The following is a 115,343-nucleotide window of genomic DNA, read 5'->3' on the forward strand; positions in this document are numbered from 1 at the left end:
CTCTTCATATTGACAAGCTTGTACACCAAAGAAATCTTCTCTTAAATCACGGTTATATATGACCTTGTCAAATCTTTCAAATAGAGCAATCATAAATCTATTAGTTATTGTAGGCATCTATATGGCTCCCTTTTCATTTAATAAATATCAAATGTCCTTGGATTATTTAATTATACTTGTTCCTACAATTTATTATAATATTTTAAATAATTTACTTATATTTCTTCTTACCTCAAAATAAAAAACCACTATATTATTTAGTGGTTTTCATAAATATTATCTTCCTAAGGGACGGTTCATAATAAATATTTAAATACTTATCTCATATTCTTAATGAACTGTCCCCAATTCTGTATCAAAAGTAAATTATTTTAAATGTCAATATTAAAAATTTTCTTCGTGTTTTTATTTGTTTGAATCTCTACTTTTTCAAAAGGTATCTTTCTTAATTGTGCAATTGTTCCTGCAACATACCTTACATAAGAAGGCTGATTTCGTTTTCGACCAAGATCTGAAGGTGTTAAATAAGGTGAATCTGTTTCAATTAACAAATATTCAAGAGGTATCTCTTTTGCTACCTCTTGAAGTTTTCTAGCACTTCTATAGGTAACAGGACCTGCTATAGATATATAAAATCCCATATCAATATATTTTTTTGCAAGTTCTAAATCTCCAGAGTAACAATGTAGTACTCCAGTTAAATTTCCATCCTGTTCCTTCTTTAAAATATTATAGGTGTCAATATTTGCATCGCGATCATGAACTACTACAGGTAACGCCAATTCCTTTGCTAACCTTATTTGTTCTATAAACCATTTCTTCTGAACTTCCTTTTGATAATTTTCATAATGATAATCTAATCCACATTCCCCTATAGCTACTACTTTGCTATGCCCTGCTAAATTTCTTAGAGCTTTTATTGAATCACAATCCATCTCATCTGAATTATTTGGATGAACACCAACAGTAGCATATAAATTGCCATATTCAGCTGCCAGTGAAACCGCCTCAATTGAACTTTCAATGCATGCTCCTGGTAATATTACTAGTTCAATACCATCACCCTTCAACTCTCTAATAATTTTATCTCTATCTCTATCAAATCTTTCTGAATATAAATGTGCATGGCTATCTATAAGCATTCTTATTCCTCCTTATATTTTTTATTCAACCCAAGACTAAGAAATTTGTAAAAAATAATCAATAAATATATCCTTTAAATTCATTATAAAAAACAATAGCTGACACCACTATGTCATCTATTATTTTTTAATTTAAGGGACGGTTCATTTTTATTCTTATAAAATGTTATAATACCATTTAATTTGTGAAATCTCTAGGAAATATAAAAAAGTTATTCTAGAAATAATATTTTTACATAACTTCTTATTTTTTTATTAGTCTTACATGAAATTTACTATATGAATTAATACTAATAATATGATACTATTAATTGATTTAAATAAATAAAAATATAATTTAGCGATGAAAGGTAAAAAATAATGAGTTTTAAAAATTTAGGAATTAGTGAAGATATAATAACTGTATTAAAAAATTCAGGTATTACTAGGCCAACGGCAATTCAAGAAGAAAGCATTACATTTATTAAAGAAGGTAGAGATGTTATAGCAGAAGCGCAAACTGGTACAGGGAAAACCCTTGCTTTTTTACTTCCTATCTTTGAAAATATATCACCTAATATAGATGCAGTTCAAGCATTGATTGTGTCTCCTACAAGAGAACTAGCTATTCAAATAACTGAGGAAGCTATGAAGCTTAAAGTTGCTAAAGATATAAATATTTTAGCAGCATATGGAGGAAAAGATATAGGAGCACAACTTAAGAAACTAAAAGGAAATATCCATCTAATCATTGCAACTCCTGGTAGACTTTTAGACCATATTAAAAGAAAAACAGTAGATCTTAGCAAATTGAAAACCTTAGTATTAGATGAAGCAGATCAGATGTTATTTATGGGATTTAAAAATGAGGTTGAAGCTATTATAAAGGAAACCCCTAAAAAGCATCAAACCCTTTGTTTTTCTGCAACTATGGATTCTCAAGTTAAAAAATTAGCCTATAGGTATATGAATGATCCTTTAATGGTTACTATAAAAAAAGAAACAGTTACACTTAATAACATTAAACAGTTTGTGGTGGAAACCACAGATAGAAAAAAACAAGATGCATTATGTGCAGTTTTAGAAGAAGATAATCCATTTATGGCTATCATATTTTGCAGGACTAAGAGAAGGGCTGATGATCTTGAAATAGCGCTTCATAGACGTGGATTTAAATGTGAAAAGTTACATGGTGATTTAATTCAGTCAAAACGTGAAAGAATAATGAAATCTTTTAGAAATGCAGATATTCAGTACTTAATAGCTACAGATGTTGCAGCTAGAGGATTAGATGTAAGTGGAGTTACTCATATATATAATTATGATATCCCAGAAAGTGCTGAAGGCTACATACATCGTATTGGTAGAACAGGAAGAGCTGGTGAAAAAGGATACACTTGTCTATTTATAGATCCAAAAAATCAAAAGACCTTAGAGGAAATAGAAAGAGCAATAAAATTTAAGATACCTAGAAGAGAAGTAACCATATAAATTTATTCATACAAAGAGCCCTTATAAAATTAGGGCTCTACCTATATTTGATATTCATTTAATCTTATTTATAATCTAATAAAAAGATTTTTTATTAGACTTATCACTAAAACTTTTCAGAACTCACATTCTTATTAGAAGATTTTAATATACGAAAATTTGTGAGCCGCATTAGCTAAAAATAAATGCATAGTAGTTATCTTTCTATATACATTTTTATTTTACTTATACGTTTATCAAGAACTTCTTCTACTTTAAATGATAAATTTTCATACTCAACTAATTTTTCTTCATCTGTTTCAGGTATGCCACCTATTATATTTAATAAGAATCCACCAATTGTATCAAAGTCCTCACATTGAAGATCTACATCAAAATAACTATTAAAATCATTTAGAGAAAGAAGACCATTGATAAGAAACGTATTGTCATCTATTTTTTCAATAAGTAATTCTAATTCATCATATTCATCATTGATTTCTCCCATAACTTCCTCAATTAAATCCTCTATTGTTACTATACCTGAAAATCCACCATATTCATCAATTAAAACAGCCATATGAATTTTTTTTGACTGTAATTCCTTAAATAAATCATCAATAGGCTTATTTTCTATTACAAAATACGGTTTATGAAGTATTGGCCTTATTTCTATATTTTCAAATCCTTTTATTTTTGCTTCAGCAAGCATATCTCTCATATATAAAATACCTATAATATTATCTGGATTTTCTTCATATACAGGTACTCTTGAATAATTTTCTCTTAATAATTTATCTAAAGCTTCCATTATAGGAGTATTTATATTCAGCAAGAATGTTTCTGTTCTAGGTTTCATTACCTCTTTAGCTAACTTGTCATCAAATTCAATAATGCTATTTATCATTTCACTTTCTGTTTCATTAAAAACACCATGTTCTCTCCCTACATGAACTAATGATTTTATTTCCTCTCTTGATATCTTTTCATCCAAATTTTCTGTGTTCAATCCTGATAGTTTTACAAGTGCATTTGTTGATAAGGAGAGTAATTTTACAAATGGTGCAGTGATTTTTGAAACAATTAATATAGGCTTTATAGAAAGCATTGCAATTGTTTCTGATTTTTGTAATGCAATTCTTTTTGGGTACAATTCTCCAAACACTAAAGTTAAGTATGCTATTATTATTGTAATTGATATTAATGATATTTGATTAACATAAGGTATGTTAAATTGTGATAAATACCTACTTAAATAACTGGATATTCCTGTAGCAGCAGAAGCACTTGAGAAAAATCCTGCTAATGTAATACCTACCTGTATTGTTGCTAATAATTTACTGGGTTCTTCATTTAATTTTTCTAGCAATTGTGCTTTCTTATTCCCTTCTTCTGCTAATATTTTAATTCTATTTTTATTCATAGATACTATTGCCATTTCTGCAGAAGAAAAAAATGCATTTATTAAAGTTAATATTACCACAAGAATAATTTGAAAAATAATATTACTAGATCCAAGACCACCTTCCAATTATAATCTCTCCTCTGTTTATATAATATAAAGTATTATATACCTCTATTTTAATTCTTCTCATTATAAAATAAATACTATATAAACTATAATATACCCACTATCACTATATGAAATACAAACTATCACATATCTATTTATTCACATCATCTAATTCTTATACATTGAATATTAACTATAGATAAAATAAGGCTTACTATCAAAAGTAAGCCTTTATTTTATCTCCATAATTTCAATTGTATAAACCTAATTAATATAAGAAAATTTAATATTAATTTTTCTAAAAAGCTATAAATTCTTGCTCATAGCTTTTTTGTGCTAAATCATAATTACAAAATAAAGCTATTATTTTATAGCTATAATAGTTGTTAATATTTCATCTTCATGAGGCACTGATACTATTTTTGAAGTCACATCAAAATATTTTTTAATATTTTCTTCTGTGATTATGTTTTTTTGTTTCTCCTACTAAGTAATCATTTTTTCCTAAAAATAATGTTTTATCAGATATATTTAAAGCATTTTCAGGATTATGCGTATTAATGATACATGAAATGCCCTTTTTATCTACCAAATTTTTCATTAATTCTAATACATAAAGCTGATTTTTAAAATCTAAATGAGATTCGGGTTCGTCCAAAATCAATGCCTTAGGTTCAGCTACTAATGCTCTTGCAATGTATACTAATTGAAGCTGTCCTCCACTGAGCTGATTACAAGGAACATCTGCTAAATGTGATATTCCTATATCTTCTAAAGTATCTTCAATCTTTTTAATATCTGCTTTAGAAGGTACTGAGAACATTTTTACATATCTTGCTCTTCCCATAGATGTCATCTCTTTAACTGTATATGGAAAAGGGAGTCCTCTAGCCTGAGGTACATAACCAATTTCACAAAAGTCATTAATAGATGTAATTTTTCTACCATGTACAAAGGTTTCTCCTGACTTCCATTTTAATAAACCTGATATGCACTTTAATAAAGTTGTCTTCCCTACAGCATTTTGGCCTAAGATGGTCATTACACTTCCCTCTTCAAGAGAAAAATTTATATTATTTAATACTGATTTTCCTTTTATATACCAATAAGTTCCGTTTTTTACTTCTATAATCATTACCAATCACCTGTTACTTTCCTATTGCGCTTTAATAAATATCCAAAAAATGGAGCTCCTATTAAAGCAGTTAATATACCAATAGGTATTTCAACTGAAGTAGCTGTTCTTGCAACAATATCTACTATGGTTAAAAATATTGCACCAATGATTCCTGAAGCCGGCAATAAATTTTTATGATCCACTCCTACTATTCTTCTAGCTATATGAGGTATCACTAATCCAACCCATCCTATAACTCCAACTACCGTTACAGATGATGCAGTAATTATAGTAGCACAAATTATTGCAATTAACCTTATTTTCACTGGATTAACACCAAGAGAATTAGCCTCCTCATCTCTAAGGGAAAGTATATTAATTCTCCATCTCAATAGCAACAATATAATAATTCCTGCCATTATTGGAACTATAACTAATTTAATATCTTTAAAAGAGGTCTTTGCAAAGCTTCCCATTAGCCAATAGGTTATAGCTGGAAGTTTATCATATGGATCTGCAACATATTTTACCAAAGATATTAATGATGAAAAGATAGATGATACTACAATTCCAGATAGTACAAGTGACAATACAGTAACTTTATTTTTATTTTTCGCAAGCAAAAATATTAAAACAACACTTACTATACCAAAAGTAAATGCACTTAATGAAGTAAATGTAGAATTATTAAATATTAATATTCCTAAAGCTACGCCAAAACCAGCTCCACTACTAACTCCTAATACGTCCGGACTAACTAATGGATTTTTAAATAAACCTTGAAAAGTAGTTCCAGAAATAGCTAAACCCGCCCCAATGAGTAGACTAAGTATAGTTCTTGGGAGCCTTATCCGAAGAACTACTGATCTTTCAACTTCATACATATTTAAATTAACTTTAAAAATATGGCTATGCAATATTTCTAATACCACTTTAGGTGAAACAATATATCTTCCCATAAATAATGATACAAAAAATGTAATCATAAGCATGACTATCATTATAGACCATTTAATTTGTTTTTTCTTTTCTGTTCATATAATTTATTCATTATCAACTACCACTACTTTATATTTAATATTCTATTTATTTGATCTTCTTTTAAATTATAATTTAAAAATTTTGTATAGAAATCTTTTAATTCTTTTTTTATATCTAATTTATTAAATATTTCTGGCTGCTGAACAGTAGACATCCACTTAATCATAATTGGAGTCTCAGCGCAAGGAGCATCCCATCTATAAATACCCATTGGAGTCTTATATACCTTATTATTTTTTACTGCATCAATTTTACTCCAATCCTGTCCTTCAATCTTATTTTCTAAAATATCTTCTGGTTTGAAATCAGAAAAATTACTTAAATAGATTATTTCTGGATTCCATTCAATTATTTGCTCCATGGTTACATTTACCCATTGGCCTGGAGTATCTTTAGATACATTATTTCCTCCAGACATTTCTATAAAGGCATTATTAGCGGATTTACTTCCTGCAACTTTAAGTTCTTCATCTCTTAAGTACAATACTCTTGGCTTTTTACTTTGTTCATATTTATCTTTTACTGAAACAAAATATTCTTCTGTTTCCTTATGATATTCTATTAATTTTAATGCTTGATCTTGTTTATCTAATACATCCCCTATAACTTTTATTCCATTTTGAAGATCTTTAAGAGTTCCATATTTTAATGTAATACCAGGTATCCCAATATTTTTTAGCTGTTCAATTTCAGCTTCTTGGTAATCCCATATTATCATAGCATCAGGATTAAGCTTTTTTGCTTCTTCCATATGTATTGTGAAATCATTATCTACAAAATTAGTGCTTGCATTTTTAAGCTCTGGAGCCATATCATTTAAAATAGATTTTTCATAAGATTTTTGCGCTGAAGGGTGCATTCCACTAATTCTTTCCCCATTGCCATCAACTGCATAAATTATAGAAGCCCATGGAATTGGTACTGCTGCAATAGATTTAACCTCCGAAGGCATTTTAACTTCTTTACCTGTAGTATCTACAATAGTCTTAGTTCCATCTGTTTTTTCTTTTTTTGTTTGCTTAGTGCTTTCCTTTTCAGTAGGCTCATTATTTTTATTATTTGAACATCCCCCTATAATAAAAATTGATGATAACAGTACTGACATAACTATTAATTTTAAACTTTTTGTTTTTTTATTCATAAAAATTCCTCCTAAACTCTATTAATTTTTTAAGTATTTTTTAAAATAGTTGAACCCTTTTTCCCCAATGTATTTATAATCAATATGAGAAAATTCTCTTCCACTAAACCCTAAATAAGGTAGTGGAATAAACTTCACTTTATTTTCATATGGAATAAAATTTTGAAAAATAGGATCAGCTATAATAATATCTCCACTACTTATTTCCTCTAAAAGTTTCTTTTCTTCTTCAAAAAATTTCACTTCGGAATATCTATTATTTATATAAAAATTCTCAGAATTTGTCCCCTTCTTTATTGTTGATAAGATAGATATATTCTTCATTGCAAAATCTTCTTTAAGACATTTCTTTATGTCTGAAGAAGAGACTATATATATTGCGTCTACATATTTTTCTCTCATTGGAACAGAAAACCCACCACAAACAACATCACCTAGTACATCATATATAATTACATCCCAAGACTTATGAAGGATATTAAGATGTTCAAGTTCTTCCACCATAGTTATTATGCCTCTCCCTGCACAACCAACTCCAGCTTCAGGACCACCTGCTTCAACACAAGAAATCCCATTAAAGCCTATCTTTATAATATCTTCTTCCGCGATATTGTTTCCTTTCTCCTGAAGACTTTTAATAACAGATGGTATCTTTTTGCCTATTAAATTTCTACTAGAATCGCTTTTAGGATCACAGCCTATAAAAAGAACTTTAAGTCCAATACTAGAAAAAGTCGCTGCAACATTTGATGCTATTGTAGATTTTCCTATACCACCTTTTCCATAAAAGATTTATTTTTATTCATTTAAATTCCTCCTATAGAATATCTTTTAAAAATTTCCATATAAAAAAACCTCTCAATTCAAAAATCAAGAGGTTTCACTATTACTTGTGTAAAATAAGAAATATCTAAAACACCCTCTATCACTCGTAGAGTTCCGGTGAAAAAATAGGCAGGTCTTCTGACTCAAGTATCATCATCTTTTCTACCTTCCCAGTTTCCCAGTGGTTTATTTGAAAAGACTACACTCTTACAGCGGCGGGACCGTGTGGGATTTTCACCCAACTTCCCTTTTAATTAATGCAAGCAATTATCTGCACTAAACCTATTTCTTTATTATTCAATTTTGTTACGCTATTCCAATTATACAATAATATAGCAGTTAACACAAGTAGACAAAAAACTACATAAATATATATTTTAAAATATTTTTAAAGGTTTAAATGTATTTTTTATTTTCTAATATGTTTAAAGCTCTAAGGGACGGTTCATTTTTATTCCTAAAATTAAAAGCTTAATTTAGAATATAATTATGAACCGTCCCTTAAAATATTGATTACTTTATATAGCTACTGGGAATTCTCTTTTCACATATAGATTCAAGTGGGCATCCTTCACAATTAGGTGACTTTTTACAGTAACATTTAGCATGTTCTACAATAAGACCATGAAACTCGTTATATATGTATAAATCCTTTGGTATACTCTCCTCAATTTTAACTCTTAACTCATCATAATTTTTAGGTATATCATATCCAATTCTATATAATATACGCTTAGTATAAGTATCTACAATAAAAAAAGGAATATTTAAAGCATAAGTTAAAATTGAGTCAGCAGTCTCCCTTCCAACTCCTTTAATTTCTAATAATTCATCACGTAGGACTTGTCCATCTGTACCCTCTGTATTTTTAATATCATATGAGTATTTTTTAAACCATGAAGTAAGGGCCTTTAGTCTAATCGCCTTTTGATTATAGTATCCACTAGGTCGTATAATTTCTCCAAGTTCTTTATTTGAAACGGTTTCTATAAATTCTGGTGATAAGTTATCTCCTAAATTAGCTATTGCTTTCTCAACATTAGTCCATGATGTATTTTGTGTAAGTATTGCTCCAACCATCATCTCAAAAGCTGTCTTTGCAGGCCACCAACTTCTTTTTCCATAAGCCGTTAATAGTAAATTATAGATTTGTATTAATCCTTTCATCACTTTGCCTCCAATAATAACAATCGTTCTTTAATATCTATTCCTCCAATATATCCATTAAGCTTACCATTACTACCTACAACACGATGGCATGGGATAAAAATTGGTATTGGATTACGGTTGCATGCAAGCCCAACTGCACGTGCAGCTTTAGGCTTACCAACCTTTTCTGCTAATTCCTTATAAGTAAAAGTTTTTCCATAAGGGATTTCACATATCAATTGCCATACTTCTTGCATAAATTCTGTTCCAACAGAAGCTAAAGGTAATGAAAAAGTTTTAAGCTTTCCAGAAAGATATTTATTAAGTTGATATGATGCTTCTTTTAATATTTCTGTCTCATAAATATCTACTTCTTGTGGTAACCTTTTATCTTTAAAGTATACACCACATATCTCTCCCTTCTTTTCCTCTATTCCAATTCTTCCTATATCTGTATTATAAAAAAATAAAGGCATTATCTTATACTCACCTCATTTATATTATTTCTTTTTCTATATTCCTTTGGTGTATGTCCAACTTGTTCTTTAAAATATTTGTAGAAATTGGACAAACTTTTAAATCCAACTTCATAAGCTATTTCAAGAATGTCTAAATTAGTTTGTAATAATAATTCCATAGACTTATTAATTCTTATTTTAAAAATATATTCATTTGGTGTTAGACTATAATATTGCTTAAATAATCTCCTAAAATAACTTTCACTTATACCAATTTCTTGAGATATGAACTTTAAACTAAATTCACTATTATAATTTAACGCTAGCATATCTTTTGCCTTTTCAAGTAACATTTTATTAGGTTCATAAATATGTTCGTTTATATCTGGTCTACATATTTTACATGGTCTAAAACCTGCATTTCTAGCTTCATCTACACTATTGAAAAACAAAATGTTCTTTTTTAGTGGTGTCTTAGCTTTACAGGATGGTCTACAAAAAATACCTGTTGATTTAACAGCATAATAAAATAATCCATCATACTGCTTATTACAGTCTATTACAGCATTCCATTTTTCTGTAGTTGTAATCTTCTCCATACTAAACTCACCTCTAAAATCATATATTAATACAATTATATACGTATATTTTTAAGCTTTCTTCCTCATTTTTATTAACCTATTCTTACCAATAAATTAATCCTTTAAGTATAAGGGACGGTTCATTTTTATTCTTATATTTTAATCCTATTTAGAATATAATTATGAACCGTCCTTAGATAAAAAATAAAAATTCAATACTCTTGCTTATTTTAATTAATTACATATATTTAGACTTGTTATTATCTTAAATACTATCAAAATCCTATTATAGTATTTTAAGCTTGTCCTATTTCTCACAATTATAATAACGTAGTATATAAGAATAATTTTTTATATTTACATGCTATTTTCTGAAGATTAACTTCTACTAATTCATCTAACATAGTCTGATAAAATTTATCTTTAATTATTAGTTCTACTCCATATTGGCAAAGCATAGATATATTAGATTGTGTTATGTTCTCTAGTGTTTTGCATATTTCTTTTTGACTTTTACCACTAAACTGAGTTAAAAATACTACATATATAGCCTTTGCCTTTCTACTTTTTCTTCTATGTTTCAATTTTAACTCCATATGTCCAACTCCTGTTTTCTCACAAACAAAATTACTTATTTCCTTTTCCGAACAATTTCTAAGTAAAATAACTTTTTCACTTCTATATTCTGATCTATCATTTTCAAATTCTATTTCTTTAAGTTTTTCTTTTTCTATATTAAACATAGTTTTATAGTAGTTCTCTCTCGCTCTTCTTTTTCTCTTACCAAAGAAATTCATTATATATTCTTCATTACAAATATTAAATCTATTTTTTTTTAATCCTAGATACAATGATAGACTTGAATATGTGTACTCTTCTGGTTTTTCTTTGTATTCCTTTATATCTACTGGATTTCTATGTATATATTTAGAAACTTCTATTAAGTATGCATCACTATTTATGGGTTTGCTTTTATATCTATCTCTAAATACCGGTCCTTTATGCTTTTTACACTTTCTAAGATATCCTCCATATCTTAAGTTAAATTTTTTCATCATTTTACTTAGATCTCCACCATTAATGTCTATCAAAAAATGGGTATGGGTATCCATTAAGCAATAGGCATAAACTTTAAAATTTTCTTCAATCTGCAATTTCCTTAAGATTTGAAGCATTTTTTCTTTATCTTTATCATCATAAAATAAAGGTTTATCGGGAAAACTTCTAGTCATAACATGATATATTCCGCTTTCGCTTAATACTCTAGCTGTTCTAGCCACCTTAATTCCTCCAATTATCATAGTTTTTTTATAATTATTGCCATTCCTTAAAGCCTTAAACAAAATTTTCATATGATAATTAAAAAATTTAGATATTTTTAATGAACTGTCCCTTAGTCGAAACTTAGCTAAGTAGATGTTTTTTATTCTCTACTATTATGTGTTATTAAGTCTTCAGCATATGGAAAATAGTTAAGAAAGGATTCTACAATTTCATCATGCTTTGATATGAGCAAAACAAGTGATGAATCCCAAGGTACTATTTCTATTTCGGCAAGAGGATGTTGCATATTAATATTTTTAACCCAAAAATTAGGGTTTCCATCTGCATATGGCAAAGAGTATTTCAAAACATCATTTAAGGTAACATCCTTAGAAAAGGCAGAAAAAACTCCCCATATAAATTGTATTTCATTTTTATATACAATTCTCCATAAATCCCTTCCAGAAATCCAAACATACTCCTTATTATAAGGTATCATTTCATCTGAATAATCATTGCATTCATAATTTGTAATAAGCCAATTATAATTCAATTGCATATTATTAAATGCTAAAAAAATTTCATCTATATAAGTACATTCCCCAAGTATTGCACCTCTTATTTGAATCTCCTCCTATTCAGAAATATACAACAGCTATGTTGACTTCTACAGTTGTGACACCAAAATATACTATCAATATTAAAATGAGAGCTCATTTTTACTCTTATATAAAATATTATAATATAATTATGAACCGTCCCTTAGTATAAATCCTTTATAAGTCCAATAAATTTTTCTGCTGCGGTGGATATAGGAATACCTTTTTTAGTTACTATTCCTAGATTTCTTTCAGGAATTTTTTCTTTAACAGGCACTTCATATAATTGTTTTTCCTCTAGCTCATTTTGAATGTAATCCTTTATAGCACAAGAAACACCTAAGCCTCTTCTTGCAAATTCAATCAATAATTCCATATTGCTTAACTCTATCTCTGGTGATGCAACTAAAGAATTTGAGCTAAAATATTTATCAATATAGTCTCTTGAATTACCTCCACTTTCTAGCAAAATAATAGGGTAATTATTCGTAAGCTCCTTTAAAGTTATTTGCTTTTTACAAATATGCTTATATTTTTCACCTACCACGAAACAATCTTGTGTTTTAAATGTTTTTATAATATTAAGTAAATCTTTCTTATTAATATTCATATTTATAATTCCAATATCTATTTCTCCTGACTCTAACAATTCAACTATTTTATTTGTAGACTTATCTGTAATATAAATTTTTATATTAGGAAATTCTTTCTTATACTTTTCAAGATAATTCATTAAGTAATATTTACATACTGTACTGCAGACTGCTATTCTTAATTGACCTAAATTAAGATTTTTAAGCTCTATAAATTTTCTTTCTGCTGTCTGCATAAACCCATAGCCCTGCTCTATATATTTGAATAAAACTTCACCCTCTATTGTAAGAGAAACGCCTTTTGGAGTTCTGTAAAATACTTGTCCTCCTAATTTTTCTTCTAGCAATTTTATAGAATGGCTAACAGCTGGCTGAGACGTAAAAAGTTCTCTTGCTGCCTTAGATATACTACCTAATTTAGCTGTGATATAAAAAATTCTATAAAGTTCGAGATTAATATACATATAAATTTTTAGTATACCTCCTATATTAAATATCAATTTTATTTATATCTATAAACTAATTATAATTAATTTATGAAATTAATCAAATAATAAAGATATGGAGGTTATACTGTGATATTTATATATTACTTTCTAGCGCTAATATCAGGTTTTGCCTTAACATTACAGGTGGGTATAAATGGAGAACTTCGCTCAAAAATAGGAAGTCCTATACTTTCATCTCTTATTAGCTTTGCGGTAGGAACTATAGTACTTACTATAACATTCTTCTTTACTATATTAAGTGGCTCCAGTTCAGCACAAAATTTTATTAATATTAAAAATACAAGTTGGTGGATGTTTACAGGAGGATTATTAGGAGCATTTTATATTTTTACTACCATATTTACTTCTCCTAAAATTGGATTTGCTAATATGTTTAGTCTTGTTATATGTGGTCAAATAATTCTTGCTGTTATATTTGACCATTTTGGATTGCTTGGTAATCAAATTCATACAATAAATTCATTAAGAGTTTTAGGAATTATTTTATTAATTTTGGGAGTTTATATTATTCAAACCCATTAATTAAAATCAATATTTAAATCTTAACAAATAACCTATGAGCAATAGTTAAGATAATTTTTAACATTATAATTTATAACTAAAAATATTGGAGGTAATATCAATGAAAAGAATATGTGTTTATTCTGGTTCTAACTTAGGTTCACGCCCTGAATACAAAGAAAGTGCTAGATTATTAGGGAAAATATTAGTAGAAAATGAAATTGAATTAGTATACGGTGGTTCAAAAATAGGACTTATGGGTGAAGTATCAAGCGAAGTTTTAGAAAATAATGGAAAAGTCATAGGCGTTATGCCTAAAGCTCTTTTTTCTGGCGAAATAGTTCATCGAAATTTAACCGAACTTATTGAAGTTGAAAATATGCATCAAAGAAAACAAACTATGTCTGATCTTTCTGATGGTTTTATAGCTCTTCCAGGTGGTCTTGGCACCTTCGAAGAATTTTTTGAAATACTAAGTTGGGCCCAACTTGGTATTCATAAAAAGCCTATTGGTATATTAAATATTTCAAATTTCTTTGATCCTCTTTTAAATATGCTTGAAAAGACCTATAATGAAGGCTTTATGAATAAGTCAAATATGGAGCTTATTTTAGTTTCAGATAATCCTAAATCATTAATAGATAAGATGAAAACTTATACTCCACCTACAATGGAAAATAAATGGTATCAATTATGTCCTAAGTAATATTATAAATTTAAATTAAAGGGACGGTTCATTTTTATTCTTATAAAATAATATAATTTATAGAATATATTATGAACCGTCCCTATTAAGGGAAGTTAGTTAACAATTTATATACATATTTCTTTTATCTACAAATAATCTGAACGTTTCACTTTTAAGCTAATACTGGATTAATTCCACCATTATTTTTTATACCATCTATTGATTCATTAATTTCATTTTTGCAATCTGTATAACCTTCTTTTACTGCCTGCGTCACTTCGTTAACGCCTTTGCTAACTGTATCTTTAATATCAGATGCAGACTGTTTTAAAGTATTAGATATACTTATACTTGCCTCTTTTACTTCAGTTGCTATAGTTTTTGCAGTAGAAATTACTTCTTTGCTAACTGATACTATGTCTTTTTTAATTGTATTAATAGTAGACATTGAATCTTTAATAGTATTTACAGTATTTTTGTAATTTTCTTCAATATCTTTATAAGCTGTTGAAATAGTATTTGGTATTCTCTTAACAGGCTCTTTTACAGAATCTATTCCAGTCTTTATAATACCTACAGTTTCTACTGCTTTTTTTATAATTCCACTATTAGGATCACTTGTTACAGCTTTTATACTAGCTACTGCAAGTCCAACTTTACCTGCTATATTAGCAACGTCTTCACTTACAGATACTGCTGTTTTTATGGTTGTATTAATAATAGCTGTAACAGAATTTTTAACTTCTTCAACTGCTTGTTTTAATCCCGACGCAGTAGTTGTAACTTGTTTAACGGTACTAGCTATTTGTGAAGCAGTTTTTGTTATTTTATTAGTTACTGATTCAGAAACCTTTTTTATATTTTCACTTACTGCATTTGATGTTTCTCTAACAATTTTTGAAACTGAAGTTACTGTGTTTTTAACACTTTCACTTATAGACACTGCTGTTTTCTTAACATTATTTGCTATTGATGTTGTTACATTTTTTACAGTATTTGTAGCTACAGAAAGTGATTCTGACATTGATTTAAAGAATTTACCTACAGAACTTTTAGTTGTTTTTTTCTCTGTAGACATAATTTCCGTAGTATTACTAAAGTCTTTAATAACTGATGTTTTATAATCATTATCAGCTACTTTTACATTAGTACTTTCTATATTTGTTTTGCAATCACTATTGTCCATTTTCTTAATTGTTGATTTACATGTGTTCCTATTATTAATAAGAGCTAAATTTTGATTAGGATTATTAGTTATATGAGAAGATTTCATCATTTTCTTCACTCCTTTACTTATTTTTGTTTATTTAAACACATTATTTTAATGTATTTATAACTTTAATTTTACATTTTAACTCTTTAACCATTAGTGTCAGTATAATATTACAGATAACTCACTCTATACTAAATTTAACTAGTAGGTTAGTTGACCTTGTGATGAATATGAATTTGCCTCTAATAAATTAAATTTATCTTCTAAAATAAACTCTCCATCTATGAATAATTTCATTGTCCAAGTTCCATGAGGATACTTACGTGTATCATCTTCTAAATCCATCCAAAACCACATCATTATTGGCTCTTTACTTTCTTGTGATGTAAATAAGTTATTTTCTGTAGTTTGAAATAATTCCCCTTTTGGTGTATACCATGCTGTTGTTACGGCGTGTAATCCTGTGACATTAGTAAATTGGAATCTTGTCACTATTTTTTTATCTAGTATCATATTAAAATTTTTCTTATTAGCAACAAATTCCTCTTCATGAATGTTAGAAGTTATATTGTATTTCTCTATATGGGTTGTGTACTGAGTATTGTTATAAAGTCGTTGATCTTGTTCATTAATCATAATTACTGACCAAAGTTCCTCATTATCATCTGGTAAATATACATTAGCTATTGGATCATTAAGTTTTAATTCTCCATTAATAAGAAATTTATAATAATGTTCACCTGGTGGAAGAACACATTTAAAACTCCATTTATTATTTTCCTTTAACATCTGTCCTTTAAGAGGATCATAATTATTAAAATTTCCTATTACAGATATTGTACTAATAGCTAAATATTCCTTTTCCTCATATTCAAAAATTATTTCCATAATACCCTCCTAAATAAATTTCATTAGTTAGATTTAGAGTTTATACGTAAATATAAAAGTTTTTAAAATTGGACTTTTTTATCATAAATTATAATCTAGTATTAACTAATATAAAATGGTTTTTTATATTGTTTATCCAGGAAAAGAGTAACCTTTATACTAAATATTTCGATGTTTGCAGTTACAACTTTAAACCTTTCAGTAAATATATAGAAATAAATTATTTATGTAAGCAACTTATTTCTTTTAAACAATAAAAAATTCACCACAAATTTGTAGTGAATTTTTTATTTAAGCTTATTATTCTAACATTATTTTATATTATGTTTCTATACTGACTATAGTCTAGCTATATTGAGTAACTGTAATTAAAACTTATTTGATTAATATTATTTTCATATAACTTTTTTTATACTACATATTCATTATTTTTTTGATTACTAATATCTTGAGCAGTGATATTTTTATGAGTATACTGTGTTTTGTCGTTTACATTAAGTTTTCCAATGGAAATTGCTTTCTTTGAACACCATTGAGCACAGGCAAAACAATTTTCACAGTGGCTTCCTATGATAAAATTATCTCCTTCTTTATAGATATTAGAAAGCGGACAAACTTTTTCACAAATTCCACATTTTACACACTTTGATTTATCTATAGCCTTATTATCAATTTTATAAATAAAATTAAATCCTTTTTTTAGCACTTTGCTCATGACCAAATTCTTAATCCTTTCTTTGAGCTCATTTGAGTTATCAACTCTTTCTTTTACAGCTAATGTAATGCTATTTATATAATCTTCTTCATTTTTAAGAAATTCTATTTTCTTTTCTTCTTTTGTAGGTAAAGCTATACTATTATCTGGAAGAATAGCTGTAAAGCCATAGGATAGCTTTAAACCTTTTTGTTCAAGAATTTTTTTTGTAGTATTAAAAGCTATGCCTTCCATACCACCACAGGTAACCACCTGAAAAATATAACTTTCCTTTGAGAATTTGACTTTTTCTAAGAATTCTCTTACAATATTAGGAATATCCATGTAGTAAATAGGCACTACTATACCTATGACCTCGTCATTAAATTCCTCAATATCCATTGCTTTTACTATAGGCATTAACTTTCCATCCAATTTCTCTGCAATTTTCCTCGCCATGTTTAATGAGTTTCCAGTACCTGAAAAATAAAAAATTGTCGCCATAATAATCCTCCTAAATGGTATAGTGTGCACATATGCACATATGTAACAAAAAAATTACCCACTGAAGTTCTATGGGTTACAATGTTCTATTAACAACCTAATTTTTTCAGTGGTTAATTTAAACTTATTTAAAAGCTCTAAAGCATTTAAATTATAAATTGTCCTTCTCTCCTCTTTTCTCATAGTAAGTAAATTCAACTTGTATATTTGATTTAAATGTCTAGATATTACTGAACGATCTTGAACAAAATTGCCAGCAATAGTGCTTATGTCACTTTCTCCATTAATAGCTAAATATTTGATTATCTTACACCTAATAGGTTCTGATAATACTTTAAACAGTTCATTATCAAAGATTTCTTCAATGTCTTTTATACAATCCGTATTACATTTTAAATTTTCATTATTCATCATGTTCTTATTATATATGCATTAAGATGCACAAGTCAATAATATTTTTATTTAAAATATTATTATACTAACTCCGCTGTATTCTCATGGTATAATAGTAATGTATATTTTAGGAAGTACATATCTTTAAGTTTAGTAGTATTAAATTTGATACTATTAGCAATCTGCCATAGATAGGGGTGTTTATTATGGTTAAAATAAAAAATAAAGAATATCAATGTTCAATGGAATTAACAATTGATTTAATCGGCGGAAAGTGGAAATCATTAATTTTATGGCATTTATCAAAAGAAACATTAAGATTTAGTGAACTTAAAAGGCTTTTGCCTAAAGTTACACAAAAAATGTTAACGCAACAATTAAGAGACTTAGAAAATGATGGTTTTATAATAAGAAAAGTATATGCACAAGTTCCTCCTAAAGTAGAATATTCTCTTTCTGATTTAGGAAAAAGTGTAGTACCAATATTACAGTTAATGTGCGATTGGGCAAATGAGTATATTGACCACTTATGTGAAAACGTTAAAGATGACAAATCCCCACAGTAATTAGCGGGGATTTCAAACTTTTTTAAAGATTAAATATACATCTATTTCCCGCCGTTCTAAAGCATTTATTGCAAGATATACATTTGGGCATTTTATTAATATCCTCTTGCCAAATATTCGCTAATTCTGGTTGCCTAATTAAAGGGCGAGAAAGTGTAAAATATTCAATTTTAGTTTTATTTAATATTTCATTCACAATAGCAGACGTTCTATTTAATCCCACAAGAATAATTGGAACTTCAACCTCTTCAGCAATTTTGGTAGCATAATCTCTAAATATAGATTCAGTATATGGTGAAAGCTTTTTATTGATTTCACCACTGATTTCAATTCCATCTATCCCCTTCTTTGAAAGTTGAATACATGTATATTTACAGGCTTCAAAGGTCTCTTCATAATTTATTGAATCAATACAGTTTATTTTAACAAAGTTAATTCTATAGGCTTCAACATTTGCTCATCCTTACCAGCATAATTAGCTTGAAGAATTATTCTACAATCATGACTATGAACTATATCAGTCAACTTTTTATAATCCTTAATAAATCTATCGTTGTTAATTCCCATATGACCACTTAAAGTTTTTGTATCTTCAGTCACATACGCAGTTCCAGTAATAATAAGCCCAATTCCACCTTTAGCTAAATCTTTATATACTTTGATTAATTCATCATTTAATTTTCCACTTTCATCAACCATGTTTTCCCAAGTTACTGAACGGATAATTCTATTTTTAATTTTCATTTTATTAATCATGGTTTCATCAAATAAGGTTTTCAATATAATTGCTCACTCCTATATTGAGATTTAGCTATATTATTTATAAACAACAATATCTTCTATAGGCTTTCTTACCTTTTTAAAGGTTGTTTCCTTAGCATATCCTATAGGTGTAAATGCTATAGGTTCCCACGAAGGATTAAGCTCTAATATATCTCTTGCAGCTTGGGATTCAAATGCACCAATCCAGCAAGTTCCAAGTCCTAAGTCCGTAGCTGCTAATATTATATGATCCATTACAATAGCAGCATCTACGTCACTATAACTTTTTCCATCTCTTCTTGACCAACATTTTTTAGGAATTGAACAAACACCAAGAATTAATGGAGCCTCAACAAACCAATCTGTTTTATATATTTTTTTCAATTCTTCTTCTCTTCCTTTGGTAGATATAACAATAACTTTAAATGCCTGCCAATTCACAGCAGTAGGTGCTAATCTTGCAGCTTCTAAGATCATTTCTAACTTTTCCTGTTCAATCTCATTAGATTTATAAGATCTTACACTGTGTCTTTTTTTAATAACTTCAAAATATTCCATTATATAAACCTCCCATTATAAGTATCCTTATATAACTAGATTAACAGTTATGTATTTTTTATCAAGTAGACACTATTATGTAATATAGTACCTATTTGGATACTACAAATACTACCATTTAGTCACACTTTTAATATATAAGGGACGGTTCATTTTTATTCTTATAAAATATTATAATATCATTTAGAATATAATTATGAACCGTCCCTTATATAATTTTTTTAACTAAAAAAGTCTTCTCTACTTCTTTAATTTTCTTTAATAATACTTCTTTAAAAATTATTTTTGACTTTGTACCACATTATCAATAAGCTGTAAATCATTTTCTTTTATTACATTGATCAATAAATTAGAATATATATTATTTCCATTCTCATCTTGCTTAGTACTGTATCCAGCATTCTCAAGCGCTTGAGCTTGTCCAATATATTGAGTAGCCTCAAAAAGTCCGTTTTTCTTATATCTATCATTTTCAACAAGAAACTTGCCATAGTCATCTAAAGAATCTGTTTTATTTTTGTATCGTCTAAATTTATCTTGTATAACATCATTATAATATTCTGATGTAGTCATACTTACGCTTTCCCCCTTCCAGCTGCTATCAGCTTTTATTCCAAATAAGTTATTTGCTTTAACACTTAAATCTGATTTTCCCCAACCAGACTCTAATATAGCTTGACCTATTGTTATAGAAGGAAGAATTCCGTGCTTATTATATAATTCAATGGCTTTAGGAGAAAGTTCCTCAATAAAAGCCCTATATGGAGAATCTTTTCTTAAATTATCACTTGCTAGTCCTATAAGTTCTAACTCAGCTAAATATTTGTGTACTTTTTCTTTTTCTTTTTCATTGAAAGATAACTTATTTAATATATCTTCTAAATTTATAAGTTTATAGGCATCTTTTTTGCTACTTGTACCATCTTTCTCTAAAAAATTTTCACCTAATTCTTTTAAATTTTCAGTATTAGCTTTTGAAAAATCTTTTTTATATCTAACTCCATCAATAGCAGCTAAGTATTTCCAGTTAACTTGAAGTTTTCCCTTGCTCACATCATCAGCTGCATTTATATAAAGATTTATTTCTGAATCGCTTAAAGCAATATTATCTTCTTTAATAAAATAATTTATTGATATATATGAAATACATATAAGCAAACCTAAAAAAAATATTTTTCCAAACATGTTAGTTTTCTTTCTTCTTTTTCGTCTACCTATATTTATCGTATTAATTATTCTGCTTCTTTGCCTTACTATGTTATCCCACATACAAATCCTCCATACTGTTATCTTCATAAGTTATTAATTCTAATAAACTCAATTATTTAATTACATCTATTAGCTCTAAATGTTAAATATATAGACCATAAAAGCATCTCAAAACTTTGTTAAGCCTTAGAAATCATTTAAAGTATTTTTTCTATATATTAATATTAACGACCTATTTATCATTTACAAATACTATAACATATTTTTTAAAATTTGGTGAAGATAATACTTTTTGTTATTTTGAATACTTCTCAATACTTTTTCTCCTTAGCCTTTTCATAGTTTAACTATTCAATATATATAACATATTATTTTTTTGTAATGAAGTTGTAAATTTTTTTCAGAATAAATAATAAATTGATTATAATTATGAACCGTCCCTTATATAAATATAGTTTAATTTCATATATATATATCCCCCAAAAAAGAACCGATGTTTATCGATTCTCTTTATTTTATAAATAGAACTAATTCATATTTTATATGTTATATTCATATTCAATTATTTATTTTAACTGGTTAATAAATCCATATATGTTTTTATAAGCTTTTCACACAATTATATCAACAATAGCATCATTGTTAATCAAATTTTCAACTCTTATTATACTAAAAAATGTTATACATAAAGATATTATCTTCATTGCATTTAAAGCCATGCTTTTCATAAAATTTACGAGCTGGAACATCTTTTTTTGTAATCAGTACAATACAGTGAATACTTTTTGATGCCAGATATTCTTTAATATAGCTCATTAATTTTGACCCTACACCATCATTTTGTAAATTATTATCTATATAATATTCATCTATATAATATTCTTTACCCTCATACCAACTTCTTGTATGTCCAAAACAAGCACCTACTATGCTATCATTTTCCCTAATCACAAATCCAATAAACACAGGATTATCCATAAATTCTTTTAAATAATTAGTAGCATGTTCTATTGACTTCCACTTGTCAAACCATGGTTTACTACTAAAAACTTTCACCATAAGATTGGTACATTCTTTAAGTTCATATCTATCCATAATACTTGCTTCTAACTTAAAATTCATATTATTCATCCTTTCACTAACTATAGATTTCTTTTTCTATAATCTTTATTCTATTAACTACTAATTTTATTCTAACTAGATATTATGAAAAAATCACTTTATAGAGGTAACATTAATTAATTTGTATTATTTATGAATTCAATGTTAATCGCTAGTAAATACTAGTAAAGAATGTGAGTTATTTAAGTTACAATAAGGAGGAATTCAATATGCCAAAGCAAATGAAAACCATGGATGGAAATCAAGCTGCTGCTGAAGCTTCTTATGCTTTTACTGAAGTTGCAGCTATTTATCCAATAACACCTTCTACTCCCATGGCTGAAGGAGTAGATGAGTGGTCTGCTCATGGTAAGAAAAATATCTTTGGGCAACCAGTTAAGATTGTTGAAATGCAATCAGAAGCTGGTGCTGCCGGTGCTGTTCACGGCTCTTTAGTGGCTGGTGCACTAACAACTACATATACTGCATCTCAAGGATTACTTTTAATGGTTCCTAATATGTATAAAATTGCAGGAGAATTATTGCCTGGAGTATTTCATGTAAGTGCTCGTGCAATTGCTACTCATGCTCTATCAATTTTTGGAGATCATCAAGATGTTATGGCTACAAGACAAACAGGATTTGCTCTTTTAGCTTCATCAAATGTTCAAGAAGTTATGGATTTAGCTAATGTTGCTCATTTATCCGCTATTAAAGCAAGAATACCTTTCTTACACTTCTTTGATGGTTTTAGAACATCTCATGAATATCAAAAGATTGAAGTTATAGATTATGATGATATTGCAAAAATTGTGGACTATGACGCAATACAAAGTTTTAGAGATAGTTCTTTAAATCCTGAGCATCCTTCAGTTAAAGGAACAGCTCAAAATCCTGATATCTACTTTCAACAAAGAGAAGCTGCAAACAAATTTTATGATGCAACTCCTGATATAGTAGAGAACTATATGAGAGAAATTGAAAAAATCACTGGAAGAATATATCACCCTTTCAATTACTATGGAGACCCTAATGCAGAGCATATAATTATTGCAATGGGTTCTGTTTGCGATACTATAGAAGAAACTGTAGATTATTTAATGAAAAAAGGTGAAAAAGTAGGTGTTCTTAAGGTACATCTATATAGACCATTTTCTCCTGATTATTTCTTTAAAGTTCTTCCTAAATCAGTTAAAAAAATTGCTGTGCTAGATCGTACTAAAGAACCTGGCTCTGTAGGTGAGCCATTATATTTAGATATATTAAAAGTATTTTATAATCATCCAAATAAACCTATTATAGTTGGTGGAAGATATGGTTTAGCTTCTAAAGACACCAGACCGTCACAGATTTTAGCTGTATTTAATAATCTTAAAAATGCTGAATCAAAAGATAGATTTACTATAGGAATTGTAGATGATGTTACTAATACTTCTTTACCTGAAGAAGATATAATTGAAACTACCCCTGAAGGAACTATAAGATGTAAATTTTATGGCTTAGGGTCTGATGGAACAGTTGGTGCTAATAAGACTGCAATTAAAATTATTGGTGATAATACAGATCTCTATTCACAAGCTTATTTCTCATATGATAGTAAAAAATCTGGTGGAAGTACTGTATCTCACTTAAGATTTGGTAGTAAACCAATAAAATCCCCATATCTAGTCTATGAGGCAGACTATGTGGCTTGTCATAATAAATCTTTCTTATACAACATAGATGTATTAAAAGGTTTAAAGAAAAATGGAACTTTTGTATTAAACTGTCCTTGGAATGAAAATGAATTAGATGATAAGCTTCCTGCTTCAGTAAAAAAGTACATTGTAGAAAACAACATCCAATTTTATATAATTGATGCTATCTCTATAGCACAAGAATTAGGATTAGGCTCTAGAATTAATATGATAATGCAATCTGCATTCTTTAAATTGGCTAATATTATACCTATAGAACAAGCACTAGAATATTTAAAAGAATCTGTTGAAAGTGTTTATGGTAAAAAAGGTCAAGATATAGTAGAAGCAAATAAAGCAGCTATTAATAGTGGTGTAACAGCAATTCATAAAGTCAATGTTCCTACAAATTGGGTAAACTCAGAGGATACAAATATAGCTAAAAAAGAAGTACCTGAATTTATTGAAAAGATTGAAAGACCTATGGCAAGACATGAAGGTGATGAACTTCCTGTCAGTGCCTTTAATGGTATGGAAGATGGGTCTTATCCTCCAGGTGTAACAGCTTATGAAAAACGTGGTATTGCTGTTATGATTCCTGAATGGCAAATTGATAAATGTATTCAATGTAATCAATGCTCTTACGTTTGTCCTCATTCTGTAATAAGAGCTTGTTTACTAAACAATGAAGAAAAAGAAAAAGCACCAGATACCTTTGTAACTAAAAAACCACTAGGTAAAGGCTTTGAAGATTTACACTATCGTATTCAAATAAGCCCACTTGATTGTACTGGCTGCAGTAACTGTGCAGATATATGTCCTGCTCCAGGTAAAGCTTTAATAATGAAACCTGCAGAAGAACAAATTAAAGAACAAAGTGAAAACTTTGAATTTGCTATTAATAATATTACTACTAAAGAGGGTTTAATGAGTTTACACACATTAAAAGGAAGTCAATTTGCAAAACCATTATTAGAATTCCATGGTGCTTGTCCTGGCTGTGGCGAAACACCTTACATAAAACTATTAACTCAGCTTTACGGAGATAGAATGATGATTGCTAATGCCACAGGTTGTTCTTCTATTTGGGGAGCTAGTGCACCATCTATGGCTTATACTACAAACGCTCTTGGCAAAGGACCTTCTTGGGGTAATTCATTATTTGAAGACAATGCTGAATATGGATATGGAATGTTCCTAGCTGTTAAACAAATGAGAGAAAAGTTGGCTGATTTAATGAAAGAAGCATTAACAATGGAAATTAACGCTGAACTGAAGGAAGCCTTTAAGGAATGGTTAGAAGGAATTGATGATGCTGATATTTCAAAAGCAGCTACTGCAAAAATATTAAAAGCTATAAATAAAGAAAATTATAATGAAGTTAATGTTTTAAAAGAAATAATGGATAAAAAAGACTACCTAATTAAAAAATCTCACTGGTTAATTGGTGGAGATGGCTGGGCATATGATATAGGATATGGCGGATTAGATCATGTGTTGTCTTTAGGTGGTGACGTAAATATATTTGTAATGGATACAGAAATATATTCAAATACTGGAGGACAGTCCTCAAAAGCAACTCCTACTAGTGCAGTAGCTAAGTTTGCTGCAGCAGGCAAAAGATTAAGAAAGAAAGACCTTGGATTAATGGCTATGACTTATGGCGATGTTTATGTAACTCAAATATCTATGGGTGCCAATATGAATCATACTATTAAAGCTATTACGGAAGCTGAAGCTCATAAAGGTCCATCATTAATTATTGCTTATGCACCTTGTATAAGCCATGGAATTAAAACTGGAATGGGAACTAGTATAGCAGAAGAAAGAAAAGCAGTAGAATCGGGATATTGGCATCTATACAGATATAATCCTTTGCTAAAAAATGAAGGTAAGAATCCATTTATATTAGATTCTAAAGAGCCTAAAGAATCCTATAGAGACTTTATCACTGGAGAAATACGTTACTCTTCTTTAATGAAGACTTTCCCTGATAGTGCTGAAGAAATGTTTAAACTATCAGAAGCTCATGCTCGTGAAAGATATGATATCTATAGAAGATTAGCAGAAATGCAATATTAAAAACTTAGAATTTTAAAAAAGTCTAACCTTGTGTCCTGCGACCCAAAAGTTAGACTTTTTTATTACTTCGCTATAAGTTAATTTTTATTTTAAAGTAATTATTTTATTTATTTCTCATTTCCATCTACATATTCTTTAGCATTTTTTACACTTCTTTCGCTAGGTACAGTAACTCTAGAAACTGGTTTAGTTTTATGAATATTAGCCCAAGCAGCTGTTTCATGTTTTTCAATAGGTAATTCCATAAAACTATCCTTAATTTTATCTTTTTCCACAATAATACCTCCTCTCCTAAATAATATCCTCAACATTAGAAATGTATTGTTATATAGAACTTCATATTTTATTTATGTTGCTTTTAATGAATTTTTTTCTTTATTCATAAAAAGGAAATAAAAATGCTAAGTCACAATATCATTGGACGTTTTTATAGTTTAATTCATATAAACATCTACAACCTCAGCCACATAATCATCCATCCCTGTTCTGGCTAAAACCACAATAGATTCTTTATTTTCACCAATTTGTATACTATAGGCTTCTGCATCAATATTATCTAGCTCTTCATTTCTATTTATAGTTATTTCTTTTTTATCTGCCACTCCATAATCCTCAAGTATTCCAGTAACTCTATTTTCCACATCACCTGTTGGACATTGAAGTATCTTTATTCTCTCAATGGCATCTTTAAGCTTTTCCATATAACTGTCCTCCCCAAATATTTTTTCTTTTTTATTATTTCCTTTTAGCTACTTTTAATTCTATTGCTAACTCTACTTTTTTACTCTAGTACATTTTTTATATGAAACTAAAAAACACTTTTTTTAAGATTATTAGCATTATAACTATTATCTTGAAATTCTTTTATAACTTTTACCTAAAAAAAGCGACTGGCTTTAACCAATCGCTTTTTCTTTTATATTGCAAATACTATTCTTTCATACCTGTATAAACAAGAATCGCATCTCTTAAAAATGCTGCAGTTCCTGGCTGATCTTTATCGTAATATAACCTAAATCTTTCATCATCAACGTACATTTGTGCAAGACCTGCATGTGCCTCTTTAGTATAATGATCCCAAGAATAATTTAGCCATTGACGATGCAAATCCGCTGCTTTTTGTGCAAGCTCACCTGCTGGATCGCCAGTTGCAAAGGCTGCTTTCAGTGTATCAATTACAGTTTCACCTAGTTCTTCCAACTGTTTATATTGCTCCTCAGTCATGCCTTTGATCATTTTATTGGATTTATCAATTACATCATTCCCATATTTTTTTCGAATTTCTTTACCATACTTTTTCTCATTATCATCAATCATTTTTTGTTTAAAACCTTCAAATTTTTCTTGATCACTCATTTTGATCCTCCCTTCTGTTAAGCTTATGGTTTTATCCACATTAGCTATTAACAAATCTAACTGTTTTCTTTTTTCTAGGAGTTTTTCCCGGTGTTCTCTAAGTGCAGCTACTCCATCAAAGGAAGGTGAAGTGATTATATTTTTTATACTGTCTAAGCTTACACCTAATTCTCTATAAAACAGTATTTGTTGTAATCTATCAACTTCTTCTTTACCATAAATTCTATATCCTGATGAATTAATTCTTGCCGGCTTAAGAATTCCTATTTCATCATAATACCTAAGCGTTCTAGTACTAACACCTGCTAACCTACCTAGTTTTTGCACTGTATATTCCATACCTTCACCTCCTCACAACACTACTTTACACCCTTACGCAACGTTAATGTCAATAATTATTTTAAATCTTTTTACTTTTTATAGATTATAAAATACTCTTAAAAACATCTAATAAATAAAAAGGTTGTTATTCTTAATTTAGAGAATAATAACCTTTTTATTCTAATTTACTTATTAAAAAACCTTATTAAATCAATGCTGCTTGTATTTTTTAAGATTAAGAAATACAAGTAATTTTTAACTAAGCTTATAATAAAGAGTTGATAAAGATATTCCTAAGCACTTTGCTGCTTCCTTTTTACCATCAACAGTATCACCAAAATACTCAATTGCCTTAATGATTTCTTCTCTTTCAAACTTTTTAATTTTATCAGGAAGATTACAAATTCTTAGCTCTATTTCCTCTGAGTTTTCAATAATATCCTTTGGTAAATTCTCTTCTCTTATAACCCCATCTTTAGCAATTATAGATGTAAATTCAAGAATATTTTTCATTTCTCTTATATTACCAGGCCAATTATAATTATAAAGTAAATCTTTTACCTTATCCGTTAAGGATATTTTTCTTTTAAGCTTATTACTTAATTTTTGTAAATAAGAATCCAATAAGTATGGTATATCCTCTCGTCTTTGTCTCAAGGGTACTATATGAATAGGGAAAGCTGCAATTCTATAATATAGATCTTTTCTAAACTTGCCCTCTTCAGTATATTTCATTAAATCTACATCACAAGTACAAATTATTCTAATATCTATATCAACTTCCTTAATTCCTCCAACTCTCCTAATAGTGCCCTCTTGTAATACCCGTAATAATTTTGTTTGTAACGAATAGTCCATTTCATGTATGTTATCTAGAAATATAGTTCCTTGATTTGCCCTTTCAAACAAGCCAATCTTTCTACCTTTTTTACCCTCAGTAAAAACTCCATCTTCATATCCAAATAATTCACCTTCTAACATTGTAGGTGTCAAAGTTGAGCAATTTACAGCTATAAAAGGGTATTTACTTCTTTCACTCTCATTATGTATAGATTGTGCATATACTTCCTTACCACTTCCACATTCACCTTCAATAAGCACAGGAACATCTGAATGTGCAATTTTTTGCGCTATATTTTTAGTAAGCATTGAAGCATCATTTATAGCAATAATATTTTCAAAAGTATATTTAGCTCCATTTGTACAATGAATCTTTTCCATTAAATACTTATTTTCTCTTTCTAACTCTTTAATTTTTTTGTTTAAATAAATATCACTATTTAAAAATATAACTATAAATATACCTTCAATTGCTTTTTTATCTGAATTAATAGGAAAGATGCTACAGAAATATTCTTCATTACTCTCTTCACATAAAACTCCTATTTTAGGTACTCCTGTTTCTATTACATCTTGTATCACCGGCTCTGGGCAAATATTCCTTATAGGTAATCTTTTAGCATCATCAAGATTTTTACCTAATAATCTGGAATAAACTTTATTAAAAAATAATACATTTTCATCTTTATCTATAATTAATATTCCTTCACTTAAAGAATTAAATATTTTCTTCATCCATTCTGTAATTTTCATTGGTATCTCCTTTTTAATACAATAATATAGCATTAAACATATATTCACATTTTCACATGAATAAAAATAATTACTTAATGTATTAATTATTAATTTATTGTTGATATTCAGTAATAGAACCAAACACATCCTTTCTGATTATTTGTTTAAACTATGATTAGCTTTTATAGAATTTAGTGTTTGGTTCATTATATTTTTGATTATTTATAAAGTAGTGTAATTTTAAGACATACTTTATTAAAATTAATATTAGCTACCTTTGTCTAATTTTCTTTTCTTTTAAATATGAATCCAATTCCTATAAGAATTGATATACTTCCTATCAACATTAAAATTCTATTACTTATTCTACCTCCAGTTTGAGGAAGACCTCCAGTTTGAGGAAAATTTGAAGTACTTTCTATAAAAACACCTTCATGTTCATTCTGTACAACAAATCTCTGTATCTTTGTAGAATCAATTGAAATCTTCAAAATCTCATCATTTAAGTTATGGCCCTTAGGTGCCTTTGTTTCCTTAATAGTATAAGCTCCATAACTGACATTCTTAAACATTGCAATTCCGTTCTTATCACTTACTGTTACAGCTACCTCTTTTCCAGCCTTGTCATATAACGTAAACTCTGCTCCTTGTAATGCATTACCATTTATGTCAGTCTTTTTAATTTCAATTGTTCCTCTGATTTTGCTATTTTTAAACTCATAAGCATAGGTTGCACCATTCTTATTAACAAATACTTCTATTTTATCTTGTGATGCTATATACCCTTTAGAAGCCTTTGTCTCTCTAACTTTATAGTTTCCATATATAACATCTTTAAATAGTACAACTCCATCTGCTCCTGATATGGAAGTATTTACTGCCTTGCCTTTAGAATCATATAGTGTGAACTCTGCTCCCTGAAGGGCTCTTCCTTGCTGATCCAGCTTTTTAACCTTAATAACTGCTTTGATTTTATCATTTTTAATGTTTCCTAATTCATAGGTTTTTCCATACTCAGCTACATCAACAAAAATTTCCTTATCTGAAATAATGTATCCTTTTGGTGCTTTTGTTTCTTTTATTTTATAACTTCCATAGTCTACATTATTAAATTGAATACGTCCTTTTACATCACTAGTTGCAGTATCTAAAGGATTTTTAAACTCTCTATCACTATCCTTATAAAGTTTAAACTCTGCACCCTCAAGCATACTTCCATCTTCTCCAACTTTATAAAGCTCTATTGTTCCTTTAATCTTTGTGTTTAGAACTGTATCTGGAGATGCATGTACTGTAACCCCATCTTTATTGATAGTTGCAGTAATAACTTGAGTAGAAAGGCTATATCCAGCAGGTGCCTTTGTTTCTCTTATCTTATAATCACCATACTCTACACCCCTAAATTGAACACGTCCGCTTTCATCACTGGTTGCAGTATCTAAAGGATTTTTAAACTCTCTATCACTATCCTTATAAAGTTTAAATTCTGCACCTTTAAGCATATTTCCATGTTCTCCTGCTTTATAAAATTCTATTGTTCCTCTAATTTTTGTATCATCCTTTGTTATTGGGTCATAAACATTTCCTGGATTGTTTGGAATCCTTGTATTGGGAAATTTATATGGTTCTGCATGAACTATAACTCCATCTTCATGAATAGTTGCAGTAATAACTTTAGTTGAAGTATTATATCCAGCAGGTGCTTTTGTTTCTTTTATATTATAATCTCCATATCCTACATTCTTAAATTGAACATGCCCTTTTTCATCACTAATTACAGTATCTAAAGGATTTTCAAACTTTTTATCCGTACTATTATAAAGTTTGAACTCTGCACCTTTAAGTGGAGCTCCAGATTCTCCTACTTTATAAAACTCTATACTTCCTCTAATTTTTCTATTAGAAATTTCATATGGATTTCCCTGTATTGTAGATCCATCTTTATCAATAGTTGCAGTTATAATTTCAGTAGAAAGATTATAACCAGTAGGTGCTTTTGTTTCCTTTATATTGTAGCTTCCATACTCTACATTTTTAAATTGAACACATCCATTTTCATCACTGGTTGCCATATCTAAAGGATTTTCAAACTTTTTATCAGTATCCTTATAGAGTTTGAATTCTGCACCTTTAAGTGGATTTTTTTCTTCCCCTACCTTGTAGAATTCTATTATGCCAGTAATCTTACCGTTTTTATAATTATAGGTTATTTCCTTTTTATCATTACCATTTTTAAGTTGGAATTTATATAATTCATTACTTAACTTATATCCTGTTGGAGGAGTTTTTTCCCTCACATAGTAGTCAGTATCAAATTTAAGCTTATCAAATACAATTTCACCATTTTCTCCTGTTATAGCTGAAGTCCTTATGAGATTCTGATATAAATCAAGTAATTCAAAAACTGCACCTTGAAGTTTTTTCGTTGAATCTTTATCATCTACCTTTATAACCTTAATACTTCCAGTTGTTCCAGTACCACCGCCACCGGATCCTTGGAATGAAACAACCACTCCTGATGAAGTTGAAGATTGAGCTATTCCCGTTCCAAAAAGAGAAACAGAATTTGTAAATGGTGATTTTGATTTATCTATAACATCCGTTCTGAAAGTTAATAGATATGCTTCACTAGTTAAATCAGGTAATGTAAAGATAAATTCTCTCGTTGCAAAATCATACTTTACACTATTTTCACTCAGTGCAACTTCATCACCTTTTATAAGAGTTCCATCTGACTTCAAAATTTGTTTATATAGTTTTACTGAAGTAGTATCTAATTCTAATCCTTCTTGAAGTATATCTGTTATAGAAACGTCCTTCATTAGAACCTTATTTGAATTGATGATTACTTCCCAATCAATGTAAGATTTTCCTAATGTATAATTTGCATTTTTTCCAATTATGGTGTTTTTTATCTTTGCAGTTCCAGTACTTTCTACACCTCCTGGTACCAAATCATCGATCAAAGTTACAGTATTTTGGTACTGCTTTTCACCATTGGTTGCAAACTCTGAAAGATCTTTAATTTTTGTCTTAAAAGTAATTACTTGATGTGAATCAATCTTAGGAGGAAAATTGTATCTTAATGTATTAGTCTTCTTGTCATAACTATAGTTTGCCTTATTAGCATTATCTCCGTTTATCATAACAGAATCATCAACAAATTCTTGTCCCTCACTTATGACATCTGCAACATGAGCGTTGGTAAGAATCATATTGTTCTTATTAACTACAATTCTCCAAGTTATTTCTCTAGTTGTATAATCAAACTCCGCACTTGCTTTATTAATTACTTGACTTTGAACCCTTTGAGTTCCTTGATGATTTGAAGATGGTATATTATCACCATTCAATATAGCAACATTGTAATAGTCTTTATTTGTATTTCCTGCAAATACTTTAGGATCAGTTACTCTTGTTCTAAAAATAATTGTATAGGTATCATTAATTTGTTTATTAAACTTATATGTGAGAGTTCCAGTCTTTTCTTTATCATTTTGATCTGCTTTTATATAGTTGAAGCCATTTGTATGTGCTCCATTATCAATTTTTGCTGACCCTTCCACATATTCCTGACCTAATCTGATCTCATCTTTAACTATTGCATTGTCAATTGTGGTTTTATTACTATTTATAATGATTCTCCAGGTAATTTCTCCTGTAGCCGCATTATATCCTAGTCCATCTTTTCTTATAACACTACTTGGAACTCCTACCCCTTTACTATCTGAAGCATTACTTGGAACTCCAGTCCCTGTCAAAATAACTGTATTTCTATATTGTTGTGAGTTGTTAGAATTATATGCTCCTGGGTCAGTTACATCTGTTGAGAATGTGATTTGATGTGGTTCATTAATTGCAGTTAGAAAACTATATGTGAATTTTTGACCTTCCATTGTATAATCAGTGATTTCAACTCCGTCTAACTTTACAGATCCTTTAGTTAATGTAAGTCCTTCGGGTATATCATCTGTAACCACTGCATTTGGAATATATTGAGCATTATTATTCACATAAATAATCCAATTTATCTTTTTTGTTGTTGCATCATAGTTTCCATTTTTTCTTATATAATCTGTATAAATTTCCACTGAAGCTTCATTTGACTCTATACTAACTCTATCATGATTCAAAATTGCTTTATTATACTGGTAGGTTCTATTTCCTTCAGATTCAAAAACCTTTGGATCTATAACCTTAGTTTTAAATGTTATTATCTGCTCAGTGTTAATAACATTAGGGAAGTTATAGACTAATCTCTTGTTTCCTGTATCATAGCTATAATCTTCACTATTTGCATCTTTACCGTTAACTTTAACAGAATTTGCTACAAATTCTTGACCTTCTTGTATATTATCAATAATCTGTACATTATTAATTTTCACATTTTCTGGATTAACTATTACTTTCCATGTGATTTCATTTTTAGATGCATCATAGTATCCTTCTTTATAAATAGAAGCTTCTGGAGTTTGAGGTTGTTCAAAATTCACCTCTATAGTGACAGGATCACCAGTTCCTCCAAGGTCAAAAGTAACTGTTACAGGATTTCCATCTCCTATTTCTTTCTCATCAAAATGAGTTTCTACATAAAAATATCCTGATATATTTGAATGATGCTCTGCATAATCGGTAAAAACAATAGTAACTTTTCTATCAGTACCTATAGTACATGTACCAATGGATTCACCATTTCCATCATTAATCGGAAAAGACATTTCATATAATATATCTATTTCCTTTGGTATCTCCATGGTATAGATGTCACCTTTCTTTACTTGTACTTCATTTGGTATTGCAAAAGTATAATTTAATTTAACTACTGAATTTTTGTTAATTGGCTTAGAATCTTTATCAATAGGATATCCCTTTTCATCTGCAAGACTTATACCAGTAATAAACTGAAATGCCTTCGCAGGCTCTTCTTCTTTAATATTAGTTTCAGGTATAATAGGTGAATTATCAATTCCTTCTTTATCAACAGGAGTATCTGGGTTTATAGGTTGCTCAAAATTCACCTCTATAGTAACAGAATCGTCAGATCCTCCAAGTTCAAAAATAATTGGTACAGGATTTTTATCTCCTATTTGTTTCTCATTAAAATGAGCTTGCACATAAAAATTTCCTGAAATATTTGTGTGTTCCTCTGGACAATCATTAAAAACAATATTAACTTTTCCATCAGTATCTATAGTGCATGTTCCTATAGATTCACCATTTTCATCATTAAGTGAAAAAGATATCTTATTTAATATCTGTATTTCTTTTGGTATCTGCATGGTATAAGTGTCATCTTGTTTTACTGATACTCCATTTGGAATTGCAAAAGTATAATTCAATTTAATCTCTGAATTTTTACTAATTGGGTTAGACTGGCTGTCAATAGGTTCTCCTTTGGCATCTGTGAGGCTTATACCTGTAATAAATTGAAATGTGTTTACAATTTCTGCTGCTTTGATCTCAATTGCAGGTGCAATAATTGAAAGTTGAAAAAACAAGGTGATCACCATTGCAATTATAGAAATTTTTTTCTGTTTCATCTTCCTCCTCCTTGTAAATTAGATCATGCATTGATGCCTTAATAACCTAAACCTCTCTAAAAGTAATTAAGACATTAACAGTAATTAATATGAATTAAATCATCCTAATATGAAGCAAAGCTTCATATTACTAAATTTCAACTCATTATTTTTATGGTAATATTTGACCCTCACAGATTTATCACAGACAAAAAAGCAGAGAATTTTAATTCTCTGCTATAATTTCATTAATAAAGTTTTATAAAGTTTCTTAGTTGACTCTTTTGGTTCTATATCAAGTTCATCTTTTAATAATTTATTTAAATTCTTATAATAGCTAACCAATCTAATTTTCTGTCTTACATGAGAATATACTTGCATTATCAATTCATGAGCTTCTTCATCAAAAGGATCTTTTTTAACTGCCTTTTTTAAATATTCTTCCGCTTTATTATAAGATTTATTTTTCATATAATATTTAGCTATGTTTTTTACACCATTTACATAATATCTATCAAACTTCTCATTTAATTCCATAGTCCAAAGATAATCCTCACTTCCAAATAATACTCCTTTATATAAATCTATGATTTTTTCATAATTAACTATATTTCCTTCATTAACTAGAGGATTATTTTTAATAAAAGTTTCAAATTCCCAAGCATCACAATAGAAGTCATTAAGATTTATTCTATACTTTCCCTTTTCGTAGCTCACTATATCTTCTATACCGCCAGCTTTGAAAGCAGTTTTTAATCTATATATAGCACTATGTAAATTATGCTCTGCTTTTTTAGGTGGTGAATCTGTCCAAAGTATATCACAAAGATGCCATTTATCTATTTCTTCTCCATCACTATAGATAAAATATGCAACTAATTCTTGAACCTTTATAGTAGGCCACTTAATCTCTTTTCCTAAATCTCCATAAACTTTAAAACGACCTAAAGAATATATTTTATTTTTTTTACTTGACATTAATAAACTTTTTCTTGCATTGTAATTTTTTAATAATCTATTTACCGTTATATTTAATTCTTCTTCTGTAATAGGTTTTAATATATAGTTTACTGCATTAACTTGGAAAGCACCTAAAGCATATTTTTCGTAAGCACTTACAAAGACTATTTGTATATTTTCATCAATACGCATTACTTCTTTAGCTAATTCTATTCCATTCATACATGGCATTTCTACATCTATGAAAATTACATCTGGTAAAAGTTGTTGTATACTCTCCAATGCTTCGTTAGAATCAGTAAATTCTCCTATTATATCTAAATGTTTATTTTTATTAATAATTATTTTCATTAATTCTAAAATTGGTTTTTCATCTTCTATAATCACAGCTCTTATCACTTCTATCCCCCACAGCCATACTATATTAGGCCTCTGAAAGAAAATAATAAACTAAAGATATCATCTATTTTATGTTCTACAAGAAATCTGTTCCCACATACAGTTCACCTACATTAAATATGCCATAACTATGATTTATTATTTTCTTTAAAATGCCTTAATTATAAATTTTTAATAGATATAGTTACAGTAGTTCCTTCTCCTTCAATACTGTAAATATCTATGTCCGCTTTAGCTAATCTTCTAATTCTTCTACCTATGTTTGAAAACCCTATCCCATTATTTTTATCTTCAATATTTTTTAAACTTTCAACTTTGTTAGCTGACATTCCTACTCCTGTATCTCTTACTATGATATAAATAAGTTCTTCTCTTCTTTTAGCAGATAGATATATAGTTCCACCTTCCTTTTTCTTGCATATACCATGTTTTACTGCACTTTCTATCAATGGTTGAATAGATAGTGATGGAATTTTCTCATCCATAAGCTCTTCTTCAATGTCGTATTCAATTTTATCTCCAAAACGAGCCTTTTCTATCTGTACATATGCATCAACCAATTGTAATTCCCGACTTAATGGTATAATCATCAGTTTGTTATCTATATCAAAAGTAAGCCTTAGATATCTACTAAAGTCTGTAAGAAGTTCAGCTGCTTTTTTACTATCTGTATAACAAAAGTAAATTATAGTGCTTATTACGTTATATAAAAAATGTGGCTTTATTTGCGCTTATAAAAAAGCTAACTCATTTTTTAATACATCTTCCATAGATTTTTTTAGTGTAATTAAAGTTCTTACCCTTGCTCTTATTTCTTTTTCTTCAAAAGGCTTAGTTATAAAATCATTTGCACCTGCTTCAAAACCTAAAAACAAATCATAATTGGTATTTCCTAAGATTGATATTAATATTGGTAATTGAATAACTGAGTACTTTTCTCTAATTTTTCTGCATACATCTATACCTGAAATTTTTGGCATCATTATATCCAATAATATTAAATCAACTTTATTATTTTGAATTTTTTCTAAGACTTCTTCTCCTGATAAAGCAACTAATACATTATATCCTTCTCGTCCTAATATATTTAAAGCGGTTTGAATATTAAATATTTCATCATCTACTATTAAAATTGTGCTCTCATATGCCTTTTCATTATCTGGTTCTGAATAATCTATTGAAGCTGGTGTATGGAAATACTTCAATTCCTCTCTATTAGCTACTCTACATAAATTACTTTTTCCCTCCCAGTAAGGTATTGAAAATACAAACCGACTTCCTTTATTAGGCTCTGACCAATCTAAATATATTTGCCCTTCCATCAATTCAACTAACTGACGGCTTATATATAATCCTAAGCTAGTCCCTTCTGAATCTAAAAATTCGTAAGGCTCAAAAATTTTTCCCTGCTTATCTTTAGGTATTCCACACCCTGTATCTTCCACTGATATATAGATCATATTATTAATTCTATTACTACCTATTTTTATAATGCCTTCATCCATACTTGCAATAGAGTTATTAATAAGATTAAATAAAATCTGTCTTACTCTATTTTCATCAGCTTTTACCATTATTGATTCTTTTATGTGGTTAATAATTTCTATACTTTTATTTTGTATCATATATTTAAAGGCTTCTATTACTATATTGGTACAAACTTTAATATCTACTAAAGATATGCTAATCTTTAATTGACCATTTTTTAATAAAGTTACATCTAAAATATCATCTACAATATTAGATAGTCTTAAAGCTATGTTTTATTATTATATGCTTTAATATTTTTTTCTTTTAAATAATTACTATTCTCCTTAATTATAGTTTCAACAATATTAATTATCCCGTACAAGGGAGCCTTTAATTCATAAGAGGTCTTAGTAACAAATTCATCTTTAATCTTGTCCATTTTTATAAGTTCTTCTGACATCTTTTCCATAGTTTCATATGTCTTAACAAAGTTATATGCATTAGCAAATTATTTTTATGAAACTTTTATCTTATAACCATATTCTCTCAAAGCTCTCACAAATTTCTCACAAAACACCCACAAAAAATTTAATATTTAGACTGTAGTTTCCAATTTTAAATTTATTATTAAAATATTTATGGAAATCCTACAAACTAAACATTCGCTCAATTGCTATATTTATTACTTAATCCTTTATTTTAGTAACTTATTTACCATAGTTAATTTATATTTCTTAAAAATATTTATATTCTATTTTAAATATAAATCTATAGTTTTATCTAAAAATAATAACGCCCCCTATTCCCATAATTTTCTATATTAAATTGTAATCAATTTAAAATTATATTGGAATATGACTAAGACTTAAAGAAATAGTTATTAAATTAACTAAACTTTTATAGTGTGGCTGAAAGTAATTTTTTAAAGATAATAATACGAGAATAGGTAAATTTTCAAACATTAATAATATAATTATTAATACTATAAGACATTATATGGATTTAAGACTAATAATTCTTGAAAAGATAGGTGGTCAATATTTTTTTGATGAGAGGTGTGAAAAATCTTTAAAAGATATTTTGACCTTAAAAATATGGGATTTTCATTAAATGAGATCAAGGTAATATTTATGTTTAAAGTGCTTGATAAGCTTACAGATTATAAAAAATTTAATAAATAAATTAGAGCATTAGATTTCTCCAATGCTCTAATAATTTTCTAATTATTTAAGTTTTTCCGCCCACTGTTCTTCTTTGAATCCTACTAAAATAAAATCTTCTCCTACAACTATTGGTCTTTTTACAATCATTCCATTGGAAGATAATATATCTAAAAGCTCTTCTTCACTAGAAGTTTTGACTTTGTCTTTAAGATTCATCTCTTTATATAACTTTCCACTACTATTGAAAAACTTATTTATAGGCAATCCACTTTTATGTAACCATGCCTTTAATTCTTCTTTTGTAGGATTATTTTCAACTATATGTCTATCTTCAAAATCCACATTATTTTCAACTAACCACTTTTTAGCTTTAATACAAGTAGTGCATTTTGGGTACTGTACAAATAATATTTTCATAATAAACACCTCCATTAAATGTTTTTATATTCTTATAATATCAGATAGCTATATATAAATCATTATGTATTAAAGGGACGATTCATTTTTATTGTTATAAATACTATAATTATGAATCCATATCTTAAATTAAAAAATATTATTTAAATCTATTGAAGTATAGCTATAATAATAACTTCCACTAATATTGTAGTGGTTAATTCTATTTTCTTCATTATCCTTCCTCTTCACCTTTAAAGATTTTTAAAAATAAAAAATCTACTTCGTAGACTATGTGTTTTCCGACTTGACAAAGTTATCCACAAATTTGATTTTATTATAATTTCCTACAGAATAAAAAAGGGCGTAAAATGCCTATAAACAAAAGATTACCTAACCCTGTAGTTACGCCCTAATTTTGTTTATATGCAGGTTGGTTATCAACTGTCTTTATCCTTTTTTATATTTGTGTATTTTAGTATGGTTCATTTACAATGTTAAATACAAACAGTAACTTTGTTATTAATGTAGGTAAAATTTATTACATCAAAAACGGAAACTTAATAATAAAACACTATCAATTTAAATATTTTTATAAATTGATAGTGCCTTATTTGTATATTTTTATTGAATCTCTGTTATATTAATTCGGTTTATAGCCCTTTTCAAAGCTACTTCCGCCCTTTCAATATCAATGCCATCAGGATTTTTTAGTCGTTCTTCAGCTCTTTCTTTTGCTTTTTTAACTCTCTCTATATCTATCTCATTCGGCCATTCAACAGCATCGCAAACTATTAATACATTTTCTTTATTTATTTCTACATACCCACCAGCAATGGCTGCTTCTGTAAATTTTCCATTCTGCTTAATCCTTAGCTTTCCGATACCTATAAGAGATATTAATGGAGCATGACCTTTTAATATTCCAAGATCTCCATTTACACATCTTAATATAACCATATTTACATCTTCGTCAAAAAAAATTCCATTAGAAGTTACTACTTTTAGTGAAAATAAAGCCATTTAAATCCTCCTAATTTTTTATTTTTTTAGCCTTTTCTACAGCTTGGTCTATGGTACCTACAAATAAAAATGCTGCTTCTGGAAGATCATCATGCTTTCCTTCAAGTATCTCCTTAAATCCTCTTATTGTTTCCTTTAAAGGTACATATTCTCCAGGTATTCCTGTAAATTGCTCTGCTACGCTAAATGGTTGAGATAGGAAACGTTGAATTCTCCTAGCTCGAGCTATAGTTAGCTTGTCCGCTTCTGATAATTCATCCATACCCAATACTGCTATAACATACTGCAACTCCTTGTACCTTTGAAGAACTCTTTGTACTTCACGAGCTACATGATAGTGTTCTTCTCCAACAATTAGAGGATCCAAAATTCTAGATGTTGAATCTAAAGGGTCTACTGCTGGATATATCCCTAGTCCCGAAATCGTACGCGAGAGAACAGTAGTTGCATCTAAATGAGAAAATGTTGTTGCTGGAGCTGGGTCTGTTAAGTCATCCGCTGGTACATAAACTGCTTGAACAGAAGTAATGGAACCTGTTTTTGTAGATGCAATTCTTTCTTGTAATTGTCCCATTTCTGTTGCTAAAGTAGGTTGATAACCAACAGCACTTGGAATACGTCCAAGAAGTGCTGATACCTCAGATCCCGCTTGAGTAAATCTAAAGATATTATCTATAAATAGTAGAACATCTTGCCCTTTACTATCTCTAAAATATTCTGCCATAGTAAGTCCTGTTAGTGCAACTCTCATTCTTGCTCCCGGTGGTTCATTCATCTGACCAAATACCAAGGCAGTTTTATCTATAACTCCTGAATCTTTCATCTCATGGTAAAGATCATTACCTTCTCTAGTTCTCTCTCCAACACCAGTAAATACTGATAATCCTCCATGCTCTTTTGCAATGTTGTTAATAAGTTCTTGAATCAAAACTGTCTTTCCAACTCCCGCTCCACCGAAAAGACCAATTTTACCACCTTTTGCATAAGGCGTCATTAAATCGATAACTTTTATTCCAGTTTCAAATATTTCAGTAGCTGTTTGTTGTTCTTCGAGTAGCGGTGCCTCTCTATGGATAGGCATATATTCATCAGCAATTAATTCACCGCGTTTATCTATGGTTTCTCCAAGTACATTAAAAAGTCTTCCTAAAGTTACATCACCCACTGGAACTTTGATTGGCGCTTCTGTATCTATTGCTTCCATACCTCTTATAAGTCCATCTGTCGAAGACATGGCAATGCACCTTACTGTATCTTCACCTATATGTTGAGCTACTTCCGCTAATACTTTATTATTATCATCTTTTATTTCAATAATATTTAAAAGCTTAGGCATATTATCCTTATTAAATCTTATATCTAACACAGGTCCAATAACTTGAACTACTTTGCCCGTGTTCTTTTCTAACATCCGATTTCCTCCTCTGCTTATTTATTTAAGAGCTTCTGCACCACCTACAATTTCTGTTATTTCTCTAGTTATTGAGGTTTGTCGAGCTCGATTATATCCTAATTCAAGATCAGCTATCATTTCTTCAGCATTATTAGTTGCTGATTCCATAGATACCCTTCTTGCTCCTTGTTCGCTAACAGAAGATTCAACCAAAGCACCATATATAGAAATATGAATAAATTTAGAAATCAAATAATCTAGCACTGCTTCTGGTGATGGTTCGCATTCTATCTGAATACTTTTATTAGTATTTTCAGATTCCACAGTCTCTACTGGAAGAAGTCTTACTAAAGTAGGTATTTGAGATAATGCATTTTTAAAAGTAGTATATACTAGATTTATCTCACATACTTGGTGCTTTTTATATAAATCTATAGCAAGATTGCCTATATTAACTGCATCTGTAAATTGTGGATTCTCTGATATAAGGTCAAAACTTTCTACTATTTCATAGTTATTTCTAGTAAAATAGTCTATACCTTTTTGGCCTATAGGTATAACTAATGCCTGTTCCTTATCTTCAATAATATTTTCAGTAAGTTTTAACACATTATTGTTATATCCACCTGCCAAACCTTTATCAGAAGTTATTACAATAAATAGCTTGCATTTTGCTTCTCTTTTTTCATCCTCAGGATAAGCTAACTTAGCTACGGAGGTCAGAAGTCCATTAATACTTTTAAGCACGATTTTCTGATATGACTCTAATCTTTCTAAGCGCTTTCTAGCCTGTCTGAGTTTAGATGATGAAACAAGCTCCATTGCTCTGGTTATTTCTTTTGTGCTATTCACACTTTTTATCATTCTTTTAATTTCTTTCATCCCTTGAGCCATACTTCCACCTCTCTTCTTACATCATTTTCATTTGAAGAGCCTCAAAAATTCCTCTATAGCTTTTATAAGCTCAGATTCCATTTCTTCAGTAAGCTTTTTAGCACTAGCTATTTCTTTCTCTACATGTGAATAATTATTTTTCATAAATTCTAAAAATTCCTTTTCAAAAACCTTAATTTTTTCTATAGGAATATCATTAATATATTTATTACATACCACATATAGAAGCATTACTTGCCTTTCCATTAACATAGGACAATACTGAGGTTGCTTTAATATTTCCATTATCCTCTCCCCATATGACAATGTTTTTTGGGTTTCCTTATCAAGCTCCGATCCAAACTGTGCAAAGGATAGAAGTTCCCTGTATTGCGCAAGTTCAAGTTTAAGTCCACTAGATACCTCTTTCATAGCCTTAGTTTGAGCAGCACCACCTACTCTTGATACTGACAAGCCAGAATTCACTGCTGGTCTTTGTCCTGAAGAAAATAATTCCTGTTCTAAAAATATTTGACCATCCGTTATAGATATTATATTTGTTGGGATATAGGCTGAGATATCTCCTGCAAGAGTTTCTACTATTGGCAATGCCGTTATAGATCCTCCACCATTTTCATCATTAAGCCTTGCTGCCCTTTCGAGTAACCTGGAATGCAAATAAAATACGTCCCCTGGATATGCTTCACGTCCCGGTGGTCTCCTCAAAAGGAGAGACATGGTACGATAGGCAACTGCATGTTTTGATAAATCATCATATACAATCAACACGTCCTTCCCATTGTACATGAATTCTTCTGCTATAGACACTCCTGAATAAGGGGCTATATATTGCATTGCATCTACCTCACTTGCTGTAGCAGATACTATAATTGTATATTCCATAGCTTCGTTTTTTTCCAAAGTATCTATTAATTGAGCTACCGTAGATCTCTTTTGTCCAATGGCCACATAAATACATATAACATCTTGATCTTTTTGATTTATAATTGTATCTATTGCCAATGCAGTTTTTCCAGTTTGTCTGTCACCTATAATAAGTTCTCTTTGACCTCTACCAATAGGAATTATAGAATCAATAGCCTTTATTCCTGTTTGTAAAGGTACAGTTACAGATTTTCTTTCAATAACTCCAGACGCCTCCGCTTCAATAGGTCTAAACTTGTCCGTATTAATAGTTCCTTTACCATCTATTGGTTCGCCAAGAGCATTAACTACTCTTCCAACCAATGCGTCTCCTACTGGGATCTCTACAATTCTTCCCGTTCTTTTTACTATATCCCCTTCTCTTATATTTTCGCTAGGTCCTAATAGTACACAGCCTACATTATCTTCTTCAAGATTGAGGACCATACCATATACTTGATTTGGAAATTCTAATAATTCTGAAGCCATACATTTTTCTAATCCATGAATTCTTGCAATACCGTCTCCAATTTGAATAACAGTACCTGCGTCTAACACATTAAGTTGTTTTTCATATTTTTTAAGTTGCTCTTTTATTATTGAATTTATTTTTAATGCATTTATTCCATTAGATTGAAAATCATAGTCTGCTTCAGTTAAATTTAGTTTCTTTTCATACTTTTCAATTTGCTCCTTTATGATAGAGCTAATTTCATCTTTTCTAGAATTCATTAAGTTTACTCTCCTATCATAATTTAATAATTGAATTATTTATAGACGTATGAATATCATCTAATCTTCCTTTAATACTTACGTCAATGAGTTTATCTCCTACTTTAAGAATAACTCCACCAACTATAGACTTATCAACTTTATTGGAGAGAATAACTCTTTTTTGAAGCTTTTTAGTTAAAATTTCTTTAAGTTTTTTCATACTATCAGCATTTATGGGAAGTACAGTATAAACCGCCGCTTCAATAACTCCATATTTATCATTTACCTTATCATCAAAATCCTTACCAATTCTATTAAAATAGTTTTCCATACCATTGTCTATTAAATTGTAACAAAGGGTTAGCACTGATTTTGACACATTCTCCTCAAAAACAGAAGTTAACATATCTTTTTTATCCTCTTTTGAAAGCTCTGGATGTTCAAGTATAATTTGAAATTGCGGTTCTTTTTTTATCTCATCTGATATAAATTTAAGCTCATCTCTAAATTCATCAAGTTTATCTTCACCAAACATTAACTCATTTAAAACTTCATGATATTTTTTATAAGTTACTCTATCCATTCCACTTCACCTACCTCATCGATAAACTTGTTTATCATTTCTTGGTGAGTATCTTCGTCTAAATTTTTGTCAATGGCTGCTGAGGCTACTAACATGGCCATTTCCACTATGTCATGCTTTAAACCTGCCATGGTTTTTTCTTTTTCCCTTTCAATATTTTCTTTAGCTTTTATAAACATTCCATCTACTTCAATCTTTGCTTCTGTAAGAACTTCCTGCTTTATTTTATCTTCCCTTTGTTTAGCTAAAGCTATAATTGTTCTTGCTTCGTTTTTCGATTCCTCTATTTTTTTCTCATATTGATTTTTTAAAATATTAGCTTCCTTAGATTGAATTTCAGCTTCAAAAATATCATTTTCAATTTTGTTTTTTCTAGCATTAACCATATCGGAAACTGGCTTAAATAAAAAATGCTTAACTACAAGAAATAGAACCGTCGTTGAAATCAACTGAGATATGAAAATAGGCCAGTCTGGCATAATATTTATTTGAAAATTCATGACTTAAATACTCCTTTCTATGCAGTAAACATGGATGAAATCACATATCCATACATGAGCATTGTTAAAATACACTACACGCTATTCTATATTTTATAATGCTTGCATTAAAGGACGTACAACTATCAGAATAAGAGCTATAATTAACCCATAAATTCCACTTGTTTCTGAAACTGCTTGTCCTAATATCATAGTTTGAATAATATCTGACTTTGCTTCAGGTTGTCTTGCAACTGCTTCCGCTGCTTTACCTGCCGCATACCCCTGTCCTAATCCTGGTCCAAAAGCTGCCAATACAGCTATACCTGCCCCTATCGCTGAGCAACCTAATACAAATGCTTCGCTTGAAATTCCTTGCATATTTATATTCCTCCTTAAATAATCAATTCTTCATTTTAATATTACTTAGTTTTTTTCGTTTTATTGTTTATAAACACCATGGTAAGCATTACAAATATAAAGGTCTGAACAATGCCTACAAAAACATCAAAATATGCGTTTAAAAATGGTGCTATAAAAGGTATAGTAATCATAGATATACTATTTAATGCACTAAAAACTAGAGCTATTATTATAGTTCCGCTTATCATGTTTCCAAATAGCCTAAAAGATAATGCAATTGGTATTACCATTTCACTTATTAAATTAATAGGCAACATTATTGGCGTAGGCTCCGTAAAGCTTTTTAAATAATCCTTTATACCATTACTATTTATACTGCTTAAATGTATCAACATAAAAGTAATCATTGCCAAGGCTAAAACTATACTGTAATCAGCTGTCGGAGCCTCTAAGCCTAAAAGTCCAAGCAAATTAGCGAATACTAAAAATAAGCTTATTGTTCCTATATAAGGGGCAAAATCCACTCTATTTTCACCCATAGTATTTTTTACTAATGATTCAACCGCCTCTACAAAAAACTCTGCAATAGTAACTATGGAACTTGGCTTCTCATCAATTTTTGTATTTTTTATCTTTCTACCAACAATAATTGAAAATATAGATAACAGTATAACTATTATCCAAGAATTTATAGCATTACCATTTAAACATATTTCCTTGCCGAACAATAGGAAATTTATGTTCATATTCACGCTATTCACCTCCTATATTACGGTGAATCTATATCATTTTGACAATACCGCTCGAAATATTTAATTATATAAACTTTATTGTTTTTTATAAATTTAAACAAGCCCTTTTTATAAAAGACACCAAAAATTATAGTTATCTTCACAGAAAATAAACCCAGTATAGCAGTATAAAAATTTAAGTAATCTGCTATATACGAAATAAATATGACAATACCATAAATAAAAGTTCTCATGGCATAATTTCCTAATATAAAAATTTTATTTTTTTCTGTGCCATATATAAAGACCTTTCTATGCTAATGCACATAAGTCTAAAGTTTAAAACCGTAATGCATGTACTAAAAAGTAAGCCATATATATATTCCTTTGGATTTGAAACTATAATAAGAATTAACATGGATAGTATTAAGGCAATCGATAATGTTCTTTTTATTATCCACAGTTGATAATTTTCTTCTGTAATAATCATTGGATTAATACCTCCCACTTACTTTTATAGTTTAAATTAGATAAATTTCTTTATAACTACTCCCGTTAAATTTACTTTTTAATAGATTTCTAATTTTATTCCTATAATCTAAAAATAGAATAAGTGGACTAAATAGTTGGTTAACATTGTATTTATTTAAATCATTCTGAAAAAATGTTAAATGACTGTATAATAATTCATAATTTTCTCTATAATGATTTTCTTCATTAATAATAAATTCTATATTTTTATATCTACATGGAATATCTTTACTTTTAAGCTTTGATAAATTAATTTTTAAATTGTTATGTTTATATGGAATAACTTTTACTCTTAGATAGTAGGTAGGAAAATTCTCTATAATTTTCTCTATATAAATTGATTATATTTTTAATATTCAAGGAAGAAATTTTGTGTTTAACTTCAAATAAACCTAAATTTAAGATTTTTATCGATATTAAAAGAATTATATTAATTATTACTAAATATTTCTTTGCTTTTCTCAAAATCTCTTCCTCCTTTTCATGATAATTTATTATAACATAAATTAAGTAATTAATATAAACTTAATTTATTCTTTAAAGTCAATTATTAATTTTCCAACTAGTTTTATTATAATTTTATAAATATATTACTTAGATTTTAAATTAATTTTTTGTATTATTATAAATAATGATAGCATATAATGCAATTTTATGCTATTATCAAACAAATATTGGTGATATTTTTTCATTTACAAGTAGTTTTTCTTTAATTCTTTGTTAAATTTTATTATACAATACAATATTTCTAAATAATCATCATGCTTAAATTTAACTATAATTATATTTAATGATATAATTGTAAAATTTTCCTTAAAACCAAATAAGTGTTTTACCAATTATCTAAAGCATGAAATTTAATTTTCGTCATAGCTGCTAAGAAAACAAAATATCATAAGGAATCTTTAGGATAAGTTATCAATTGAGAGGATTAATTATGGTAAAATTTACGTGATAAATTTGATGACAGTTAAGTAATGAATCTAAAATTTAAATAGTTAATTAATATTAAATACAAAAAAAGCGACAGGCTTCATGTCCCATCGCTTTTTCTGTATTTATTTCTTAATATTTTTAAATGCTTCAGTTTGATTTTTTATACCAACCTCAGTGGCAAATCTTTCTATACTTGATGCTCCAAAGAAACCTTCAACACCATGAGTTTTTGACATTATATATTGAGCATCTTCTGGTTCTGCTATTGGGCCGCCATGACATAAAATTATGATATCTGGATTTACTGACTTACCAGCATCACATATCTCTTGTACTTTTACAACACAATCATCTAATGTAAGTGCTGTTTTAGCACCAATAGTTCCTTTTGTAGTTAATCCCATATGAGCTACTAATATATCTGCTCCTGCCTTTGCCATTTCAATAGCTTGTTCTTTATCAAATACATATGGTGAAGTTACTAGATCTAATTCATGAGCTTTTCTAATCATCTCTACTTCTAAACCATATCCCATTCCTGTTTCCTCAAGATTTTGTCTAAAAACCCCATCAATAAGCCCAACGGTTGGGAAGTTTTGTACTCCTGCAAAGCCTTGTTCTTTAAGTTGCTTTAGAAATGGTTCCATTACTCTAAATGGATCTGTTCCACAAACCCCTGCTAATACAGGAGTATCTTTAACAACAGGTAGCACTTCACTTCCCATTTCAACTACGATTTGGTTAGCATCACCATAGGATAATAACCCAGCAAGAGATCCTCTTCCTGCCATTCTATATTTTCCAGAGTTGTATATTATAATTAAATCAACTCCACCAGCTTCAGCACTTTTAGCAGAAATGCCTGCTCCAGCACCTGCTCCTAAAATTATTTTTCCTGATTTAATTTCATCTTTTAATTTATTTAGAATTTCACTACGTGATTTTGACATTTTAAATTCCTCCTAACTATTTTTCATTTAATAATTGAACTAATTTTTGTGCTGCAGTGATAGAAAATTCTTCATCATTAATATTTGAATTTATTTCTATAATCTCTACTAATGGATTAGTTATATTTTCTTTCAATGTTTTAAATAACATGGCATCTTCTTCAACTCCATAGAATTGTTGACCTTCTGAATCTAAAAGAGAAACCCCTTTTAATGGAAGTAATAAAGCTGTTTTTATTTGAGCCATATTCAACTTCTCAGCAATAATTAAACCCAATTGCCTATTTTCTTCCACTGTAGTACGCATTAATGTAACCGTTGGATTGTGTTTATAAAAATTACGTCCTACATATTTACTTGGAACAGACGATATGGGGCCAAAATTAACCATATCTAATGCTCCAACTGAAACAATTTGAGGTATTTTATTAAGTACAGCTGCTTCAAGTCTATCTTCTCCTGCTGCCATATTTCCCCCAAACAATTGATCACACCATTCCGTTGTTGTAATATCTAAAACACCTTCTATATAACCATCCCTTATTAAGCTTTCCATAGCTTTTCCGCCAGTTCCTGTGGCATGGAATATTAAAACCTCATATCCAAGCTTTTCTAAGTATTCTCTAGATTTATTTATACAAGGAGTGGTAACGCCAAACATAGTTGCAGCAATTAAAGGTTTTTTATTTAAATCAATTTTGCTTTCAAATTTTACCATGCCAGCTATAGCAAAAGCAGCATTAGTAAAAATTTTTGTTGAAATAGAATTTAACCCTGCTACGTCAACAATAGATGGATACATAACTATATCACTAGTTCCTACATACATAGATATATCTCCAGCTGCAACGGTAGATACCATAACCTTTGGTACCCCTATTGGAAGTGCTCTCATTCCAGGAGTAACGATTGAAGTACCACCACTTCCCCCAAAGGAAAGAATTCCATCAAATTTTCCTTCTGAATAAAGCTTTGGTAATAGCTTTTCCATTCCTCTTGACAAAATATCTGTGGCTAATGCTCTATCTTTTTTTGCTACAATTTCTTTAATGTCACCACCTACAGCTTTTACCACTTCATCATTAGATACATCTGGTGTAAACTTAGGTTCAAAAACCCCTGTGTGAATCATAAAAGTTTTTAACCCTAAACCTTCAATTATGTCTTTAACATAGCTGAATTCTTCACCTTTAGAATCAAAAGTTCCTGCGATTGCAATTGTCTTCATAGTTAACCTCCTTAATAATTTTTTTCTTTACTTTAACTTGATAATACAACTAACAAATTAAAATATACATGTTATCTTGTAATATGTTCATGTGATTTTGTAATACTTGTAACCGTTTTATTCTTTTCCCTATACTCTTTAGGAGATAAACCTGTTTGTTTTTTAAAGGATTTGCTAAAATGAGCATAATCACTATATCCTACAATATGGGCAATTTCGCTTATTTGAATATTTTCTTTTTCTAAAATTTCCTTTGCTCTATTTAGCCTAAACTGAGATAAGTATTCTGGGAAAGTACAACCTACTTCATTTTTAAAAAGTGTACTTAAATATGGCCTCGATACATGTAACACTGATGCCAAATCACTTAAAAGTATTTTATGCATATAATTATTTGAAATATATTCTTTAACAAAATCAACATAGCCATAATGCTTTTTTATTCCTTCAATCATTTTTATTAATAGCTCATCTTTTTCATGAATTCCAGCAAATTTAAAAGATTTTGTAGTATTTGTTATTGTTGATTCAGAGGGAATTCTTTCAAAAGCTGATCCTCCAATATACCCTATTGTTTGAGTATTTTGGTACATATAATCAATATCTATTGGTGTTTTAACAGGTCCTCCATAAATCATTTTAAATACATCTGGTCTAATGTCATCACAGACCTTAAATATTTTCGATGTAACATTCTTTGCCGATTCCAAAGATATCATTTTCTTAGCCCCTATTTCTCCTCCACCTGTTAATCCTAGATGCACACATATAATATCCGCCCCTGCCCTTAGCATTTCCACAGCTTGTTTTTCATCAAAAACAAAAGCTATGGTAAATAAATTCTTTTCATGGGCAATTCTAATAGCTTCAACCTCTTTATCAAAGCTAATCCCTTCATTTTCTAGAGCCTCACGAAACTTCCCTTCCAGCATTCCTACCGTTGGAAAGTTATTAATTCCAGAAAAACCATTGCTTTTTATTAAATCAATATATTCTTCCAAGTTTATTGTGGGGTCAGTTGCATTAATGCCAAAAATAACTGGTATATTTTTTATTATTGGTATAATTTCACGAGAGCCAAATTCCATAACTAATTCATTTGAATTTGAGAAAGGCATCCATCCAGCAAGAGAGCCTATTCCCATTTGTCTAAATCTTCCAGAACTTAAAGCTAGTATAATATCTGCTCCCCCTTTTTCTGCATATTTGGCAGATAATCCAGACCCAACAGCAACTCCAATTATATGTTTATTAATCAGTATTTGATTTTTCAAATTATTGATTATATACTCTTTTTTAAACATAGAATTAACCCCTTTATCTATTATGTATCATTTTTTATATTATACCCCTTATAAGTGGTATCTTATAATAAATTTTTATTACAATTTGAATCATCCTAATCTTTTAATTATAGAATATCAGATTCCTTGTGCATAAAAGGACGGTTCATTTTTATTATAAATAATGTAATTTTATTTATAATAAAATTATGAACCGTCCCTAATTAAGAACTGATATCTCTTAATGATTCTTTAATATTTTTAGTATATATACCACCATGATAGCAAATGATTCTATCTATTTCATAATTTAATAATTTCTTTATAGAATTTTTTGCCTGAGCAATATCTAAAGTGTAATTTGGATTTGCAATGCTTAATTTGTTGTCTTCTATTACCAATGCATCTCCAGAAATTAATGTTTTACTATCTTTTGCATAAATTGAAATATGACCTGGCATATGTCCTGGAGTCGAAACTATTTCAACTCCTCCACACCATGGAAATGAATCTTTATCTTTTAAACATACATCAACATCTGTAGTTTCTATTGACTCAAGCAGCTGATGAAATTTTTTTGAATTTTCTTTTTCATCTTCTGGAAGACTATCATATATACTTTCCGCCTGTTGTAATCTTAAAGACTTTTCTTTACCACTAATATATTTTTCTTCATCAATTGATGAAAGAATTTCTATCTGTGGATACTCCCTTTTAAATTCAGCTAATGCTCCCATATGATCAAAATCATGATGCGTTATAATTATTTTTGTTAATTTATCAAGATTAATACCATTTGCTTCAGCAGCCTTTTTTATTAAAGGTAAAAAATTTGGATATCCACAATCAATTAAAACTATTTCCTCTTCATCGCACAATATAACTGGGAAAATAGTATCTTCAACGCTATCAATATCAAATTTTATTTCTAAAACTGTTACTTTATTCATTAGTGTACTCCTTCACAATTAATTTCTATAATATATTATTTAAAATATTTTTTACCCATTCTATATAATTTTCATCAATATAGATTATAGTTTCATTTATTAATAGTATGTCTAATTTTTCTAAAAGAAATTTATCTAATCAAGTGATTATTCCACTATATTAATACAATGTACAACAAAATAGTAACATTCTCTTCTCTCACTTCTCAAGTCCATAAATGGTTCTGTGTTAAAGTTGCTTATATAAGATATAAAAAAGAACCTTGATTTATCAAAGTTCTAAATGGAAAATATTTAATACATTCATCCTCTTTAATACTTTTCTAAATTGGCTTCTATTGTATCATATATGAAGTAAAGATTATATATTCTACATATGTAGCTATATCAATCTTTTCTTAAGCCAATCTATTTATAATTCCCGCATGTTTCTTCATATCGTGTAATTTTGAACTATTTATCCTTAACCTTTCATAATGCTCACATTTTTTATTTATTTAGAATCATCATTTATTATTGATAATACTCTAAGTTTTAGAATTAATATATGCATAAATTATTTAACATATAATTTATGAACCGTCCCCTAATTTAAAATAAGCTTAGCAATACGGTTATGTTTGTTCATAGTTAACTTCCTAAAAATTCTAAATAGCCATTCTTCCTCAACTTACAAGCAGGGCATTCTCCGCATCCGTCCCCCTTTATTCCATTGTAGCAAGTTAAAGTTTCTTCTTTAATAATATTAAGAACATCTAAATCCTTAGCCATTTTCCAAACCTCTGCTTTATTAATCCACATTAAAGGTGTAAGAATTTCAAATTGATAATCCATAGCTAAGTTTAAGGTTACATTTAAAGATTTAATAAATACGTCCCTACAATCTGGATATCCGCTAAAATCACTTTGTGACACCCCAGTTATAATTGTGTTTATTCCTCTTTGCTTTGCAAATACAGCCACAAAGCTTAAAAATAGCATGTTTCTTCCGTCTACAAAGCTGTTTGGAACTCCCTCCTCTGGTGTCTCTTTGTCAACTTCTATATCTACTCTTGTTAATGAGTTTGGTGCAAGTTGGTTTAATAGATTCAAATCTAAAATATGGTGCTCTACATCATATTTTTTACATATATCTTTTGCACACTCTAACTCTAATATATGTTTTTGATTATAATCAAAGGATACTGCTATAACTTCTTTAAACTTCTTTTTTGCCCAAAATAAACAGGTTGTACTATCTTGTCCACCACTAAATACCACTACTGCTTTTTCTTTGTTCATTGCCATCCACTCCTATTATTATTGATAAAGCATCATCAATTTGTTATTTAAAATTGCGTCTGTATTAAATCTTCCCTCTAAGGTAGTTGATATGGTTTTTGTCCCCGGCTTTTGTATTCCCCTAGAAGTCATGCATCCATGTTCCCCTTCTATAATAACTGCCACATCTTCTGAACCAGTTACTTTTTGTATAATTTCTGCTATGTCACTTCCAATTCTTTCTTGAAGTTGTAGTCTGCGCCCTACCATATCAGCTATTCTAGCTATTTTACTTAATCCAATAACCTTTTTATTAGGAATGTAAGCCACTGAAACCTTCATGTTATACATCAGTGCTAAATGATGTTCACAGTAGCTAAATATTTCTATACCCTTCATAAAAACCATATCATTATTATTTTCTTTTATATCTAAGTCATTTTCGAAGGTAGTGTTAAACATTGATGCAATTTCATCATTGGTATGGTTCATTCCTTCAAATACTTCTTTATACATTTTAGCTACTCTCTTTGGTGTATCCTTTAACCCTTCTCTATCAGGATTATCTCCTAGTGCTATTAGAATCCCCCTTACATGTTCTTCAATTGCCTTTGTATCAATTGCCATAATTTATACACCTCTCTTATTTGCGTCCCATATAACTTTATGAAGTTGCACCTGTAGTGTAACTCCATTCATATTGTTTTCCTTCATAAATTCTACAATACTATCTAAGGAAATTCCTCCAAAAACAGGGCTCACATATACATTAGTTTTATCTATAAGGTTAAATTTATCTATTATATATTTTGCTTTCTCTAGATCATCAACGCTACCAGATACAAATTTAACTGTATCTTTCTTTGTTAAATATTTAAAATTATTTAGCTCCATGCTTCTCTCCATATTGCTTGAAGGAAGCTTATAATCCATAGTAAAACTTGGCGGATTTTCTGTTTTTAAAAACTCTTGGAGCAATACACTACCATTAGTCTCTATTTCCACATGAAGTTCTTTGTCCTTAGAAAGCCTTTCTATTAATTCTATTACCCCTTGCTGCATTAGAGGCTCTCCTCCAGTTAAAGTAATGTTTTTCACCTTTGTGGATTTTATATATGAATATATGTCCTCTATAGACATATATTCATAAGCTACATTTTTTTCATTAGCCCAAGAAGTATCACAATAACTACAATTCAAATTACATCCTGGAAATCTTATAAAAGCTGCTAATTGACCACAAAGAAGCCCTTCTCCATTTATACTAACAAACTTTTCTACAACCTTAAGTTTCACTTTAGTTCTCCTCTCTTTCTTCATAGGCAGCGCTATTGGTAGGAGTCTCAAAAACTATAGCTCTTAATACATTGAATCCTTGAGCTTTCATAGTTTTAAAGAAAAAGGCTGCAAAATTTTCTGCTGTTGGTCTAAAATCCACTTCTATTATTTTAAATCCATCTAATAAAAGACAATTTAAAGTTTCTTCTCTCATGGTTCCTTTTTCAATAATTAATCCATGATCATAATAATCTACCATATCTTTTACAGCCTTTTTTAAATCCCCAAAATCTATTACCATACCATCTAATTGTCCATCTTTTACTAAACCTTGAGATTTTATTTCAATTTCAACCTTCCATCTATGTCCATGAATATTACTGCATTTCCCCTCATATCCTGCGAGAAAATGAGCACTATCAAAACTCTGTTCTGCTTTTAATATATACATAGATTTTTCCTCCTTACTTTAAAATCTTACTCCCATAATAGCAACATCCTATTGCTCCATTAAATTGTGGTTCCTCTATACACACTATCTCTTCGTAATCCTTTTGTAGATATTTTTTTATAGCAGTATTATTAGCCACTCCCCCTGTTAAAACTAACTTTTTCCCTCTAAACTTACTAAGTAATGGGTGAAGTCTTTTATACAATGAATAGTTAACCCCTGCACAAAGTCTATCTATCCCCACGCCTTCAGCTATTTTCCCTATTAACTCTGACTCAGAAAACACGGCACAGGTTGAGTTTAACTCCACAGGATTTTCACAGAACTTGCTCATTTCATCAAGAGATATTTCAAGCACATTTGCCATATTCTCTAAATATCTACCACAGGATGCAGCACATTTTTCATTAAGCTCTAAATCTGTAATAATTCCCTTTTCTATTTTAACCACCTTTACATCTTGTCCACCTACGTCTAAGAGAATAAAGTCTTTTAATCCAGTTTGATAAATTCCTCCATAAACATGAGCTTTTATCTCATTTATTGGAGTAAAAAGCAATAAATCAGTATTATTTTTTCCATAGCCAGTAGATATCGCTTTATCAACTTGACCTAAGTCTAACTTTTCCAAATTTACAATAATTTTATCTTTATAGCTACAATAATCTCTATAAAAACTCATGGTACTTATTTTTTTCTTTGCTACTATATTATTATCTTCCATGGAAACTATTTTAACTTCTCTACTTCCAAGGTCTATGCCTAGCACTCTCATACTCTACTCTCCTTTAAATCCACTAGCATATCAAGGAAAGCTTCTAACCTTAGCTTTGTCCTTGCATCCAATGTATTTAACTTATCCCCTTCAATATTAAGTATTGGAATATCTAATTTTTCCTTTAGTATAATATCTTCCACAGCCCTGTAGCAAAACGCTTGAGTGTAGTGAATTATACCATCTAATTTTCTTTCTTTTATTTGGTTTTTTAATTCTATAATTCTATAATTAACATCATAGGGATAAGTGTAATCATAATACTGATGAAATATATTTCTTGCTTTATCTCCTCTAGGAAAAGCAAATTCCCTTTGCACTTCATTGTATACAAAATGGGCATTAAATTTTTCAACAAATTCATATATATCACAGGTCATAGGCGGAACCCCTATGTATCCTAACCTTAACTTTTTATTTAGCGGTTCTCTTTTCTTAATTTCTTCAATAGCTTTTTTAAGGCTCTCTTCTAATCTATCAATATCTCCATTTAAATCACTTAAGCTTACGGAATATAAATGATTTTCAAAACCTGTGGTCTTATTTTCCTTATATGTTAACTCATCAATTTCCTTAGATAATTTTCTAATCTTTGCTAATCTTTTTCTAACCTCTTCTACTGTATCTTCAGTAACATTAAAACTATTCATAAATTTTCTTATTTCATTTTCCACATCCTCTATTTTATGGCTCTGTGGATATGAAAAAGGATGTATTTTTACTCCTCTTAAACTGAGCACTTCTATAAGAGCTTTTGTATTAGAGCAGTCCCCTTCTACAACACCAACTATTTCTTTAATATTTTCCTCTATACACACTCCATAAATTCCCTTTATCCAAGCACACAAGCTTTTGGGGAAACCATCTCTTTCTGCTATATCTATGTATTTTAAATAATCCTTTGAAGTTATAAAAATATTATTTAAATCTATTGGAGTATATCCTGCTGCAATAAGAACTTCTACTGGTACTGTAGTGGTTAATCCTATTTTCTTCATTATTCTTCCTCATCACTTTTAAAGATTTTTAAAAATAAAAAATCTACTGCACAGACTATGTGTTTTCTGACTTCGCAAAGTTATCCACAAATTTGATTTTATTATAATTTTCTATAAAATAAAAAAGGGCGTAAAACGCCCATAAACAAAAAACTACCTAAGCCGGTAGTTACGTCCTAGTTTTGTTTATAGACAGGATGGTTACGAACTGTCTTTATTCTTTTTTATATTTATATATTTTACTATGGCTCATTTACAATGTCAAATATAAACAGTAACTTTGTTATTGATCTAGTTAAGTTAAATTAAACTATTGTTTCTTTTAAAAGTACACGTTCCCAAGGCACTCCTATTAAAGGGACGGTTCATTTTTATTGTTATAAATAATATAATCTCATTTAAGATGTAATCATGAACCGTCCCTTAAATTAAAAATTCCTTTATTGCAGCAATAACTGCATCTGGTCTGCCATACCATCAATACTATATATTTTCTATGTATTATATATTTCCCTTTAAATTTTAATAAAAAAAGACACTAACTACTATTGTAATTAATATTTTATTATATTTATAACCTCATCTCATTAAATATATTTCTAAACTTCTGCATTTTTCTAAAAATAATTCACTTCATAAGAATAATCCTTTTTCCGTTATTTTTAATCCTTATATAAGTAGATAATGCATAGTACATTCTCTTATAATTGATAAAGATAATCATTCTTAAAGTTCTCAGAGCGTTTACCTATTGATTTGAAAGGAGGATAGAAATAATTTAAATATCAGTATAAATAATCACTTAGAATTTAAATCTTCAAATCTGCTTTAAGGTTATAGATACTAAGTCATATTCTCAAGCTTTATTAAAATAACGAGCAAAAAGCTTTATAGAATCAAAATTGCAATTATTATATAAATTAATTTAAGAAAAGGAATGATACTTATGAATAAAAATCGTGAAGAATTAATTAATGGTAATATGTTTAAATTACTTTTAAAACTTTCTGTTCCAGGAATTTTAGGAATGTTAGTCATAGGTTTATATAGTTTATGTGATGCTATCTTCGTTGGAAAGTTAGTAGGAAAAACTGCCTTAGCTGCTGTAAGTATATCTTCTCCCTATACTTTTATAAACAATTGTATTGCTGTACTTGTAGGAGTTGGTTCATCTTCAATTTTATCTCGTGCTATTGGAGCTAAAGATGATAAAATAGTAAATAAAATTTTAGGTAATTTAATAATATGTATCCTAGTATTATCATTATCTGTTACTATACTAGGATGTATATTTGCAGAAAACTTACTTAGATTTTCAGGAGCTAAGGGAGAAATATTAACGCTTGGAGTAAATTATTTAAGAATATCATATATAGGATCATTCTTCGTTAACTTTTCACAAAGTGCTAACATGCTCATAAGAGGCGAAGGAAAGATGAAAGAAGCTATGAGTATTATGGCACTAGGTGCAATATTAAATATTATTTTAGATCCAATATTTATAAAGCCTTTAGGTCTAGGTGTTGAAGGTGCAGCTATAGCTACAGTAATAGCTCAAATAATTCAAGCTACAACTACATTTATATATTTTAGGCGTAATAAATCAACAATTCCACTTAATAAATTGAAATTTGCCTCTGATTTAGCACCAGAGATATTATCTGTAGGAGGTTCAGCAGCTATAATGCAGCTTATGTATCTAGTACAACAAACTACATTATATAAACTTGTATCAATATACGGTGGAGATGAACAAGTAGTATTGATGGGTGTTGCTCTTAGAATTTTAATGTTTACATTTATACCAATATGGGGAATAGGACAAGGACTTCAGCCTATAGTAGGTATGAATTTTGGTGCAAAAAAATATGATCGTGTTAAAGAAGCGGTTAAAATATTTAGTGTAGCTTCTGTAATATTCATCGGAATATTATGGGGTTTCTATATGATTAAACCTAAGATTGTTTTAAGTTTCTTCCTTAATGATAAAGCTTTAATAGAAAGTGGCTACAATTTATTTAGACTTATGTTTTTAGCTTTCCCAGTATCAGGCGTTATAGTTATGTGCATGACATTCTTCCAATCAATAGGTAAAGGTGGAAAATCTGCAATAATAACTCTTTTAAAACAAGTAGTACTTTTCATACCTATAGCTATAATTCTTACTAGAGTTGTTGGAATTAAAGGCACATGGATAGCTTCTACAGTTACAGACGTAATAGTATTCTTATACTGCCTTATTCTTTTAGCTGTAGAATTTAAAAAATTAGATAGAGTAGATTTAAAAGAATTAAATATTTCAAAATAAAATTTAATAGAACTTTTTATGAAACTTCCATAAAACTTAATAGTAGCAAATAAAAAAGGTATGAAATTTAAATAAATAATTTTCATACCTTTTAATATATAAACTATCCTAAAATTTTAAATTACATCAGTAGCATTTTTAAATTGACTTTTATAAAGCTTGGTATAAAAACCTCCCCTATTTATTAGTTCTTCATGGTTTCCTCTTTCGATTATCTCACCATCCTTCATTACTAAGATTAAATCCGCATCACGAATAGTGGAAAGTCTATGAGCTATAACAAAGCTTGTTCTGTCTTTCATTATAGAAAGAAATGCATTTTGTATTTTTATTTCAGTTCTTGTATCAACACTACTAGTTGCTTCATCAAGTATAAGCATTGGAGGATCTATAAGCATCACTCTTGCTATAGTCAGCAGCTGTTTTTGGCCTTCTGAAAGATTGGCTCCTGCCTCTGTAATAACAGTATCATACCCCTCCGGAAGTCTTTTTATAAAACTGTGAATATGTGCCGCTTTAGCTGCATTTTCAATTTCACTCTCAGTTGCATCCTGCTTTCCATAGGCAATATTCTCCCTTATTGTTCCTTCAAAAAGCCAAGTATCTTGAAGAACCATTCCAAATAAAGATCTAAGATTATTTCTTTTAATTTCATATATATCTATTCCATCAATTATGATCTTACCCTTATTTATATCGTAAAATCTCATAAGCAAATTAACCATAGTAGTTTTTCCTGCACCTGTAGGTCCAACGATAGCAATAGTACTTCCCTTTCTTATTTCTGCATTAAAATCATTAATTAAAGGTACCTCTTTTACATAAGAAAAAGATACATTATCAAAAGTTATATTTCCCTCACAATTTATAATCTCTTTAGTATTTTCTAAATCTGTTGGTTCTGGCGTTTCGTCTATTATTGAAAATACCCTTTCACAAGATGCAAGTGCTGCTTGAAGCTGTGTTGCAACACTAGTTATATTGTTTATAGGTTGTGAAAATTGTGTTGAATAGGTTAAAAAGCTTGATATTGTTCCTACACTAAGACCACCTAAAACTGATAGTAAGCCACCAACTACTCCAACTAGTACATAGGTAATATTATTAACAAATCTAGTAGATGGATTTGTAAGTGATGAATAGAATTGTGCCTGTTGGCCACATTTATAAAGTCTTCTATTAATCTCCTTAAATTTCTCTTCTGAACGCTTTTCATAACCAAAAACTTTAACTACCTTTTGATTGCCTATGATTTCTTCAATATATCCATTTAATTCACCTACAGTTTTTTGCTGCTCTTTAAACATTTTATTTGATCTACTTGTAATGAAAGAAGCTATTATAAAACATAATGGAGTCATAAGTAATATAACTAAAGTTATTTTTACACTTAAAGCAAACATCAATACAAGAGAACTTATTATAGTTACAATTCCAGGATAAAATTGAGTTATACCTTGAAACAAACCATCGGAAATAGCATCAATGTCATTTGTGAGTCTACTCATTATATCTCCATGTGGATTTGTATCAAAATATCTAAGTGGAAGAGTACTAATCTTCTCAAAAGCTTCATTCCTTATATCTTTAACAGTTTTAAAAGCTATAATATTTGCTATAACTATAAATATCCACATAAATAATGAACTAATTAAATATACCACTGCTAAAATAATTATTATTTTTAGTAAATTATCAAAATCTACTGCTCCTTTTCCTATAATTTTATCTATTCCCTTTCCTACAATAAAAGGAATAAATGCCATCAAAATGTTACTAATAAGTGCACATATAAGAGATATACCCATGTATATTTTATGATTTCCAATATACTTAAATAATCTAAATAAACTATTCTTTTTCAACTTCATCACTCTCCTTTGAAAGTTGAGAATTACATATCTCTTTATATACACTGCAATTATTAATCAATTCTTCATGAGTTCCAACACCTGAAATTAATCCATCATCTAAAACTATTATTCTATCTGCAGCTTTTATTGTGCTCACTCTTTGACTAACCATAATAACAGTCATACCTTTTGTATTCTTTTTAAGATCACTTCTAAGTGCTGCATCGGTGGCATAATCCAATGCACTTAAACTATCATCCATAATTAATATTTCTGGGTTACCTACAAGAGCCCTTGCTATTGTAAGTCTTTGCTTCTGCCCTCCTGAAAGATTAACTCCTCCTTGGGATATATTGGTTTCATATTTTATTGGAAGCTTTTCAATAAATTCTGCAGCTTTACTAATTTCAGCTGCTTTTTTAACTTCCTCTATACTTGCATTTTCTTTTCCCCATCTTATATTTTCCGAAATCGTTCCTGAAAATAAAATTGCCTTCTGTGGTACCACCCCTATTTTCTTTCCAAGTTCTTCTTTAGAATATTCCCTAACGTCAATTCCATTAATTAAAACTTTTCCTTCACTAACATCATACAATCTTGGAATTAAATTTATAAGCGTTGTTTTACCAGAACCAGTACCTCCAATTATTCCAACTGTTTGTCCTGATTCTATTTCAAAGGAAGCATTATTTATAGAATATTCCTTTGAATTTTTATATGCAAAAGATACATTTTCAAATTTTACTAAACTAACATTTTCATCTGACTTTCTATCCCTTAGTAAAGCGTCATTATATTCTATACTTGGATTTGTATCAAATATTTCATTTACACGTGAAGCACTTGCAGCAGCTTTAGTAAATATTATGATGAGATTAGCAACAATAATAAGTGCTGATAAAATTAAAGTTGTATAATTTATATAAGCTATAATCTTTCCTGTTGTAATAGCACCGTTATTTACTCTAATGCCTCCAAACCATAATATAAATAAAATTGAAAAATTCATTATTATACTTGTAATTGGACTCATTAAAGCTGAAATCTTACCTACTTTAATTGAAGTATTTGTTTGATCTTCATTTCCACTTTCAAATCTTATTTTTTCATATTCCATTCTTGAAAATGCCCTTATAACTCTTACTCCAGATAAATTTTCTCTTAATATTAATGCTAATTTATCTAATTTCTTCTGAACTGTTTTATATAACGGAAGAGATCTACTCATTATCATATATAAAACAAAGGCAAATATAGGAATAGATAAATACATTATTGTTGAAAGCTTAACATCTAAAAACATTACCATTATAATTCCACCAATACATAAAAAAGGAACCCTTATAGCAAGACGAATAAACATTGCTAAGGCTAATTGAAGTTGATTTACATCGCTTATTACACGATTAATTAATGAAGCTGTACCAAATTCATCTATTTCATTATAAGATAAAGTACCTATTTTCTTAAATAGTTCATCTCTTAAAATCGTTCCAAAACCTTGGGATGCTATAGACGCAAAATATTGACAAGTAAAAGAAGATATAACTCCCAATGTAGCCATGAGAAGCATTATACCTCCTATTTTCAGTATATACGATGTACTTCCAATCTCTATTCCTTTATCTACAATTAAAACCATAATTGTAGGTATTGATATTTCGAATATAGCTTCTAATAATTTAAAAATCGGTCCTAAAATAACTTGTTTTTTATAGGGCTTAATAAATCTAAATAATTTAAACAAATTTTGACCTCCTTATAAAGCATCTAAAAGAAATCCATATTATATACTTCACTAGACTTTGCTCACAGTGAGCTATAGGTGAATTCTGATAGCTCAGTACAGTAGAAAATAAACTACCATACTTACTTATTACTTTTCAAGATGCCTAATATAATTTATATTGAATTATTTTTATATTTCGCCTATTATTATATCAAGCATAGATATATATTAAAAATACATAATATATATAGGCTATATACAATTTTTATATGGGAAGTGGATATTATGGATATAAAGCAATTAAAATATTTTTATACAATTGCAGAAGAAGGACAAATAACTAGTGCTGCAAAAAAGCTTAATATTGCCCAGCCCCCTTTAAGCTATCAGTTGAAAAATCTTGAAAATGAATTGGGAGTAAAACTTGTTGAAAGAGGAAGTCGTAATATTAAATTAACAGATGCAGGACTTATGCTTTATAATCGCGCAAAACAAATATTAGATTTAACAGAAACAACTATAGATGAATTAAAAGATTTTAAAAAAGGGATTCAAGGAACTTTATCTATAGGAACAGTGTCTTCTTCTGGTGCTTCATTATTGACTAATAGATTAACTGCCTTTCACGATAAATATCCATTTATAAATTTTGAAATTCATGAGGGGAATACTTATGAATTATTAGAAATACTAAATAGAGGTATAATTGAAATTGCAATTGTTCGTACACCTTTTAATACTGCAGATATAAACCACATTTATTTATCTTCAGAACCAATGGTTGCTGCCATGGTAGAAAACTTAAATTGGGATAATAATAAAATTATTGATATAAAAGCCTTAATGGATAAGCCTTTAATAATATATAGACGATTTGAGAAATTAATCTTAGAAGAATGTCATAAATTAGGTTTTGAACCTAAAGTTTTTTGTAAAAATGATGATGCACGAACTACTTTATTGTGGGCAAATGCTAGTCTTGGTATAGCTATTGTTCCAAAATCAGCACTTAAGCTTATAGGTTCGTCAAATTTATTATATAAAGAAATTGATAACAGTTCTTTATGTACTCAAATAGCTGCAATATGGATGAAAAATGGCTATCTTTCATCTGCTGCAAAGAATTTCTTAAGTACTTTTGCTAATGAATAATTATAAAAAACAGAGAGTGTTTTTGTTATAAACACTCTCTATTTTTTATTATAACTTTCTTATAAATTAAATATATGTTCCTATTACAACTTTTTCCTCAGCATACCATTTACTTTGAGCTTCATACATCTATGCATATTTGCCCTTTTTCTCCATTAATTCTTCAAGACTTCCTATTTCAGATATTTTTCCATTATCCATAACTATTATTGTATTAGCTATTTTTGCTGAACCTAATCTATGAGTAACAATAATAGAAGTTTTCCCCTTTGCATCTCAGCAAACTTTTTATATATTCTAGTTTCCTCTTCAATTTTAGAATATAATTATGAACCGTCCCCATTTAATTGTTATAACTTTTTATCAACAACTGCTAAAGTATAATTTACGTTTTCAAATGCATGATAATAATCATCTCGTCCTTTAAAATATCTCTCTTCTATATCTCTCGGGGTAAGATGCTCATAAATCAATAATCCTGCTTTATCTAAATCACTTTCTAACTCAGAATATTCATATCCTGTTTTCATAGGTTCACCGGCTGCTTCAGCCATTTTAACCATTGCTTGAACACGGCTTGTGGTTCTTTCGCTATTGAAAATATCCTTATCTGGATAATCAAATACCAATGAACTTCCTTTACATGTAATACTAGAAATGCTTTTAAACATATTAATTATTTCTTCTCTACTTAAATAATATGTGACTCCTAACCAACTAAAAAAACTAAGATCATTTGAATCAAATCCTAAATCCAGTAATGCTTCGTTAAGATCATCCTTTGAAAAATCTATAGGAACAAATTTGAGTGAAGGACTTATTTCCCAACCTAAATCTTTAATTCTTTTTAATTTTAGTTGTTGAGTAGCAGGGTGATCAATTTCAAAGACTTTTATTTTCTTTAATAATTCAGGTTTTCTAAATGCAAAAGTATCAAAACCTGCTCCAAGAATAACATATTGCTTTACACCCATTTTAATAGCATTTTCTAACATATCCTCTGTGTATCTACTTCTCGCCAAAGGTGTCGGTGATATTTGTGTCTGTATAACCCATTTTAGTATAGATCTTTCATCTTGATATAAATCTTCTTTAGGATTAAAAAATTTAATTCCTTCTATCATGTTTTTAGAAATATTTTTAAACTCCTCATCTGTAATCATTTTTCCAGCTAAGTAATCATTAAATATTTTCGGCTCATCATTTAGCGAATGATATGCTCGTCCAAATGCTGATACAATAGCCGTAAGGCTTGCTTTATTAACTTCCATAAAATACACTCCTTTAAATTTAAAATATTTTTAAATAACTATTGACAAATATATTATTATATGATATAATAATATATTGTAGTTTATTTATAGAAATATATCATTTAAAGTTAAAGTTGTCAATGTTTAAAATATAAAATACAAAAGCTATGAAGTTTAGTTATCTTAACTCTACTTCATAGCTTTCTTTATATTCTATATTTAATTATATGAATCACTATCATAAAAAGAGATATTATATTATCTTCTAAAATTTACATATACCACCTTATACTCTTATTAAAAGTTAAAGCTATTCCTATTAATTTATAGCATTGTACTCTTTATATGTTTTACCTCTATGCACAAAGAATTTTGCTATTTCAACTATTATTAAAGGAGCTATAGATAATACTGTTACAAATATCCAGTGATTCCAAGCTAAAGGAACTACACTAAATAAATCTGCTAGTGGTGTTATGAAGCAAATCATGAACATAATTACCATAGATCCTGCAACTCCTTTTAAAACTGCCTTATTAGAGCTGAATTTAATTTTAAATAGTGAGTATTTACTTCTACAGTTAAATACATGAACTATTGATGAGAAAGCCATAACTAAGAAGCACATTGTAATACCAACATCTTTTGATGGTAATATTGTATCTGAAATTTTTACAAAGTTTCCAATATAATAAGCAAATAGAGTTAATATAGCAAACATTATAGCCTGCAGAATTATTTTAATTCCAACTTTATCTGCTAGTATGCTTTTATTTCTGTCTATAGGCTTTCTAGCCATTATATCATTATCAGCTTTTTCTTTGCTTAAACCAAATGCAGGAAGTGCATCAGCCACTACATTTATTAATAATAATTGTATTGCTAAAATAGGTGAGCCCCATCCCAATAAGAATGAAACAAATACTATAATCACCTCAGCCACGTTACAACTTAAAAAGAATTCTACGGTTTTTCTAATATTATCATAAATACTTCTTCCTTCTTCTACTGCATCTATTATAGTTGAAAAATTATCGTCAGTTAAAATCATATCTGAAGCATCTTTAGCTACATCTGTACCTGTTATGCCCATTGCACAACCTATGTCAGCAGCTTTTAATGCTGGAGAATCATTAACACCATCACCAGTCATTACAACAACTTCACCATTACTTTGCCATGCCTTTACAATTCTTATTTTATCCTCAGGACTTACCCTAGCATAAACTGAATATTTTCTAATTTCTTTTGAAAATTCATCATCACTTAGAGTGCTTAACATTTCACCAGTTATTGCTTCATTATCATTCTCTAATATGCCAAGTTCTTTGGCTATTGCCTTTGCAGTTAAGATGTGATCTCCTGTTATCATAATAGTTTTTATTCCAGCTTCTTTAGCCTTTTCTATGGAAGCTTTCGCCTCTTCTCTAGGTGGATCAATCATTCCAATAAGACCTAATAAAGATAAGTTATTTTCTAAAACCTCATTAGTCAATTCCTTTGGTAACTCAGTATAAAATTTGTAAGCTATTGCAATTACTCTTAATGCAGATCTGGCAAATTTATCATTTGCAGCTTTAGCATGCTCAAAATCTCCTTCTATACATCTTGGAATTAGTACATCGAAGGCACCTTTAACTATTACGCAATAATTACCTTTATCACTCAGACTGCTATTTCGGATATCGTGAACTGTTGTCATTAACTTTCTTTCAGAATCAAAAGGAAGCTCATGAATTCTTGGAATTTCATTATCTAATTCATCCTTAAGGGATCCATTTTTTTGAAAGGCTGCAATTATAGCAGTTTCTGTAGGATCACCAATGTGCTTTTCTTCCCCATTTACTATATCTACTTTTCCATTACAGCATAATGTGCCAAGCTTTAATACATCTAAAGCTTCTTTAGTTATAGAGTTTGTTGTGTTTACAATTTCATTTCCATGATGCCATACACTTTTTACTGTCATTTTATTTTGAGTTAATGTTCCTGTTTTATCAGAGCAAATTATTGATGCACTTCCCAAAGTCTCAACTGCAGGCAATCTACGTATAATAGCATGTTTTTCTACCATTTTAGTTACACCAAGGGCTAAGGATACGGTTACAACACCTGTTAGCGACTCTGGTATAGCTGCTACAGCTAATGAAATAGCAGAAATAAACATTTCTGATGGGCTTTCTCCGTGATATAACCCAATAAAAAACAAGATAGTGCAGGCGATAATTGCGCCAATAGTAATGGTTTTACCTAAACGTAAAAATTTTTCTTGTAAGGGAGTGTTTTTAGTTTTTTCATTATTTAAAAGAGATGCTACTTTACCCATTTCAGTATCCATACCTGTTTCAGTAACAACAACTTTACCTCTTCCATAGGTAACAATGCAACCTGAATAGACCATGTTAAATCTATCTCCAATAGGAGCATTTTCTTTTACTATAGCAGTAGCACTTTTTTCTACTGGTATACTTTCTCCAGTTAAAGGTGATTCTTCAACTTTTAAGTTAGTACTTTCAATAATTCGGCCATCAGCTGATATGGAATCACCAGCTTCAAGGACGACAATATCACCTGGAACTATAAGTTCTGATTTTATTTCAATTATATTGCCATTTCTAATAACTTTGGAATAGTGAGCATTTATATCCTTTAGAGAATCAAGCGCTGCTTCAGCATTTTTTTCTTGTACAGCACCTAATAGAGCGTTGATTAATACTATTATTAAAATTAAAGCACCTTCTACATAGCTACCATCACCCTTTGAAGCTAAGAAAAATGATAGTGCTGATGCAAAAATTAGCATTATTATCATAAAATCCTTTAAATGCAAAATAACTCTTGTTGCAAAACTCATAGGTTTTTTTTCTGTAAATTTATTATATCCATATTTTTCTTTAGCAATTTTTATTTGATTATCATCTAATCCTCTTTCCGGATTAGTATTAAAGTCTTCATAGATTTTATTTAAATCTTTTGTGTAATTCATTGGAAACGCTCCTTTCTTTTGCAGCTTAAAAATAGTTTTCTACCGGTAAAAATAGTTTTATTGATAAAAAATCCAGATTTTAATATACTATATATAATTGTTAAATAAATTTAACATTTTTGATATTTTTAATAGTATTATACTTAATTATTCTGTTCAATATACAGAATTTTAAATCTGTAAAAAATTTTACAAGGAGGTGAAAAATGTACAATTATTTTGATAAACTTAGTAATGTAAAAATAACCAAATCCCACCTTAGATTACATAAAGCTCTAATTACTTTAGTGGAAGAAAAAGAATTAGATAAAATTACTGTAAATGATCTTTGCAATAAAGCCATGGTAAGTAGAGCAACTTTTTATAATCATTTTGAAGATAAATATCATCTTTTAAGCTTTAGCATATATTATATGAAAAAAGAAATAATAGCTTCAGAGCAGTTAATATCCGACTTTAGTAAAGGTGAAGCTATACATGTAATCCTATCTTATATCAATAAAAATAGAAATTTTTTCAAAGGTCTTCTTTCATCACAAGATGCTAGATTAATGTTAGGTACATTGCATGAGCTCACTGTACCACAGTATTTATTGATGTTAAATGCTTGCGAAAAAAACGGAAATAAATTTATTGTTAGTGCAGACTTTTTATCAGAATTTTTTTCTGGTGCTTTCATTTCAATTGTAATTAGATGGCTTAAGGATGATAATGCTAAAACTATAGACGAGTTAACTTTTGAAATCGACAAGGTTACTGATTTACATTTATACTTTGACAAGTCTAATTAACCTATCAATGTAGGCATATCTAAATTCTTTATGTTTTCTTAAAATTTATTAAAAATATAGCTTCATTTTTTAAAATTCTTTCATTTTCAACTAAAAAATCCTATAGAATAGAGTTTTTAGTTCTATTTTATAGGGTTTATCTTATTATTACCTCTCTTATAATAACAATATAATGCCCCCAAATCTTCATTTTTAGCAACCAATGCATAGGCAATTAAAATACCTACCTCCGAATTTATCTAAATCCTGTCTCACTTATCTTCACTTCTACTTTATATAAATCAAATGAAAATTCTTTTATAAAATTGCTAAATAAACAAAAACACCTCACACTATAGTGTTTGAGCTCATTATAGAACTTAAAGAAGTATCTTTAATAAAAATATAGCCTAGGAAATATAATTAATTATTAAAATATTATTTATATATGATATAGCTATGCCTTTTATCGTAATAATAGATTATGATTTTACTTAGAAATTAGTATAGACTTTAAAATTTATTTAAAGTTACTTATAGAGATTATGATTAACAAAAATATAAAAAAGGTATATATAAAGATAGCATCTATATGGAAATATACATAGCAAGAAATAATTTAACATTTTATATAATTTTTCATAAAATGAATGATAGACACTATACAAATTTCAATTTTATATGTTATAATGATATTCAGTTAGTTAAATTGCAAGAAACATCAAATTTATATTGCACATTTGGAGGTAGCAGAATGAAAAAAGAATTTTCTCTAAGCACAGGAAAAGTTATGATAAATTTTACAGCAAAATATTGTGACACTGCTGAAGCATTGTTTAGTAGTTACGGCTTTAGAAGAATTTTATCAGCCTATATGGAAAAAATAAAAAGAAAAGAAACTAATGTATATAAGTATATAGACAGTACTATGAACGTAGATGATAATGATATATTGTTAGAAGATATTACTAATGTATTTAAATTGCTTATGGTTTTAAATGCAGAAGAAGTAAAAAAGATGGAAGATAAATATGAAAAGCTGTTAGAAAACAAAGATAGGTTTATTTTATTAATAGAAGATTTATATAATTTTTGGAGAAAACTTGAAAGATATACTATAGTTCAAAATAGTAAAATCGGAGATGGACTTCAAAATGTTAGTTTTATAGATGCAAATAATAATTTTTCTAATCTTATATTAAAGACTTATAGAAAAATTGAAGAAAATGTTTTAGGTGAAAAACCAAGAATATATAGACAATTACCTGCTGGAGGTAATGCAGGTTTAATATTAAATAATTCTAATTGGAATATGCCAAATAGTTACGAAATTCTAAAAGATATCCCATTTATAGAATCTATATTATTAGATCCACCTTTTATAACTTATCCTAAAAAGAATACAAGAGATGGTATGTTTGAAGAAACTTTTGAAAATCCATTACAAAATTGCAGAATAAATTTAGACCACTGGTTTTGCTATCCTGCAAAGGTGGGAACACTTTTAGCTTATATATACTTCCATAGAGATTTTATGGCTCATGGAGTAACTTTATGCAACTTGTTTGAAATAGCTACAGAAGAAGAATGTAGAGATAAAAAACCAGATATAGTATATGTCTTTGGAGCTAGAGATGACAATGAAGAAATACAAACAGTTTTCTATGATGACAAAAAAAATGATATTATGTTAGGATATATAAACTATAATGAAGCCATAGATTACTTTGGTTATATGAAAAAAATGACATTGACTCTTCATAATTTAATAATGATAAAAAGAGGATGTTTACCAATACATGGTGCTATGGTTAATATAGTAACTAAAAATAATAAAACTGCTAATGTAATAATAATGGGAGATAGCGGTGCAGGAAAATCTGAAAGCTTAGAGGCCTTTAGAGAATTGAGTGAAGATTATATAAGTGATATGACTATAATATTTGATGACATGGGTGTAGTTAAATTAAACAACGATGAAAAACCAGTAGGATCAGGAACGGAAATAGGAGCTTTTGTAAGATTAGATGATTTAGATACTGGATATGCTTTTAAACAAATAGATAGAAGTATTTTTATGAATCCAGATAAGGTAAATGCTAGGTTAGTTATACCTGTAGCAAGCTATAAAGAAATTACTACAGAATATCCAATAGATTTGTTCTTATATGCTAATAACTATGAATCAGAAGGAGAAAATCTAGAATTTTTTAAAGATATAAATGAAGCTTTAGATACCTTTAGAGATGGAGCAAGAATGGCTAAAGGAACTACTACAGAAAAAGGATTAGTAAAAACCTACTTTGCAAATCCATTTGGGCCAGCACAAAAGATGGAAGACACAGAAAAGTTATTAGTAGAATATTTCAATAAATTCTACCAATCAGGAGTTAAAATAGGACAATTAAGAACTAGATTAGGTATAACTGGTATGGAAAAAGACGGACCTAAAAAAGCAGCTATAAGCTTATTAGAAGAAATAAAAAATATATAGTTTATTAAAGTAACTAATAAAAAAGTTGTTATTTAAAAATTTAAGTAACAACTTTTTTATTCTATAGAAAATTATAAAAAGTCAAATATGTGAATAACCTTAGATAATGGAGAATTGACAGTTGACAATTGACAATTAAATAAATTATTTTTTTGACTAGTAATGGAATTGCTAGTTGTTGTAGGGGTGAACAGTATTCACCATTTTTTTGAGTCGATACTATAATTGAATACTAATACAATAAATATGCGGCGAACACTGTTCACCGCTACAGGGTCAATTATAAATTTCTCAGTGATAACTGAGAAATATCCACAATTGTCCATTGTCAATCGTCAATTCTCAATTGTTGAATGTAAATTGTGAATTAGAAAAACGAGTTAAATGAACTCATTTTTTTATAATGTTTATACCCTAACCCTATATCCAACTCCCCACAACGTTTCAATATATTGTGGTTCTGACGGATTTGATTCGATTTTTTCTCGTATTTTTCTAATATGTACTGTAACCGTAGCATTGTCTCCAAGAGAATCAAGACCCCAAATTCTTTCGAAGAGTTCATCTTTTCCAAATACCCTGTTAGGATTTTCAGCCATATACAATAATAATTCAAATTCCTTTTGAGCTAGATTAACTTCTTTTCCATTTATAAATACCTGTCTCGAATCTTTAAGTATTTCAAGACCTCTTATTATAATACTATTATTATTTATCTTATTGCTAAATTTATTTCTCATTCTCTCGTAATTTTGAAGATGAGATTTAACCCTAGCAACTAACTCACCTGGACTAAAAGGTTTCGTTATATAATCATCTGCTCCAAGAGTTAACCCCTTTATTTTATCAATTTCTTCTTTTTTAGCAGAAACCATTAAAACAGGTATATCCTTGTTTTCTTGAATAATTCTTAATATATCAAAACCATCAATTTTAGGAAGCATAACATCTAAGATTATTAAATCGTATTTATTTTCTTTTATTGTATTTAAACCACTTACTCCATCAGTACAAATATTCACTTCAAAACCTGATATCTCTAAATAATCTTTTTGAAGTTCAGCAATACTTAAATCATCTTCTACTATTAATATTTTTTTCATATACTTGAAACCCTCCAAATATTAATCTTGCTATGTTATATTATTTTTCCTAGAGATATCATAATGCTTGTACCTTCATTACCATGACTAATTGCCCATATCCTACCTTTATGTCCTTCTACAATTTGTTTTGCAATAGCAAGACCTAATCCACTTCCTTTTGCTTCACTTCTTGCAGAATCTGCTCTATAAAATCTATAAAATATTTTATTTATATCATTATTATCGATCCCAGCACCATTATCTCTTATCTCTATTATAATACTTGAATTTGTTTCTCGTAGATTTAAATTTATTTCTCCCTGCTCTTTATCCATATATTTACGAGAATTCTCTATAATATTTAAAATAACCCTTTTCATTCTTTCCCTGTCCATCATAACATACTGGGAAGTCTTTAGGTCATTATTTAAACTTATTTTTATATTATTTTTTATAAGTTCAGGTTCACTTTCATATATACAAAAACTTAAATACTCAACAATATCTATTTTTTCAAAATTAAATGGAAGTTGTTTTAAATCTAACTTTGAATATAAAAGCAAGTCATCAATCATATGATCAATATGTTCCGCCTTTGAATAGATGGTTTTTAAGTATTTTTCTCTTTTTTCAGGTGTGTTAGCAACTCCATCTAATATTCCCTCTACATAGCCTTTTATTGATGTTATTGGTGTTTTTAAATCATGAGAAATACTAGATATAAGTACTTTACGATTATCATCATATTTCATTCTCATAACTATAGAATCTTTAAGTTGCACCCTCATAGATTCAAAGCCATGACATAATTCTCTTATCTCCTCATCTCCATCTTCAATAATTTCATAATTTAAATTTCCCTTACTAATTTCAGATGTAGCTTCTTTTAAAAACTTGATAGGCTTTATTATTCGCTCTGAAAAAAGATAAGACATAATTATGTTAATTACTATAAAAGATACTATATAAACCACAATAGCAATAATTATAAGTTCATTAAATATATTTCTTTCTTCTATAGGTGCTAATAATATTATGTTTTCAGTAATTTCTCCTTCTAAGTCCAACTCTATAGCTTCGACCATATAACAAATATCATTGATTACAATTCTTTTGTCTATGATATTTTCTTCTAATACCTCCATAGTCTTTTCTATATCTATTTTGCTAATATCCTTGGGGCTAGCTATAATTTTATGTCCCTCAACAATTATAAATTTACCGCCTAAATCTGAAAGCCTCTGTGATAAATCATCTTGAAGTTTAGTTTTTTCAATATCTTTTATGTTATGCTTTAATATATCATTTCTAATATTGACCAATTTTGTCCTTACAACCATTCCATCTTTAAATCCATCATAATCAAGTTTCTTATTAAAAATTCTTGAAGAAATAAATAAGAAACTAAACATAATTATAATCGTTATGATAAGTGGAGCTATAGCTGTTATGGTATTAGATATTATTAGCCGCTTCTTTATATCCATTCTTTCACCTTAAAAATCTTTTTTATCAAATAAATAATATCCCAATGTAAAAAGTAATATTCCATAACTGCTCATCATCATAAGCTGACGGAAAATCTTTAGAAATGGAAAACTGTTCATTATCCATAAATTATACCATTTAAACATTGATGTGAAAAATAGTCCTGAGTATTGTGAAAATACAACCTCCATTATTTTAAAAACAATAAAAACAAACACTGATAAAAAAAACACCCCTGTTCCATTTCCTATTATGTTGGTAAAGACTACAATTAATAGTACTAAAACTGCCATAGGTAGTACAGTAACTATATAAGATATAAGTATTCTAATTATTCCTTGTAAAGTAAAAGAACTTGAATTAAAAATTACCCCTACAATAGTTGAAAATATCATTACAAACAAAAGATTAACTAATACAAAGAACATTATAGCCACTATTTTAGCAGTGAAAAACTTTAATCTTGTAATTGGTCTTGTAAGTGCAATTTTCATAGTGTTTTGAGAAAATTCTCCTGAAAAACTATCTATAGTAACAAGAGCAGTAAAAAGTGGTAATATGGTATTGACTACTATAGAAAGTACTAATATTGGAAACTCCATGCTAGAAGTACCTCTTAATCCAAATCCACTTCTCAATCCGGTAATAGTAAGTTGTCCTATTACGATGAAAATTAATGATATTATTGCTGCAACTAAAATCTTTTTCTTTTTGTATAGCTTTTCAAACTCATTAATTACAGCAACCTTAAATTCTACCATTTCGCTCCACCTCGCTTATAAAGTAGTTTTCTAATGAAGCATAATTATTTAATATATTTTTAGTTGTATCCACATTAAGCATTTTTCCATTATAAAGTACTCCTATCTTAGTACAGGTAAGTTCAACATCATGAATAAGATGGCTTGATATAAAGAATGTTGTCTTTTCTTCTTCTGAAAGTTTTTTTATAAGATTTCTCATATCAATCATCCCTTCGACATCTAATCCATTCAAAGGCTCGTCCAAAATAACCACTTCCGGTCTAGATATAATCGCCGCTGCAATTCCAAGTCTCTGCTTCATTCCAAGAGAAAATCTTCTTGTTTTTTCATTTTTGAATCTTTGTATTCCTGTAAGTTCTAAAACCTCTTCAATTCTCTTATCATCAACATTTTTATAATATCTCGAAAACTGCTTAAGATTTTCATAAGCAGTTAAATATTGATAGGACTCCGCTGTTTCAATGATACATCCTACCTTTGCCATAGCTTTTTCGAATTGTTCTAGTACACTATATCCTAGAATCTTAACATCACCACTATCTGGTTTTATAAGCCCTGTCATAACTTTCATAGCGGTAGTTTTCCCAGCTCCATTAGGTCCTAAAAAGCCAAAAATATCACCTCTATTTATTTCAAGGTTGATATCAGTTATACCTCTACCATTCTTATAAACTTTACTTAAATTATTTATCTCAATAACCTTCTCCAATTGTAACCCTCCTTTAAAAATTACCCAGCAATTTTTTAGCTAAAATAAGAATGGAGAGTAGAGAATTATTGAAATAATTTTACTGTGCAAAGCTACAAATATGTTTTCATAAATCTTAGATATCTAAAATTTCATTCATAACTCTCAACTCTCAATTTTTACACCTAAACTTAAATATAAACTATAAATTATCAATTATTTGCTATTCAAATACTCTGGTAAACTCACCATTATACCAATCTCTGTCACCTACTGGCATTCCAAAGTGAAATTTAGCTTCTCCTATATTAAGATTTATATAACCTTTATCTGAAGATCCTTCAATATCAAATTCTGCATCACAATAGCCTTCTTCTCTATATTTAGCATCAAAACTGATATCTGATTTCTTTCCTGCGTAGTCCTTATATCCTTCTCCATACTCTTCATGATATGTTCCACCAATAGATTTATGGTCAGAATGTGTAATATTTATAATTCTTTCTCCAATTTTTTGAAACTTACCATCTTTTTCTATAACAATATCATTTTTGTATTTACCTACATACATTTCAGGATTTTTTAATACATTCATATCCTTTTGTATATACTTTTCTACTTTCTTTCCAGAAAGATCTGGTTTATTTACAGCAGTAGAGTTAATATTAGATACTTTACCAAGTAATTCAAAGGTTAAAGTATGTTCATTACCTTTATCATCTTTACCAGAAAGTACTCCTGTACCAAAAATATTTTGTATTAATCCATCTTTATCTACAACCATATTACCTTTAACTTCTTTTACATATACATCTTTAGTGATCATCGGCATAACCTTTTCCTCTTGAGTATCTATATTAAAGAAAGATGTACTTTTTATCATGTAAGATGTAACTGCATTTACCAATGCAGGTATTTGCGCTTCACTTATAGAACCAGATAATTCTTTACTTCCGTCAGTTTTTTCATCTACTACAACATAATCTTTTAAGCTACCTACAATTGCATCCCCTATTTTTTCAATATCTCCTGCATTTTTCTCTTCAAATGGGTTTCTTAAAACCCTTCCTTCATCTGAACCTTCATATTCAGTTACAAAATAAATGTCTTGATTTTCACTGGTACTAACCATAATGTCTTTATCTCTATAAAAATATTCTTCTGATTTTTTACTTCCATTAATTCTTGTATAAAAATTTTCACAAGAACTTTTAGTTACATCGTATTTATTTACTATATTCTCAGAGATAATAACCTTTCCATTATCCTTTATATTCATAGAAATATCCATGGTATAGTTTGAAAGCTTACTTGTAAAACTTTCTGCAGAATACTTTAATGCATCTTTAGCTTGGTCATACCCACTCTTAGATGATATTTCCGCCATAGCAGTTGTTGCAAACATTAAAATACCTAAAGTAAAGCTTATAATCATAGCAGTCTTCTTTTTAATTTTCACTTTAACCCTCTCCTTTATACAAAATTAGAAAAGCTTTCCTCTTATTCATTTTAAATGAAGCATCTATAGTTTTTCTAAATTAATTCTAAAGAAATTCTAAACTTTTAAGATGTATACTATAAAAATTTAGAATAACCCTAGAAATAGAACTTGTTCTAAAAACTTCAAAGGCCTTAACTATGAAGTTTTAACTATAATTCCTATCTTTCATTCTTAATTTTAAATTCTAGGAGATATAATGTGAAGATTAAAATTAAATAATATATGAGAAACTTTCAAAGAAAAACAGGTAAAGTTCATATTCGCTTACCTGTTTTTTATATTATAAAATTATAATTACTTAATTTTTGGGATAACTCACATGAAATATTTATAAATTTTTTCAATTAAAAAACCTACAAACTAGGCTTTCTTTGGTTTTCTATTTTTTTTCTTTCTTATCTTTTTTATCGTTACCATTTTCCTTATCTTTTTTATCCTTACTGTTTTCATTTCCTTTTTTATTCTTATTATTTTCATTTTTTTCTTTATTCTTATTGTTTTCCTTATCTTTTTTATTCTTACTATTTTCGTTTCCTTTTTTATTCTTATTATTTTCCTTCTCTTCTTTTATAAGATTATTTTTATTAGCTTTATTCTCATTATTGTTTTTTTTAAATTTTTCATTTTTTTCAACTTCTTTTATAGATTCCTCTGATTTTTTATCTTTTAATTCCATTATCTCATTTTCATTCTTATCTTGATTTTTATTTTCATCTTCCATTTCTTTATAAATCTCCATCTTACCCACTGAAATGTTTTCTTCTTTCGCTTTATTTAATGTTTCCTTATCTGATTTTATTGCAACAACTTCAATCTGCTGCCCTCTCTCATTAGAGACTTCCTCTATCTTTTTCTTTCCTTCCATTATAAGGTTATCTAAGTTTTTATCACCTTCATTATTACTCTTTAATTCTACTGACGTTACCAATACACGGTTTGATTCATCTTTGTTAAGATATCCTGCCGCTTCTACCATTTCTACAATCTCTTCTAAAGCGTCTACTAATGGATAATTCTTCAAATCTTCAAGAGGAAGTTTTGAAGCTTCTTCATTAAGTGCTGAAATTTTTATTACACGATAATTTTTATTAATTTCCATTTCAACACTTGGATTTATATCTACAGCTAATAGAGCTACTGATCTATAATTTTCATTCCAAAACCCTAAAATATATAAAGAAGTAACTACAAAAATTAAAGCAGCAGCTACTCCCTTAGAAATATTTTTAATAGTAAAGTTTGAGTTTTTAATAATGTCTCTATCTTCAAAATATATCTCCATTCCTTCCTCTAAACCGTTACTTTTCTTTATCCTTTTAAAAGTACAATCTTCAGCCATTACAACTATACTATCATAATAAATCTCTATTATAGTGCCTTTGTAGATCACTCAATTCACACCCTTCGCTATAGAAAATATATTCCTTTAATGTATCTAAATTACTGTTCAAAATCAATACTATTGCTATAATAAATTTTCTACTCCTTTGTATGACTTTCTTAGATACACATAATTCTCTCATCAAATCACTAACTGGTAAATTCTTAGTTTTTAAAAATTTTTCTTTTAAATAATCCTTTTCAAATATGTATTTTCCAATACTGATAGCTACAATTCTAGTATCCTTATGTTTTGGAGATTCCTTTATCAATTCATCTAAAGAAATCCCATATCCTTTCATATCCTTAACTAGAAGAGCGATGTCAAACCTAATTTCAACTCTCTTTTCAAAACTATCTATTGCTATAATATTTTCATTATAACCATAACTCTCATCATCACATTTTAACTCACTAATACAAACTTCCTTTGGTTTTCTCGCCTCACTTCGGCGATGATCTATTAATCTACTTTTTATTACCATAGAAGCAAAGGTTAAAAAATTACCTCTTTTTTCATCGTACTTTTCGATAGCCTCATTAAATGCTATTAATCCTACACTAAAGGCGTCATTATTTTCTATTTCAATATATTGTCCTAATTCATTACTAAGCACTTTTTTTATAAAAGGAATATATTCTTCAATTAGACTATTTTTATCCTCTTCGTTACCCTTTTGTATATCTTTCACTCGTTCCTCTAATGTCTTTTCTCTGTTAAAAATATTGAGAAGTCTGACCATCACTTCACCTCCTCTTTATATATTACGATATTATATAAATTTTTTAGTACCCACTTTGATTATCTATTTACCTTAAATATAAATACGTATTATCATATTCTAAAGTTAATGCATTTATCTTACTTACATTAATAAAAATGCGTTAGTTCAAGATATTAATTCTTTCTACTAACGCATTTATATATTTACATTATGAAATTAAATCTCTGTGTTTTAATAAATTTTGATATCTATAGTAATTTTGTACCATTTATAACTAATTCAAATTTAGCACCTAAAAAGTCTGCTGCCTTTCTACACATCATCATACGATTTAGAAATATCTCAAAATACTCCATTAAAGAAGAAATAGTAATATCAATCTTCATTTCCAATAAAACAATTCTTTTTTCAGAATTAATTTTAACTTTTGCTTCCTCAACTGCATAATTTACACGATCGTGAATATCAAAAGTAGCAAAATCTCTGTTTCTCACTCTGCTTCTTCTAACATCAGTTTTATCTGCTAATATTAATGCTGCAGATACTGTATTTACAGGTTGACCTGTACCTTCATCATGATTTCCAATAGCAGAAACTATGGTAGCAATTTCTTCAGGTGGCATTTCCATTCTAGTTAAAATATTAAAAGCTAATATAGCACCTGTTTGAGCATGATCAATTCTATTTATCATGTTACCAATATCATGAGTATATCCAGCTATTTTCCCAAGTTCTCTTTCTCTTTCGCTATACCCTAAGCTATGCAATATACTATCTGCAGTATAGGCAACCTTTCCTGCATGAACGAAAGAATGTTCAGTATATCCAAGGACTCCAAGTAATTCATCACCTTTTTGGATATAGGTTTGAAATTCTTTATTCTTTTTTACATCTTCAAAAGTTATATGTTTCATATATATCTCCTCATTAATATTTCATATATGCCAATACGCCTTTTATAAATAAGCTTATATTATATTGTACCATCTATTTCAATTAATAATCCACTATAAATATAGGAATCGTCCTTGGTAAATTTTACAAAATAACCCCATTTTTATTTTCTTCTTCTATATCTATTACAGATGGAATTATACTAATATGTTAAATAAAAAATAAAATAACATCCAAATTTAAATTTGAATGTTATTTATTTTATCAGCTTTAATTTTGTGCTGTATACTTAACTTTATTTATTTTTGATAAATTCTCTAAAGATTTTAAGATTTAATCTTTTTCTACCTTGCTAAGTCTAATTCCTATTACCCTTTCTTTTCCGCATCTTCAGTATTATTTTCCAAAATACTTTCAGTGATATCTTCAGTAATATTTTCCCCAATTTCAGCAACCATTTGAGCATACTCTTTATAAAATATATCTAGTTCTCCAAAGTAGTTATTCTTCCAAGGCTTATTTTTTCCACAGTAATGCATAATAACACTATTTTCTCGTACCCAATCTAGGTCTATTCTTTTATCAAGATTTCTAAAGTTCATATTATGTACTTTTAAATATCGATCACTAAGATTATAAATAAGAGACTCCACTACTTTAGTTTTTCCTCCATATAAAGCACTTAATACGTCTTGATCAGGAAGTAATAGAAGATTCTTATTCTTTTCAATATATTCAAAAACACTGTCTATGTTTTGCTTTTCTCGAAGAAGTTTTAAATTCATCAACATTACACCTGAGTTAATATAATAAGCATTCTCATCCATATCTAAGCGAAATCTATTTAACTTTTGCATTGTCTTACGAACATGAGAAGCAGCAATATAATAATTGTCTTCAAAGTCCATATAATAAAGTTCGTCAAGAGGATTAATAACCACTAAATCTGGATCTAGATACAAAATTCTATCTAAATCCTTTGGAAGAAATTGCGCTGCAAATATTCTAAAGTACATTTCTCTTGGATAGCGTTTAGTAACAGGTGCATCTTTTAACACTTCATCAGTAACTTTTACAGATATAATTTTACATCTCTTCTTATCTAAATATCTTTCTATATAACTAAAATCATCCTCTGTTAATTCTTTATGGGCAATATATACATTAAAGTTCACATTTGGATTAGATTTTAATATAGAATAAATCATAATAATCAATTGCTCAATATAATTAGAGTTTAATGTAACAAGAATATTCATAAATACTCCTTTCTTTTTATGTAATTCTCTTATAAAACATAAATAAATAAAAATATAAAAAAGTAGCTATCAATTTCTCCTTAAATTCTTTACTAAAAAATTGATAACCTTACTTTATTTATTTCCTAAACATTCAAAATTTATTTATAAAAATTCCTATTACAATAATTAACCCATATATATTTTTTTAAAATTAATATATACGAAAATATATTAATTTTTAAAGTTGTTTAATGGGTCTTATTCAAAAATTCAATAACTTTTTCCAAAGTCTCTTCTCCATATTTATCTCCTAGATTAAACTGGTATTCATGACCTAGCTCTTGAGATTCTTGAGGATAAAATACACTTTCTGTATAAACACCTACATCTTTTAATGCTTTTTCTAATATCTTTCCATGATATTCAAAGGATCCTTTATTACCATCGGTAATAAAGGTTGGAGGATAATTAGAAGTTAATTCATCTATGATGGATGCCTCTTTAGTTCTTTCTTCACTTTTCCAATTTCTACTTCCTAAATAAGCCCAACCAACACGATCAAATATCCAACTTAATATAGGAGAACTTATTTGAGTTAATTTGGCTAAATCGAAGGGTCCGCAAAATAATAAAACACCTTTAATAGTATTTTCATTCACAACTGGTTCTAAATTTACTTGCTGAGAGTATTTTGGATTGGTTTGAATATTGACAAACTGAGATACCATTTGAGCCCCAGCAGAATCTCCAGCAAAATAAGTACGATTCAGATCAATGTGATACTCAGCAAAATGCTTTTTAATATAGGAGTAAACTTCCCCAATCTGTCTTAACGGTATTGGATACCTTCCTTTTGGTGCAAGTGCGTAGTTAATATTAACTACGATAAATCCTCTGCTAGCAAGAGAAATAGCATAAGGTATTATATCTTTTTTATCTCCAGCAACATAGGCTCCTCCATGGACCCAGAAAATCACAGGAAGCTTTTTAGTTACTTGTTTAGGCATAATAATATCAAGTTTCCCATGAGGAAAATCAGACTCATAAGCGATATCTTCATAAATCATTGTTTCTTCTTTAAGTTTCTCATAGTTATCCAATTTGGTATATTCAGTACCTGAAAATAACTTCCTTAAATACCAAACTGTTGGCATAGGAGATATAATACAATATATTAAAACTAAGCCGAGAATTGTTATCAAACTTATGACCACTATTAATATCATTTCAAGCCAATTCATAATTAATAATCTCCTTCCTAAAAAAGCATAACCTAATTATATTAAAAATAGATAAAAAGGTATGCTCTATGGTCAAATTATTCTAAATATCTTTAGGCATCATTGGTGAACTATAAATTTAATAAAATTAACAGAATGCAAGTTCAAATGAAAACCTTGATATTATAAACTTAAAATAATAAAATCAGCAATGATAATATGAACCTTGTATTATATCAATATGCCCATAGCATCTTCATAATTGCATTGCTAATTTTTTTACTTTTATTACCTTATAGCCTTCATTCTCTAAGGTTAATTCCAACAATCTGCCACTCCTTTGATTAACCATATTTCAATATCATTTCTTCTCATTGTGGAATATAAATCCCTCACCAGTGTTACTAGCTTTTTAAAAACATAATTTTTCCTAATAATTCATCATTAAATATTACTATTGGATTTCTATTCGATTTATCATTTTATTATGTGGTTAAAAGTATTTCCTGCAGACTTAAATAAAACAGTATCATTTAAAATATAATTATGAACCGTCCCTATGATATAAATTAAGGTTACCTAAGTATATATTTAAAATACTTTTGGTAACCTTTTTAATTATTAAAATGTATATATTTTTTAATATTAAGTTTTAGCAATTAATATGAACCGTCCCTTAAAATATATTCCCTTTATCAAGTCTTTTTTTACTTCTCTTAGAACGGACTTTTGTAATGAACTTAACTAAAGTAGTAGATAACATAATACCAAAACCGATAGCACCGCCTATTCCTAGTGTTAACATACCTTTATCCAAGGCAGAAGTAAAATTTTTTTCAACAAGATATGTTATTGTGCTATATGCTGCCATACCGGGAACTAGAGGAAAAATTCCTGGAACATAAAACATAGAAGCGGGTGTTCTCATTATTCGTGCCATTAATTCACTATATAAATTAACTATAAAGGCACCAAAGAAAGAGCCGATTACAGAACTCCCTGTTCTCTCGAGAAAAATGCTATAGACTACCCATCCAATAGCTCCACCTAATCCTGCATATAGAGCTTTTTTTCTATCAATATTAAACAATATTACAGGAAATACGCTTCCTAAAAATGCTAATATAGTCATTTTTATTAGCATTTCATCACGCCCCTTTCATTCCAATAAACAGAGCAGTTCCCACCCCTATACTAACTGCTATAATAACAAGCAAAGCTTCACAAAATTTTGATATGCCAGATGAAAAATTTCCATAAATTACGTCTTTTATTCCATTTGTTAATACCACTCCTGGAAGTAAAATCATAATGCCACCTGTAATAACATTATGTGCGTTAATAGAAGGAATTAACATATGCGATAAAATGCTTGTTCCGCCTATAATAAGACCTGCTAAGTAGTACTCTAAAAATTGAAAAAATCCAAATTCAGCAATTTTTTCAAGCGTCATATATGTAATGAGACATATGATTATTGATGCAATACCATCTATGAGAGAGCCATTAAAAAAAAGCGTATAAATAAATCCTGTCATACAAGCAGCTATTGTTCGTACAGGTAAGGTGAAATTGGGAGATTTTTTAATTTCATCAAGAGCTTTCTTGGCTTCATCATAGGATAAAGGATTTTCTTTAAGTTGTCTTGAAAAAGAATTAATCAATTCGATTTTGTATAAATCCACCCGTTTTCTTCCAGCTTTTTTCATTGAAGTAATCTTATCAAATTGGGAACCCTCCACTAATAACAAAATTCCGTTTGACATTGCTAAACATTCCGCTGTAAAGCCATAAGATTCGCAAATTCTTGAAACGGTTTCTTCAATTCTATAGGTTTCAGCACCGTTCCCCAATAATATTTCACCGGCTGTAAGGGCAAGTTCACTTACATTTTTTATATCCATAAGAATCTCCTTTATCTCTATTGCTTGTATTTTTCCAAATATAATCTTCTCTTTAACCCTTTATGATTCGTTCTAATTTACATATTATCTTAAAAATTAATGCTCCTAGCCATATTTGTGATTATTATATCATATAATTATTTTTTTCAATAGAAATTAATTATATTTGAATTTAAACAAAAAATAAAATTTTTATAAGCTTTACTTATAAAAAGCCTATTTATTATTTATGTTTCATAATAAAATTTGCTTGCAAAAAAATTGATATTATTAAAAGAAACTAACTAGAATTAGTCTACTATATAATAGTAAAGATTAATAATGCTATATCTAACTACAATAAAGTATTAAAATGTAACATGCTTTTTTAAGACAGCAAAAGTCATTACATTATATTTAACTTCTTTTTCAAATATGACATGTAATTTCATATCTGTATGCTATACTGATTTTGGGTGATGAATATGCAAATTGATAGGTTATTAGAAATTGTCTTGATACTTCTAAATAGAGAACATATAACGGCAAAAGAATTGGCTGAACGATTCCATGTATCCACACGAACAATCTACCGAGATATCGATACTTTAAGTTTAGCAGGAATTCCAATATATTCTTTAAAAGGGAATGGTGGTGGAATTGGTTTATTAAAAAATTATACCATTGATAAATCCTTATTATCAGAGAAAGAGCAGAAAGATATTATTTTTGCTTTACAAAGTATTAATGCTTTAAAATTTCCTGATGTTGATGGTGTTCTTAATAAAATAAGCGCCTTATTCAAAAATGTTTCAAATACAAATTGGATAGAAGTTGATTTTTCTTATTGGGGAAGCCATACAAAGGAAAAAACAAAATTTACATATTTAAAAGAAGCAATATTAACAAAAACAGTTATTTCTTTTGAATATGTGAGTTCTTATGGTGAAAAGACAAATCGTAATATTGAGCCACTTCGTCTTGTTTTTAAAGCACATTCTTGGTATGTTCAGGGTTATTGCAGAAATAAACAAGATTTTCGCACCTTTCGCATATCACGAATGAAGAGCATTCAATTATGTAATGAAACTTTCACTAGCGAAGTTCCAAATGATCTACAAATAGAATCTCATAATTCAAAGCAAAATCAAATGGTATCCTTAAAATTAAAATTTGCTTCAGAAATAGCCTACAGGGTATATGATGATTTTGAAGAAGAACAAATTGAATATGATGGTAATACATTTACTGTTACTATTGATTATCCTTTTGATGAATGGGTTATTGGTTATATTCTCTCCTTTGGAAGTTTTGTTGAGGTTTTAGAACCAGATTTTATTAGGGAGATTATAAAAAAAAGAGCTCAGAATATAATGGAAATATACAAATGATTGCCAAATGTGACGTACTGCTGTCATATTAAAATTGTTATAATCAATTCATAAAAGAATAATTTTGAGAGGAGATTTTAATATGGAAAATATGATTTTTTGTCAAAGCTGTGCAATGCCTCTTATAAAGAGTGAAGATTTTGGAACAAATGCAGATGGAAGTAAAAATGAGGATTATTGCCTTTACTGCTATAAAGAAGGTGCATTTACCACTGAGGAAACAATGGAAGAAATGATTGAATCATGCATCCCTCACGTTTCTTCTGGAAATCCCTATGCAAACGAAGATGAAGCTCGAACTTCAATGAAAGAGCTTTTTCCAACTTTAAAAAGGTGGAAGTAATATGAATATTATATCAGTAAATGAAAGCAATATAGATGAGGAACATATTTGCTGCGTTATTTCAGATAAAAAAGGTGAAAATTGTGTGTCGTCAAAAAAAACATGGATGAAAGAACGCTTTAGTGACGGCTTAATTTTTAAAAAAGCTGATGTTAGAGGCAAGGTTTTTATTGAATATATCCCTGCTGAAAAGGCTTGGAGTCCTGTAAATGCTGAAAATTATATGTTTATCAATTGTCTTTGGGTCTCAGGACAATATAAGGGACAAGGCATATCAAACCTGTTATTGCAAGAATGTATTGATGATACAAAAAGACAAAATAAAGATGGAATTATTATTGTTGCATCAAAGAAAAAAATGCCCTTTCTTTCTGACCCCAGGTATTTGAAGTATAAAGGCTTTGAGACTTGTGATACAGCACATCCTTATTTTGAATTGTTATGCTTAAATTTTAATAACAACAGTAAATTGCCTACATTCAAGGATTGTACCAAAGATGGCAAAATAGCTGATAAAGAAGGCGTAACCTTATATTATACAAATCAATGTCCATATACTGAAAAATACGCTTTACTACTAAAAAATATTGCAGATGAAAGAAATATTTCTTTTAAACTGATTAAATTTAATACCCTAGAGGAAGCTCAAAATGCACCTACAGTTTGGACAACATTTAGTATTTTTATAAATGGTGACTTTGTTACAAATGAAATTCTGACTGAAAAGAAATTTCTGAAATTAATAGATGAAAAATTTAATTAGATATTTTTTATGTAAAAACTATCTTTACAAATTAAAAATGTTTCTATATTTATATATTAATTAAAGCATCAAATTTCTTTCGTTAGGCATGGTGTTTTTTTATTAAAGGTACGGTTCATTATTATTTTCATAAAATAATAATGAACCGTACCTTTAATAAATTGATAACTAACTATAGAAGATGACAATCATTATTAAAACCCTATAGTTAAAGCCTTTAGAGTTTTATAGAAAAATTATCTCTCAATAAATTTTATCAATTCCTTATTAAATTTTTCATGTTCTTCCCAGAATAATCCATGACCACTGTTTTCAAATGGGACAAGCTTAGAATTTTTGATTTCTTCCTTTTGTACAATAGCCAATGAAAACATACAAACTTTGTCATGAACACCATGAAGAATTAAAGTAGGAACATGTATTTTTCCGAGATCAGAAAATAAGCTCTCATCTCTAAGGGAAATTGCAAGTTTAGCTGTAGACCACCCTGCTGCCTGTAATCCTAATTGGAAAAACCAATCTGAGAAAGGTCCAGTTATATACTTAAAGAAAAACATATCTCCAAATCCCTGTAACATTTTAGGACGGTCATTATATGTTTCCTCAATTAGTTTAGTTACATCTTCCTTTGGTAATCCATAAGGAAAATTCGGACGTCTAGTAAAGCTTGGAGCTGCCGCAGCAAACAAAGCAAGTTTAGACACCCCATGCCCCTTATGACGAGCCATATATCTAATAGCAATTGCTCCTCCTACAGAATGACCAGCAAGTATAATATCTTGTAACTCAAGTGTTTCAATTACACATAGAACATCGTCAGCTAATCGATTGTAGTCATAGCCTTCCCATGGTTTATCTGAATTACCAAAGCCTCTAATATCAATTCCAATACATCTATATCCCATCTCTGGAAGTTTATTAAACTGATATTCAAACAACTTATGATTTGCAGGCCAACCATGTATAAAAAGGATTACCTTTTTCCCAATTGGGTTAATATCTTCTACGTAAATTCTTACCTCTGATTCTACTCTAATATAATATCCCACAGGAATTCCTCCATTAATAAAATTATCTCAGTAACATTTTATTCCTTCAATTCAAATAGGTGAATTGTTTATCCATTTTCATCCAACTACTTTGATGACTAAGTGAGAAATATATAAGATCTAACATTCTTTCCTAAAATCATATAGCTCCTTGAAAATTCTATTATACTAGAAAAAATAGTAACGCTATATAGTAAAAGTTAGAGATATAAAAATTAATTTTAAAGCCTTTCTTATATTATACGAAGATTTAAAGTAGAGATTAATATGTCAAAAAATATAACTAGTATAGACATATAGAGGCAATATTTTCTTTTTTTCTACAAGTTTTACAGGTAATTTTTATGAATTTATCCCTATATTTTAATATTAGGTTATATTTTTATGATATAATTAAATCTTGAATGCATTCATTATTTTGTCAGAGAGGAGATGATGAGAGATTCTTTAAAATTTTAAATTAAAATAAAAAACTTTTAACAAAGTAACTGAAAAACAGGACAAAATTTGATAAGGCCAACTAATTAATTAAAGAGCCTGACATTTATTAGGGGGGATAAGTTGTGAAAAAAATTATATCTATTGTATTAACTTTTACATTAATGTTTTCAGTAACTCCAGTTGCATATGCTACAAATGATATTAAATCATCTACTAATATCATCAGTGAAGAGATGACTGCTATGAATAACCTTGGTCTAATTCAAGGTGATGAAAAAGGATTAACATCTGAATATGCAGCAAAACAACCTACAAGAATACAAGTTGCAACTATACTTTTAAGGTTAAATGGACTTGAAGATGAAGCTAAAAAATTTGAAGGAACAGAAAATTTTTCAGATTATAAATCAGTAAGTTCCATAGAAGAGAGAAATATACTTGCATATATAAAAGCAAATCCTAAAGCTTGCTTAATAGAAGCTGATAAAGATAAATTTAACCCAAACAAATCTGTAAGTGAAGAAGAATTTTATAAGATTGTTCTTCAACTATTAGGATATGAGCAAGGAAGCGATTTTACAAATAAAAATATAATAAAATTTGCAAAATCTATTGGTCTTAATCCTTCAGAAAAAAGTAAATTCACAAATGATGAATTTGCAAAAGCACTTAACGATTGTTTAAAAGCGAAGACAAAAAGTGGTCGTGAATATTTTGAAGTATTATTAGAATCTGGTTTTATGATGGATTTTAATAAAAATAAAGATGTACCAGAAATACTTGTATTTGACGGAAAGCCTCAACCTATATTTAAACATGATGAGGCTATCTATGAAAAAGTTTATGTGGAATCACCACAAGATACAGATCTTGATGGAAAACGTGATTTACTTGAAGTATGGATAAAACGTCCTATTGAAACTGAAAAAGGAATGAAGGTTCCAGCAATATTTGAGGTAAGCCCTTATCGTCCTGGAACAAATGATGACCTTTATATTACTCATAATGTAGATAAAGATTTAACTGTAAGTCCACAAAGTAACATAACTTATGAAGACATAAAGTATAAACCAGTGGAAAAAACAATTCCTGCTCCAAGAAAAGTTTCAGGTAAAGCAGGAAACGGAAGAGTTGCACCTTTTGAATTTGGTGGATGGTATAATTACTTCTTACCTCGTGGATATGCAATAGTATTTTCTGGTGGTATAGGAACTTTAGGTTCTGAAGGTGTTACAAGTACTGGTTCAGTGGATGAAACAATATCAACTATTGCTGTAATAGACTGGTTAAATGGAAGAACTAAAGCATTCACAAATAAAACTGATAATATAGAAGTGTCTGCAGACTGGTGCACAGGAAGCGTAGGAATGTCAGGTACCTCATACTTAGGTACATTGTCTATAGCTGCAGCAACAACAGGAGTAGAAGGATTAAAAACAGTAGTTCCTGTAGCCGCAATAAGCAACTGGTACGATTATTATAGATCAAATGGCGTAACTTCTCCAGCTTTAGGTTGGCAAGGAGATGATGCTGATTTATTAGCAACATACTGTATGAGCAGAATGTTTGATCCTAAAGATTATTCTACAGTAAAAGAATTATTTGAAAAGAATATAAAACAGATGCAAATTGATCAAGATCGTGACACAGGAGACTACAATACATTTTGGGACGAGCGTAATTATTTAAATAATGCTGACAAAATAAAGGCAAGCGTATTCTTAGTTCATGGTCTTAGCGACTGGAATGTAAAAACTAAACAATTTGATATGTTATGGAAAGAGCTTGAAAAATATGATGTGCCACGTAAAGTTATATTACATCAAGGGGATCATATGAGCATTAATAATTTAGCAGGAATAGATTATAATGATATAATGGGTAGATGGTTTGCTCATTGGCTTTATGATATAGACAACAATGTAATGGAAGATATTCCTACTGCTACAATACAAAACAATACAGACCTTAAATGGGAAACCTTCGATACTTGGCCTGTAAAAGGAGCAAATACTAAATTTTATCTTGATAATGATGGTACAAATGGTAAATTAACATTTAGTCCAGTAAAAAAAGATTTAAAAGAAACTTTTTCTGATGACTTATCATTATCACAATTTGATAGAGAAAATCCTGATTTCACTAAATGGCTAGATACAATAGCTAAAGAACCTGAGGTAAAAAGACCTGATCGTTTATCCTATGTAAGCGAACCTGTTACTGAAGATACAAGAATAAGTGGAACTGTAAATGTTTCTATAAAAGCGTCTATAGATCAACCTACTGCCAATATAAGTGCAATGCTTGTAGATTATGGCCCTGAATATAGACCTACAACAGAAACAGAAGTTGTAGTTCCTAATGGTATAATATACGGTGGTAATGCAGGTTCTGATGATATAATAAACTTTGTTATGGATAGTAAAAAAACAGACTATAAAGTTATTTCTCGTGGTTGGATGGATGCACAAAATCGTGTAGCAAATTATCGTGTAGATACTATAAATCCTGGACAAGAATATACATTCAATTTGGACATGCAACCAATGGATTATACTGTTAAAAAAGGTCACAAGATAGGCTTAATAATACTATCTACAGATGCTGAATTTACTGTAAGACCTTTAAAAACTACAAACTTTACATTTAATACAAGTGAAAGTTTTGTAGAAATTCCAATAGTAAATAATACTAAAAAATAGTAAGAGACTTATAAAAATTAGTATATTATAATAAATGCCAAGTGTAAAAGGTATTAATAACTTAATTACTTCTACACCTGGCATTTTACATTTGTTGATTCTAAATGCTTGTCTATACCTTAAACTTAGAAATACTTTCGTTTAATACTTCAGCTTCTCTATTTAAGAATTCAGACATTGCTTTAAATTCTTCTGATGAAGCCATTTGCTCCTCAGTTACTGCTGCTAAATTCATAGCATTTGTATCTATTGTTTTTGATACTTTATCAATTTCGTTCATACTTTCATTTATATTTCCAATATTTGATACTATTTCGCTAGCTGAATTTTTAATCTCAACTATTTTGCTTTCTATATCTGCATTAGAATTTTTTATTACTTCAAAAGTATCACTTACATTATCAGTATATTTCTTACCCTCTTTTGTCATATTTACACTGACAGAAACTGCCTGTAAAACATTATTTGTTTGTTCATTCATAAATCCAATTATATCTACTACTTCACTAGCTGCTGCGTTTGACTCTACAGCAAGTTTTCTAACTTCATCTGCTACAACAGCAAAGCCTTTCCCATCTTCACCTGCTCTTGCTGCTTCAATTGCTGCATTTAATGCAAGGAGATTAGTTTGGTCAGCAATACTTGATATTGTTGTTAATATACCTTGTATTTTATTAATACTTTGCGCTAATTCTGTAATAACTGAATTTACATTATTGATACTACTTTCAATATTATCAATTTGATTCTTAGTATTTTTAATTACTACTGTTCCATTATTAGTATCTTCTAATGTTTTGTACGCAATTTTATTAGTATGATTTATTTGTGTAAAAATATTTTGAATGTCAGAATCTAATTTATCTAAAACATCCTTTATATTTTGTGTTTTCGTAGCTTGCTCAGTTGATATTGAAGAAATTTCATTTGTAGATATAGTCAATTCCTCAGAAGCACTTGATGAATCTGATGAACTTTCTAGAATTCCTTGAGCCGCTTCTGTAACCTTTTTAGAAGATACTTGAACTTTTTCTATCATATCTCTTAATGAGTCAACAGTCTTACTTAATGCAATGTTAATCTTACCTATTTCATCCTTTCTAGAAGTGTCAATAGGTGAAGTTAAATCTCCTTCTGCAATAGTATTTATTGATTTCACTAGTGCTCCCATCGGTTTAAGCATAATTTTTGAAGCAATATAGTTAATAATTATAGAAATTCCAATTAAGACAAGGGTAACTAAGATTATTATTACAGTTAATTGATGTGTCCTTTCTGAAAGGTCTGAACCTCTATAATCATATTCTACTACTCCAACTACTTTATTAGCAGAATTTAATATTGGAACAAAAGCTGATATATAATAATTCTTAAGTGATTCAACATAATACATTTCACTTACCTGTGCTTCACCTGTATCAAAGGCTTTTTTTGCCTCTTCTGAAAAATCAGCTTTTGGTTGCTTATATCCTATTTCTACATTTGCATCACTTCCATCAATTACATATGTATAATTGTCTGAGTCATTTGATACAAAGGTATATAACATACCTTTCCCGATACTATTATTTAATGCTTGTAGCTTTTTTCTTGTATCAATATAAAATTTATCACTTCCATTTAAAGATTTTGAAAGTTTTTCAAATTCATCTCCATCGATTACTGTAACAGCTGACTTTGCAATGTTTAAAGCATCTCCTTGTAGTTGAGTTACAGTGTGAGAATACATATTACTATAAAATATGTATCCCATAGAAAAACTTGACAACACTATTATCAGTGATGTTATTAATATAATTTTAGATTTCATAGATAAAGAAACATTTGATATTTTTTTAAATTTCAAAATACCCACACCCTTTCATAAATATAGTTTTATAACCTTGAAATACTTTAAGATATCTCAAATAAAATAACTAGTGAAAGATTGACTAAATATTTTGTACAACGCAGGTCAATAGATTCCACTGACAATAGCAGTATCAGTAGATTCTGTGAAGCAACATAGCACAAAATAAATTAGCATACTTACAGCTATTTTTTAAGATATCCAAATAAATACTCCTATTACTACCTAAGAAGTTAATGCATAGCTAATATAGCTGCACCCTTTAGTATTTCAATTCATAATGCAAAATTTGTAATTTTAGTTGAAATTAACTCTTTATGAATTAATTTATTACTAAGAAATCATATATATAATGCATATTAATATTATCGATAATAATATATGAAACATAAATGGTATTTTTATAATCTGTCTTAAACATAATAAAGACTTTTCACATCCAAAATTTGATGTGAAAAGTATTCTTAATACAATATTAAATTTGATAAGTTTTATTATTCTATTTCCTCTTTTTATTCATTCTTACAAGATTCTCCACATTATGTATATTTTAATATACCAATTGTCTATTGTCAATCTTTTCTGTCAATTTTTTGTGTTTAATGTATTATAATGTCACCTTATAGATATAAAAAAACATATAAATTATCTAATATATCAAAAATAATTACCTAAATTTAATATAATCTTAAATTTTATAAAAGATAATGAAAAAAGGATGCGAAACTCATCCCGCATCCTTTCCTTATTCTTTATAATAATTTTATTTTAAATGCTAATTATATAGATATTTATTAAAGATAACAACATTAACTTACATAACTTTATTATATATTCCCATATGAACTGTATTTATTTGTAGAGCTCATTTTGTCAAAGTAAGATTTCACCATGGCAAAAGCTATATTAAAAATCTTCTTTCTTTAAATTTAATTTGCCTATTTAAAATTTTTTAATAATTAGCATCAAGATTAAGATAATCCAGTGTTTTCTGTTGCATGTCTCCTAATCTCCATAGTGAAATTTTGTTATATCTTAATTGTTTTGAAATGTTAAACCATTTGTCTAATGTTCTATTATCTGCATACCAAACAGTATGGTTAATATTATTATCATCAAAATAATTAAAATATACACTTCCACTTGATTCATCTCGTTTAAGATTATCAACTGCTTTTTCTGATAATTTAATTGCCTCAATTTCTGTTAAAGCAGTAACTTTCCCATCTTCACTCCAATCAAATCCTCCTGTGGCAAAGGCTATAATTTTATCCCCTGGGATCTTCTCCATCTTTATACCTAAATCACGTATAAAAGCTTCATCTGCTTTAGGTCCTGGACCGCTGTGATATCCATAAAGATTATAAGCCATCATCACATAATCAGGTCCTTCTGGCAATGTTAACTTGTCTATAGGAGTCTTAGGTTCTAAAACAATTCTAAGAGATTTATCAATACTGCTAAGTTTTTGATACAGTTTAGAGCAAAAATCAATATAATTTTCCCATATATCGTCATCTATATTTTCATAATCAATTTCTACTCCATTAAATCCCTTTTGTGTAACCATATTGATAATTTCATCTATATGATTATTCCTACTTTCCTCTGTTGCCATCAACCTTTTTAATAATTCTGGATCCTTCTGAACAGCTTTTCCCTCTTCATTAAATCTATCATTTACAATTGTGATATATAAATTAGCTAACTTATTATCACTGTTAATTTTCATAATTTCAGGTAGAGCCTCATTAAATTCATTTGTAAAATGCAAATTATCATGATAATCAAAATATGCTGCAAAGACCTGCAAACTGGACAAGTTTTCCTCAATTTCTTTGAGGTCTTTAATCCCAGCTTCCCATTGCCAATCAACAATCCAGACTGATATCTTTTCATGGGTTTCTTTAGGTATATCTCCATTATTACTTGAAGCAGGTCCTATTCCACGATATAGGATTAAAATAAAAACTATAATAGTGATTATAATTATGAAAAATATCTTTTTATAATCTTTCTTCCTAAGAAACATCTCTTTATCTCCATTCACATTAGACATCTTAAAAAAATAATAACCCAAAATGTCGTCCTATTATTTCTTGAAGATACCTTATCTTTAAAAAGTTTCTATTGCCCAGTCAACTAATGAATTGAAAAAGTCTTGTATATCTTTAGCTATCTTTTGAGATTTAGTATAGCCATTATAAAACAGAATAGACATTTCACTATCTTCTTCCTTTATAATCTGTTGAATCTTTAAATCATCAAATACCCCATCGTATATTGTGTCTTTTTTGTTGATTTCACTGTATTGGGACTCTAATGCTACTCCACCCTTTGATATGGCATTGTCTATTTGTATATCTTTTGTTACTAAAATGTTATCTACCCAAATTTCTAATTTATTTCCACTCATAATAATCTCAACATTTCTGCTTTTTTGAATATTAATGGGATATTCCTTTGTTTCAACCACACTATTATTTGGTGTTTCAACTTTAGTAGAGGATTCCTTACTATCTTGAGGTGATATTTCCTCACCATCCAATTTTATATCTTCAAATTTATAAGAAAATAATTTTTTAATCTCTTTCATAGGTGCTTTCTCTTCAACAATAATTTGATTATCCTGAAATGCAATATTTATAAAAGAGTTATTTTCTCTATCATAACGAATAACTATACTTTGCCTGCCTACTACATTTCCTTCGATTCTAGTACTTAACTTAATATTATTATAGTCATCACTATCTTTTAAATATAATATACCGCTATCTTCTACTGGAGATGTAAGAACAATCCTATTTCCTATAAACTCTGCAGCTCCATTAATCAGTTGCCATTGTTTTCCACGGTTTTCGTCTCCTACTACAAAGGTTAGATTCTGTCCTGTATCCTTATTTATCTTCATCAAAAGATGATTTGTATACCAATAGGGGTTAGGCTGTAACCTTTTAAGATTATATAGATTTTCAGTGCTGCTATTGTAACTGGCTCCCTCTTGGTTAAAATGAATTTTAAATTTTTGTTGTATATTCTGTGAATTTACATCTTCAACTAATCTATTCATACCATTATAAAGGGAATTAGCATGCATAATCATATATACTTGAGGTATAAAACCAAGTTTCTGATTATAAACTTCTTCCATCTTAATATAATCTTGATTTATCCGTGATTCCATTTCAGTTCGGTTTTCTATTGGAATCATATCCTTGTCACGGATAAAATCCATAAGATAATGGTCATAATATGTTGCATTTTTTTTATCTTTAAATTCAGCTTCACTTTTCATTCCTATATAATTATTGTATCTATCAAATATATTTATATATGACAATCTATAGCCATTTGTTCCAAGCTCCCAGAACCCATTTTTCATTAACTTTAACAAATCCTTTGATTGAAGAAACTTGAAATCTTTTCCTTCTATTCTATCAGCATAAGAAAGCATTGTGGCTTTGTAATTATACTTTTCAAGCATTGGTTGTACAAACAAACTAGAGTCATTTCGTCCATCCTCAAAAGTTAAAAAAAGTGCTTTTTCAGGTAAGGGTTTTCCTTCATTGTAAAAATCTAATATATCCTGCTGAGATATAGTTTTATAACCTAAATTATAGAGAGTCTCTAGTTGTTTATCTAATTGGCTTTTAGCTATTAATTTAGGTGTACCAGATCGCCCTACCCCAAAATACGACAATGCAATAAAACCATTTTTATTTTTCCACTGTGTCTTATCTGGTTCTTCATATTTTTTAATACCAAATAGTGCTTTAATTAGTAACGCTGAAAAAAACAATAAAATAATTACTTGTATTACTGTTCTAATCACTTTAATACGATTTTTCTTACGATAATTCAGCTCATTACTGCGAGTATTTTTATTCATGTTTATTCATCCCTCACATATTACTTTGCAATCTTTCTATAGATAAGACATATTAAAAATAACTAATCAGTATGCTTACCTATCTTACTCATACTCCTTCATCAGAACTCCACGATAACCTAAACTATCATGAAGATCTACTTATTTATCTGATGCAAAATGTACTTTTAAAAAAGAAATCTTAAAAGTCTAATGCTTTAATAGTACTTAGAATTAAATGCTGGTTTTAATTTTATCATTCTTTTTATCATTCTTTTTATTATTCTTTTTCCTTGCTTTTTTATTTTTTGCTTTTATATCTTCAGGTGTTTCTCTCGTTCCCCAAGTAGATTTCCAAAAGGTCACCCAAGCAACTGGCATCTGCCATAAAAGCACCACTTCATAAAAAAGACAAAATACTATTCCAAAAATCCATAACTTACTTTTTCGGAATAATAAATGTGCAAAACTCATCAGTAATGCCATGAGTAAAATTCCTAAAATAAAAGTAGTTGGAAACACGTTATGAACAATAGGAACATAAATAAAGTTGTACAGCACTACTATTGGCGCAGCAATAGGTACTATAAGACCTATGTAAAAAAACAATGCCATAAAAGGTTCCTTCCTCCATATAAAAGAACCAGCTCTTAAAGATTCCCGCAACCATGATCGTTTCCATCGCATCTGTTGTTTCAAGAAAACCTTTGTATCTGATGGAACAATAGTAGAACATATTGCACTATCTTGATATCCAGTACGATGATTTTTCATAATAAAATTAGTCATACTACGGTCATCTCCAAAAGTAGCAGGTTGTCCAAGAAATTTTTGATTAAGCCAAACATCTCTATGCTCAATTACTAATTCCTTGCGATAACAGGATAGTGGACCAGAAAGACAAGTTACACTATCAAAATATGATTCTGCTGCTTTCATAATACGAAAGGCAATATAATAACGAACGGTCTGCATCTTTGTAACTGAGTTAGTATATTTATTCTCAACATCTGTACGGCCAGTAACACCGCCCATTTTAGGATCTTGAAAAGGTTGAACAAGATTTTTTATTGCATCAGGCTCTAAAAAACTATCGGAATCCACAAAGACAACTAAATCATGTTTTGCCTTTTCCACACCTTTACTCAGTGCTACACGCTTACCTCCATTTTGAGATAATTTCAATACTGTTAAACGTTCCTTAAGCTTATAACGTTCTGCCTCATTATAAAGTTTTTCTGCTATCTCTTCTATTTTTTCCACAGATCTATCTGTGGAGCAATCATCAACAATAATTACTTCTAGTTTATCTATAGGATAATCCTGATTAATGCAACTTAAAATAGTTCTTTGAATCCATTGCTCTTCGTTGAAACAAGGTACAATTATTGATACTCCTGGAGTGTAGTTAGGATTTATAGGCACATTCCTATATAATGCTCCAAAAAAATATCTGGATAGCAAGAATGCTGCTGCAATGATACTATAAAAGTATAAGAATATATTGTATTTGAAATATATAACACTTTCAACACGCATAAGCATGATAATTGATACTACTACAAATAAAATAGTACTTGCAGTATATACAGAATAACCCCATCGTTTTTTTTGAAAATAGTCAAAGAGAGTTTTCTCAAACTCGAAAGCTACACAAAGCTTTTCTACATCCTCGTTTTGCTTAGTGAAATGTCTTACCACCTTGCCATCAGTATTAACTTTAGACTCAAATCCTTCTGGCATAGTGCCCGGTGGAAGATCGAATTTAATCTTATATTTATCTCCTACATCAAATTCAACATCCGTAGTTTCCAGTTCAACTAAAATTCCCGTTGAAGAAATATCAATAGCTCGAGCTTTTATCTTATTTTTCTTTTTTTCATTATGATTGACTAATATAACATCAAAATTAGCCATATATCTTAAACTTAACATATGTAGCTTTTGTATATCGTCTGCTTCATACTCTCTATCTTCTAATTTAATACTTTTTAGACCTCTACGATCTTTTAATTTTCGTATATTTTCTGGATCTGGTGCATTTGAAATGATACGTCTGTCTGGTTTTGGAGCAGGCAGTACCTCAATTACGTTTTTTTTCTTTTTATTATTTTTTCTAAACAAGAATATATCTCCAATCTACATTATAAATTTAATTATTTGTGTAACATTAAAAATACCTTATATAGGGTTCCTTAATGAAAATTTAACTTAATGCATGATTTTAAATTAAGAATGAAGAATTATGATTAAAACTCCAACCTCAATGCCTTTAGAGTTTTTAATAAATTTTATTCTAAGAAATTCACTAAATGTGAATTTTCTCCTAAATTCTTCATTCTTAATTATTAATCTTTAATTTATAAGAATTTAAGCTACTTTTATAGAAAATTTATTTTCAAAAATATATCTTAAGTTTCCATATTAGACTCCTATATCAACTTAATCTAGTTTTATATCTTATTTATTCATAAGTTCAGATATTGTAGCAAAAGAATATCCCATACTTTTTAAATTCTCAATTATAACCGGTAGTGCTTCAACAGTACTAATCTCATCTTGAAGATGAAGTAATATGACGCTTCCCTTATCTGTATTTTCAAGAATGAAGTTTACAATATCTTCTGCACTATTCTTTACATCCCAATCATGTGGACTTACATCAAATAGAGAAATTGTTTTATAGCCACAATCTGCTATTATTTTAGCTGTTGCCTCATTAATCTCTCCAGTAGGAGGTCTAAAAAACATCTTTGGCTGCTCTTGGAGCGCTTCAGTAAGTACTTGATGACATTTTACAACCTCATACTGTAATTTTTCAGGTGTTATATTTGTTATTACCGGATGACTATAGGTATGATTAGCAACATCATGCCCTGCTTCAACAATAGCCTTTGCTAGATTCGGATTCTTTTCAACTCCATTTCCTCTTAAAAAAAATGTAGCTTTAATATTATATTTATCTAAAATATCTAATATTTTTGTTATTGTAATATCTCTGCCCCAATCATCAAATGTGAGAGCAATTTCTTTTTTATCTGTATTTATCTTATATACAATGTCGTATTGACTTTCTCTAATCTTTTCATTTATTTTAGCTGCATCATATCCTTTTATGGCCTGAAGTGGTTTTCTCTCATAACTACCTTCAAGTAATTTACTTAAAGGCACTAGTTTATACCCTACATCATCAACAGCTTTTGCAATTAATGGAATTGACTGGATAACCGCTGGATTTTTATCAGCATTTAAAGCTATTATTCCTCCACGAGTAATATATTTTTCTATATAATCACCAATCTCTTTTGCACCTTTCATATCCCAATCCTTAGGGTTAATACTGTAAGTAATAACTGCTTCCAATCCACTTTGTGCAGCAGCTAGACATACATCATCATTGTACTTCCCAGACTTGGCTCTCAGATACTTTGGACTTACTCCTGTTTCCTTTTTAATTATTTCATTAGTTTTCTGTATTTCTTTATATATATTTTGATAACTCAACTCAGTTAAATCCACTCTATTTAGAGTATTATTTTCGATTTCATGCCCTCTTTTTAATATCTCTTTTGCAATTTCTGGTTCCTCTGCTACTCTCATTCCTGGAAGAAAAAATACTGCCTTTATTTGAAACTTGTCCAGCTCATCAAGAAGCTGTTTCATCATCTTTTCATCACCCATACCACTAAAAGTAAGAGTCAACTCTCTCTTTGTAGTATATACATAAGAAATAGCCTTACTTTTTTCCCCATCATATTTAGGTATATTTTCATTTGTCTCTATCTTAGATGGAGAAGCATCCTTTTCTTTCGAATCTTTCTTCCATAAATCACTTCTACATCCAGTTAGATGTACTAAAAATAATATAATTATGGCAGTAAGGCTTACTAATTTCACTTTGTTTTTTTTACCTTTTACATCTTCCATCATCATCTATCATCTCACCTTTTATAAAGAGTTTTAGTTAATAGTAATAATTATTACTATATATAAACCTATTGTCGACAATTATTAATATATATAATTATTTTTTCTCACTGAATAATTATATATAAATGATATGTACTAGAGTATTACTAGATTTAATGACTATATTACAGTTAATGTTTCTAATTGTATAAATACTTTTTAATTATTTATTATTAAACCTAGAAAATTATTTTAAGGAACTTTTACTAAATTAAACTAAATGTTTATATGTATAATAATCTATTTTGCTAGTCAATCTAATTCACATTATTTACAACAAAAAAACTCTAACATAATATAGTAACCTTCCATTGAGAACAGCTAAATAATCAATGCAGATAACATATATGCTAAAGCTTTCCAAAACAAATACTACCATAATAATTAAAAATTTTAAAGACTTTTTTCCTGTAAATTTCACTATAATTTATATTTTTTACAATTAAGTAGAATAAGACTATTTAAGAATCCTATTATATCAACGTTTCTATAATGTGTTATAGTAAAATAATTAACATTAATAAATACTAGTATCTATGATTAAAACTCACCGTCAAAGCCTTTGCAGTTTTTTAAAATAATTCTTCATTCTTAATTATTAATCCTTAATTTCTTATGAAAAAGGATACATCTTAATTTAAGATATATCCTTTAAATTGTAAAGATAATTAGTCCTTTTTCTTTTTCATGTATGTGACAATATAATTAATTGTAAATAATTCTCTTAATACAATTAGTTATCTATTTGAGAGCAAAATTGACCAAATTTCCCATGTGATAAGCTTGCAGAGCTAGTCTTTAGCCCTCTTCAAGTTGTTCTTTTAAAACAGCTTCTTTCTTTTTTACTTCTGTATATATTAAAAATACTATATGTAAAAAGTATTAGAGTTCATCTATCAAAGCCTATGATGATATGTAAAATTTTCTTAATGGTTGTCCACTACGAAAAAGAAAATAACTATCATGCTTTCTTTTTTAATTAACAAATATAATTTTTAATTTCTAAGCTATCTCCTAATAATTCCTTTGTTTTTTGCTTCAGATAACCAACTTGGAAATTCCTTTAATAGGCGATCATACAACTCACTATCTTTAACTTTATTAAAGTCATCTAGAGCAAAGAAACTAGCATTATCTACAACTCTACCTTTAATTGTATCTAAATGTTTTAATATTCCATACCCAAAGCCACTGACTCCAACAAACTGCCAAAATATAGGATATTGTGATGATTCCACCATCAAGCTCTCAATTTCTCTTTTAGCTCCTACTCCCCCATCAGTAATAAATATAATATAGGCCGGTATAGAACTATTACGATATTCTTCAATAATTTCTCTCATAACAGCAGGTTCATAATTTCCACCTCCAAGAGATAGCATTAAAGGCTTATAATCTACTGGAACCGCATTATAATAGTTGAACATAGTAACGTTGTCCATCCTCTTTGGCTTGGTTCCATAGTACCAAAAATCTAATTCTTCGTTATCATCAAATTGTATGGCTAAAGGCAATATTTTATTAACAATTGATTGAACCGTTCTATTTTTATATATCCTAGTCATTGATCCAGATATATCAAGTATAAGTGCTACTTTGGCAACTATATCAGGAACTTTATTTTTTTCCAAAGCTAATTTTAGTGGTTTAGCTAAGTTTACAAGTTGTGGAGCATTTTTCTCTAACTTTTTCTCTAGTGAAATTTTTGAAGCTTGGATAACTGGCACTGGTTGTGATACCATAGGCTCATCATCTTCCTCCTCTACTCCACCATATTCTTTTAATAGTTGAGAAAGCCCCCCATTAAAACCATTCGCCACAGCATTCATTCGCCATTCATTTTTATTATATATCTCAATGGCGATAATTGCTTTTTGGTCTTTAAAATTATTACCTGTCAAATTTAACTCTAAATCTTCCTGATGAAGTTGTAATAGTTTAATGTTAGCTTGATGAATCATACCCATAGTTCCATCACCATCAATACTAATTGTAAACACAAGCTTAACAACCTCAGAAGGTAATTTAGCTAAATTTACATTAAATGTAGTTCCATTCATGCAAATTGCATCATCTGGTGACTTTAATTGATTATAAAAAATCATATACATATCATCATATAGTTGATCATTTTTATCAACAGCAAAACAACTAATATCATATTCTGATGGTCCATTGATATGGAAATCAATCTTGATAGGTATGTGAATATCTCCTAGTTTTGTGCGATAACCTCTTTGTATAAACATTGTAATCAAATCCCCTTTTTTTACTACTATACTATCATAAGTTGGTATAGTTATCCATCACTTATAATCTAGTAATTTTACAGATACCTATACAAACTTCTTTGTTTGTAAGTCATTCATTAGTTACGATATTTTTACGGGGGCTATTATACTCATAGTAATGATGTAACTTTATTTAAAATACAATTATGAATCGTCCCTTAGTTACAAATATGTTAACCAAAGCTTCCATTAATTTAATAAAATGAAATTTTATATTCACGTTTTTATTTTATAAAGATATAGTATGCTTTGTAAAATACTTAAGGAAAGCTTTAAAATTAGACTTTATTTTAATTAAATATAAGGTAAGAAATATATAACATAAAATGAATAATTTATATTTAATATAAATTTTAGTAATGTTATAATAAATTTTAAGAATAATACCATTTAATAGTTAATTATTATTTTTTATGTGGATTCTTAAAGGAGAATAATAAAATATGAAAAATCTATATTCAATTGGTGAAGTAGCCAAAATAAAAAATCTCACTATAAAATCACTAAGATATTATCATGAAGTTGGAATACTTATTCCTGCCTATATAGATAAATTTACAGGTTATAGATACTATTCACCAGAACAGTTTATTCACATTGACATCATTAAGGTAAGCAGAAATATAGGAACAAGTATAAAAGAACTCCAAGAACTATTTAAAAATGCTGATTCTACAGAATTGCAGACTTTTTTAGATTCTAAGCTTCATCAAGCAAAAGAAAATATTTGTAGAATCAATGAATCCATTGATTGTATAGATAATTTAAATAGCGCTCTTCAAAATTCTAAATTTGCAGTAGAAAATGATAACATAGCTATAAAATTTATTAATACACGATATATTATAACTTTTCCTTGTAAACAGGCTGGAGATTTTAAAGAATTAATTTATTACTCTAAATTAGAAAAAGTAATTGAAGAAAAAGGAATAAAAGCTACTTTTGAAAGTGGTATTTTGTACGATGTAAATATGGATTCAGAACTAAATACCATACCTCAATATACATTTAAAGTTATAGATAAAAATTACTTTGACAAATCTGACGATAATTTTGCCATTTTATCAAAGGGTAATTACTTAACATTAACTTACAATAGATATAATGAAGAGCAACAGAAAAGTAAATTATTATCATATGCACTGCAAAATAATATAACAATAAATAGAATGATAGAAGTAGATATATTACATGATATTTTTAATATAAAAACATATACTTGCCAAATACAAATACCAATAGATAACCAAGCACATTAAATAAAATGTGCCTGGTTACTCTTAAACTTAAAATTGATACTGATATAAGAAAACAGTTTCTTTTATAGTTGCTGGCTTTAAATTTATTGTAACTTCTTTAAAATCTATTGGATTAAATCCTATATGATCATAAAAACCATAATTACATGCAGTATCAGTATAAACATAAATAGACTTTTCTGACTTACTTTTAAAGTATTCAAATAAATTGTACATTAAAGCTTTCTCTACTCCTAAACCTCGACACTCTTTTGATAATGCTAAAAGTACAATATTGCCTGCGAACAAATGCTCTCTGTTTTTCATTAATTCTTTATAAGTTTTAAATAGCTTTAAATATTCTATAACACACTGTCTATCCTTTTTAGGATGAAACAAAATAGAAAAACTTTGAAATGCTATTTTAAAAATATGCCTTAAAAATCCATAACATTTTTTATCACCTTTAGCATGGCCAAGAATAATTCCTACAACAGTTCCATCTTTTACTGCAACTTTACCAAACGAACTATCCATAAGAGATATTCTTAGAAACACATCTAGAACCTTATCAAGCAACCTTTTACTTTGAACGATTTTTTCTATATTCCACGTTTTGTTAAGTAATTGTTTAATGTTCTCATAATCAGTCTCTTTAACATCTCTATAAATGATATTTTCTATAAATCTACTCCTCTCATATTTAACCCTTCTTATATAAGAATAATGTATCCTTTAAAGGTAGAGTCAAGAATTGTTTTCTATAAAAGCAGTTTTTATAACTATATTTTTAGAGATAGTTTTGCTATTTTATCAAAAGGTAATTCCTTGACATTATTACATGATATTCTTAATAAAAAATATATACTTTTTAGCTCTAAATACCAATAAGCAAAGAAGCACATTAAATGAAATGTACTTCTTTGCTCTTGAGCCTAAAATTGATATTGATATAAAAAAATAGTTTTCTTTGAAGACCTTGGTTTTAAATTCATTGTAATTTCTTTAGAATCTAGTCGTTTAAATCCTGTATGGTCGTAAAAACCATAATTACATGCAGTGTCCGTATAAAGATAAATAGATTTTACTGACTTACTCTTAACGTATTCAAATAAATTATCTACTAAAGCTTTGCCTATTCCTAAACCACGGCACTGCTCTGATAATGCTAAAAGCTCAATATTGCCTGAGAATAGATGCTTTTTATTTTTCATTAATTCTTTATAAGCTTTAAATACCTTTAAATACTCCATAACATAAAGTTTATCGTCTTTTGAATAAAATAAAAGTGAAAAGCTATATCTCAAGATTTTTAGAATATGCTTTACCGTTCCATAAGCTTTTTTCTCATTTTGAACATGACCAAGAATAACTCCTATAACAACTCCATCTTTTACTGCAATTTTACCAAATGAACTATCCATAAGACATATACTTAGAAACATATCTAGAACTTTATCAAGTAATTTTTTATTTTTAACAAATTTCTCTACACTCCATGTTTCATTAATTAATTTCTTAATGCTTTGATAATCAGTTTCTTTAATATCTCTATAAATGATATTTCTCATAGATTTACTCCTTTCATATTTAACCCTTTTTAATAAGTATAAAGTCTCCTTTAACAGTAGAGTCAAGAAGTGCTTTCTATAAAAACAAATTTGCTAACTTTTCATATAATATTCATGCATCTTTATAGTTACTTCTAATCTTAGTAATTCAGCTAACTTTTAATATACTCCATTAAAATTAGGTGTATTTATTTGTTCCCGCTTTCTTAATATTTTTAGGCATACTAAAAAGAGTTAACATTTCCTTATTAGAAACATTAGCTCTTTTCATTGTTACAAAGTTTTAAGACATATTTCCCAATCCAAAACTACTTTATTTTACTTATGTATCTTTTCTTATTAATAATATTAGTTAATGTATAAGCAATGCAGATAATCCCATCATTTATATAATAAATTCTTTCATCCTCTTGATTCATAACTTCGTCATTGGAAAAGTGATTATATTTTTCATCTAAATTTTTAATAATATCATTGGATTTTTTTTGGGGTTTTCTTTAGCCACTTTTTAGCTGCTCTTTTATCTATATCATCTGTACTTTTAAGAAAATTCACAAAATAATCCATCATTTTTTTATGCCTATCATTATAAATGAGTATCCATTTGTTACCTAATTCTTTTTTCAATTTGTCACTTTCTTCTTGATGTATAACCTCAAGTCTTCTACATTGTTCAATTATAAAGTTCTTATTCAAGGTATCACCATCTTTTCCACTAAATTTACTCTAGCTCTTTATATTGTTAAATAACTAAAGAAAATAATCCATATCATTCTCTAACTCCACTTGCAATTGCTCATAATACATAAAAACATCCTTATCATATTATACAATGAATGTGTTTTCTATTAAATCTATTAATATCATTTACTTGATATGCTATCACAACAGCTTTAATATTCCCTTTATATTTAGTTATAACACCTCTATAATTACTATCTTCCAGTTGCTTTTCATAATAAAAATCTGGACTATTATGTGATGATTTATATATTGCTTATATTTCCTCTTAAATTTTGACAAAATAAAGCATCAGATACTAATATACCTAGTGTTTTATTGTATTTATAAACCCATATAATTAAATGCCCTTTAAAGTCTGTTCAACTCTTCTGTATATAAAGTATATGCTTCCATCATAGATTCTAAAAAATCCCAAAGGGATTCGTTATTCAATTTTAATTCTCCCTTAGCCCTTTTAGTAAAAAACTGATAATCTCAACCTTCAATCATAAGGCAACTTATTATTGAAGGTTTCAAAACATAAAAGACCATGAAATTCATTTGTTTAAATGCTATTCACGGTCTTTTTCTATTTTAATTGTATTCTTTACTATAAACAAACTAACTTAAAATTTTATCTAATTCTTCAAAATTAGCATATCCTTGTAAGATTATTCTTCCTTTGTCTCCCTCTACTGCAATAACTGTTGGAAAACTTGCTACACCCATTTCGGAAACCATATTAAAATATTTAAATGTCTCTTCTTTTAAATCTTCTGATAGAAATTCTTTTTCAAATTCTTCTTTAGAAATTCCAAAGTTCTCAGCTATTTCAGTATACGTCTCTAAACTATTAGTATCCTTTCCTTCTATAAAAAGCGCTTCTTGGATCTTTTTAAGAAAGTTAAAAGCCATATCCTTTTTTAATCTTTGGATTAAAACTACTGCTTTTGCTCCTGGAAAACTGTCTAAAAATATATTATTATTTTCTAATATATTTTTATTAAACCCTTCTCCAAATTTTCTACCAGTTAATTCTTCTATTCTTCTATTATGGCCCTTTATATAATCACCTAGGTTATGATTCATAGTTTTAACATTATCACCTATCCACATTCCTCCAGGTAAAATGTTAAAATCATAAACTTCTTTGTACTTTTCATGTATCTTAGTTATAACATCGCTAAAACCATAGCACCATCCACACATAGTATCCATAACGTAATATATTTTTGTTTTCATATATTTATCCCTCACAATTAAATTAATATCCTACTGTAAATCTTCTGCGTGAGAACTTAGGTTCTTCAACTTCGTTCAGCATAGCAAAAGCAAAATCCTCAAATGAAATACGACTATAACCTTTTTCATCTACTACTAAGTAATCTTCACTAGTACGATAAACTCCTGTTCTTTTTCCTGGTTCTATAAATGCAGCAGGACTTAAATTTGTCCAATTAAGATTTTTTTCTTGTTTATACTTCTCTAATGCTTCACCATGAGCTAATGCAATTGGCTTCCAGTCTGAAGGGAAATCTTTTGTTTCAACCAATTTAATACCCCCTTCTACAAGAAGACTTCCAGCTCCACCCATTGATAAAAGACGCGGTACACCTGCTTTCTTTACTGCATTTATTAAATTTTTAGTAGCATCTACTAAAGTTTCTTCCTCTCCATGTTTTGGGCCAAAAGCACTAATAACTATATCGTTTCCTTCAATAGCCTTTGATAATCTTTCTTCGTCAAATATATCTCCCTCAATAAACTTTAAATTATCTTGCTCACTGTTAACTTTTAATATATTATGAACTATTCCTGTAACTTGATGTCCTCTTAATAATGCTTCTTTTAAAATAACTTTTCCTACATTGCCGTTTGCCCCAATTAATGCTATTTTCATAAATAATCATCCTTTCAATATAATTTTATTAATTGTTGTGTTGTAACCAAATTAGTTACAACAAGCATAAAAAAATAGTAGTATATTCGATGTAACTATAGCAGTTACATCGATATTAAAAATCTTTAGTTGAACTCTACTTAATCTTTTCTAACAAACCTTCAACAATATCCTTCATTGTAACATTTTTTAATACATCCTCCATTGCCCCTTGAGCTTTAAGTAATATAATTTCTAGCACAAGTTGAATATTAGCACCTATAGGACATTTTGGATTTGGATTTTCATGTATTTGAAAAAGCTGCCCCTCCTCAACTACATCTACTGCCTTATATATATCTAGCAAAGTAATACTTTCTATAGGTCTTAAAAGATAAGCTCCTCCACTACCTGGATTTACATTGACAATACCAGCTTTTTTTAGCATTCCAGTAACCCTTCTAATAATTACTGGATTTGTATTTACACTGCCAGCAATCCATTCTGAGGTACATAAATTATCTTTTTCCATAGATAACATAGACAGTATATGGACTGCTACAGAGAATCTACTACTAATTTTCATGCTTAACTCCTCCTGTTGTAACCATTATAGTTACAACAGGAGGAGTTGTCAATAGAATATCAGAAACTTTTTTTAAAAATCTCTTTTTATTATTCTATCTCTTATTTAAAACAAATATACAAAGATAATATAAATTTATTCAAATCCTTAATATGTTATTTCACATAGGTACTAACCTGTTCTTCTTTCTATATCTACAGTATACTAATACAACACTTAGCATTTATAATTCAATATACTCAACTTATATAAAAGGAATTATATCTTATATAATACTCTTTATTAATTCCAATTATAGAGCTTATTTTTAAAAACGATATACCTTTTTAAAAGATTATTTCATACAATTGTTAATAAAATAGCTAGTCAAAATTAGTACTTCTAACTTCGACTAGCCATAATTATCATTCATAAAACTTCTTATCAATTATATATCCAGGGTCAATTCCATTAATTAAGCTTATATTTATTGTTTTTTCTTAGCGAAAAAATTTACTATGCAGATTGACTTTATTCGCTTGCTACTTCATCCATTGGTGTATTTTCTTTAAAATTCCAAGAATTTTTTATTAAATATCTATTTCCAAAAGGAGTGAATATTGATAGAATCGCAAACACAGCCAATATCATACAATACCATATATAAGGCATTATTTGAACAGGACTTACCAATCCATTAGTAAAGCTTGCTGCTATCAATAGTTGAGCACCATAAGGTATTAATCCTTGCATTATACATGAAAAAGTATCTAAAAGAGATGCTGTTTTTCTTGGATCTACTTTATATTCTTTAGATATTTCCTTTGCTAATTGGCTATTAACAATTATAGAAACTGTATTATTAGCTGTAGCTACATCTGTAAGAGCCACCAATGTACTTATACCTAATTGAGCTGATTTTTCACCTTTTATTTTTCTTTTTACTTTATACAATAACCAATCAAGCCCTCCAGCATTTGATACCATATTAGCTAAGCCACCAGTTAATAAGGATAGTAAGAATATATCAAACATTCCTGTAAAACCTGAGTATATCTCTTGGGATAATCCTAGTAATGTGAAACTTCCATAATAGATTCCAATTAATCCTGATAGTATAATTCCACCAGTTAGTACTACCAATACATTCATTCCTGTTAAGGCAGTAATCAATACAAATGCATATGGAACTATTTTAATTATGTTGAAGGAGTATTCTTGAATTTCTGGGGTATTAACAGGTTTTCCAAATATTAATAAAAATACTATTGTAACTAAAGCTGCTGGCAATGCAAAGCCTATGTTAGCTTTAAATTTATCCTTCATAGATATCCCTTGAGTTTTAGTGGCAGCTATAGTTGTATCGGATATTATAGATAGGTTATCTCCAAACATAGCTCCCCCCACTAATGCACCTAATGCTAAAGGCAAGCTTAATCCTGCCTTTTCCACTAACTCAACAGCTATAGGAGCTACAGCTACAACAGTACCTACTGAGGTTCCAGTTGAAATAGAAATAAATGCAGCTACTATAAATATTCCCACGGTAATAAAATTAGTTGGTATTAAAGTAAGCCCTAGATTTACTGTGGATTCAACACCACCCATAGTGCTAGAAACTGTAGAAAAAGCTCCTGCTAATAGGTATATTATACACATGGTAATTATGTTTTCATCACCACATCCTTTAATGAATATGTTAAATTTATCATCTAAAGAACCTTTTGTTAAAATAAAAGCAAATATTATTCCTATAAGTGCTGCTATTGGAGCCGGAAATTGATAAAATGCCATTTCAACTCCTTGAGATTGTAATATAATACCCGAAAATAAATATACAAATATAAAAATACCAAAAGGTAATAAAGCTAATCCATTACCTTTTTTTTCATTGAGATTGTTCATTTTAATATCCCCCTTGTTTTTTTATTAATCTTTCATCAATAAATCCAAATCTATTGGATATTTACCATAGGTTTTAGCTGCTTCCATGAACATTTCAATTTTTTCAATTGGAGTATTCATAGGAATTTGACAGCCTGTACTTAAAATATAACCTCTCTTAGAATCATATCCTTTTTTAATACACTCTTTTACTGATTTAAAAATATCTTCTCTAGTCCCTTTATGAATTACATCAACCGGTGGAACATTTCCTGTGATTATAACTCTATCTCCCATTACTTCCTTAGCCTCTTCTAAATCTTCTATATTATCTATACTGAAATTAGAAATTCCTGTGGAAACAACATTTTCCCAAATTTCCTTACTCTTTCCACATATATGTATACTAGGGGCACTACCAGTTTTCTCTTTTATCTTATTAACATTCTTTTGAAGATAAGGTAATGAAAATTCTCTAAATTGTTTTGGACTTATAAGACTATTAGAAGAAACTGGATCAGCAAAACCAATAGATAAACCTAATTTAGCTACTTCCTCTATATATCTGTTGTTAGATTCTGATACTATTTCCATTAAAGTATGAACTTTTTCAGGACATCGGATCATCCATTTTAACAGATTTTCTGTTCCTACTACAGAAGCTGCTACGCTAAACGGACCAGACATTGCCGCGCCAACATCTACTTCCTTTATAAGCGCATCTCTAGTAAGTCTTAGGGCTTCTATTAAAATTGGTAGCTTCCCATCTTTTAATGGATTAACAACTTTAAGAGATTCTATTTGATCTGCAGATTTAATAGCTGGTTCTAATAAATATGAAATACCGTAATCAGGATAGCCTACCTTAGAACCCATAGCCTCAGCAACCCCTCTAAGGCTAGTTGATATTCCCACACTATCATGACCAAGCCTTCTAAATAAAGCTATTTCTAAACCTGCCATAAGTTCTGCTGAATGATAATATTCTCTAGCTGTTACCCCAATAAAAGGTACCATAGTAACTCCCATATCAGGAATACAAATTACACGGTCTATCTCTTCGCCCTTAGCAAAAGCATCCATCCTTTCCCTAGGAGTCATTTCTTCCTTTCTCAATTAAAGCACTTCCCTTCTAAATATAAAGAATAAACCTGATATTTAGGCATCTGAAAAAAATTATAACCCAAAGATGTTAGTATATTTTGCATCAGACAAGGCGTCAGGTTCTGTTCATAGTGGTGCTATGAGAAGGTTCTGACAACGCAGTATGATGAAAAATAGGATAACATACTGGTCTATTATTTTTTTGAAGATGCCTTATTAACATATCTAACACTAACTGATTATATACAATTTAGTGGAATAAGTATAATAGAATTATCTTATAGAAGACAAATGTTTAATTTAATTATTGAATATTTAAATTTTTAATTATAACTGTATAAATAATAAAACGTCATAATAGGATATATAATCTTATATCAAATATTAATTATAACATCTATTTCTATATTAAATTAACCTGTTGTGCTAAAAGATAATTTTTCATTAATAGGATTATTATTCCATAGTACATTGGCATAGTAATCACAAGAATTTTAAAAATGTTCTTTTAAAAGTTTTATCAAAATATTAAATCCTTGATTTTTGCAATATTAGGATTATATTTAAAATTTTTTATTTTATGAAAAAACAAAGATTATAGGCTGAAATTTTTATTTGTTATTCTAGAAACTAGTCCCCACATAGATTTTGCTAAAACTCTTTGGATATTTAATTGTCCAGAAAGCTGAGAAAAGAAGTTTCAACTCTTCGACTTGAGCTTTAAAAATCATTCTCCTGAACTGTTTTGAAACTTTAACTTTAGAGTTAGTACGCTTTATAGTTACTAGGTTTATGTGATTTTCAGATTTCAAATGTAAAGCTAGGCTTTCTCCAATATAACCTTTATCAATAACTGTTGTAAATGGAGCGGTAGTAATTGTAAGTCCCATATTGCGACTCTATCGTCTGTATCAGCTGGAGTTAAGATGAAATCTGATATATATCCATCTAGAGCTATGATAGCATGTAATTTAAACCTGCTGGTTGTTTCTTGGAAGCACATTTACCGTAGGCAGCCTCCGGCTTAAAGAGATCTGTGAAAGTGTGCCTACCAAAGCGCATACTGGTATAGGCATACTATCTATGATTCTAACCTGATCACATGTTGATAGTTAAGGAAACTTGTTAGTTCCTTACAGAATAACTTCAACTACTTTAAAAGAGATTTTCTAGTTCTATGAAATCTTGTTCCTGAAGTACAAAATTTAGGAAATAAATCTCTTAGATTTTTCGAAAAATCAAACGTGCTTTTTCAGAATCAATAGTTAAAAGTTCACCCACTAAGGATAGAGTTATAATTTCACTATCTGACATTATTGCTTTATCAATGTTGCGTGATACTTTATGTATGCTGGAGTTACTTTTGGTAAATATCATCAATTATAACATAAATGACAGTAATAAAATCTTTTAAGTTGTTTATTGTTATGGTAGAGATTTTTTATTAAGCTCTGGCATATTGCTTTCCTCCTATCATTGATTGTTGGTTCTTTTGATGATAGATTAGCAAAAATGCTAGAGTTTTTCTATTTGTAAATATTGCTAATGATTAACTAGCACAACGAGTTAAATTAAATTATATTATATTTTTTAATCAATTTCATAGAAAATTTAAAAATAAAATAAATAAAAAACCCTGAAAATTGACATTGAATTTTCAGGTTTTGTAATATATTCTTTTAAATTTTATTTTAAATAAATAATTATATCATTATTTTACATATATTATTTGTAAATTCTACAGGATCAACATAGTTAATCCTTCTATGAGTAATGCTTGATTATATAATAAATCTGTATATAATTTAAGCTTATCTTTATCACTCTCATAAGCTTCTTTTAATGACTTAAACACATCATGATTTGTATTTATTTCTAAAACTTTATCTGCTTTTATGTTTTCGTTGTTAGGCATAGCATTTAAAATTTTCTCCATTTCAATTGTAAGATCACCATCGTTTGATAAACATACTGGATGGTTCTTTAACCTTTTTGATTCCCTAACATCTTTAACTTTACCTGATAAAATATTTTTCATATGTTCAAAGAGTTCTTTATTGTCCTTATCATCTGAACTAGCTGATTTTTCGTTTTCTTCCATTTCTATACCTAAATCACCACTTGATACAGATTTAAATTCTTTATCATTATATTTCATCAGCATTCTTATAGCAAACTCATCTACATCCTCTGTAAAGTATAATATTTCATATCCTTTATCTAATACAATTTCTGTTTGTGGTAGTTTCTCAATTCTTTCATTTGATTCACCAGCAGCATAGTAAATATATTTCTGATCTTCTGGCATTCTAGAAACATATTCAGCTAAAGTTACCATCTTTTTCTCTTTTGAAGAATAGAACATCAATAGATCTTGTAAAACATCTTTATTACTTCCAAAATCACTATAAACACCATATTTTAATTGTGTTCCAAAAGATTTATAGAATTCTTCATATTTATCTCTGTCATTTTTTAATATGTTTTCTAATTCATTTTTTATTTTAGTTTTTATATTTTTAGCAATAAGTTTTAATTGTCTATCATGTTGTAGTATCTCTCTAGATATGTTAAGAGATAAATCTTCTGAATCTACTATACCTTTAACAAATCCAAAATAATCAGGTAATAAATCTCCACATTTATTCATGATTAAGACACCATTTGAATATAGTTCTAACCCTTTTTCATATTCTTTTGTATAGAAATCATATGGTGTTTTTTCTGGAATAAATAAAATTGCATTATAGCTTACAGCACCATCAACACTGGTATGAATATATTTTATTGGTTTATCGAATCCATAATGTTTTTCAGAATAAAAGTTATCATAATCTTCTTTAGTAAGTTCGTTTTTATTCTTTCTCCATATAGGAACCATACTATTTACAATTTGTTCTTCTATATACTCTTCGTACTCATTTTCGCTGCCTTCTTTAAGTTTCTCTCTAGTTATGTCCATTTTTATTGGATATCTAATAAAATCGGAATACTTTTTAATTATAGATTGCAGTTTATATTCCTCTAAATACTCATCAAAGTTCTCATCTTCTGTATTCTCTTTTATTTTAAGTATAATTTCTGTACCAATAGAATCTTTTTCCCATGGTTCAATGGTATATCCATCAATACCTTTAGATTCCCATTTATAAGCTTCATCACTACCAAAAGCCTTACTTATAACAGTAACAGTATCTGCTAC

At 28.7% G+C, this 115,343-nt stretch carries 94 protein-coding genes, 2 pseudogenes and 1 riboswitch (2 of these 97 cut by a window edge); of the genes and pseudogenes, 14 read left to right on the forward strand and 82 right to left on the reverse strand.

Features of this window, described 5'->3' with window-relative positions:
• Together ACY1IQ_RS02140 and ACY1IQ_RS02145 are read right to left on the reverse strand one after the other, a co-directional pair.
• On the reverse strand, positions 1–117 hold the 5' portion of the coding sequence (locus tag ACY1IQ_RS02140; protein WP_461612409.1) for a sugar phosphate isomerase/epimerase. It extends 786 nt beyond the left edge of the window; 117 of the gene's 903 nt are visible here — the first part of the coding sequence; the start codon lies at positions 115–117; its stop codon lies beyond the left edge, outside the window.
• 254 nt (positions 118–371) lie between these two features.
• A complete protein-coding gene (locus tag ACY1IQ_RS02145) occupies positions 372–1,142 on the reverse strand; it encodes a TatD family hydrolase (protein ID WP_461612410.1) in 771 nt (256 codons plus the stop codon).
• Positions 1,143–1,502: 360 nt separating this feature from the next.
• On the opposite strand from ACY1IQ_RS02145, the gene ACY1IQ_RS02150 reads away from it, so the two are divergent.
• The gene (locus ACY1IQ_RS02150; protein WP_461612411.1) at positions 1,503–2,612 is read left to right on the forward strand and encodes a DEAD/DEAH box helicase; all 1,110 of its coding nucleotides are present in this window, start codon (positions 1,503–1,505) and stop codon (positions 2,610–2,612) included.
• 196 nt (positions 2,613–2,808) lie between these two features.
• Here the strand turns inward: ACY1IQ_RS02150 and ACY1IQ_RS02155 are convergent, their stop codons facing one another.
• The 11 genes from ACY1IQ_RS02155 to ACY1IQ_RS02205 all read right to left on the reverse strand — a co-directional run bounded on the left by ACY1IQ_RS02155 (position 2,809) and on the right by ACY1IQ_RS02205 (position 13,335).
• The gene (locus tag ACY1IQ_RS02155) at positions 2,809–4,122 is read right to left on the reverse strand and encodes a hemolysin family protein (RefSeq protein WP_461612412.1); all 1,314 of its coding nucleotides are present in this window, start codon (positions 4,120–4,122) and stop codon (positions 2,809–2,811) included.
• Positions 4,123–4,549: 427 nt separating this feature from the next.
• Positions 4,550–5,239, reverse strand: a complete 690-nt coding sequence (locus tag ACY1IQ_RS02160) for an ABC transporter ATP-binding protein (RefSeq protein ID WP_461612413.1) — start codon at positions 5,237–5,239, stop codon at positions 4,550–4,552.
• A complete protein-coding gene (locus ACY1IQ_RS02165) occupies positions 5,239–6,222 on the reverse strand; it encodes a FecCD family ABC transporter permease (RefSeq protein ID WP_461612414.1) in 984 nt (327 codons plus the stop codon). Before ACY1IQ_RS02165 ends, ACY1IQ_RS02160 begins: the two co-directional genes overlap by 1 nt.
• 62 nt (positions 6,223–6,284) lie before the next feature.
• Complete coding sequence (locus ACY1IQ_RS02170; protein WP_461612415.1) at positions 6,285–7,403, reverse strand: ABC transporter substrate-binding protein; 1,119 nt, start codon at positions 7,401–7,403, stop codon at positions 6,285–6,287.
• A gap of 21 nt (positions 7,404–7,424) precedes the next feature.
• Positions 7,425–8,195 carry a nucleotide-binding protein gene (locus ACY1IQ_RS02175; RefSeq protein ID WP_461612589.1) on the reverse strand — a complete coding sequence of 257 codons (771 nt, stop codon included), beginning with the start codon at positions 8,193–8,195 and terminating at the stop codon, positions 7,425–7,427.
• A gap of 144 nt (positions 8,196–8,339) precedes the next feature.
• Positions 8,340–8,529, reverse strand: a riboswitch (cobalamin riboswitch).
• A gap of 212 nt (positions 8,530–8,741) precedes the next feature.
• Positions 8,742–9,395, reverse strand: coding sequence for an endonuclease (locus tag ACY1IQ_RS02180; RefSeq protein WP_461612416.1), 654 nt, complete (start codon positions 9,393–9,395; stop codon positions 8,742–8,744).
• Positions 9,395–9,853 carry a methylated-DNA--[protein]-cysteine S-methyltransferase gene (locus tag ACY1IQ_RS02185; protein ID WP_461612417.1) on the reverse strand — a complete coding sequence of 153 codons (459 nt, stop codon included), beginning with the start codon at positions 9,851–9,853 and terminating at the stop codon, positions 9,395–9,397. The genes ACY1IQ_RS02180 and ACY1IQ_RS02185 overlap by 1 nt, the downstream gene beginning before the upstream one ends.
• A complete protein-coding gene (locus ACY1IQ_RS02190; RefSeq protein WP_461612418.1) occupies positions 9,853–10,434 on the reverse strand; it encodes a bifunctional transcriptional activator/DNA repair enzyme AdaA in 582 nt (193 codons plus the stop codon). Before ACY1IQ_RS02190 ends, ACY1IQ_RS02185 begins: the two co-directional genes overlap by 1 nt.
• Before the next feature lie 302 nt (positions 10,435–10,736).
• Positions 10,737–11,768: a transposase gene (locus ACY1IQ_RS02195; protein WP_461612419.1), complete on the reverse strand. Its 1,032-nt coding sequence runs from the start codon at positions 11,766–11,768 to the stop codon at positions 10,737–10,739.
• Positions 11,769–11,839: 71 nt separating this feature from the next.
• Entirely contained in the window at positions 11,840–12,238 is a 399-nt protein-coding gene (locus ACY1IQ_RS02200) for a hypothetical protein (protein ID WP_461612420.1), read from the reverse strand.
• Between the two features lie 203 nt (positions 12,239–12,441).
• Positions 12,442–13,335: a LysR family transcriptional regulator gene (locus ACY1IQ_RS02205; RefSeq protein WP_461612421.1), complete on the reverse strand. Its 894-nt coding sequence runs from the start codon at positions 13,333–13,335 to the stop codon at positions 12,442–12,444.
• 111 nt (positions 13,336–13,446) lie between these two features.
• On the opposite strand from ACY1IQ_RS02205, the gene ACY1IQ_RS02210 reads away from it, so the two are divergent.
• Positions 13,447–13,902, forward strand: a complete 456-nt coding sequence (locus ACY1IQ_RS02210) for a DMT family transporter (RefSeq protein WP_461612422.1) — start codon at positions 13,447–13,449, stop codon at positions 13,900–13,902.
• Positions 13,903–14,002: 100 nt separating this feature from the next.
• Complete coding sequence (locus ACY1IQ_RS02215) at positions 14,003–14,587, forward strand: LOG family protein (protein WP_461612423.1); 585 nt, start codon at positions 14,003–14,005, stop codon at positions 14,585–14,587.
• A gap of 154 nt (positions 14,588–14,741) precedes the next feature.
• Here ACY1IQ_RS02215 and ACY1IQ_RS02220 read toward each other — a convergent pair whose 3' ends face one another.
• The 4 genes from ACY1IQ_RS02220 to ACY1IQ_RS02235 all read right to left on the reverse strand — a co-directional run bounded on the left by ACY1IQ_RS02220 (position 14,742) and on the right by ACY1IQ_RS02235 (position 18,279).
• Entirely contained in the window at positions 14,742–15,845 is a 1,104-nt protein-coding gene (locus ACY1IQ_RS02220) for a hypothetical protein (RefSeq protein ID WP_461612424.1), read from the reverse strand.
• A 138-nt stretch (positions 15,846–15,983) separates the two neighbouring features.
• Positions 15,984–16,670 (reverse strand): early set domain-containing protein, encoded by a 687-nt coding sequence (locus ACY1IQ_RS02225; RefSeq protein WP_461612425.1) that lies wholly within the window; start codon positions 16,668–16,670, stop codon positions 15,984–15,986.
• Between the two features lie 409 nt (positions 16,671–17,079).
• Positions 17,080–17,868, reverse strand: coding sequence for an EFR1 family ferrodoxin (locus tag ACY1IQ_RS02230; RefSeq protein ID WP_461612426.1), 789 nt, complete (start codon positions 17,866–17,868; stop codon positions 17,080–17,082).
• A 69-nt stretch (positions 17,869–17,937) separates the two neighbouring features.
• The gene (locus tag ACY1IQ_RS02235) at positions 17,938–18,279 is read right to left on the reverse strand and encodes an ArsR/SmtB family transcription factor (RefSeq protein ID WP_461612427.1); all 342 of its coding nucleotides are present in this window, start codon (positions 18,277–18,279) and stop codon (positions 17,938–17,940) included.
• Between the two features lie 188 nt (positions 18,280–18,467).
• On the opposite strand from ACY1IQ_RS02235, the gene ACY1IQ_RS02240 reads away from it, so the two are divergent.
• Positions 18,468–18,827, forward strand: coding sequence for a winged helix-turn-helix transcriptional regulator (locus ACY1IQ_RS02240; protein ID WP_039633778.1), 360 nt, complete (start codon positions 18,468–18,470; stop codon positions 18,825–18,827).
• Between the two features lie 417 nt (positions 18,828–19,244).
• On the opposite strand, the gene ACY1IQ_RS02245 is transcribed toward ACY1IQ_RS02240, so the two are convergent.
• The 4 genes from ACY1IQ_RS02245 to ACY1IQ_RS02260 form a co-directional block, all read right to left on the reverse strand.
• Positions 19,245–19,607 (reverse strand): oxidoreductase, encoded by a 363-nt coding sequence (locus ACY1IQ_RS02245; RefSeq protein ID WP_461612428.1) that lies wholly within the window; start codon positions 19,605–19,607, stop codon positions 19,245–19,247.
• 36 nt (positions 19,608–19,643) lie between these two features.
• Complete coding sequence (locus ACY1IQ_RS02250; protein WP_461612429.1) at positions 19,644–20,147, reverse strand: nitroreductase family protein; 504 nt, start codon at positions 20,145–20,147, stop codon at positions 19,644–19,646.
• Positions 20,148–20,426: 279 nt separating this feature from the next.
• The gene (locus ACY1IQ_RS02255; RefSeq protein ID WP_461612590.1) at positions 20,427–21,332 is read right to left on the reverse strand and encodes a glycoside hydrolase family 73 protein; all 906 of its coding nucleotides are present in this window, start codon (positions 21,330–21,332) and stop codon (positions 20,427–20,429) included.
• Between the two features lie 693 nt (positions 21,333–22,025).
• Positions 22,026–22,478 (reverse strand): GNAT family N-acetyltransferase, encoded by a 453-nt coding sequence (locus ACY1IQ_RS02260; protein ID WP_461612430.1) that lies wholly within the window; start codon positions 22,476–22,478, stop codon positions 22,026–22,028.
• 209 nt (positions 22,479–22,687) lie between these two features.
• Here ACY1IQ_RS02260 and nifJ point away from each other — a divergent pair, with 209 nt between their 5' ends.
• Positions 22,688–26,215 (forward strand): pyruvate:ferredoxin (flavodoxin) oxidoreductase, encoded by a 3,528-nt coding sequence (gene nifJ / locus ACY1IQ_RS02265; protein ID WP_461612431.1) that lies wholly within the window; start codon positions 22,688–22,690, stop codon positions 26,213–26,215.
• Between the two features lie 107 nt (positions 26,216–26,322).
• Here the strand turns inward: nifJ and ACY1IQ_RS02270 are convergent, their stop codons facing one another.
• The 28 genes from ACY1IQ_RS02270 to ACY1IQ_RS02405 all read right to left on the reverse strand — a co-directional run bounded on the left by ACY1IQ_RS02270 (position 26,323) and on the right by ACY1IQ_RS02405 (position 57,097).
• Positions 26,323–26,490 carry a CDIF630_02480 family spore surface protein gene (locus tag ACY1IQ_RS02270; protein ID WP_461612432.1) on the reverse strand — a complete coding sequence of 56 codons (168 nt, stop codon included), beginning with the start codon at positions 26,488–26,490 and terminating at the stop codon, positions 26,323–26,325.
• A gap of 159 nt (positions 26,491–26,649) precedes the next feature.
• Complete coding sequence (locus ACY1IQ_RS02275; RefSeq protein WP_461612433.1) at positions 26,650–26,916, reverse strand: hypothetical protein; 267 nt, start codon at positions 26,914–26,916, stop codon at positions 26,650–26,652.
• Between the two features lie 229 nt (positions 26,917–27,145).
• Positions 27,146–27,910: a MerR family transcriptional regulator gene (locus tag ACY1IQ_RS02280; RefSeq protein WP_461612434.1), complete on the reverse strand. Its 765-nt coding sequence runs from the start codon at positions 27,908–27,910 to the stop codon at positions 27,146–27,148.
• Between the two features lie 237 nt (positions 27,911–28,147).
• On the reverse strand, positions 28,148–29,485 hold the full coding sequence (locus tag ACY1IQ_RS02285; RefSeq protein WP_461612435.1) for a sigma-54 interaction domain-containing protein: 1,338 nt from the start codon (positions 29,483–29,485) through the stop codon (positions 28,148–28,150).
• A 263-nt stretch (positions 29,486–29,748) separates the two neighbouring features.
• Positions 29,749–35,007 carry a SpaA isopeptide-forming pilin-related protein gene (locus tag ACY1IQ_RS02290; RefSeq protein WP_461612436.1) on the reverse strand — a complete coding sequence of 1,753 codons (5,259 nt, stop codon included), beginning with the start codon at positions 35,005–35,007 and terminating at the stop codon, positions 29,749–29,751.
• A 216-nt stretch (positions 35,008–35,223) separates the two neighbouring features.
• Positions 35,224–36,345 (reverse strand): response regulator, encoded by a 1,122-nt coding sequence (locus ACY1IQ_RS02295; RefSeq protein WP_461612437.1) that lies wholly within the window; start codon positions 36,343–36,345, stop codon positions 35,224–35,226.
• Between the two features lie 161 nt (positions 36,346–36,506).
• The gene (locus ACY1IQ_RS02300; protein ID WP_461612591.1) at positions 36,507–37,070 is read right to left on the reverse strand and encodes a sensor histidine kinase; all 564 of its coding nucleotides are present in this window, start codon (positions 37,068–37,070) and stop codon (positions 36,507–36,509) included.
• Between the two features lie 6 nt (positions 37,071–37,076).
• Positions 37,077–37,970: a response regulator gene (locus tag ACY1IQ_RS02305; protein WP_461612438.1), complete on the reverse strand. Its 894-nt coding sequence runs from the start codon at positions 37,968–37,970 to the stop codon at positions 37,077–37,079.
• A 131-nt stretch (positions 37,971–38,101) separates the two neighbouring features.
• Positions 38,102–38,284, reverse strand: coding sequence for a hypothetical protein (locus tag ACY1IQ_RS02310; RefSeq protein WP_461612439.1), 183 nt, complete (start codon positions 38,282–38,284; stop codon positions 38,102–38,104).
• Between the two features lie 754 nt (positions 38,285–39,038).
• Positions 39,039–39,395, reverse strand: coding sequence for an arsenate reductase family protein (locus ACY1IQ_RS02315; protein ID WP_461612440.1), 357 nt, complete (start codon positions 39,393–39,395; stop codon positions 39,039–39,041).
• A 603-nt stretch (positions 39,396–39,998) separates the two neighbouring features.
• The gene (locus ACY1IQ_RS02320) at positions 39,999–40,397 is read right to left on the reverse strand and encodes a F0F1 ATP synthase subunit epsilon (protein ID WP_461612441.1); all 399 of its coding nucleotides are present in this window, start codon (positions 40,395–40,397) and stop codon (positions 39,999–40,001) included.
• Positions 40,398–40,407: 10 nt separating this feature from the next.
• Complete coding sequence (gene atpD, locus ACY1IQ_RS02325) at positions 40,408–41,808, reverse strand: F0F1 ATP synthase subunit beta (RefSeq protein ID WP_461612442.1); 1,401 nt, start codon at positions 41,806–41,808, stop codon at positions 40,408–40,410.
• A 21-nt stretch (positions 41,809–41,829) separates the two neighbouring features.
• Entirely contained in the window at positions 41,830–42,684 is an 855-nt protein-coding gene (atpG, locus tag ACY1IQ_RS02330; protein ID WP_461612443.1) for an ATP synthase F1 subunit gamma, read from the reverse strand.
• A 27-nt stretch (positions 42,685–42,711) separates the two neighbouring features.
• Positions 42,712–44,319, reverse strand: a complete 1,608-nt coding sequence (atpA, locus tag ACY1IQ_RS02335) for a F0F1 ATP synthase subunit alpha (protein ID WP_461612444.1) — start codon at positions 44,317–44,319, stop codon at positions 42,712–42,714.
• Between the two features lie 16 nt (positions 44,320–44,335).
• The gene (gene atpH / locus ACY1IQ_RS02340; protein ID WP_461612445.1) at positions 44,336–44,884 is read right to left on the reverse strand and encodes an ATP synthase F1 subunit delta; all 549 of its coding nucleotides are present in this window, start codon (positions 44,882–44,884) and stop codon (positions 44,336–44,338) included.
• Positions 44,872–45,384 (reverse strand): F0F1 ATP synthase subunit B, encoded by a 513-nt coding sequence (atpF, locus tag ACY1IQ_RS02345; protein WP_461612446.1) that lies wholly within the window; start codon positions 45,382–45,384, stop codon positions 44,872–44,874. Before atpF ends, atpH begins: the two co-directional genes overlap by 13 nt.
• 93 nt (positions 45,385–45,477) lie before the next feature.
• On the reverse strand, positions 45,478–45,744 hold the full coding sequence (gene atpE / locus ACY1IQ_RS02350; RefSeq protein WP_039633733.1) for an ATP synthase F0 subunit C: 267 nt from the start codon (positions 45,742–45,744) through the stop codon (positions 45,478–45,480).
• A 41-nt stretch (positions 45,745–45,785) separates the two neighbouring features.
• On the reverse strand, positions 45,786–46,472 hold the full coding sequence (atpB, locus tag ACY1IQ_RS02355) for a F0F1 ATP synthase subunit A (RefSeq protein WP_461612592.1): 687 nt from the start codon (positions 46,470–46,472) through the stop codon (positions 45,786–45,788).
• 1,574 nt (positions 46,473–48,046) lie between these two features.
• Complete coding sequence (locus tag ACY1IQ_RS02360; RefSeq protein ID WP_291564901.1) at positions 48,047–48,874, reverse strand: phosphoenolpyruvate hydrolase family protein; 828 nt, start codon at positions 48,872–48,874, stop codon at positions 48,047–48,049.
• Positions 48,875–48,890: 16 nt separating this feature from the next.
• Positions 48,891–50,102: a Tm-1-like ATP-binding domain-containing protein gene (locus tag ACY1IQ_RS02365; RefSeq protein WP_461612447.1), complete on the reverse strand. Its 1,212-nt coding sequence runs from the start codon at positions 50,100–50,102 to the stop codon at positions 48,891–48,893.
• Positions 50,103–50,173: 71 nt separating this feature from the next.
• Positions 50,174–51,406, reverse strand: coding sequence for a phosphoenolpyruvate hydrolase family protein (locus tag ACY1IQ_RS02370; RefSeq protein WP_461612448.1), 1,233 nt, complete (start codon positions 51,404–51,406; stop codon positions 50,174–50,176).
• A 203-nt stretch (positions 51,407–51,609) separates the two neighbouring features.
• Positions 51,610–52,335 carry an MBL fold metallo-hydrolase gene (locus ACY1IQ_RS02375; RefSeq protein ID WP_461612449.1) on the reverse strand — a complete coding sequence of 242 codons (726 nt, stop codon included), beginning with the start codon at positions 52,333–52,335 and terminating at the stop codon, positions 51,610–51,612.
• Between the two features lie 630 nt (positions 52,336–52,965).
• The gene (queC, locus tag ACY1IQ_RS02380; RefSeq protein ID WP_461612450.1) at positions 52,966–53,616 is read right to left on the reverse strand and encodes a 7-cyano-7-deazaguanine synthase QueC; all 651 of its coding nucleotides are present in this window, start codon (positions 53,614–53,616) and stop codon (positions 52,966–52,968) included.
• Between the two features lie 18 nt (positions 53,617–53,634).
• Positions 53,635–54,222: a GTP cyclohydrolase I FolE gene (gene folE, locus ACY1IQ_RS02385; protein WP_461612451.1), complete on the reverse strand. Its 588-nt coding sequence runs from the start codon at positions 54,220–54,222 to the stop codon at positions 53,635–53,637.
• A 3-nt stretch (positions 54,223–54,225) separates the two neighbouring features.
• On the reverse strand, positions 54,226–54,891 hold the full coding sequence (queE, locus tag ACY1IQ_RS02390; RefSeq protein ID WP_461612452.1) for a putative 7-carboxy-7-deazaguanine synthase QueE: 666 nt from the start codon (positions 54,889–54,891) through the stop codon (positions 54,226–54,228).
• Between the two features lies 1 nt (position 54,892).
• Positions 54,893–55,324, reverse strand: a complete 432-nt coding sequence (gene queD, locus ACY1IQ_RS02395) for a 6-carboxytetrahydropterin synthase QueD (protein WP_461612453.1) — start codon at positions 55,322–55,324, stop codon at positions 54,893–54,895.
• Between the two features lie 13 nt (positions 55,325–55,337).
• Positions 55,338–56,099: an acyl-CoA dehydratase activase gene (locus ACY1IQ_RS02400; RefSeq protein WP_461612454.1), complete on the reverse strand. Its 762-nt coding sequence runs from the start codon at positions 56,097–56,099 to the stop codon at positions 55,338–55,340.
• On the reverse strand, positions 56,096–57,097 hold the full coding sequence (locus ACY1IQ_RS02405) for a 2-hydroxyacyl-CoA dehydratase family protein (protein ID WP_461612455.1): 1,002 nt from the start codon (positions 57,095–57,097) through the stop codon (positions 56,096–56,098). The genes ACY1IQ_RS02400 and ACY1IQ_RS02405 overlap by 4 nt, the downstream gene beginning before the upstream one ends.
• A 946-nt stretch (positions 57,098–58,043) precedes the next feature.
• On the opposite strand from ACY1IQ_RS02405, the gene ACY1IQ_RS02410 reads away from it, so the two are divergent.
• Entirely contained in the window at positions 58,044–59,405 is a 1,362-nt protein-coding gene (locus ACY1IQ_RS02410; RefSeq protein ID WP_461612456.1) for an MATE family efflux transporter, read from the forward strand.
• 116 nt (positions 59,406–59,521) lie between these two features.
• Here the strand turns inward: ACY1IQ_RS02410 and ACY1IQ_RS02415 are convergent, their stop codons facing one another.
• On the reverse strand, positions 59,522–61,270 hold the full coding sequence (locus ACY1IQ_RS02415; RefSeq protein ID WP_461612457.1) for an ABC transporter ATP-binding protein: 1,749 nt from the start codon (positions 61,268–61,270) through the stop codon (positions 59,522–59,524).
• On the reverse strand, positions 61,257–63,005 hold the full coding sequence (locus ACY1IQ_RS02420; protein WP_461612458.1) for an ABC transporter ATP-binding protein: 1,749 nt from the start codon (positions 63,003–63,005) through the stop codon (positions 61,257–61,259). The genes ACY1IQ_RS02415 and ACY1IQ_RS02420 overlap by 14 nt, the downstream gene beginning before the upstream one ends.
• Before the next feature lie 267 nt (positions 63,006–63,272).
• Here ACY1IQ_RS02420 and ACY1IQ_RS02425 point away from each other — a divergent pair, with 267 nt between their 5' ends.
• Positions 63,273–64,139 carry a LysR family transcriptional regulator gene (locus ACY1IQ_RS02425; RefSeq protein ID WP_461612459.1) on the forward strand — a complete coding sequence of 289 codons (867 nt, stop codon included), beginning with the start codon at positions 63,273–63,275 and terminating at the stop codon, positions 64,137–64,139.
• Positions 64,140–64,489: 350 nt separating this feature from the next.
• On the opposite strand, the gene ACY1IQ_RS02430 is transcribed toward ACY1IQ_RS02425, so the two are convergent.
• Positions 64,490–65,410 (reverse strand): class I SAM-dependent methyltransferase, encoded by a 921-nt coding sequence (locus ACY1IQ_RS02430; protein ID WP_461612460.1) that lies wholly within the window; start codon positions 65,408–65,410, stop codon positions 64,490–64,492.
• Positions 65,411–65,711: 301 nt separating this feature from the next.
• The gene (locus tag ACY1IQ_RS02435; RefSeq protein WP_461612461.1) at positions 65,712–68,378 is read right to left on the reverse strand and encodes a cation-translocating P-type ATPase; all 2,667 of its coding nucleotides are present in this window, start codon (positions 68,376–68,378) and stop codon (positions 65,712–65,714) included.
• A gap of 206 nt (positions 68,379–68,584) precedes the next feature.
• On the opposite strand from ACY1IQ_RS02435, the gene ACY1IQ_RS02440 reads away from it, so the two are divergent.
• Both ACY1IQ_RS02440 and ACY1IQ_RS02445 read left to right on the forward strand, forming a co-directional pair.
• On the forward strand, positions 68,585–69,169 hold the full coding sequence (locus ACY1IQ_RS02440; protein WP_461612462.1) for a TetR/AcrR family transcriptional regulator: 585 nt from the start codon (positions 68,585–68,587) through the stop codon (positions 69,167–69,169).
• Positions 69,170–69,902: 733 nt separating this feature from the next.
• Positions 69,903–71,642 (forward strand): phosphoenolpyruvate carboxykinase (ATP), encoded by a 1,740-nt coding sequence (locus tag ACY1IQ_RS02445; protein ID WP_461612463.1) that lies wholly within the window; start codon positions 69,903–69,905, stop codon positions 71,640–71,642.
• Positions 71,643–72,049: 407 nt separating this feature from the next.
• Here the strand turns inward: ACY1IQ_RS02445 and ACY1IQ_RS02450 are convergent, their stop codons facing one another.
• The 12 genes from ACY1IQ_RS02450 to ACY1IQ_RS02505 form a co-directional block, all read right to left on the reverse strand.
• Positions 72,050–72,745 carry a response regulator transcription factor gene (locus tag ACY1IQ_RS02450; RefSeq protein WP_454054742.1) on the reverse strand — a complete coding sequence of 232 codons (696 nt, stop codon included), beginning with the start codon at positions 72,743–72,745 and terminating at the stop codon, positions 72,050–72,052.
• Positions 72,746–72,780: 35 nt separating this feature from the next.
• A complete protein-coding gene (locus ACY1IQ_RS02455) occupies positions 72,781–74,214 on the reverse strand; it encodes a sensor histidine kinase (RefSeq protein WP_461612464.1) in 1,434 nt (477 codons plus the stop codon).
• A gap of 9 nt (positions 74,215–74,223) precedes the next feature.
• The gene (locus tag ACY1IQ_RS02460) at positions 74,224–74,976 is read right to left on the reverse strand and encodes an ABC transporter permease (RefSeq protein ID WP_461612465.1); all 753 of its coding nucleotides are present in this window, start codon (positions 74,974–74,976) and stop codon (positions 74,224–74,226) included.
• Entirely contained in the window at positions 74,963–75,688 is a 726-nt protein-coding gene (locus ACY1IQ_RS02465; RefSeq protein WP_461612466.1) for an ABC transporter ATP-binding protein, read from the reverse strand. Before ACY1IQ_RS02465 ends, ACY1IQ_RS02460 begins: the two co-directional genes overlap by 14 nt.
• Positions 75,689–75,890: 202 nt before the next feature.
• Positions 75,891–77,126 carry a hypothetical protein gene (locus tag ACY1IQ_RS02470; RefSeq protein WP_461612467.1) on the reverse strand — a complete coding sequence of 412 codons (1,236 nt, stop codon included), beginning with the start codon at positions 77,124–77,126 and terminating at the stop codon, positions 75,891–75,893.
• Positions 77,127–77,547: 421 nt separating this feature from the next.
• Positions 77,548–78,558, reverse strand: a complete 1,011-nt coding sequence (locus ACY1IQ_RS02475) for an anti-sigma factor domain-containing protein (protein WP_461612468.1) — start codon at positions 78,556–78,558, stop codon at positions 77,548–77,550.
• A complete protein-coding gene (gene sigI, locus ACY1IQ_RS02480; protein ID WP_461612469.1) occupies positions 78,521–79,291 on the reverse strand; it encodes an RNA polymerase sigma-I factor in 771 nt (256 codons plus the stop codon). Before sigI ends, ACY1IQ_RS02475 begins: the two co-directional genes overlap by 38 nt.
• A gap of 230 nt (positions 79,292–79,521) precedes the next feature.
• Positions 79,522–80,187 (reverse strand): HD domain-containing protein, encoded by a 666-nt coding sequence (locus ACY1IQ_RS02485; RefSeq protein ID WP_461612470.1) that lies wholly within the window; start codon positions 80,185–80,187, stop codon positions 79,522–79,524.
• 348 nt (positions 80,188–80,535) lie between these two features.
• Positions 80,536–81,426, reverse strand: a complete 891-nt coding sequence (locus ACY1IQ_RS02490) for a glycosyltransferase family 8 protein (protein WP_461612471.1) — start codon at positions 81,424–81,426, stop codon at positions 80,536–80,538.
• Between the two features lie 230 nt (positions 81,427–81,656).
• A complete protein-coding gene (locus tag ACY1IQ_RS02495; protein WP_461612472.1) occupies positions 81,657–82,649 on the reverse strand; it encodes an alpha/beta hydrolase in 993 nt (330 codons plus the stop codon).
• Between the two features lie 655 nt (positions 82,650–83,304).
• Positions 83,305–83,772, reverse strand: coding sequence for a threonine/serine exporter family protein (locus ACY1IQ_RS02500; protein WP_461612473.1), 468 nt, complete (start codon positions 83,770–83,772; stop codon positions 83,305–83,307).
• Positions 83,773–83,776: 4 nt separating this feature from the next.
• Entirely contained in the window at positions 83,777–84,532 is a 756-nt protein-coding gene (locus ACY1IQ_RS02505) for a threonine/serine exporter family protein (RefSeq protein WP_461612474.1), read from the reverse strand.
• A gap of 464 nt (positions 84,533–84,996) precedes the next feature.
• On the opposite strand from ACY1IQ_RS02505, the gene ACY1IQ_RS02510 reads away from it, so the two are divergent.
• The 3 genes from ACY1IQ_RS02510 (at position 84,997) to ACY1IQ_RS02520 (ending at position 87,008) form a co-directional block, all read left to right on the forward strand.
• Positions 84,997–85,902, forward strand: a complete 906-nt coding sequence (locus ACY1IQ_RS02510; protein WP_461612475.1) for a helix-turn-helix transcriptional regulator — start codon at positions 84,997–84,999, stop codon at positions 85,900–85,902.
• Between the two features lie 82 nt (positions 85,903–85,984).
• On the forward strand, positions 85,985–86,245 hold the full coding sequence (locus tag ACY1IQ_RS02515; RefSeq protein WP_461612476.1) for a zinc ribbon domain-containing protein: 261 nt from the start codon (positions 85,985–85,987) through the stop codon (positions 86,243–86,245).
• Position 86,246: 1 nt separating this feature from the next.
• Entirely contained in the window at positions 86,247–87,008 is a 762-nt protein-coding gene (locus ACY1IQ_RS02520) for a YoaP domain-containing protein (RefSeq protein ID WP_461612477.1), read from the forward strand.
• A gap of 236 nt (positions 87,009–87,244) precedes the next feature.
• Here ACY1IQ_RS02520 and ACY1IQ_RS02525 read toward each other — a convergent pair whose 3' ends face one another.
• On the reverse strand, positions 87,245–88,057 hold the full coding sequence (locus tag ACY1IQ_RS02525) for an alpha/beta fold hydrolase (RefSeq protein ID WP_461612478.1): 813 nt from the start codon (positions 88,055–88,057) through the stop codon (positions 87,245–87,247).
• A gap of 563 nt (positions 88,058–88,620) precedes the next feature.
• Between ACY1IQ_RS02525 and ACY1IQ_RS02530 the strand changes: the two genes are divergently transcribed.
• Entirely contained in the window at positions 88,621–91,200 is a 2,580-nt protein-coding gene (locus ACY1IQ_RS02530; protein ID WP_461612479.1) for a Xaa-Pro dipeptidyl-peptidase, read from the forward strand.
• A gap of 112 nt (positions 91,201–91,312) precedes the next feature.
• Here the strand turns inward: ACY1IQ_RS02530 and ACY1IQ_RS02535 are convergent, their stop codons facing one another.
• The 6 genes from ACY1IQ_RS02535 to ACY1IQ_RS02560 all read right to left on the reverse strand — a co-directional run bounded on the left by ACY1IQ_RS02535 (position 91,313) and on the right by ACY1IQ_RS02560 (position 103,135).
• Entirely contained in the window at positions 91,313–93,046 is a 1,734-nt protein-coding gene (locus tag ACY1IQ_RS02535; protein WP_461612480.1) for a methyl-accepting chemotaxis protein, read from the reverse strand.
• A 955-nt stretch (positions 93,047–94,001) separates the two neighbouring features.
• Positions 94,002–95,081 carry a glycosyl hydrolase family 18 protein gene (locus ACY1IQ_RS02540; RefSeq protein ID WP_461612481.1) on the reverse strand — a complete coding sequence of 360 codons (1,080 nt, stop codon included), beginning with the start codon at positions 95,079–95,081 and terminating at the stop codon, positions 94,002–94,004.
• 84 nt (positions 95,082–95,165) lie between these two features.
• On the reverse strand, positions 95,166–96,938 hold the full coding sequence (locus ACY1IQ_RS02545; protein WP_461612482.1) for a polysaccharide deacetylase family protein: 1,773 nt from the start codon (positions 96,936–96,938) through the stop codon (positions 95,166–95,168).
• 213 nt (positions 96,939–97,151) lie between these two features.
• A complete protein-coding gene (locus ACY1IQ_RS02550) occupies positions 97,152–99,041 on the reverse strand; it encodes a glycosyltransferase (RefSeq protein ID WP_461612483.1) in 1,890 nt (629 codons plus the stop codon).
• 336 nt (positions 99,042–99,377) lie between these two features.
• Positions 99,378–100,850 (reverse strand): polysaccharide deacetylase family protein, encoded by a 1,473-nt coding sequence (locus tag ACY1IQ_RS02555; protein WP_461612484.1) that lies wholly within the window; start codon positions 100,848–100,850, stop codon positions 99,378–99,380.
• A gap of 1,043 nt (positions 100,851–101,893) precedes the next feature.
• Positions 101,894–103,135 (reverse strand): VWA domain-containing protein, encoded by a 1,242-nt coding sequence (locus ACY1IQ_RS02560; protein ID WP_461612485.1) that lies wholly within the window; start codon positions 103,133–103,135, stop codon positions 101,894–101,896.
• Positions 103,136–103,620: 485 nt separating this feature from the next.
• On the opposite strand from ACY1IQ_RS02560, the gene ACY1IQ_RS02565 reads away from it, so the two are divergent.
• Positions 103,621–104,436: a MerR family transcriptional regulator gene (locus tag ACY1IQ_RS02565; RefSeq protein ID WP_461612486.1), complete on the forward strand. Its 816-nt coding sequence runs from the start codon at positions 103,621–103,623 to the stop codon at positions 104,434–104,436.
• A 27-nt stretch (positions 104,437–104,463) separates the two neighbouring features.
• On the opposite strand, the gene ACY1IQ_RS02570 is transcribed toward ACY1IQ_RS02565, so the two are convergent.
• The 10 genes and pseudogenes from ACY1IQ_RS02570 to htpG all read right to left on the reverse strand — a co-directional run.
• Entirely contained in the window at positions 104,464–104,952 is a 489-nt protein-coding gene (locus ACY1IQ_RS02570; protein WP_461612487.1) for an N-acetyltransferase, read from the reverse strand.
• Positions 104,953–105,350: 398 nt separating this feature from the next.
• On the reverse strand, positions 105,351–105,986 hold the full coding sequence (locus ACY1IQ_RS02575) for a GNAT family N-acetyltransferase (protein WP_461612488.1): 636 nt from the start codon (positions 105,984–105,986) through the stop codon (positions 105,351–105,353).
• A 471-nt stretch (positions 105,987–106,457) separates the two neighbouring features.
• Positions 106,458–106,682: a hypothetical protein gene (locus ACY1IQ_RS02580; protein WP_461612489.1), complete on the reverse strand. Its 225-nt coding sequence runs from the start codon at positions 106,680–106,682 to the stop codon at positions 106,458–106,460.
• 648 nt (positions 106,683–107,330) lie between these two features.
• Entirely contained in the window at positions 107,331–107,951 is a 621-nt protein-coding gene (locus ACY1IQ_RS02585) for a DsbA family protein (RefSeq protein WP_461612490.1), read from the reverse strand.
• A gap of 22 nt (positions 107,952–107,973) precedes the next feature.
• Complete coding sequence (locus tag ACY1IQ_RS02590; RefSeq protein WP_461612491.1) at positions 107,974–108,609, reverse strand: NAD(P)-dependent oxidoreductase; 636 nt, start codon at positions 108,607–108,609, stop codon at positions 107,974–107,976.
• Between the two features lie 136 nt (positions 108,610–108,745).
• A complete protein-coding gene (locus ACY1IQ_RS02595; protein WP_461612492.1) occupies positions 108,746–109,174 on the reverse strand; it encodes an Rrf2 family transcriptional regulator in 429 nt (142 codons plus the stop codon).
• A 510-nt stretch (positions 109,175–109,684) separates the two neighbouring features.
• Positions 109,685–111,058, reverse strand: coding sequence for a Na+/H+ antiporter NhaC family protein (locus ACY1IQ_RS02600; protein ID WP_461612493.1), 1,374 nt, complete (start codon positions 111,056–111,058; stop codon positions 109,685–109,687).
• Positions 111,059–111,082: 24 nt separating this feature from the next.
• Positions 111,083–112,153 (reverse strand): uroporphyrinogen decarboxylase family protein, encoded by a 1,071-nt coding sequence (locus ACY1IQ_RS02605; RefSeq protein ID WP_461612494.1) that lies wholly within the window; start codon positions 112,151–112,153, stop codon positions 111,083–111,085.
• A gap of 508 nt (positions 112,154–112,661) precedes the next feature.
• Positions 112,662–113,599: pseudogene (locus ACY1IQ_RS02610) on the reverse strand (IS982 family transposase).
• Positions 113,600–113,844: 245 nt separating this feature from the next.
• Positions 113,845–115,343, reverse strand: a pseudogene (gene htpG / locus ACY1IQ_RS02615) (molecular chaperone HtpG) (it continues 381 nt past the right edge of the window).

This window comes from Clostridium sp. Marseille-QA1073 (assembly GCF_054863625.1).

Bases quoted from the DNA above. Each gene is read 5' to 3' on its own strand.
- ACY1IQ_RS02170 (WP_461612415.1), bottom strand. From the start codon at position 7,403: ATGAATAAAAAAACAAAAAGTTTAAAATTAATAGTTATGTCAGTACTG.
- ACY1IQ_RS02290 (WP_461612436.1), bottom strand. From the start codon at position 35,007: ATGAAACAGAAAAAAATTTCTATAATTGCAATGGTGATCACCTTGTTT.
- ACY1IQ_RS02455 (WP_461612464.1), bottom strand. From the start codon at position 74,214: ATGGATATAAAGAAGCGGCTAATAATATCTAATACCATAACAGCTATA.
- ACY1IQ_RS02260 (WP_461612430.1), bottom strand. From the start codon at position 22,478: ATGAATTTTAAGTTAGAAGCAAGTATTATGGATAGATATGAACTTAAA.
- ACY1IQ_RS02375 (WP_461612449.1), bottom strand. From the start codon at position 52,335: ATGAATAAAGTAACAGTTTTAGAAATAAAATTTGATATTGATAGCGTT.
- ACY1IQ_RS02255 (WP_461612590.1), bottom strand. From the start codon at position 21,332: ATGTTTGGAAAAATATTTTTTTTAGGTTTGCTTATATGTATTTCATAT.
- ACY1IQ_RS02565 (WP_461612486.1), top strand. From the start codon at position 103,621: ATGAAAAATCTATATTCAATTGGTGAAGTAGCCAAAATAAAAAATCTC.
- ACY1IQ_RS02500 (WP_461612473.1), bottom strand. From the start codon at position 83,772: ATGCTAATAAAAATGACTATATTAGCATTTTTAGGAAGCGTATTTCCT.
- queD (WP_461612453.1), bottom strand. From the start codon at position 55,324: ATGTATATATTAAAAGCAGAACAGAGTTTTGATAGTGCTCATTTTCTC.
- atpE (WP_039633733.1), bottom strand. From the start codon at position 45,744: ATGCAAGGAATTTCAAGCGAAGCATTTGTATTAGGTTGCTCAGCGATA.
- ACY1IQ_RS02145 (WP_461612410.1), bottom strand. From the start codon at position 1,142: ATGCTTATAGATAGCCATGCACATTTATATTCAGAAAGATTTGATAGA.
- ACY1IQ_RS02190 (WP_461612418.1), bottom strand. From the start codon at position 10,434: ATGGAGAAGATTACAACTACAGAAAAATGGAATGCTGTAATAGACTGT.
- ACY1IQ_RS02515 (WP_461612476.1), top strand. From the start codon at position 85,985: ATGGAAAATATGATTTTTTGTCAAAGCTGTGCAATGCCTCTTATAAAG.
- ACY1IQ_RS02575 (WP_461612488.1), bottom strand. From the start codon at position 105,986: ATGAGAAATATCATTTATAGAGATATTAAAGAAACTGATTATCAAAGC.
- ACY1IQ_RS02315 (WP_461612440.1), bottom strand. From the start codon at position 39,395: ATGAAAATATTATTTGTACAGTACCCAAAATGCACTACTTGTATTAAA.
- ACY1IQ_RS02495 (WP_461612472.1), bottom strand. From the start codon at position 82,649: ATGAATTGGCTTGAAATGATATTAATAGTGGTCATAAGTTTGATAACA.
- ACY1IQ_RS02195 (WP_461612419.1), bottom strand. From the start codon at position 11,768: ATGAAAATTTTGTTTAAGGCTTTAAGGAATGGCAATAATTATAAAAAA.
- ACY1IQ_RS02150 (WP_461612411.1), top strand. From the start codon at position 1,503: ATGAGTTTTAAAAATTTAGGAATTAGTGAAGATATAATAACTGTATTA.
- ACY1IQ_RS02405 (WP_461612455.1), bottom strand. From the start codon at position 57,097: ATGAAGAAAATAGGATTAACCACTACAGTACCAGTAGAAGTTCTTATT.
- ACY1IQ_RS02400 (WP_461612454.1), bottom strand. From the start codon at position 56,099: ATGAGAGTGCTAGGCATAGACCTTGGAAGTAGAGAAGTTAAAATAGTT.
- ACY1IQ_RS02560 (WP_461612485.1), bottom strand. From the start codon at position 103,135: ATGTTTATACAAAGAGGTTATCGCACAAAACTAGGAGATATTCACATA.
- ACY1IQ_RS02570 (WP_461612487.1), bottom strand. From the start codon at position 104,952: ATGGATAGTTCGTTTGGTAAAGTTGCAGTAAAAGATGGAACTGTTGTA.
- ACY1IQ_RS02360 (WP_291564901.1), bottom strand. From the start codon at position 48,874: ATGTCAAAATCACGTAGTGAAATTCTAAATAAATTAAAAGATGAAATT.
- ACY1IQ_RS02250 (WP_461612429.1), bottom strand. From the start codon at position 20,147: ATGGAATATTTTGAAGTTATTAAAAAAAGACACAGTGTAAGATCTTAT.
- ACY1IQ_RS02165 (WP_461612414.1), bottom strand. From the start codon at position 6,222: ATGATAGTCATGCTTATGATTACATTTTTTGTATCATTATTTATGGGA.
- ACY1IQ_RS02595 (WP_461612492.1), bottom strand. From the start codon at position 109,174: ATGAAAATTAGTAGTAGATTCTCTGTAGCAGTCCATATACTGTCTATG.
- atpH (WP_461612445.1), bottom strand. From the start codon at position 44,884: ATGGATAGAGTAACTTATAAAAAATATCATGAAGTTTTAAATGAGTTA.
- ACY1IQ_RS02275 (WP_461612433.1), bottom strand. From the start codon at position 26,916: ATGGAAAAGCTTAAAGATGCCATTGAGAGAATAAAGATACTTCAATGT.
- ACY1IQ_RS02370 (WP_461612448.1), bottom strand. From the start codon at position 51,406: ATGTTTAAAAAAGAGTATATAATCAATAATTTGAAAAATCAAATACTG.
- atpB (WP_461612592.1), bottom strand. From the start codon at position 46,472: ATGAACATAAATTTCCTATTGTTCGGCAAGGAAATATGTTTAAATGGT.
- ACY1IQ_RS02430 (WP_461612460.1), bottom strand. From the start codon at position 65,410: ATGGAAGTTAATAAAGCAAGCCTTACGGCTATTGTATCAGCATTTGGA.
- ACY1IQ_RS02205 (WP_461612421.1), bottom strand. From the start codon at position 13,335: ATGTATATTAATCTCGAACTTTATAGAATTTTTTATATCACAGCTAAA.
- ACY1IQ_RS02310 (WP_461612439.1), bottom strand. From the start codon at position 38,284: ATGGAAAAGATGTCAGAAGAACTTATAAAAATGGACAAGATTAAAGAT.
- nifJ (WP_461612431.1), top strand. From the start codon at position 22,688: ATGCCAAAGCAAATGAAAACCATGGATGGAAATCAAGCTGCTGCTGAA.
- queC (WP_461612450.1), bottom strand. From the start codon at position 53,616: ATGAACAAAGAAAAAGCAGTAGTGGTATTTAGTGGTGGACAAGATAGT.
- folE (WP_461612451.1), bottom strand. From the start codon at position 54,222: ATGGCAATTGATACAAAGGCAATTGAAGAACATGTAAGGGGGATTCTA.
- sigI (WP_461612469.1), bottom strand. From the start codon at position 79,291: ATGGTCAGACTTCTCAATATTTTTAACAGAGAAAAGACATTAGAGGAA.
- ACY1IQ_RS02460 (WP_461612465.1), bottom strand. From the start codon at position 74,976: ATGGTAGAATTTAAGGTTGCTGTAATTAATGAGTTTGAAAAGCTATAC.
- ACY1IQ_RS02585 (WP_461612490.1), bottom strand. From the start codon at position 107,951: ATGAAAACAAAAATATATTACGTTATGGATACTATGTGTGGATGGTGC.
- ACY1IQ_RS02445 (WP_461612463.1), top strand. From the start codon at position 69,903: ATGAAAAAAGAATTTTCTCTAAGCACAGGAAAAGTTATGATAAATTTT.
- ACY1IQ_RS02545 (WP_461612482.1), bottom strand. From the start codon at position 96,938: ATGAATAAAAATACTCGCAGTAATGAGCTGAATTATCGTAAGAAAAAT.
- ACY1IQ_RS02600 (WP_461612493.1), bottom strand. From the start codon at position 111,058: ATGAACAATCTCAATGAAAAAAAAGGTAATGGATTAGCTTTATTACCT.
- ACY1IQ_RS02490 (WP_461612471.1), bottom strand. From the start codon at position 81,426: ATGAATATTCTTGTTACATTAAACTCTAATTATATTGAGCAATTGATT.
- ACY1IQ_RS02485 (WP_461612470.1), bottom strand. From the start codon at position 80,187: ATGAAACATATAACTTTTGAAGATGTAAAAAAGAATAAAGAATTTCAA.
- ACY1IQ_RS02425 (WP_461612459.1), top strand. From the start codon at position 63,273: ATGGATATAAAGCAATTAAAATATTTTTATACAATTGCAGAAGAAGGA.
- ACY1IQ_RS02440 (WP_461612462.1), top strand. From the start codon at position 68,585: ATGTACAATTATTTTGATAAACTTAGTAATGTAAAAATAACCAAATCC.
- ACY1IQ_RS02590 (WP_461612491.1), bottom strand. From the start codon at position 108,609: ATGAAAATAGCATTAATTGGGGCAAACGGCAATGTAGGAAAAGTTATT.
- ACY1IQ_RS02410 (WP_461612456.1), top strand. From the start codon at position 58,044: ATGAATAAAAATCGTGAAGAATTAATTAATGGTAATATGTTTAAATTA.
- ACY1IQ_RS02320 (WP_461612441.1), bottom strand. From the start codon at position 40,397: ATGGCTTTATTTTCACTAAAAGTAGTAACTTCTAATGGAATTTTTTTT.
- ACY1IQ_RS02230 (WP_461612426.1), bottom strand. From the start codon at position 17,868: ATGGCGACAATTTTTTATTTTTCAGGTACTGGAAACTCATTAAACATG.
- ACY1IQ_RS02225 (WP_461612425.1), bottom strand. From the start codon at position 16,670: ATGGAAATAATTTTTGAATATGAGGAAAAGGAATATTTAGCTATTAGT.
- ACY1IQ_RS02555 (WP_461612484.1), bottom strand. From the start codon at position 100,850: ATGATGATGGAAGATGTAAAAGGTAAAAAAAACAAAGTGAAATTAGTA.
- ACY1IQ_RS02160 (WP_461612413.1), bottom strand. From the start codon at position 5,239: ATGATTATAGAAGTAAAAAACGGAACTTATTGGTATATAAAAGGAAAA.
- ACY1IQ_RS02510 (WP_461612475.1), top strand. From the start codon at position 84,997: ATGCAAATTGATAGGTTATTAGAAATTGTCTTGATACTTCTAAATAGA.
- ACY1IQ_RS02520 (WP_461612477.1), top strand. From the start codon at position 86,247: ATGAATATTATATCAGTAAATGAAAGCAATATAGATGAGGAACATATT.
- atpD (WP_461612442.1), bottom strand. From the start codon at position 41,808: ATGTTAGAAAAGAACACGGGCAAAGTAGTTCAAGTTATTGGACCTGTG.
- ACY1IQ_RS02365 (WP_461612447.1), bottom strand. From the start codon at position 50,102: ATGAAGACAATTGCAATCGCAGGAACTTTTGATTCTAAAGGTGAAGAA.
- ACY1IQ_RS02540 (WP_461612481.1), bottom strand. From the start codon at position 95,081: ATGTTTCTTAGGAAGAAAGATTATAAAAAGATATTTTTCATAATTATA.
- ACY1IQ_RS02285 (WP_461612435.1), bottom strand. From the start codon at position 29,485: ATGAAAATTACAGAATGGATGAAGAAAATATTTAATTCTTTAAGTGAA.
- ACY1IQ_RS02215 (WP_461612423.1), top strand. From the start codon at position 14,003: ATGAAAAGAATATGTGTTTATTCTGGTTCTAACTTAGGTTCACGCCCT.
- ACY1IQ_RS02180 (WP_461612416.1), bottom strand. From the start codon at position 9,395: ATGAAAGGATTAATACAAATCTATAATTTACTATTAACGGCTTATGGA.
- atpG (WP_461612443.1), bottom strand. From the start codon at position 42,684: ATGGCTCAAGGGATGAAAGAAATTAAAAGAATGATAAAAAGTGTGAAT.
- atpA (WP_461612444.1), bottom strand. From the start codon at position 44,319: ATGAATTCTAGAAAAGATGAAATTAGCTCTATCATAAAGGAGCAAATT.
- ACY1IQ_RS02235 (WP_461612427.1), bottom strand. From the start codon at position 18,279: ATGAATAATGAAAATTTAAAATGTAATACGGATTGTATAAAAGACATT.
- ACY1IQ_RS02280 (WP_461612434.1), bottom strand. From the start codon at position 27,910: ATGGAATATACAGTGCAAAAACTAGGTAGGTTAGCAGGTGTTAGTACT.
- ACY1IQ_RS02200 (WP_461612420.1), bottom strand. From the start codon at position 12,238: ATGCAATTGAATTATAATTGGCTTATTACAAATTATGAATGCAATGAT.
- ACY1IQ_RS02305 (WP_461612438.1), bottom strand. From the start codon at position 37,970: ATGATACAAAATAAAAGTATAGAAATTATTAACCACATAAAAGAATCA.
- ACY1IQ_RS02505 (WP_461612474.1), bottom strand. From the start codon at position 84,532: ATGGATATAAAAAATGTAAGTGAACTTGCCCTTACAGCCGGTGAAATA.
- ACY1IQ_RS02185 (WP_461612417.1), bottom strand. From the start codon at position 9,853: ATGCCTTTATTTTTTTATAATACAGATATAGGAAGAATTGGAATAGAG.
- atpF (WP_461612446.1), bottom strand. From the start codon at position 45,384: ATGAATTTTCAAATAAATATTATGCCAGACTGGCCTATTTTCATATCT.
- ACY1IQ_RS02220 (WP_461612424.1), bottom strand. From the start codon at position 15,845: ATGATGAAATCTTCTCATATAACTAATAATCCTAATCAAAATTTAGCT.
- ACY1IQ_RS02450 (WP_454054742.1), bottom strand. From the start codon at position 72,745: ATGAAAAAAATATTAATAGTAGAAGATGATTTAAGTATTGCTGAACTT.
- ACY1IQ_RS02435 (WP_461612461.1), bottom strand. From the start codon at position 68,378: ATGAATTACACAAAAGATTTAAATAAAATCTATGAAGACTTTAATACT.
- ACY1IQ_RS02240 (WP_039633778.1), top strand. From the start codon at position 18,468: ATGGTTAAAATAAAAAATAAAGAATATCAATGTTCAATGGAATTAACA.